The organism is Ruegeria sp. YTSC004, assembly GCF_059609805.1.
Genome location: NZ_JBXWMJ010000005.1, coordinates 1 through 110,284, shown reverse-complemented (window position 1 = coordinate 110,284; position 110,284 = coordinate 1). Strand labels below are relative to the sequence as shown.

119 protein-coding genes (1 of these 119 cut by a window edge) are annotated in these 110,284 nt (G+C 58.7%); 50 read left to right on the top strand and 69 right to left on the bottom strand.

Annotated elements, in window-relative coordinates:
• Positions 1-45: the final stretch of a zinc-ribbon domain-containing protein gene (locus AC2FFP_RS11010; RefSeq protein ID WP_496844545.1), read on the top strand. It extends 675 nt beyond the left edge of the window; only the last 45 of its 720 coding nucleotides appear in the window; its start codon lies off the left edge, out of view; its stop codon occupies positions 43-45.
• A gap of 6 nt (positions 46-51) precedes the next feature.
• Here AC2FFP_RS11010 and AC2FFP_RS11005 read toward each other — a convergent pair whose 3' ends face one another.
• The 5 genes from AC2FFP_RS11005 to argH form a co-directional block, all read right to left on the bottom strand.
• The gene (locus AC2FFP_RS11005; protein WP_496881029.1) at positions 52-2,598 is read right to left on the bottom strand and encodes a TIGR02302 family protein; all 2,547 of its coding nucleotides are present in this window, start codon (positions 2,596-2,598) and stop codon (positions 52-54) included.
• 36 nt (positions 2,599-2,634) lie between these two features.
• The gene (gene lysA, locus AC2FFP_RS11000; RefSeq protein ID WP_282169815.1) at positions 2,635-3,900 is read right to left on the bottom strand and encodes a diaminopimelate decarboxylase; all 1,266 of its coding nucleotides are present in this window, start codon (positions 3,898-3,900) and stop codon (positions 2,635-2,637) included.
• A gap of 53 nt (positions 3,901-3,953) precedes the next feature.
• Positions 3,954-4,103 carry a hypothetical protein gene (locus tag AC2FFP_RS10995; protein WP_186437433.1) on the bottom strand — a complete coding sequence of 50 codons (150 nt, stop codon included), beginning with the start codon at positions 4,101-4,103 and terminating at the stop codon, positions 3,954-3,956.
• 82 nt (positions 4,104-4,185) lie between these two features.
• Complete coding sequence (locus AC2FFP_RS10990; RefSeq protein ID WP_496722925.1) at positions 4,186-4,368, bottom strand: argininosuccinate lyase; 183 nt, start codon at positions 4,366-4,368, stop codon at positions 4,186-4,188.
• Complete coding sequence (gene argH, locus AC2FFP_RS10985) at positions 4,368-5,756, bottom strand: argininosuccinate lyase (protein ID WP_496881028.1); 1,389 nt, start codon at positions 5,754-5,756, stop codon at positions 4,368-4,370. The genes AC2FFP_RS10990 and argH overlap by 1 nt, the downstream gene beginning before the upstream one ends.
• 21 nt (positions 5,757-5,777) lie before the next feature.
• Between argH and AC2FFP_RS10980 the strand changes: the two genes are divergently transcribed.
• The 10 genes from AC2FFP_RS10980 (at position 5,778) to yddG (ending at position 13,780) form a co-directional block, all read left to right on the top strand.
• Complete coding sequence (locus AC2FFP_RS10980) at positions 5,778-6,344, top strand: TlpA disulfide reductase family protein (protein ID WP_058273552.1); 567 nt, start codon at positions 5,778-5,780, stop codon at positions 6,342-6,344.
• A 92-nt stretch (positions 6,345-6,436) separates the two neighbouring features.
• Positions 6,437-6,766, top strand: coding sequence for a hypothetical protein (locus tag AC2FFP_RS10975; protein WP_496767571.1), 330 nt, complete (start codon positions 6,437-6,439; stop codon positions 6,764-6,766).
• Between the two features lie 60 nt (positions 6,767-6,826).
• A complete protein-coding gene (locus tag AC2FFP_RS10970) occupies positions 6,827-7,213 on the top strand; it encodes a hypothetical protein (RefSeq protein WP_496756477.1) in 387 nt (128 codons plus the stop codon).
• On the top strand, positions 7,210-8,181 hold the full coding sequence (locus tag AC2FFP_RS10965) for a sterol desaturase family protein (protein ID WP_058278810.1): 972 nt from the start codon (positions 7,210-7,212) through the stop codon (positions 8,179-8,181). The genes AC2FFP_RS10970 and AC2FFP_RS10965 overlap by 4 nt, the downstream gene beginning before the upstream one ends.
• A gap of 90 nt (positions 8,182-8,271) precedes the next feature.
• Complete coding sequence (locus AC2FFP_RS10960) at positions 8,272-8,460, top strand: hypothetical protein (RefSeq protein WP_113792041.1); 189 nt, start codon at positions 8,272-8,274, stop codon at positions 8,458-8,460.
• Positions 8,461-8,563: 103 nt separating this feature from the next.
• Positions 8,564-9,397 carry an EAL domain-containing protein gene (locus AC2FFP_RS10955; protein ID WP_496767573.1) on the top strand — a complete coding sequence of 278 codons (834 nt, stop codon included), beginning with the start codon at positions 8,564-8,566 and terminating at the stop codon, positions 9,395-9,397.
• 183 nt (positions 9,398-9,580) lie between these two features.
• Positions 9,581-10,756, top strand: coding sequence for an acetyl-CoA C-acetyltransferase (locus AC2FFP_RS10950; RefSeq protein WP_496767575.1), 1,176 nt, complete (start codon positions 9,581-9,583; stop codon positions 10,754-10,756).
• A 187-nt stretch (positions 10,757-10,943) separates the two neighbouring features.
• Positions 10,944-11,666: an acetoacetyl-CoA reductase gene (gene phbB / locus AC2FFP_RS10945; protein WP_109312925.1), complete on the top strand. Its 723-nt coding sequence runs from the start codon at positions 10,944-10,946 to the stop codon at positions 11,664-11,666.
• Positions 11,667-11,969: 303 nt separating this feature from the next.
• Entirely contained in the window at positions 11,970-12,917 is a 948-nt protein-coding gene (locus tag AC2FFP_RS10940) for a transcriptional regulator GcvA (RefSeq protein WP_496881027.1), read from the top strand.
• Positions 12,914-13,780 (top strand): aromatic amino acid exporter YddG, encoded by an 867-nt coding sequence (yddG, locus tag AC2FFP_RS10935; RefSeq protein ID WP_496844539.1) that lies wholly within the window; start codon positions 12,914-12,916, stop codon positions 13,778-13,780. Before AC2FFP_RS10940 ends, yddG begins: the two co-directional genes overlap by 4 nt.
• Here the strand turns inward: yddG and AC2FFP_RS10930 are convergent.
• The 3 genes from AC2FFP_RS10930 to AC2FFP_RS10920 form a co-directional block, all read right to left on the bottom strand.
• Positions 13,777-13,941: a YdcH family protein gene (locus AC2FFP_RS10930; protein WP_282152494.1), complete on the bottom strand. Its 165-nt coding sequence runs from the start codon at positions 13,939-13,941 to the stop codon at positions 13,777-13,779. The genes yddG and AC2FFP_RS10930 overlap by 4 nt on opposite strands.
• A 121-nt stretch (positions 13,942-14,062) precedes the next feature.
• Positions 14,063-14,836, bottom strand: coding sequence for a tRNA1(Val) (adenine(37)-N6)-methyltransferase (locus tag AC2FFP_RS10925; protein ID WP_496844538.1), 774 nt, complete (start codon positions 14,834-14,836; stop codon positions 14,063-14,065).
• Positions 14,833-15,048, bottom strand: coding sequence for a putative signal transducing protein (locus tag AC2FFP_RS10920; RefSeq protein ID WP_037316655.1), 216 nt, complete (start codon positions 15,046-15,048; stop codon positions 14,833-14,835). Before AC2FFP_RS10920 ends, AC2FFP_RS10925 begins: the two co-directional genes overlap by 4 nt.
• A gap of 56 nt (positions 15,049-15,104) precedes the next feature.
• Between AC2FFP_RS10920 and AC2FFP_RS10915 the strand changes: the two genes are divergently transcribed.
• Complete coding sequence (locus AC2FFP_RS10915) at positions 15,105-16,103, top strand: polyprenyl synthetase family protein (protein ID WP_496844537.1); 999 nt, start codon at positions 15,105-15,107, stop codon at positions 16,101-16,103.
• Here the strand turns inward: AC2FFP_RS10915 and AC2FFP_RS10910 are convergent.
• The 4 genes from AC2FFP_RS10910 to soxR form a co-directional block, all read right to left on the bottom strand.
• The gene (locus tag AC2FFP_RS10910; RefSeq protein ID WP_496738886.1) at positions 16,096-16,917 is read right to left on the bottom strand and encodes a 4-(cytidine 5'-diphospho)-2-C-methyl-D-erythritol kinase; all 822 of its coding nucleotides are present in this window, start codon (positions 16,915-16,917) and stop codon (positions 16,096-16,098) included. The genes AC2FFP_RS10915 and AC2FFP_RS10910 overlap by 8 nt on opposite strands.
• The gene (locus AC2FFP_RS10905) at positions 16,907-18,619 is read right to left on the bottom strand and encodes a tetratricopeptide repeat protein (RefSeq protein WP_496767591.1); all 1,713 of its coding nucleotides are present in this window, start codon (positions 18,617-18,619) and stop codon (positions 16,907-16,909) included. The genes AC2FFP_RS10910 and AC2FFP_RS10905 overlap by 11 nt, the downstream gene beginning before the upstream one ends.
• 104 nt (positions 18,620-18,723) lie before the next feature.
• Positions 18,724-20,370: an electron transfer flavoprotein-ubiquinone oxidoreductase gene (locus AC2FFP_RS10900; RefSeq protein ID WP_282152499.1), complete on the bottom strand. Its 1,647-nt coding sequence runs from the start codon at positions 20,368-20,370 to the stop codon at positions 18,724-18,726.
• Positions 20,371-20,505: 135 nt separating this feature from the next.
• Positions 20,506-20,961 carry a redox-sensitive transcriptional activator SoxR gene (gene soxR / locus AC2FFP_RS10895; RefSeq protein WP_496767593.1) on the bottom strand — a complete coding sequence of 152 codons (456 nt, stop codon included), beginning with the start codon at positions 20,959-20,961 and terminating at the stop codon, positions 20,506-20,508.
• A gap of 88 nt (positions 20,962-21,049) precedes the next feature.
• Between soxR and AC2FFP_RS10890 the strand changes: the two genes are divergently transcribed.
• The 3 genes from AC2FFP_RS10890 to AC2FFP_RS10880 all read left to right on the top strand — a co-directional run bounded on the left by AC2FFP_RS10890 (position 21,050) and on the right by AC2FFP_RS10880 (position 23,149).
• The gene (locus AC2FFP_RS10890) at positions 21,050-21,430 is read left to right on the top strand and encodes a VOC family protein (protein WP_282152501.1); all 381 of its coding nucleotides are present in this window, start codon (positions 21,050-21,052) and stop codon (positions 21,428-21,430) included.
• A 241-nt stretch (positions 21,431-21,671) separates the two neighbouring features.
• Positions 21,672-22,142: a transcription elongation factor GreA gene (gene greA, locus AC2FFP_RS10885; RefSeq protein ID WP_496767595.1), complete on the top strand. Its 471-nt coding sequence runs from the start codon at positions 21,672-21,674 to the stop codon at positions 22,140-22,142.
• A 14-nt stretch (positions 22,143-22,156) separates the two neighbouring features.
• Complete coding sequence (locus tag AC2FFP_RS10880) at positions 22,157-23,149, top strand: hypothetical protein (RefSeq protein ID WP_058273571.1); 993 nt, start codon at positions 22,157-22,159, stop codon at positions 23,147-23,149.
• On the opposite strand, the gene AC2FFP_RS10875 is transcribed toward AC2FFP_RS10880, so the two are convergent.
• The 5 genes from AC2FFP_RS10875 to AC2FFP_RS10855 form a co-directional block, all read right to left on the bottom strand.
• Complete coding sequence (locus AC2FFP_RS10875) at positions 23,150-24,415, bottom strand: molybdopterin-binding protein (protein ID WP_496881026.1); 1,266 nt, start codon at positions 24,413-24,415, stop codon at positions 23,150-23,152.
• Complete coding sequence (gene mobB, locus AC2FFP_RS10870) at positions 24,412-24,903, bottom strand: molybdopterin-guanine dinucleotide biosynthesis protein B (RefSeq protein ID WP_496767601.1); 492 nt, start codon at positions 24,901-24,903, stop codon at positions 24,412-24,414. Before mobB ends, AC2FFP_RS10875 begins: the two co-directional genes overlap by 4 nt.
• Entirely contained in the window at positions 24,900-25,544 is a 645-nt protein-coding gene (gene mobA / locus AC2FFP_RS10865; protein ID WP_496725796.1) for a molybdenum cofactor guanylyltransferase MobA, read from the bottom strand. Before mobA ends, mobB begins: the two co-directional genes overlap by 4 nt.
• 59 nt (positions 25,545-25,603) lie before the next feature.
• Positions 25,604-26,557: an AEC family transporter gene (locus tag AC2FFP_RS10860; protein ID WP_496844533.1), complete on the bottom strand. Its 954-nt coding sequence runs from the start codon at positions 26,555-26,557 to the stop codon at positions 25,604-25,606.
• A gap of 111 nt (positions 26,558-26,668) precedes the next feature.
• Positions 26,669-27,610, bottom strand: a complete 942-nt coding sequence (locus tag AC2FFP_RS10855; protein WP_496767605.1) for a formate dehydrogenase accessory sulfurtransferase FdhD — start codon at positions 27,608-27,610, stop codon at positions 26,669-26,671.
• Between AC2FFP_RS10855 and AC2FFP_RS10850 the strand changes: the two genes are divergently transcribed.
• A complete protein-coding gene (locus AC2FFP_RS10850; protein WP_496767607.1) occupies positions 27,609-28,325 on the top strand; it encodes an AzlC family ABC transporter permease in 717 nt (238 codons plus the stop codon). The genes AC2FFP_RS10855 and AC2FFP_RS10850 overlap by 2 nt on opposite strands.
• Positions 28,322-28,654, top strand: a complete 333-nt coding sequence (locus AC2FFP_RS10845) for an AzlD domain-containing protein (protein ID WP_058273577.1) — start codon at positions 28,322-28,324, stop codon at positions 28,652-28,654. The genes AC2FFP_RS10850 and AC2FFP_RS10845 overlap by 4 nt, the downstream gene beginning before the upstream one ends.
• Here the strand turns inward: AC2FFP_RS10845 and AC2FFP_RS10840 are convergent.
• The 7 genes from AC2FFP_RS10840 to AC2FFP_RS10810 all read right to left on the bottom strand — a co-directional run bounded on the left by AC2FFP_RS10840 (position 28,643) and on the right by AC2FFP_RS10810 (position 35,153).
• Positions 28,643-29,275 (bottom strand): hypothetical protein, encoded by a 633-nt coding sequence (locus AC2FFP_RS10840; protein ID WP_472722817.1) that lies wholly within the window; start codon positions 29,273-29,275, stop codon positions 28,643-28,645. The two genes, AC2FFP_RS10845 and AC2FFP_RS10840, sit on opposite strands and share 12 nt — an antisense overlap.
• A gap of 18 nt (positions 29,276-29,293) precedes the next feature.
• Positions 29,294-29,428: an aa3-type cytochrome c oxidase subunit IV gene (locus AC2FFP_RS10835; RefSeq protein ID WP_058273578.1), complete on the bottom strand. Its 135-nt coding sequence runs from the start codon at positions 29,426-29,428 to the stop codon at positions 29,294-29,296.
• 68 nt (positions 29,429-29,496) lie between these two features.
• Complete coding sequence (locus tag AC2FFP_RS10830; protein ID WP_496767609.1) at positions 29,497-30,057, bottom strand: hypothetical protein; 561 nt, start codon at positions 30,055-30,057, stop codon at positions 29,497-29,499.
• Complete coding sequence (locus AC2FFP_RS10825; RefSeq protein WP_496881025.1) at positions 30,044-31,882, bottom strand: glycerophosphodiester phosphodiesterase; 1,839 nt, start codon at positions 31,880-31,882, stop codon at positions 30,044-30,046. Before AC2FFP_RS10825 ends, AC2FFP_RS10830 begins: the two co-directional genes overlap by 14 nt.
• A gap of 64 nt (positions 31,883-31,946) precedes the next feature.
• A complete protein-coding gene (locus AC2FFP_RS10820; protein WP_058273581.1) occupies positions 31,947-32,399 on the bottom strand; it encodes a DUF6173 family protein in 453 nt (150 codons plus the stop codon).
• A 4-nt stretch (positions 32,400-32,403) separates the two neighbouring features.
• Entirely contained in the window at positions 32,404-33,450 is a 1,047-nt protein-coding gene (locus tag AC2FFP_RS10815; protein WP_496881024.1) for an MBL fold metallo-hydrolase, read from the bottom strand.
• Positions 33,450-35,153 carry an acyl-CoA dehydrogenase family protein gene (locus tag AC2FFP_RS10810; RefSeq protein WP_496767617.1) on the bottom strand — a complete coding sequence of 568 codons (1,704 nt, stop codon included), beginning with the start codon at positions 35,151-35,153 and terminating at the stop codon, positions 33,450-33,452. Before AC2FFP_RS10810 ends, AC2FFP_RS10815 begins: the two co-directional genes overlap by 1 nt.
• 137 nt (positions 35,154-35,290) lie before the next feature.
• On the opposite strand from AC2FFP_RS10810, the gene AC2FFP_RS10805 reads away from it, so the two are divergent.
• Entirely contained in the window at positions 35,291-36,241 is a 951-nt protein-coding gene (locus AC2FFP_RS10805; protein WP_496767619.1) for an L-threonylcarbamoyladenylate synthase, read from the top strand.
• Here the strand turns inward: AC2FFP_RS10805 and AC2FFP_RS10800 are convergent, their stop codons facing one another.
• Positions 36,242-36,796 carry a YqgE/AlgH family protein gene (locus AC2FFP_RS10800; RefSeq protein WP_109312945.1) on the bottom strand — a complete coding sequence of 185 codons (555 nt, stop codon included), beginning with the start codon at positions 36,794-36,796 and terminating at the stop codon, positions 36,242-36,244. It lies immediately after the preceding gene.
• Between the two features lie 145 nt (positions 36,797-36,941).
• Here AC2FFP_RS10800 and AC2FFP_RS10795 point away from each other — a divergent pair, with 145 nt between their 5' ends.
• Together AC2FFP_RS10795 and AC2FFP_RS10790 are read left to right on the top strand one after the other, a co-directional pair.
• Positions 36,942-37,748 carry a protein-disulfide reductase DsbD domain-containing protein gene (locus AC2FFP_RS10795; RefSeq protein ID WP_496767621.1) on the top strand — a complete coding sequence of 269 codons (807 nt, stop codon included), beginning with the start codon at positions 36,942-36,944 and terminating at the stop codon, positions 37,746-37,748.
• A 13-nt stretch (positions 37,749-37,761) separates the two neighbouring features.
• Positions 37,762-38,181 (top strand): NUDIX hydrolase, encoded by a 420-nt coding sequence (locus tag AC2FFP_RS10790; RefSeq protein ID WP_496767623.1) that lies wholly within the window; start codon positions 37,762-37,764, stop codon positions 38,179-38,181.
• Here the strand turns inward: AC2FFP_RS10790 and AC2FFP_RS10785 are convergent.
• From AC2FFP_RS10785 to AC2FFP_RS10755, 7 genes are all read right to left on the bottom strand, one after another.
• Positions 38,178-41,576 carry an efflux RND transporter permease subunit gene (locus tag AC2FFP_RS10785; RefSeq protein WP_496767626.1) on the bottom strand — a complete coding sequence of 1,133 codons (3,399 nt, stop codon included), beginning with the start codon at positions 41,574-41,576 and terminating at the stop codon, positions 38,178-38,180. The two genes, AC2FFP_RS10790 and AC2FFP_RS10785, sit on opposite strands and share 4 nt — an antisense overlap.
• Positions 41,577-41,581: 5 nt before the next feature.
• Positions 41,582-43,036, bottom strand: a complete 1,455-nt coding sequence (locus AC2FFP_RS10780; RefSeq protein ID WP_496767628.1) for an efflux RND transporter periplasmic adaptor subunit — start codon at positions 43,034-43,036, stop codon at positions 41,582-41,584.
• Positions 43,037-43,142: 106 nt separating this feature from the next.
• Entirely contained in the window at positions 43,143-43,685 is a 543-nt protein-coding gene (gene moaB, locus AC2FFP_RS10775) for a molybdenum cofactor biosynthesis protein B (protein ID WP_496767631.1), read from the bottom strand.
• Between the two features lie 6 nt (positions 43,686-43,691).
• Complete coding sequence (locus AC2FFP_RS10770; protein ID WP_496881023.1) at positions 43,692-44,312, bottom strand: LysE family translocator; 621 nt, start codon at positions 44,310-44,312, stop codon at positions 43,692-43,694.
• Positions 44,309-44,908: a metallophosphoesterase family protein gene (locus AC2FFP_RS10765; protein ID WP_496725780.1), complete on the bottom strand. Its 600-nt coding sequence runs from the start codon at positions 44,906-44,908 to the stop codon at positions 44,309-44,311. The genes AC2FFP_RS10770 and AC2FFP_RS10765 overlap by 4 nt, the downstream gene beginning before the upstream one ends.
• Positions 44,905-45,672, bottom strand: a complete 768-nt coding sequence (locus AC2FFP_RS10760) for a uracil-DNA glycosylase (RefSeq protein WP_496725779.1) — start codon at positions 45,670-45,672, stop codon at positions 44,905-44,907. The genes AC2FFP_RS10765 and AC2FFP_RS10760 overlap by 4 nt, the downstream gene beginning before the upstream one ends.
• 10 nt (positions 45,673-45,682) lie before the next feature.
• Positions 45,683-46,021, bottom strand: coding sequence for a hypothetical protein (locus AC2FFP_RS10755; RefSeq protein ID WP_496725778.1), 339 nt, complete (start codon positions 46,019-46,021; stop codon positions 45,683-45,685).
• A gap of 410 nt (positions 46,022-46,431) precedes the next feature.
• Between AC2FFP_RS10755 and AC2FFP_RS10750 the strand changes: the two genes are divergently transcribed.
• The 7 genes from AC2FFP_RS10750 to AC2FFP_RS10720 all read left to right on the top strand — a co-directional run bounded on the left by AC2FFP_RS10750 (position 46,432) and on the right by AC2FFP_RS10720 (position 51,067).
• Positions 46,432-47,367 carry an aspartate carbamoyltransferase catalytic subunit gene (locus AC2FFP_RS10750; RefSeq protein WP_170415202.1) on the top strand — a complete coding sequence of 312 codons (936 nt, stop codon included), beginning with the start codon at positions 46,432-46,434 and terminating at the stop codon, positions 47,365-47,367.
• On the top strand, positions 47,364-47,882 hold the full coding sequence (locus tag AC2FFP_RS10745; protein ID WP_496844528.1) for a hypothetical protein: 519 nt from the start codon (positions 47,364-47,366) through the stop codon (positions 47,880-47,882). Before AC2FFP_RS10750 ends, AC2FFP_RS10745 begins: the two co-directional genes overlap by 4 nt.
• Positions 47,867-48,253 (top strand): hypothetical protein, encoded by a 387-nt coding sequence (locus AC2FFP_RS10740; RefSeq protein WP_496844527.1) that lies wholly within the window; start codon positions 47,867-47,869, stop codon positions 48,251-48,253. Before AC2FFP_RS10745 ends, AC2FFP_RS10740 begins: the two co-directional genes overlap by 16 nt.
• On the top strand, positions 48,250-49,530 hold the full coding sequence (gene pyrC, locus AC2FFP_RS10735; protein ID WP_496844525.1) for a dihydroorotase: 1,281 nt from the start codon (positions 48,250-48,252) through the stop codon (positions 49,528-49,530). The genes AC2FFP_RS10740 and pyrC overlap by 4 nt, the downstream gene beginning before the upstream one ends.
• Positions 49,530-50,135, top strand: coding sequence for a glycerol-3-phosphate 1-O-acyltransferase PlsY (gene plsY, locus AC2FFP_RS10730; protein ID WP_496881022.1), 606 nt, complete (start codon positions 49,530-49,532; stop codon positions 50,133-50,135). Before pyrC ends, plsY begins: the two co-directional genes overlap by 1 nt.
• On the top strand, positions 50,132-50,398 hold the full coding sequence (locus tag AC2FFP_RS10725; RefSeq protein WP_496767643.1) for a hypothetical protein: 267 nt from the start codon (positions 50,132-50,134) through the stop codon (positions 50,396-50,398). The genes plsY and AC2FFP_RS10725 overlap by 4 nt, the downstream gene beginning before the upstream one ends.
• A gap of 195 nt (positions 50,399-50,593) precedes the next feature.
• Complete coding sequence (locus tag AC2FFP_RS10720) at positions 50,594-51,067, top strand: YHS domain-containing (seleno)protein (protein WP_496767644.1); 474 nt, start codon at positions 50,594-50,596, stop codon at positions 51,065-51,067.
• Between the two features lie 93 nt (positions 51,068-51,160).
• On the opposite strand, the gene AC2FFP_RS10715 is transcribed toward AC2FFP_RS10720, so the two are convergent.
• Entirely contained in the window at positions 51,161-52,144 is a 984-nt protein-coding gene (locus AC2FFP_RS10715; RefSeq protein ID WP_496767646.1) for a quinone oxidoreductase family protein, read from the bottom strand.
• Positions 52,145-52,335: 191 nt separating this feature from the next.
• On the opposite strand from AC2FFP_RS10715, the gene AC2FFP_RS10710 reads away from it, so the two are divergent.
• Positions 52,336-53,193 (top strand): DUF2189 domain-containing protein, encoded by an 858-nt coding sequence (locus tag AC2FFP_RS10710; protein ID WP_113792162.1) that lies wholly within the window; start codon positions 52,336-52,338, stop codon positions 53,191-53,193.
• A 35-nt stretch (positions 53,194-53,228) separates the two neighbouring features.
• Here the strand turns inward: AC2FFP_RS10710 and AC2FFP_RS10705 are convergent, their stop codons facing one another.
• Positions 53,229-54,215, bottom strand: a complete 987-nt coding sequence (locus tag AC2FFP_RS10705; protein ID WP_496767648.1) for an NAD(P)H-quinone oxidoreductase — start codon at positions 54,213-54,215, stop codon at positions 53,229-53,231.
• Between the two features lie 55 nt (positions 54,216-54,270).
• Positions 54,271-54,963, bottom strand: coding sequence for a COQ9 family protein (locus AC2FFP_RS10700; RefSeq protein ID WP_496767650.1), 693 nt, complete (start codon positions 54,961-54,963; stop codon positions 54,271-54,273).
• A 111-nt stretch (positions 54,964-55,074) separates the two neighbouring features.
• On the opposite strand from AC2FFP_RS10700, the gene rpsU reads away from it, so the two are divergent.
• Both rpsU and AC2FFP_RS10690 read left to right on the top strand, forming a co-directional pair.
• Complete coding sequence (gene rpsU / locus AC2FFP_RS10695; RefSeq protein WP_005614280.1) at positions 55,075-55,281, top strand: 30S ribosomal protein S21; 207 nt, start codon at positions 55,075-55,077, stop codon at positions 55,279-55,281.
• A 293-nt stretch (positions 55,282-55,574) separates the two neighbouring features.
• Positions 55,575-56,591 (top strand): CAP domain-containing protein, encoded by a 1,017-nt coding sequence (locus AC2FFP_RS10690; protein ID WP_496767652.1) that lies wholly within the window; start codon positions 55,575-55,577, stop codon positions 56,589-56,591.
• A 60-nt stretch (positions 56,592-56,651) separates the two neighbouring features.
• Here AC2FFP_RS10690 and ppk2 read toward each other — a convergent pair whose 3' ends face one another.
• Positions 56,652-57,569 carry a polyphosphate kinase 2 gene (gene ppk2, locus AC2FFP_RS10685; RefSeq protein WP_496767654.1) on the bottom strand — a complete coding sequence of 306 codons (918 nt, stop codon included), beginning with the start codon at positions 57,567-57,569 and terminating at the stop codon, positions 56,652-56,654.
• 289 nt (positions 57,570-57,858) lie between these two features.
• Here ppk2 and AC2FFP_RS10680 point away from each other — a divergent pair, with 289 nt between their 5' ends.
• On the top strand, positions 57,859-58,698 hold the full coding sequence (locus AC2FFP_RS10680; protein ID WP_496767656.1) for a CPBP family intramembrane glutamic endopeptidase: 840 nt from the start codon (positions 57,859-57,861) through the stop codon (positions 58,696-58,698).
• Positions 58,699-58,701: 3 nt separating this feature from the next.
• On the opposite strand, the gene AC2FFP_RS10675 is transcribed toward AC2FFP_RS10680, so the two are convergent.
• Positions 58,702-59,160, bottom strand: coding sequence for an Lrp/AsnC family transcriptional regulator (locus AC2FFP_RS10675; protein ID WP_496727301.1), 459 nt, complete (start codon positions 59,158-59,160; stop codon positions 58,702-58,704).
• 138 nt (positions 59,161-59,298) lie between these two features.
• Here AC2FFP_RS10675 and ald point away from each other — a divergent pair, with 138 nt between their 5' ends.
• Positions 59,299-60,417 (top strand): alanine dehydrogenase, encoded by a 1,119-nt coding sequence (gene ald / locus AC2FFP_RS10670; protein WP_496738856.1) that lies wholly within the window; start codon positions 59,299-59,301, stop codon positions 60,415-60,417.
• A 195-nt stretch (positions 60,418-60,612) separates the two neighbouring features.
• On the opposite strand, the gene AC2FFP_RS10665 is transcribed toward ald, so the two are convergent.
• On the bottom strand, positions 60,613-61,425 hold the full coding sequence (locus AC2FFP_RS10665; protein WP_496844606.1) for a mechanosensitive ion channel family protein: 813 nt from the start codon (positions 61,423-61,425) through the stop codon (positions 60,613-60,615).
• Between the two features lie 211 nt (positions 61,426-61,636).
• On the opposite strand from AC2FFP_RS10665, the gene AC2FFP_RS10660 reads away from it, so the two are divergent.
• Positions 61,637-62,335: a glutathione S-transferase family protein gene (locus AC2FFP_RS10660; protein ID WP_496767662.1), complete on the top strand. Its 699-nt coding sequence runs from the start codon at positions 61,637-61,639 to the stop codon at positions 62,333-62,335.
• Here the strand turns inward: AC2FFP_RS10660 and AC2FFP_RS10655 are convergent.
• The 13 genes from AC2FFP_RS10655 to AC2FFP_RS10595 form a co-directional block, all read right to left on the bottom strand.
• Complete coding sequence (locus AC2FFP_RS10655) at positions 62,316-63,923, bottom strand: GMC family oxidoreductase (protein ID WP_496767665.1); 1,608 nt, start codon at positions 63,921-63,923, stop codon at positions 62,316-62,318. The genes AC2FFP_RS10660 and AC2FFP_RS10655 overlap by 20 nt on opposite strands.
• A gap of 73 nt (positions 63,924-63,996) precedes the next feature.
• Positions 63,997-64,446 carry a YtoQ family protein gene (locus AC2FFP_RS10650; protein ID WP_496738853.1) on the bottom strand — a complete coding sequence of 150 codons (450 nt, stop codon included), beginning with the start codon at positions 64,444-64,446 and terminating at the stop codon, positions 63,997-63,999.
• Positions 64,447-64,523: 77 nt separating this feature from the next.
• On the bottom strand, positions 64,524-66,920 hold the full coding sequence (pheT, locus tag AC2FFP_RS10645) for a phenylalanine--tRNA ligase subunit beta (RefSeq protein ID WP_496881021.1): 2,397 nt from the start codon (positions 66,918-66,920) through the stop codon (positions 64,524-64,526).
• 88 nt (positions 66,921-67,008) lie between these two features.
• Positions 67,009-67,266 (bottom strand): cupin domain-containing protein, encoded by a 258-nt coding sequence (locus AC2FFP_RS10640; RefSeq protein ID WP_496767671.1) that lies wholly within the window; start codon positions 67,264-67,266, stop codon positions 67,009-67,011.
• Positions 67,267-67,268: 2 nt separating this feature from the next.
• Complete coding sequence (locus AC2FFP_RS10635) at positions 67,269-67,415, bottom strand: hypothetical protein (RefSeq protein WP_496767673.1); 147 nt, start codon at positions 67,413-67,415, stop codon at positions 67,269-67,271.
• Positions 67,416-67,480: 65 nt separating this feature from the next.
• A complete protein-coding gene (locus AC2FFP_RS10630) occupies positions 67,481-68,275 on the bottom strand; it encodes a CE1 family esterase (RefSeq protein ID WP_496767676.1) in 795 nt (264 codons plus the stop codon).
• A 253-nt stretch (positions 68,276-68,528) separates the two neighbouring features.
• The gene (locus tag AC2FFP_RS10625; RefSeq protein ID WP_496767679.1) at positions 68,529-68,996 is read right to left on the bottom strand and encodes a hypothetical protein; all 468 of its coding nucleotides are present in this window, start codon (positions 68,994-68,996) and stop codon (positions 68,529-68,531) included.
• Positions 68,993-70,066: a phenylalanine--tRNA ligase subunit alpha gene (gene pheS / locus AC2FFP_RS10620; RefSeq protein WP_170415244.1), complete on the bottom strand. Its 1,074-nt coding sequence runs from the start codon at positions 70,064-70,066 to the stop codon at positions 68,993-68,995. Before pheS ends, AC2FFP_RS10625 begins: the two co-directional genes overlap by 4 nt.
• 65 nt (positions 70,067-70,131) lie before the next feature.
• The gene (locus AC2FFP_RS10615) at positions 70,132-71,253 is read right to left on the bottom strand and encodes a Hint domain-containing protein (protein WP_496881020.1); all 1,122 of its coding nucleotides are present in this window, start codon (positions 71,251-71,253) and stop codon (positions 70,132-70,134) included.
• Between the two features lie 64 nt (positions 71,254-71,317).
• The gene (locus AC2FFP_RS10610; protein ID WP_058273615.1) at positions 71,318-72,688 is read right to left on the bottom strand and encodes a glutamate--cysteine ligase; all 1,371 of its coding nucleotides are present in this window, start codon (positions 72,686-72,688) and stop codon (positions 71,318-71,320) included.
• A gap of 64 nt (positions 72,689-72,752) precedes the next feature.
• The gene (locus AC2FFP_RS10605) at positions 72,753-73,280 is read right to left on the bottom strand and encodes a hypothetical protein (protein ID WP_496727287.1); all 528 of its coding nucleotides are present in this window, start codon (positions 73,278-73,280) and stop codon (positions 72,753-72,755) included.
• Positions 73,277-74,125 carry a GNAT family N-acetyltransferase gene (locus AC2FFP_RS10600; RefSeq protein ID WP_496844514.1) on the bottom strand — a complete coding sequence of 283 codons (849 nt, stop codon included), beginning with the start codon at positions 74,123-74,125 and terminating at the stop codon, positions 73,277-73,279. Before AC2FFP_RS10600 ends, AC2FFP_RS10605 begins: the two co-directional genes overlap by 4 nt.
• Positions 74,122-74,847, bottom strand: a complete 726-nt coding sequence (locus tag AC2FFP_RS10595; RefSeq protein ID WP_496844513.1) for a 16S rRNA (uracil(1498)-N(3))-methyltransferase — start codon at positions 74,845-74,847, stop codon at positions 74,122-74,124. Before AC2FFP_RS10595 ends, AC2FFP_RS10600 begins: the two co-directional genes overlap by 4 nt.
• A 12-nt stretch (positions 74,848-74,859) precedes the next feature.
• Between AC2FFP_RS10595 and ubiA the strand changes: the two genes are divergently transcribed.
• The 4 genes from ubiA (at position 74,860) to AC2FFP_RS10575 (ending at position 78,848) form a co-directional block, all read left to right on the top strand.
• Positions 74,860-75,822, top strand: a complete 963-nt coding sequence (gene ubiA / locus AC2FFP_RS10590) for a 4-hydroxybenzoate octaprenyltransferase (protein ID WP_496844512.1) — start codon at positions 74,860-74,862, stop codon at positions 75,820-75,822.
• A gap of 65 nt (positions 75,823-75,887) precedes the next feature.
• Positions 75,888-77,822 carry an OmpA family protein gene (locus tag AC2FFP_RS10585; protein ID WP_496767693.1) on the top strand — a complete coding sequence of 645 codons (1,935 nt, stop codon included), beginning with the start codon at positions 75,888-75,890 and terminating at the stop codon, positions 77,820-77,822.
• 1 nt (position 77,823) lies between these two features.
• Entirely contained in the window at positions 77,824-78,144 is a 321-nt protein-coding gene (locus tag AC2FFP_RS10580; protein ID WP_058278866.1) for a hypothetical protein, read from the top strand.
• A 173-nt stretch (positions 78,145-78,317) separates the two neighbouring features.
• Positions 78,318-78,848, top strand: coding sequence for a hypothetical protein (locus tag AC2FFP_RS10575; protein WP_058278867.1), 531 nt, complete (start codon positions 78,318-78,320; stop codon positions 78,846-78,848).
• Positions 78,849-78,897: 49 nt separating this feature from the next.
• On the opposite strand, the gene AC2FFP_RS10570 is transcribed toward AC2FFP_RS10575, so the two are convergent.
• Genes AC2FFP_RS10570 through pgsA form a run of 3 tightly spaced genes read right to left on the bottom strand, consistent with a single transcriptional unit; the run spans position 78,898 to position 80,263 of the window.
• Entirely contained in the window at positions 78,898-79,341 is a 444-nt protein-coding gene (locus AC2FFP_RS10570) for a molybdenum cofactor biosynthesis protein MoaE (RefSeq protein ID WP_282121369.1), read from the bottom strand.
• Between the two features lie 4 nt (positions 79,342-79,345).
• Entirely contained in the window at positions 79,346-79,591 is a 246-nt protein-coding gene (moaD, locus tag AC2FFP_RS10565) for a molybdopterin converting factor subunit 1 (RefSeq protein ID WP_496727279.1), read from the bottom strand.
• Between the two features lie 3 nt (positions 79,592-79,594).
• Positions 79,595-80,263 carry a CDP-diacylglycerol--glycerol-3-phosphate 3-phosphatidyltransferase gene (gene pgsA / locus AC2FFP_RS10560; RefSeq protein WP_282121368.1) on the bottom strand — a complete coding sequence of 223 codons (669 nt, stop codon included), beginning with the start codon at positions 80,261-80,263 and terminating at the stop codon, positions 79,595-79,597.
• 178 nt (positions 80,264-80,441) lie between these two features.
• Between pgsA and AC2FFP_RS10555 the strand changes: the two genes are divergently transcribed.
• Positions 80,442-81,326 (top strand): DMT family transporter, encoded by an 885-nt coding sequence (locus tag AC2FFP_RS10555; protein WP_496844511.1) that lies wholly within the window; start codon positions 80,442-80,444, stop codon positions 81,324-81,326.
• Here the strand turns inward: AC2FFP_RS10555 and uvrC are convergent.
• The 6 genes from uvrC to AC2FFP_RS10525 all read right to left on the bottom strand — a co-directional run bounded on the left by uvrC (position 81,323) and on the right by AC2FFP_RS10525 (position 88,009).
• Positions 81,323-83,197, bottom strand: a complete 1,875-nt coding sequence (gene uvrC, locus AC2FFP_RS10550) for an excinuclease ABC subunit UvrC (protein ID WP_496844509.1) — start codon at positions 83,195-83,197, stop codon at positions 81,323-81,325. The genes AC2FFP_RS10555 and uvrC overlap by 4 nt on opposite strands.
• A gap of 290 nt (positions 83,198-83,487) precedes the next feature.
• A complete protein-coding gene (locus AC2FFP_RS10545) occupies positions 83,488-84,267 on the bottom strand; it encodes an SDR family oxidoreductase (protein ID WP_496779033.1) in 780 nt (259 codons plus the stop codon).
• A gap of 21 nt (positions 84,268-84,288) precedes the next feature.
• Positions 84,289-85,251, bottom strand: coding sequence for a calcium/sodium antiporter (locus AC2FFP_RS10540; protein ID WP_496779035.1), 963 nt, complete (start codon positions 85,249-85,251; stop codon positions 84,289-84,291).
• A gap of 168 nt (positions 85,252-85,419) precedes the next feature.
• Complete coding sequence (locus AC2FFP_RS10535; protein WP_496779037.1) at positions 85,420-86,217, bottom strand: S49 family peptidase; 798 nt, start codon at positions 86,215-86,217, stop codon at positions 85,420-85,422.
• 104 nt (positions 86,218-86,321) lie between these two features.
• Positions 86,322-87,083 (bottom strand): ABC transporter permease, encoded by a 762-nt coding sequence (locus AC2FFP_RS10530; RefSeq protein ID WP_496727270.1) that lies wholly within the window; start codon positions 87,081-87,083, stop codon positions 86,322-86,324.
• Positions 87,080-88,009, bottom strand: a complete 930-nt coding sequence (locus AC2FFP_RS10525) for an ABC transporter ATP-binding protein (RefSeq protein ID WP_058273632.1) — start codon at positions 88,007-88,009, stop codon at positions 87,080-87,082. The genes AC2FFP_RS10530 and AC2FFP_RS10525 overlap by 4 nt, the downstream gene beginning before the upstream one ends.
• A 339-nt stretch (positions 88,010-88,348) precedes the next feature.
• Between AC2FFP_RS10525 and AC2FFP_RS10520 the strand changes: the two genes are divergently transcribed.
• Complete coding sequence (locus AC2FFP_RS10520) at positions 88,349-89,458, top strand: CaiB/BaiF CoA transferase family protein (RefSeq protein ID WP_496779040.1); 1,110 nt, start codon at positions 88,349-88,351, stop codon at positions 89,456-89,458.
• Between the two features lie 47 nt (positions 89,459-89,505).
• On the opposite strand, the gene hemE is transcribed toward AC2FFP_RS10520, so the two are convergent.
• A complete protein-coding gene (hemE, locus tag AC2FFP_RS10515; protein WP_496881019.1) occupies positions 89,506-90,549 on the bottom strand; it encodes a uroporphyrinogen decarboxylase in 1,044 nt (347 codons plus the stop codon).
• A 107-nt stretch (positions 90,550-90,656) separates the two neighbouring features.
• Between hemE and hemC the strand changes: the two genes are divergently transcribed.
• Positions 90,657-91,616: a hydroxymethylbilane synthase gene (gene hemC, locus AC2FFP_RS10510; protein WP_496881018.1), complete on the top strand. Its 960-nt coding sequence runs from the start codon at positions 90,657-90,659 to the stop codon at positions 91,614-91,616.
• Between the two features lie 228 nt (positions 91,617-91,844).
• Here the strand turns inward: hemC and AC2FFP_RS10505 are convergent, their stop codons facing one another.
• The 7 genes from AC2FFP_RS10505 to AC2FFP_RS10475 form a co-directional block, all read right to left on the bottom strand.
• Positions 91,845-93,122 (bottom strand): aspartate aminotransferase family protein, encoded by a 1,278-nt coding sequence (locus tag AC2FFP_RS10505; protein ID WP_496767716.1) that lies wholly within the window; start codon positions 93,120-93,122, stop codon positions 91,845-91,847.
• A 1-nt stretch (position 93,123) separates the two neighbouring features.
• A complete protein-coding gene (locus AC2FFP_RS10500) occupies positions 93,124-94,227 on the bottom strand; it encodes a mandelate racemase/muconate lactonizing enzyme family protein (protein WP_496767718.1) in 1,104 nt (367 codons plus the stop codon).
• Positions 94,224-95,330 carry a mandelate racemase/muconate lactonizing enzyme family protein gene (locus AC2FFP_RS10495; RefSeq protein WP_496881017.1) on the bottom strand — a complete coding sequence of 369 codons (1,107 nt, stop codon included), beginning with the start codon at positions 95,328-95,330 and terminating at the stop codon, positions 94,224-94,226. Before AC2FFP_RS10495 ends, AC2FFP_RS10500 begins: the two co-directional genes overlap by 4 nt.
• Positions 95,327-95,611 carry a cupin domain-containing protein gene (locus AC2FFP_RS10490; protein ID WP_496844504.1) on the bottom strand — a complete coding sequence of 95 codons (285 nt, stop codon included), beginning with the start codon at positions 95,609-95,611 and terminating at the stop codon, positions 95,327-95,329. Before AC2FFP_RS10490 ends, AC2FFP_RS10495 begins: the two co-directional genes overlap by 4 nt.
• Positions 95,612-95,699: 88 nt before the next feature.
• Positions 95,700-96,278, bottom strand: a complete 579-nt coding sequence (locus tag AC2FFP_RS10485) for a dimethylsulfonioproprionate lyase family protein (protein ID WP_496844503.1) — start codon at positions 96,276-96,278, stop codon at positions 95,700-95,702.
• Complete coding sequence (locus tag AC2FFP_RS10480; RefSeq protein ID WP_496881073.1) at positions 96,275-97,339, bottom strand: alcohol dehydrogenase family protein; 1,065 nt, start codon at positions 97,337-97,339, stop codon at positions 96,275-96,277. The genes AC2FFP_RS10485 and AC2FFP_RS10480 overlap by 4 nt, the downstream gene beginning before the upstream one ends.
• A gap of 17 nt (positions 97,340-97,356) precedes the next feature.
• On the bottom strand, positions 97,357-99,810 hold the full coding sequence (locus AC2FFP_RS10475) for an FAD-dependent oxidoreductase (protein WP_496881016.1): 2,454 nt from the start codon (positions 99,808-99,810) through the stop codon (positions 97,357-97,359).
• Positions 99,811-99,878: 68 nt separating this feature from the next.
• On the opposite strand from AC2FFP_RS10475, the gene AC2FFP_RS10470 reads away from it, so the two are divergent.
• The 5 genes from AC2FFP_RS10470 to AC2FFP_RS10450 are packed head-to-tail and all read left to right on the top strand — an operon-like array spanning position 99,879 to position 103,854.
• Entirely contained in the window at positions 99,879-100,766 is an 888-nt protein-coding gene (locus tag AC2FFP_RS10470; RefSeq protein WP_496767733.1) for a MurR/RpiR family transcriptional regulator, read from the top strand.
• A complete protein-coding gene (locus tag AC2FFP_RS10465; protein ID WP_496844499.1) occupies positions 100,763-101,851 on the top strand; it encodes an aromatic ring-hydroxylating oxygenase subunit alpha in 1,089 nt (362 codons plus the stop codon). Before AC2FFP_RS10470 ends, AC2FFP_RS10465 begins: the two co-directional genes overlap by 4 nt.
• Positions 101,852-101,869: 18 nt before the next feature.
• The gene (locus AC2FFP_RS10460) at positions 101,870-102,688 is read left to right on the top strand and encodes a hypothetical protein (protein ID WP_496881015.1); all 819 of its coding nucleotides are present in this window, start codon (positions 101,870-101,872) and stop codon (positions 102,686-102,688) included.
• Positions 102,689-102,712: 24 nt separating this feature from the next.
• Positions 102,713-103,453 carry a sulfotransferase-like domain-containing protein gene (locus AC2FFP_RS10455; RefSeq protein WP_496881014.1) on the top strand — a complete coding sequence of 247 codons (741 nt, stop codon included), beginning with the start codon at positions 102,713-102,715 and terminating at the stop codon, positions 103,451-103,453.
• Between the two features lie 17 nt (positions 103,454-103,470).
• Complete coding sequence (locus AC2FFP_RS10450; protein ID WP_496881013.1) at positions 103,471-103,854, top strand: carboxymuconolactone decarboxylase family protein; 384 nt, start codon at positions 103,471-103,473, stop codon at positions 103,852-103,854.
• A gap of 68 nt (positions 103,855-103,922) precedes the next feature.
• On the opposite strand, the gene AC2FFP_RS10445 is transcribed toward AC2FFP_RS10450, so the two are convergent.
• A complete protein-coding gene (locus tag AC2FFP_RS10445; protein ID WP_058273647.1) occupies positions 103,923-104,525 on the bottom strand; it encodes a helix-turn-helix domain-containing protein in 603 nt (200 codons plus the stop codon).
• 147 nt (positions 104,526-104,672) lie between these two features.
• Here AC2FFP_RS10445 and glyA point away from each other — a divergent pair, with 147 nt between their 5' ends.
• From glyA to AC2FFP_RS10420, 5 genes are all read left to right on the top strand, one after another.
• Positions 104,673-105,926: a serine hydroxymethyltransferase gene (glyA, locus tag AC2FFP_RS10440; protein ID WP_496767743.1), complete on the top strand. Its 1,254-nt coding sequence runs from the start codon at positions 104,673-104,675 to the stop codon at positions 105,924-105,926.
• Positions 105,927-105,937: 11 nt separating this feature from the next.
• Complete coding sequence (gene lpdA / locus AC2FFP_RS10435) at positions 105,938-107,320, top strand: dihydrolipoyl dehydrogenase (protein ID WP_496881012.1); 1,383 nt, start codon at positions 105,938-105,940, stop codon at positions 107,318-107,320.
• A gap of 14 nt (positions 107,321-107,334) precedes the next feature.
• Positions 107,335-108,279: a lipoyl synthase gene (gene lipA, locus AC2FFP_RS10430; protein ID WP_496767747.1), complete on the top strand. Its 945-nt coding sequence runs from the start codon at positions 107,335-107,337 to the stop codon at positions 108,277-108,279.
• A gap of 25 nt (positions 108,280-108,304) precedes the next feature.
• Positions 108,305-109,675: an alanine/glycine:cation symporter family protein gene (locus AC2FFP_RS10425; protein ID WP_170415306.1), complete on the top strand. Its 1,371-nt coding sequence runs from the start codon at positions 108,305-108,307 to the stop codon at positions 109,673-109,675.
• 81 nt (positions 109,676-109,756) lie between these two features.
• Positions 109,757-110,179, top strand: coding sequence for a universal stress protein (locus tag AC2FFP_RS10420; RefSeq protein WP_496767749.1), 423 nt, complete (start codon positions 109,757-109,759; stop codon positions 110,177-110,179).
• The last annotated feature ends 105 nt before the right edge of the window (positions 110,180-110,284 follow it).

The window sequence follows — 110,284 nt, the reverse complement described above, 5'->3', positions numbered from 1 at the left end:
TTGTGGCTTGAGGCACAGACCGGGTCTGGCACCTCTCAGAACTGACTTAGATCAGAACCTCTCTAACAGGCGTTTGAGGTATTCAAGTTCGATCTGGGGGCGATCCGATTCCCCAGTCCGGCGGCGGATTTCGTCCAGCAATTCGCGGGCGCGACGATAGACATCTTCACCCTGCAACAGGTTTTCATCGGTCGAGATTGTGCCATTGGCCCCCGGGCTGCGTCCCAATGGGTCACGGTTGTCGGCTTGCATATCTCCTTCCTGCGACCCTTGGCCCGGCTGGTTCTGCTGGTTTTGGGCCAGTGCTTCGCCCAGAGATCGCATCCCCTCGCGCAGAGCCTCCATCGCTTCGGACTGTTGGTCGATTGCTTCGGCCAGATCATCGCCGCGCAGGGCTTCTTCGGCGCCCTCCATCGCGCGCCCGGCACGATCCAGCGCATCGCGCGCGGCGTCACCTTCGGGGGTTCCGGTGCCGGGCAATCCCTGCTGCTGCCGGTTCAGCTCATCGCGTAAGGCCTGTTGGCGATCTGCAAGTGACCCCTGGCCTTGCTGGCTGCCGCTGCCCTGTTCGTCAGTCCCCTGACCCTGACCGCCTTGTCCTTCGTGGCTCTGGCCCCGGCCCTGCCCACCCGAGCGGCCTTCGTTGCCCTGGCTTTCGCCGGCTTGCGCGCCGGGGTTGAACTGTTCCTGCAGATCACGGAAGGCTTGATCGCTCAGACCTTGCTGTTCGCGCAGAGTTTCGGCCAATCCTTCCATCGCCTGCTGGCCTTCGGACTGTTGCCCCTGACCCTGGCCCTGGGTGACGCGCATATTCTCCATCATCTGCTGGAACTCTTCCAGCGCTTGCTGCGCTTCGGCCATACGGCCCTGTTCCATCAGCTCTTGAATGCGGTCCATCATGCGCTGCAGGTCGTCCTGCGTCATTTGCATGGACTCACCGTCCTGACCTTGCTGGTTCTCGTCGAACTCGCCGTTTTCCTGTGCCAGACGCTGCAATTGGCGCATGTAGTCCTGCGTCGCCTCGCGCAGTTCCTGCATCAACTCGGCGATCTCTTCATCGGTGGCACCGTTTTTCATCGCCTCAGTCAGACGTTCCTGCGCGCGGCGCATGCGTTCCAGCGCGTCGGCAAGGGTGCCGTCTTCTATCAGAACGCCTAGCTCCCAAAGCGCCTCGGCGATTTCTGCCTGCTGTTCCGGTTTCAGGCCGTACTCGTTGAACATCTCCAAACGGCGCAGGATCACGCGCAGGCGCAGATAGGCAGTGTCCGACCGGAAAAGCTCTTCGGGCAAGTGCGATACCGCCCGCAGCATTTGCGAAACCCGGGTCGCGTTTTCGCGCGTCCACAGCAGATCGCGGCGCTGTTCGATCACGGCGGCGGCCAGCGGGTCAAAGAACCGGCGCGCGGGCAGCGCAGTCGCATAAGGCTCGGATTGCCCCACTTGATCCGCCGCGTCACGGGCCATCAGGGTTACTTTTACCGGCAAATGCGCCCAAGGGTGTTGTGAAAAATCCTCGATAAGATCTTCGGTGAAATCCGCCCGATCACCGGTGATCGGCATGGGCAGTTCAACCTTGATGACCTCGCGCGGCTCAGGCGCAGAGGTCAAACCATACCGGCGGTCGACCGAGGCCAGATCCAGTTCGATCACAGCAGAGCCGGATACCACGCCATAATCATCGCTGGCAGCAAATGGCAGTTTCATCTGACCGCCGGCCTCGGACTCGGCGGAACCCGCCACGGCCACCTGTGGGCGGGTATCCGCAATGACGTTCAGCGCCCAGTCGCGGCCCGATGGGCCGTCGATTATGAACTGGCCCGAGCGTTCGACGACAAAATCCTGCTCCGGCTCGGTGGCCGCCTCAGTGCCCAAAGGCGTGGTGGTTTCAGTCAAACTGTGCGCGCCGATTTCCCCGTAGAAGCGCAAAGTGATCCGGCTGCCCTGCGGGACAGACAGTGTTGGATCGGATTGATCAGCCAGATACAGCGTCGGTAGCCCGGTGTAACGCGGCGGCTCAACCCAGCCTTCCCAGCTGGGGCCTTGCCCTGCCACGGCAGCGCCCGGCGTCATCTCAGCCACTGAGCCGATGCGCCAGAACGACCCGAACATCGCTGCGATCACCAGCGCAAGCAGTGCCGAATAACGCAGCGCATAGGGGTCGCGATCTGCCAGCCGCAAATCGGGTTTGACAGGTTCCGCCTGCGCAACACGTCGCGCCATCCTATTCTGGTGCGCGCGCCACAACGCGACGGAATCCGCGTCCATCGCGCCGATGGCCTGATCATCTATCAAAGCTTGGATAGGCCGCCCCGGCATCGCCGCATCCAGCCGCATCAGCGCTTCGGCACGTGAAGGGAAATGGAATCGCCTTGCACCAACAAACAGCGTAGCGGCCAGCCCCAACAGTGCGACAGCGCCCACGCCCCAGACGATTTCAACGCGGACCTCGTCCTGCAAACCCAGCATCAAAGCCGCCAGAATCGCCATCAAAACCGAGAAAAAGGGCCAAAATGCACGCAAGAACTGCTCGGCCAGCATCCCTGCGTGCGTCAGCCACAGGGACAGTCTTGGGATCGGCAGGTTGTGTTTTGCGCGCAAAGCGGGCCTCCTGATCGGGCCCACGCGCCTATCGCGTCAAAGCCACTCAGGTATGGTATCGCGGTTTATGATTTCGTCAAAGCTTGGCCGTTCACGAATAACTGCAAATTGATCCCCGTGCACAAGAACCTCTGGGATCAGGGGGCGGGTATTGTATTCGCTGGACATAACTGCGCCATAGGCCCCGGCGCTGCGAAATGCGACCAGATCGCCCGGTGCCAGCGGCGGCATATTGCGTTCCTTGGCAAAAGTATCGCCGCTTTCGCAAACCGGGCCAACAATGTCATAGGGTTGCTGCTCAACGCCCGGAGCGGGTTCCTGCACGGCAACGATATCGTGATGTGCCTCGTACATAGCCGGACGGATCAGGTCGTTCATCGCGCCATCCAGAATCAGGAAGTCACGACCCTCGCCAGATTTCACGTAAATTACCTTGCTGACCATCAGACCGGCGTTTCCGGCAATCAGGCGGCCAGGTTCGATCTCGATCTCGCAGCCCAGATGGCCCAGCGTTTTCTTGATCAACGCGCCATACTCCACCGGCAACGGTGGTGCGTCATTGGCGCGGGTGTATGGAATGCCCAATCCCCCGCCCAGATCAAGGCGTCGGATATTGTGTCCCTCGGACCGCAACTTTTCGGTAAGTTCGGCGACTTTGGTGTATGCCATCTCGAACGGCTCTAACTCGGTCAGTTGCGAGCCGATATGGACGTCGATACCGATCACCTCCAGCCCCGGAAGGCTGGCTGCGTGGGCATAAACCTCAGATGCGCGTGCGATCGGGATCCCAAACTTGTTCTCAGACTTGCCAGTCGCGATCTTGGCATGGGTCTTGGCGTCTACGTCCGGATTCACCCGAACGGTGATCGGCGCGACCACACCCAGTTCCAACGCGATGGCGTTGATCACTTCCATCTCAGGTTCGGATTCTACGTTGAACTGGCGGATACCGCCGCTCAGCGCAGCGCGAATCTCATCCGCGGTCTTGCCAACGCCCGAGAACACGATCTTGTCGCCCGGCACGCCAGCCGCCTTGGCACGCAGGTATTCCCCGCCCGAGACCACGTCCATCCCCGCACCGGCCTGTGCCAGCGTCTTCAGGATCGCCTGATTGCTGGCCGCTTTCATGGCATAGCAGACTAGATGGTCCATCCCTTCCAGCGCGTCATCAAACAGCTGGAAGTGCCTCAACAGCGTGGCGGTGGAATAAACATAAAACGGTGTTCCGACCGCGGCTGCGATTTCGGAAATCGGGACATCCTCGGCGTATAGCGCGCCGTCGCGGTAGAGAAAGTGATCCATGACTGCGCGCTTAGACCAAAATGGCCACGCGGATCAATGGATTCCGCGCAAGATCAGTTCGATGTGGAAACACCGACCCGGCCATAGCCCGAGATTTTGATGCCGTTCCCGGTTGATGTCTCTGCGGGCTCGGGGCGGGGTTTATATGTTGGGTCGCAAGCTGCCAGTACGACAAGCGAGAGGATCAGGCCGATGATTTTCATTGTCTTGACTTCTTTTTTGAATTTGGCACTCGGCCACTATGCCGTTCAAATAGGCATGGTTGTGCGAGATTGCCATCGACGATTACAACCCTAGGAAAACGCCCAGCCCACCGCGTCGCAGACCGACCCCGACACCGCCATAGGTGCCACTGCTGCCGACACCGATATTTGCGCTCATCGTGGGTTGGATGGGTTCGCCATCCGCTCCGCAGCCTGCCAGGGCAACCCCGGCCGCGATTAGTAGGACCACACGTAGTATCTGCATCACACCAGCGCCTTCCACCGCTTGACCTGGGCACGCACCTGATCTGGTGCCGTGCCGCCATAAGACTGGCGTGAGTTTACCGAATTTTCGACGGTAAGGACAGAATAGACATTGTCGTTGATGTCCGCATGGACCGATTGCATGTCTTCCAGCGTCAGATCAGGCAGGTCACAACCCTTGCTTTCCGCCATGGCGACCAGCGATCCGGTAACGTGGTGCGCGTCGCGGAACGGCAGGCCCGGCACACGGACCAGCCAATCGGCCAGATCGGTCGCAGTCGAAAAACCAGACCCTGCGGCGGCAGCAAGGCTTTCGCGGTTGGCCGTCATGTCCTTGACCATGCCTTCCATCGCGGCCAGAGCAAGCATCCAGTTATCTGCGGCATCAAAGACCTGTTCCTTGTCTTCCTGCATGTCCTTGGAATACGCCAGCGGCAAGCCCTTCATAACCATCATCAGCGCAGTATTCGCACCGTAAATCCGACCTACTTTGGCACGGATCAGTTCCGCGGCATCAGGGTTCTTTTTCTGCGGCATGATCGACGATCCGGTCGAGAACCGGTCAGAAAGCGTAACAAACCGGAACTGAGCCGAAGACCAGATGACCAGCTCTTCGGCAAAGCGCGACAAGTGCACAGCGCAGATTGAGGCGGTCGACAGGAATTCGAGCGCGAAATCACGGTCGCTGACCGCATCCAGTGAGTTGGCGGCGGGGCGGTCAAAGCCCAGCGCCTCAGCCGTCATCTGACGATCGATGGGGAAGGACGTTCCAGCCAGCGCGGCTGCACCCAAGGGGGATTCGTTCATCCGGGCGCGGGCATCGCGGACGCGGGACAGGTCACGGCCGAACATCTCGACATAAGCCATCATATGATGGCCCCAAGTCACTGGCTGGGCGGTTTGCAAGTGGGTGAAGCCAGGCATGACCGAATCAGCGCCAGCCTCAGCCTGCGCCAAAAGCGCGCGGATCAGGGCCAGCAGACCGGATTCAGCCGCATCAAACTGATCACGGACCCATAGTTTGAAATCGGTCGCCACCTGATCATTGCGCGACCGGCCTGTGTGCAAACGGCCTGCGGGTTCGCCAATCACCTCTTTCAGGCGCGCCTCGACATTCATGTGGATGTCTTCCAGCGCGGTCGAGAACTGAAATTCTCCGTTCTGGATTTCTGACAAAACGGTGAGCAGCCCTTCCCGAATAGCCTGCGCATCACTATCAGTAATAACACCTGTGGCAGCCAGCATGGCGGCATGGGCACGCGAGCCTGCAATGTCCTGGGCTGCCATCCGCTGATCGAACCCGATCGAGGCATTGATCGCCTCCATGATCGCGTCTGGACCGGCGGCAAAGCGGCCGCCCCACATCTGGTTCGAAGATTGATCGGTCATGTAAGAAAACCCGGAGTTGATATGCGCCTATTTCGTCTGATCCCCCTTTATATGGCCCTCGCGTTGGGTGCAAACGCGGCTTTGGCCACGGATGCCGAAACTCTGGCACCGCTCCGGGAGGACTCCTTAAAACGGCTGATCCTGCACAAAGAGCCAAAGCCAGTCGAAGCAGTTGAATTTCAGCTTGAGGATGACGGCGGCACCGCGACACTTGCGGATTACAAGGGCAAATATGTTCTGTTGAACTTCTGGGCCACTTGGTGTGCGCCGTGCCGCAAGGAAATGCCCCAGATCGCCGAGCTGCAAGAAGAATTCGGCGGCGACAAGTTCGAGGTCGTGACACTGGCCACAGGGCGTAACTCGCCAGCCGGGATCAAGAAGTTTTTCGAGGAAAACGGCATCGACAACCTGCCACGTCATCAGGACCCCCAATCGGCAGTTGCACGCAAAATGGGCGTGATCGCCCTGCCAATCACTGTCATTCTCGACCCCGACGGCAACGAGATTGCCCGCCTGATCGGAGATGCCGAGTGGAATTCGGACAGCGCCAAGGCCATCGTTTCAACCCTTGTCGAGGGCAACAGCTGAAGCATCAGGCCTTCCTGAACGTTTTGTGTTATGCTGAAACCGGCCCAGATGGGCCGGTTTTCGTTTGCAACCTGAAGGAAGGGGAGACGACGATGAAACCGGTAGTTCTGTTGATTGGAAAATTGCCCAACGTGATCGGTGATGTTGCGCGTCAATTGGATCACCTTCCGATCCAATGGCTTGGCGCGCATGATCAGGAAGAAGTCAAACGGCAGCTGGACGAAGAGCCGCGCATCGCCTGCGCGATCATGGGTGCCGGTCTCGATGACAGGATACGCGGCGAGATGGTGGGAATCATCGCGGCGCGCAGGCCCGATATCTGTATCCACCTAAAGGATCGCGCCTCGGGGTCGGACGGATTGGTGCCGTTTGTCCAGCGAGTTGTCCAGTATGAGGTTCTGGACAGTCTGGAACATAGCTGACGCGACGCCACCTTTGACAGCCTGCCTGCCGCTTTGCACTCTGCCGCGCAGGAGGACGGAATGCCGCTTGAAATTCTATTGGTTCTGGTGGTCGGAGGCATCGCCGGGATAACCCTGTTGCTGCACCTGACAGGCAGATCCCGATTGCGCGTGCTATCGCCCGAATTGGCGTGGTCAGAATGGCTGCGTCATGCGCCGGATGATTCGATCATCGATGTCACCGTTGCACATGACGGGCACGCGGCCCTGATCCGAACCGAAACAGGAAATGGTCTGCTGTGGTCTTTTGGTGCAGACACCGTTGCCCGGCACCTGCTGGACTTTGATCTGCTGGATCACCCGCAAGGGTTCCAGGTTCAATTCCACGACTTCGGAACGCCCAAAGCCATAATCCACCTTGACGAACGCGAACGCCGCCACTGGCAGCACCTGATGGAGCCCGCATGACCGACCACGTGACTTTCCCGGACGCCGTGCAGTGGGCCGTCCCCTTTTTCATAGCTGCTATTCTGGCCGAGTTTCTGTGGATCGCCGTCAAAGGACGCGGCGGCCGCTATGAGACGCGGGACGCTGTTACATCGCTGATCATGGGAGCTGGCAACATCGCATCCGGCTTTCTGTTGGGGTTTATCGCCTATGCATTCTTCATGTGGCTGTGGCAGATCACGCCGTTGAACCTGGGCACCTCTATCCCCGTTATCCTTCTGTGCTTTGTGCTGGATGATTTCCGCTATTACTGGGTGCACCGCTTTGGTCACCGCATTCGCTGGGTCTGGGCCAGCCACGTGAACCACCACAGCTCGCAACACTACAACCTGACCACCGCCCTGCGTCAGACATGGACCTATACGTTTACCTTCATGATGGTGGTTCGCGCGCCTTTGATCCTATTGGGTTTCCATCCGGCGATGGTGTTGTTCGTCGGTGGTCTGAACCTGATCTACCAATTCTGGATTCATACTGAAGCCATCGGCAAGATGCCCCGCTGGTTTGAGGCGGTGATGAACACGCCCAGCCACCACCGCGCCCATCATGGTCGCAATGCACGCTACCTGGACTGCAACTATGCCGGCGTTTTCATCATCTGGGACAAGCTGTTCGGGACCTTCGTGCCGGAACAGGAAGACGACCGCGTCGACTATGGGCTGGTTCACAATATCGGCACCTTCAACCCACTGCGTGTGGCCTTTCACGAATGGGTTGGAATTTGGCGCGACGCGACACAACCGGGCCTGACGATGCGTCAGCGACTGGCGTATTGCTTTGCCCCCCCCGGCTACAGCCATGATGGCAGCCGGGACAATTCCGAACAGATTAAAGCCAAGCATCTGGACCGCCACCCGGAAGATCGTGGAACGCCAGGATTCGAACAATTCGACACCAAACAGCCCAATACGCAGGCAAAACAGGCCTGATGCCGCCGACCTATCCGACCTGATTCTTGAAATCCGGCCCTCGCGTCCCATATCCAATCGATGTGTGCAGTGCGAGTAACCGGAGGCAACATGACCAGACTGACAACCCTTTCCACCGTTATGGGCCTTACCGGAGTGGTGCTCGCTATGTTGACGGCGTTGGCTGGAGGTGCGACGGGGATCGTCGCGTTGGGCTTTGGCATGATGCTTTTGGGCTTCATGGGTGCGCTGGTCGGTGGCTTTGCAGCGCTGGGACGCATCTGGGAAACGACACGGTAACCCAAGCCTGACCTTAAACAATTGCGTTTGTCTTAACCGCAGATTCATACCTTTCCTCTGAAATCGTCACCAGACCGGCGGCGCTAAAGGAAACGGGTTGTACATGCGGAAGAAGGTACTGGCAGATTTGCCCGAAGGTGGGGACAGCCCCTTGAACGCGGCTGTCAAATCCCGCGATGCCTCGACGATTGAAATGGCGACCGAAGCGGTGAAGCACAAACAGTGCAAACTGGCCTTTCAACCGGTGATGCAGGCGAACAGGCCGCATGACGTGGCCTTCTACGAAGGCTTCATCAGAGTGCTGGACGAAACCGGTCGGGTCATCCCCGCGCGCGAGTTCATGCCACAACTGGAAAACACTCCAATCGGGCGCGAGCTGGACTGTGTCGCGCTTGAAATGGGATTGCGGACGCTGACCAAAAACCCCGACATTCGCCTGTCCATCAACATGTCAGCCCGATCGATCGGTTACGCGCGATGGTCACGTGTGCTGGAGCGGTTTTTGAAGAAAGATGCCAATATCGGCGAAAGGCTGATTTTGGAAATCTCAGAAAGCTCGGCCATGACGGTGCCTGAGCTGGTGATCGATTTCATGGACCGTCTGCAGCCGCGCGGTATCGCCTTTGCGCTTGATGATTTTGGGGCAAGCAATTTCAGCTTTCGAAATTTTCGCGAGTTTTTCTTTGATGCCGCCAAGATCGACGGCCAATTCATCCACGGAATCGGCGAAAATCCGGACAATCAGGCGCTGGTGCGGGCCTTGATCGCCGTGGCGCGGGAATTCGAGATTCTGGTGACCGCCGAATCAGTCGAAACACAGAAGGATGCCGAATTCCTTATCGCCAACGGCGTCGACTGCCTGCAGGGGTTCCTGTTTGGCGCCCCTACCGTTTCCGCCCCGTGGAAGGCGGAAAAGCGCAAACATACAGCCAGTTAGAGTGATTTATCCGGTCCACGCCCGACCTGAGGCAAGCTGACCGTTGCTGCAACTGCAGCGTTGCGCTATGCCATGTGGAGTTGGAGCGGGGAACATGAGGCGCTCTTACTGCCACAGAGTTATCTTTGTGCGATCCGCGCCGTCGAATATCCCGCAGGACCTTGACGGTAAAGGATTGTCTAAATGACCAACGTAGTAATCGCATCCGCCGCGCGTACCGGAGTGGGCAGCTTTGGCGGCTCGTTTGCAAACACACCAGCGCATGATCTTGGGGCCGCCGTACTGGAGGCCGTAGTAGAACGCGCAGGCGTGGAAAAGGGCGAAGTCAGCGAAACCATTCTGGGACAGGTGCTGACGGCAGCTCAGGGTCAGAACCCCGCCCGTCAGGCACATATCAACGCCGGTCTGCCACAGGAAAGCGCAGCATGGGGCCTCAACCAGGTTTGCGGCTCTGGTCTGCGGGCCGTTGCTTTGGGTGCTCAGCACATCCAACTGGGCGACGCTGATATCGTGGCTGCCGGTGGTCAGGAAAACATGACCCTTTCGCCCCACGCCGCCGCTCTGCGTGCAGGTCAAAAGATGGGCGACATGAAGTACATCGACACGATGATCCGCGATGGTCTGTGGGATGCTTTCAATGGCTATCACATGGGCCAGACCGCTGAAAACGTCGCCGAGAAATGGCAGATCAGCCGTGACATGCAGGACGAATTCGCCGTCGCGTCGCAGAACAAGGCTGAAGCCGCGCAAAAGGCTGGCAAGTTCGCCGACGAAATCACCCCCTTTACCATCAAGACCCGCAAGGGCGACATCGTGATGGACGCTGACGAGTACATTCGCCATGGCGCCACCATGGAAGCGATGGCAAAGCTGCGCCCGGCCTTCACCAAGGACGGTTCGGTCACGGCCGCAAACGCATCCGGCCTGAATGACGGCGCGGCGGCGACCCTGCTAATGTCCGCCGAAAATGCTGAAAAGCGCGGAATCGAGCCACTGGGCCGTATCGCATCCTATGCAACCGCCGGTCTGGACCCGTCGATCATGGGCGTAGGCCCGATCTACGCTTCGCGCAAAGCGCTGGAAAAAGCGGGCTGGTCCGTTGACGATCTGGATCTGGTCGAGGCGAACGAAGCGTTTGCCGCACAGGCCTGCGCCGTGAATAAGGACATGGGCTGGGATCCGTCGATCGTGAACGTGAACGGCGGCGCCATTGCCATCGGTCACCCGATCGGCGCTTCGGGCTGCCGCGTTCTGAACACGCTGCTCTTCGAAATGAAACGCCGCGACGCGAAGAAAGGTCTCGCCACTCTCTGCATCGGCGGCGGCATGGGCGTCGCCCTGTGCGTGGAGCGCGACTAAGTGCTTTGACAAGCGAATAGAAAAGGGCGTCCCTTGGGCGCCCTTTTTTGTTACATTGGGGCCTTAACCCAAAGATGCGACGATATTGCCACGCGGAATTTAGAAAATCATGACGAAACAATATTGCGCACGATCACCTCTCAAAGTAACAGCATTACCAAGACGACTTTAATTGGAGGATTCCTAAATGGCACGTACAGCACTCGTTACCGGCGGCTCCCGCGGCATCGGCGCAGCAATTTCCAAGGCGCTCAAGGCCGAAGGGTACAATGTTGCAGCCACCTATGCGGGGAACGACGAAGCCGCCGCGAAGTTCACCGAAGAGACCGGCATCGCCACCTACAAGTGGAACGTCGCTGATTATGACGAATCCAAAGCCGGAATTGAAAAAGTCGAAGCCGAGGTTGGCGCGATCGACATCGTGGTTGCAAACGCGGGCATCACTCGCGACGCACCCTTCCACAAGATGACCCCCGAACAGTGGCACCAGGTCATCGACACCAACCTGACCGGCGTGTTCAACACCGTGCACCCCGTCTGGAACGGCATGCGCGAGCGTAAGTTCGGTCGTGTCATCGTCATCAGCTCGATCAATGGTCAGAAGGGCCAGTTCGCTCAGGTGAACTATGCCGCGACTAAAGCAGGCGATCTGGGTATCGTGAAATCGCTGGCGCAAGAAGGCGCGCGTGCAGGCATTACCGCCAACGCGATCTGCCCCGGCTATATCGCAACCGAGATGGTGATGGCTGTTCCCGAAAAAGTCCGCGAATCCATTATCGGCCAGATCCCAGCAGGTCGCCTGGGTGAGCCCGAAGAAATCGCGCGCTGCGTGGCGTTCCTGGCATCCGACGATTCTCAGTTCATCAATGGCTCGACCATCTCGGCCAACGGTGCGCAATTCTTCGTCTGATCTGAAGCGTAGAAAAGACAACGGGCCGGTCCATTTCGGACCGGCCCTTATTTATCCCGTAAGAACGCGCGCGCTGCGCTCAGCGGGAACCGAATAGCCACATAAGTGCGTGTTTGATCATCTTGCCACGTTCAGCATGGGCCCGCTGAAAGGCGCGGGCAGCTGCGGGGTTGGTCGTCATTTCGATCATGGCAGTCTTCCTTTCAGTTCAGCTGCGTTTGACTTGAACCCAATATGCGCCTTATAAATCAAGACGGCAAACGAGCTTTCTTTGGGTTTCAGTTAAGATTTTCTTGTGTATTTATGAGCGACTATCTTCCCCCGCTAACCGCCCTGCGCGCCTTTGACGCCGCAGCACGCCACATGTCCTTTGCCAAAGCCGCAGAGGAGTTGCGCGTGACCCCGGCAGCCCTGTCTTTCCAGATAAAATCACTGGAGGAACATCTGGGCCGGCCCTTGTTTCACCGCTTGAACCGCGCTGTTGAGCTGACCGAGGCCGGACGCGCCCTTGCCCCCGGCGCGGCCGATGGATTCGCCGCATTGCAGACGGCGTGGCAAGCTGCGCGCCGACAGGGCAACGATACCTCGCTGACCGTGACAGCAGGCCCGGCGCTGACAGCCAAGTGGCTGGCACCGCGCCTGTATGAATTTGCAAGGGCGCATCCCGAAATTGATCTCAAGTTCTCGGCAACATTGCGGATCATGGACCTTGAACGTGATGACGTGGATGTCGCCATTCGGTTTGGTTATGGTGGCGATGAAGGGCTGTATTCCCTACAAGTTCGCAAGGAATGGCTGACCCCGGTGATGACACCAGATCTGGCCGAGCAATTCCCCACCCCCGACAGCCTGCGGTATGCACCATTGATCTTCGACGATTCGATTGCGTTCCTGCAACTGCCCAGCGATTGGCCGACCTGGTTTCGCGCGGTCGGAGTGGATTATGCCCCAACGCATGGGGCGCATTTTTCGAACGCAGACCACGCAATTGATGCTGCGGTTGCGGGCGTGGGCGTGGTACTGGGTCGCCGGGCTATGATCTTGAAGGACCTTACCGAGGGGCGTCTTGTTGCCCCTTTCAAGACGGCTATCGAAACACAAGGCCGGTTTCGGTTTCTGTGCTTGCCAGGTGCAGAAGACAGACCCCAGATCGCCGCTTTCCGCGACTGGTTCATGGCCGAAATTGAAAAGACCGCGCATATCTCGGACGAATTCAACATTATTCCGGTAGAAGAAGTTCAAAGCCCATGACCAAATCGCGCGCTACAGCCATCGGGTTTGCCGCCGTCTTGCTGTGGTCGCTGCTCGCCTTGTTCACAGTCGGGTCATCCCCCACGCCGCCATTATTGCTGAATGCAATCTGCTTTTCTATTGGTGGAACACTTGGTCTGATCTGGACTTGGCGCAGCGGTGGGTTGCGGCAATTGCGGGACGTGCCGTGGACCACCTATCTGTTCGGCACCATCGGGTTGTTCGGCTATCACGCGCTATATTTCTCGGCCCTGCGCATAGCTCCGGCGGCCGAGGCTGGTTTGATCGCATATCTCTGGCCATTGCTCATTGTGCTGTTTTCCGGACTTTTACCGGGCGAACACCTGCGCATCGGACATTTGTTCGGCGCGTGCCTTGGGTTCGCAGGGGCCGCCGTGATCATTGCCAGGGGTGGCAGCACCGGGTTTCAGACCGACCACCTGCCAGGCTACGCGTTGGCCTTTTTATGCGCGCTGACATGGTCTGGATACTCGGTCCTGTCGCGTCGGCTGGGCGATACACCAACCAGCTCTGTCGCCGTTTTCTGCATTGCGACTGCCATCGCGTCCGCCGCGCTGCACCTAGCTGTCGAAGATACCGTCTGGCCTGACAGTGCCTTTGGCTGGGCGTCAGTGATCGCCCTAGGTCTGGGGCCGGTGGGGTTGGCGTTCTATGTCTGGGATATTGGGGTCAAGCAAGGCGACATACAACTCTTGGGGACGGCGTCGTACGCGGCACCCTTGTTGTCTACGCTAGCTTTGGTTGTGGCCGGGATCGCCGCCCCGACCTGGGGTCTGGCGATCGCGGCCCTTTTGATTACTGGCGGCGCGGCCATTGCCGCGCGGGCGAGTATGAAAACCTAGGCTGACAGGCGTTCGATCTCTTCTTTTAGCCTTAGTTTTTGTTTTTTGAGTTGAGCAATATGGAGATCATCGATGCCTGGCGCGCGTTGGGCTTGTTCAACTTCAAGACCGAGGTTTTCGTGCTTTTTCTTCAGTTCGGTCAGATGTGCGCTCACGCTCATGGCGATACTCCTTCGTTGGTGTCTCAGGTTCACGTAAGAAGTTGACCACATCGTTTCCAGCCTGTCACGCCGCAGACGCACAGAATCTGTAATAAATCCGACAAATTCGGCTGGTTAATGCCTATTGATCAGAAAACCCCGGCAGCGAGGCCCCTTTGCGCAATACGTCTGAGACCTTTGGCGTATAGCTTTCCCCATCACGTTCGTGCCGATCCCCATCGTGTAATACGACTGGCGCACGCAGCTGAAAATCGGCGCGCCCACCCTTTCTGGCCCGTAAAATTACCAATTCTGCCTTGCGACCGGCTCTGGCGGCCAGTGGCAGGATTTCCGCCGATCCCAACCGCCCTTCGCATGCCATCAATATGTCGGGAAGACGGTTGGCTTTCTGGATCATATGCAAGTACCCACGAGGCGCGAGGCGCTTGGCCGCGCAGTCAATCCATGTCTCCAAAGGCGTTTGCTCGCCCAACGCAATACTACGCCCGGTGTCATCGGCCGGGCTATGCGCGCCAGCGCGGTAATAAGGCGGGTTTGCGAGTACATGATCGAATTGCCGCTGTTTGAGCGTAGCTGGCAATGCACTGATATCGGCCTCGACTACCTCTAGCGGCGCGCCATTTTCCGCGGCGTTTCGGCGTGCCAATTCTGCATAGCTTGCCTGTAACTCGACCCCAACGGCCTGCAGACCCGGCACACGGGCCAGCAGGCACAGGATCGCGGCACCCGCGCCGCAGCCCAATTCCAGCACAGTGTGACCACGTGTCGCCGGGACCGCCGCTGCCAGCAGAACCGGGTCAACACCTGCACGATACCCTGCGCGTGGCTGACACAAACGCACACGCCCGCCCAGAAAGTCATTTTTGGTCAATTCACTATCGGAAAACAGGTTCATCTGCCCAGCGGGATTTCGTTGTCACGCATTACTCGTTCTGCGCGGGTCAGGTCGTCGGCTCGCACCATCAGGCGGCGCGGAAAGATTCCTATGCCTCCTTCGAGGATGCTCATATTTACGTCCATCTGAAAGCAGTCTATATCCTCGCCCTCAAGAAGGGCAGAAGCAAAGGCCAGAATCGTCGGATCGGTGCTGCGCAAAAGTTCTTTCATGGGGATGGATGTAAGGGCAAGGCAAGGCGGAAGTCGAGCCTTGTATCAGGAGAGTGATGAACATCGACACGATCTCGAAACCGCATGAGCGACTGGCAGAGATTCTGGACGGCGAAATGGACGCCGTAAACCAGTTGATCCGTACGCGCATGGCCTCGGAGCACGCACCGCGCATCCCCGAAGTGACAGCGCATCTGGTTGAAGCAGGCGGCAAGCGTCTGCGCCCAATGCTGACGCTGGCGGCGGCCCGGATGTTTGACTACCCGGGAGATCATCACGTGCGCCTGGCCGCGACAGTCGAATTTATTCATACCGCGACCCTGTTGCACGACGATGTCGTTGATGAAAGCGCCCAGCGGCGTGGCCGTCCCACAGCGAACCTGTTGTGGGACAACAAATCCAGCGTTCTGGTCGGCGATTACCTGTTTTCCCGCAGTTTCCAGCTGATGGTTGAGACCGGATCGCTGCGGGTGCTGGACATTCTGGCCAATGCCTCTGCCACCATCGCCGAGGGCGAAGTGTTGCAGATGACCGCTGCCACCGATCTGGGCACTACCGAGGCAATCTATTTGCAGGTCGTGCGCGGTAAGACCGCCGCGCTGTTCTCCGCTGCAACCGAGGTAGGCGGCGTGATTGCTGGCGCGGCTGAGGATCAGGTCAAGGCGCTATACGAATACGGCGATGCGCTGGGAATTGCGTTCCAAATTGCCGATGACCTGTTGGATTATCAGGGTGACAGCAAGGCAACCGGCAAGAATGTCGGCGACGACTTCCGCGAGCGCAAACTGACCTTGCCGGTCATCAAAGCCATCGCACAGGCCACCCCGGAGGAGCACGCCTTTTGGGAGCGTACAATTGGTCGAGGCCGTCAGGAAGACGGCGATCTGGACCATGCGCTGTGCCTGATGAACAAATACGGCACGCTGGACGCCACACGGTCGGATGCGTTTGGGTGGGCCGCCAAAGCCAAATCTGCGCTGGATGCACTGCCGGATCACGAGATCCGGTCGCTGCTGCGCGATCTGGCCGACTACGTGGTTTCGCGCCTCAATTAAGCTGCGTGGCGCGGCACCACCAATCGGGGTGCGCCGCGCCAATCTCGTAGGCTGCGAAATGGGCGGCTTTCATCGTCGGGTAGAGCGCAAAACAGGTCGAACCCGAACCTGACATCCGAGCCAGCAGAACATCTTTCGTATCCGACAGATCATCCAGCACCCGGGCAACCTCGGGTGCGATGCCCTTTGTCGGTGGCTCCAAGTCATTGCGTTGTTCCTGCACCCAATCCGCGCATGCCTTGGGCGTTTCAAAGACGGGGATATCATCGGGCATTGGCGGGTTGTCGCGGTTCTGCAAGGCAGAGAATACGGCGCCAGTTGGGACTTCGACACCAGGATTGACCAAAAGCGCGGGCAATTGCGGCAATGAGACCGGCTGCAACCGCTCGCCGATGCCCCGCATCCGGGTGGCGCTGGCAACCATGCAAACCGGCACATCCGCACCAAGGGTCAGGGCAGTTTCGCTGGGGATAGCCACACCCTGATCTGCGATCATGCGCAGTGTCGCCGCGGCATCGGACGATCCTCCGCCAATGCCGCCACCATGGGGCAGCACTTTGTTTAGGTTGATATGCCCTGTCCATCCAGCGGCGACGGCAGCTTTCCAGACCAGATTTCTGTCGTCCGCCGGGACGCCCTTGGCGTGTTCACCGGCGACTGACATCGACAGCTCTGGCCCCGGCGTGAATTCCAGCGTGTCACCGACATTCGCAAAAGCCACTAGAGAATCCAACAGGTGATACCCGCCGTCACGGCGGCCAGTTACATGCAGGGTCAGGTTGATCTTGGCGGGCGCGAAGGCCTTAGTTGCCATTGGCGACTTTCAGGGGGTCGGCGCCTTCTTCGGCCAAGACCGCGTCCAAGCCCACCTCAATCTTGCGACGAATGCGCTCGGGGTCGGCCTCACCATCCGTGTCGTCGGGATCAACAAAGGACAGAGCACGCTTCCACTGAAATTCAGCTTCGCGCGCGCGGCCCACGGCCCAATAGACATCACCCAGATGATCATTCACCACAGGATCAACCGGCATCAGTTCGACCGCACGCTCCATATGAGCGACAGCTTCGTCGTAGCGGCCCAATCGGAACAAGACCCATCCCAGACTGTCGACAATATAGCCGCTGTCGGGGCGCGCCGCGACAGCGCGTTCGATCATGTTCAGTGCTTCATCCAGCTTTTCCTGCCGTTCGACCAGCGAGTAGCCCAAATAGTTGAGAACCTGTGGCTGATCGGGGTTCAGTTCCAACGCGCGACGGAAATCGGCCTCAGCCGCTTCCCAGTGCTTGAGACGCTCATGTGAAATACCGCGGGCGTAATATAGAAACCAGTTGCCGCTGACACCCTGCTCGGTCAGTTCGATAGCAGTGTCATAGGTCCCAACCGCATCAACATAGTTTTCTTGCCGCCTTTGCAGATCAGCCAGGGCCACATGCACACTGGGCAGGCTGGGGCTTTGCGCCGCGAGGTTCTGGAGAACTTCGGCTGCTGCATCCGTTTTTCCCGAACGGCTCAGAACTTCGGCCCGGCCCAACTCGGCCGCGTGGTAATCGCTGCTGGTCGACGGCACCATGCGATAGGCTTCGACAGCCAGGTCATATTGTTCCAGTGCATCCAGCAATTCGGCACTTAGTAGGATTGCGTCCACGTGGTCCGGGCGCAGGAACGCGGCAATCCGGGCATAGAGAAGCACATAGTCCTGGGACGCCTCACTGCTGAGCGCGGCACCTACAGAAAAGAACACTTCAGCCATACCGTCCTGCGCCGACTGTATGTGCGTAAACGGCAACGTTTCACCCGCCTTCAAACGCGCCACGTAACCTTCGATGGATGGGTCGCTACCCGCCGCAAAAACGTCTTCCAGATATTGCAGGGCGTCTTCGTTGCGGTCCAGCTGCGACAGAACTTCGGTCCGGGCCAAGGCCGCGCGGCGCGAGAACCGCGACACCGCTCCGTTGTTTGCCGCAAAAATCTCTTCGGCCCCTTCGAAGTCACCAATCGACGCCAGCGCCAACGCCTTGTGGTAAAGCGCGAATTCCAGAAGCCCCTCCTGGGTGCCGACTTCGTCGAACTTTTCCATCGCTTTGGTCATGGCACCTTGCGCCACATAGACCCAACCCAGAACCAAGCCATCTACTAATGGCCCAACGCCTTGGGTTTCAGGATCACGAGCAAGCAGCTCATCCAGCTTTCCGTCGTCGATCAGGTTGGCCATGATGACCATCTTTGCCGCCTGACTTGGCAGTTCGAGCGCCTCAATTGACTGCGCAACCGGCAGCGCGCGCTCAATCTCACCCAATGCAAGACGCGCTACAACGACGTTTTCCAGAAGTTTGCCATTTTCAGGGTCGGCGCGCAGCGCCTGCGCATAATATTTCTCGGCAGAAATATAGTCGCTTTGATAAATCGCCTGACGTCCAGCCAGATACGACCCAGAGCCAGAATCCGACAGCGCCGGGAATGCAAATGACGAGGTTAACAGCGCGGCAAATGCCGCGCGACGAACGAGGGAAGCCACCAAAATCCTGCCTTGCTATCGTTGACTGGACAACAAGCTAGGGCTTTGACCGGAAAGAGGCAATGGCAGAGCCTTCACGACCCCGCCATTGCCCATGTTTTCGCTTACATGTTGGGGTAGTTCGGTCCATCCCCGCCCTGCGGCGTGGTCCAGGTGATGTTCTGGCTGGGGTCCTTGATGTCGCAGGTTTTGCAGTGGACGCAGTTCTGGAAGTTGATGACGAATCGCGCGCCATCTTCATCCTCGACCATCTCGTACACGCCTGCCGGGCAATAGCGCTGCGCCGGTTCATCGTATTTGGGCATGTTTACTTTGACCGGGATTTCCGGATCGGCCAGCTTCAGGTGGCAAGGCTGGCTTTCCTCATGGTTGGTCATCGCAAAGGACACGTTGGTCAGACGATCAAAGGACAGTTTGCCATCGGGCTTTGGATAATCGATGGGCTTGTGCTTGCTGGCCTCTTCGGTCGATTCAGCATCGTTCTTGCCGTGACCCAGCGTGCCCAGCAGCGAAAAGCCCAGCGTGTTGGTCCACATGTCCATGCCGCCCAACATCAGGCTGGCGGTCAGGCCGTATTTCGACCACAGCGGCTTGACGTTGCGCACCTTCTTCAGATCTGCGCCAATTGCACCTTCGCGCACGTCGGTTTCATAGGCGGTCAGTTCATCACCCGAACGTTCGGCCTTGATGGCGTCAAACGCCGCTTCAGCCGCCGCTTTGCCCGACAACATCGCGTTGTGGTTGCCCTTAATGCGCGGCACGTTGACCATGCCTGCGGAACAACCCAACAGAGCCACGCCCGGCGCAACCAGCTTGGGCATTGACTGATAACCACCCTCGGTGATGGCACGGGCGCCGTAAGCGACGCGCTTGCCGCCTTTCAGCAGCTCGGCCACCATCGGGTGGTGCTTAAAACGCTGGAATTCCATGTAGGGGTACAGGTGTGGGTTCTTGTAGTTCAGGTGAACCACGAAACCGACGTAGACCTGATTGTTTTCAAGATGATAGATGAACGACCCGCCGCCCGCGTTGCTGCCCAGCGGCCAACCCATCGTATGCGTGACCGAGCCTTCCTTGTGCTTGGCCGGGTCGATCTCCCAGATCTCTTTCATGCCCACGCCGTATTTCTGCACCTCTTTGCCAGCAGAGAGGTCATACTTGGCGATCACTTCCTTGGACAGCGAACCGCGCACACCTTCCGACAGGAAGACGTACTTGCCATGCAGTTCCATGCCAGGCTCGGTTTGCGGCCCGTATGATCCATCAGGCTCTAGGCCGAAGACACCGGCGACGACGCCTTTGACTTCGCCATTGTCGCCATAAACCAGTTCCGAACACGCCATGCCGGGGAAGATTTCCACGCCCAGCTCTTCCGCCTGTTCAGCCATCCAGCGGCAAACGTTACCCATCGAAACGATGTAGTTGCCGTGGTTGTTCATCAGCGGCGGCATTGGGAAGTTGGGAATGCGAATCTTGCCCGCCTCGCCCAGCATGTAGAAGTTATCTTCATGCACCGGCACGTTCAGCGGCGCGCCTTTTTCTTTCCAGTCCGGGATCAGTGCGTCCAGCCCGCAAGGGTCCAGAACCGCGCCCGACAGGATATGTGCGCCCACTTCCGAGCCCTTTTCCAGAACCACGACGTTCAGGTCGGCATCCAGCTGTTTCAGACGGATGGCCGCCGACAGGCCCGCGGGGCCTGCACCCACGATCACCACGTCGTATTCCATTGCTTCGCGTTCAATCTCGGCCATCGCGGGCTCCCTAGCTAACTTTCCGAATTGGCGCTTTCACTGCATGCTCTGCGCAATTTTGTTTCTCGGCTGATTACATGGTCGCAAACACCTTGGTCAATCAAAACACGGCGTAACTTTGCTGCAATGCGGCAGTTATGCCTCGGGTGAGTCTCCCATCAGGTACCTGGGACCGCTACCATGGGATTTTGCGCGGTCATCCGGGTTGTAGAGGGCGCATTTCGGCAGGCTGAGACACCCGCAGCCGATGCAGCCATCCAAATTGTCGCGCAAACGCGTCAGGGTATCGATTCGCTGGTCCAGATGGGCCCTCAGCCCTTTGCTGATGTCCTGCCAATCCTTCGGTGTTGGCGTGCGGTTTCCGGGCAGGCCAGACAGTACCTCGCGAATCTCGGGCAGAGTCAAACCGAACTGCTGTGCAATCATCACAAAACTCAGCCGTCTGATGTCTGCACGCTGATATCGCCGCTGCCCGCCCGCATTGCGCCAGGGTGATATCAGACCTTGCGCCTCATAGTACCGGATCGCCGAAACGGCCAAGCCTGTGCGCCGGGCCAACGCGCCAATTGCCAACCCTTCCGAAGCTGCCATCACATCCTCCTGAAAAATCTCTTGATCTAAAGTTAGGTTTAGGAATTATGGTGAGTCGGGACAAGCCTCAAAACACGAAGGAGATCCCATGATGGCGACACTTGAACACACCAATTTCACCGTTCGCGACCCGCAAGCTTCGGCTGCGTGGATGCACAAGGTATTTGGTTGGAAAACACGCTGGGAAGGCCCGGCAATTGCAGGCGGCTACACGGTCCACGTGGGCTCCAAGCACACCTATCTGGCGCTTTACGCGCCCAGCGATCCACAACCGTCCGGGGAAAGCAGCTATGACATCGTCGGCGGGCTGAACCATGTGGGTGTTCTGGTCGAAGACATCGACGCGATCGAGAAAAAGGTGATCGACGCCGGCTTCACGCCGAAGTCCCATGCTGATTACGAACCGGGTCGGCGGTTCTATTTCAATGACGACAATGACATCGAATTCGAAGTGATTAGCTACGATTAAGGTGTTCTGGGAAGCACCTGATAGAATCTTCATCGTCAATGCCCGGAGGGCGCGAAGCGCGGCAGGGTATTGGCGATTCAGGCTTTTCCCGATCACCATAGGCCGTAATCCGCGCGTTGCGCGACCAAGCCCCCTTGCAATTCACGCCTCATTTGGGTCAGGTATTCGACGACCCATCAATTCGCCCCGACGCTTGTCTCATGCGGCGGGGCGAAACAATTTATGCGTGGACGACAAGAACATGGAAAAGATTCCAATGACGCCTACGGGCAATGCCGCTCTCGCGGCGGAGCTGAAGAACCTCAAATCGGTCGAGCGCCCGGCGATCATCGAAGCTATTGCCACAGCGCGCGAGCTGGGCGACCTGAAGGAAAACGCCGAGTATCATTCGGCCCGCGAAAAGCAGGGCTTCATCGAAGGGCGCATCAAAGAGCTGGAAGGCATTCTGTCGCTGGCCGATGTGATCGACCCCGCCAAACTGAACGGCGCGATCAAATTTGGCGCAAAGGTCACCCTGGTGGATGAAGACACTGACGAGGAAAAGACCTGGCAGATTGTTGGCGAATACGAAGCCAACATTGAAAAAGGCCTGCTGAATATCAAATCCCCCATCGCGCGGGCATTGATCGGCAAGGAAGAAGGCGACAGTGTCGAAGTACGCACCCCCGGCGGTGTGCGGTCCTATGAAGTTCTAAGTATCGAGTATGCCTGACCGGAGCCTTGACCATGTCAGAGCCCAATCCCGAACAAGATCCCGAACGGCCAACCCCTTTGGGGATATATGACAAGCCTTCGCATCCTTCGGTAACCGAGATCGAGATCGTTGCCGTCGCGCTTAGCGTGGTTTGGCTGATCGTGTCGATTGTGTTTCTGGTGCTTCCCGACAAGGTCGATGGCGGCGGATTCGTCGTGACTCTGCTGGCTGTTTTCATGCCGGTGGCGATGATTTGGGTCGCCGCTATGGCTATGCGCGCCAGCCGCGTCATGCGCGAGGAAAGCGCCCGGCTGCAGACCGCAATAGATGCAATCCGTCAGGCTTACGTAATTCAGCAACAGCGCGCCGCCAGTTTGCAAGAACCCGGTGTCAGCAAAAAGCTGGACGAAATCGCCGAGACCGCCAAAAAAGCAGAAACCGCGCTGGCGACGTTTTCGTCGAAACGGACCGAGCCGGTTCGCGGCGAAGCATCAGTTGCCACAGGCGACCAGACATCTTTGGAACTGGGCACTCCGGCCGAAGATATCGCGCCGCCATTGACGACCGATACCTTCATTCGGGCGCTGAACTTTCCTGAAACACAGGATGACGCCGAAGGGTTCGATGCCCTCAGGCTGGCGCTACGGGATCGCAAGACCGCCCAACTGGTGCAGGCTTCGCAGGACGTGCTTACACTGCTGAGCCAGGAAGGCATCTATATGGACGATCTGCGCCCGGATATGGCGCGTCCCGAAATCTGGCGACAGTTCGCACAGGGCGCGCGCGGCCGCGCGGTTGCCGCGTTGGGCGGGATCAGGGACCGGTCTTCGCTGGCACTGACGGCAGCGCGGATGAAGCAGGACCCGATATTCCGGGACGCCGTGCATCATTTCCTACGCCGTTTTGATCACATGATCGTTGAATTTGAACCGGTTGCCAGCGACGCGGACCTGACTGCATTGGGCGACACACGAACCGCCCGCGCTTTCATGCTGCTTGGGCGCGTCGCGGGTACATTTGACTGATCACAACCCAAAGCTGCCATAAGGAATGAACCGCACCAGATCACCCGGCCTGATGTGACATGCGCCATCCTGAATCTCGACCAGCCCTTCGGCCCAGCTAAGGCCGCTGATACGACCCGATCCTTCCGATGCAAAAACCTCGACCTGACCGTCTCGGACACGGGCGCGCAAGTATTCGCGCCGCCCCGGTTTTTTTCGTTTTTCGAAACCAGCAGGCAAATTGAACGCCTGCGGTTCGGACCAGCCCTCGCCCGCCATCAGACCCAGTGCAGGTCGGGCAAAGATCAACGTACAGACTTTGGCTGCGACGGGATTACCCGGCAGGCCAAATACGGGCGTTTCGTTCCACATACCCAGCGCCAATGGGCGGCCGGGCTTTAGCGCAATGCGCCACTCCTGCATCGCACCGGCCTCTCGCAATAGGGCTGAGACATGATCTTCATCCCCGGCGGACGCGCCGCCGCTGGTCAGAATGACGTCGGCCTGTTCTGACGCCTTGTCCAGCCTGTCACGCAGATCTTCCCGGTCGTCGGACACGCGCCCCATATCCACCGGCTCATAGCCCAGTCGCGCGATCATCGACAACAGCATCGGACGGTTGGCGTCAAATATTTGGCCGGGTCCGGCAGAGTTTCCAGGCTCGACCAGCTCATCCCCGGTCGAGAGAACCGCAACGCGCAGCGTCTTGCGTACCGCGACCTCGGATATCCCGGTGGCCGACAAAAGGGCCAGGTCAGCAGGGGTCAATCTGCGCCCGGTAGGCAGAACCAAATCGCCCTCGGCCACGTCTTCGCCAGCTTTGCGGGCATTGGCGCCCTGTTTCAGCGGGCCGTGAAAGGCGATGTGACCATCCTGAACGGTCACGTCTTCTTCCAGTATGACCGTATCCACACCGGTAGGCAGCGCTGCGCCGGTCAACACGCGCAGTGCCTTGCCGTGTGGCACCGCGCCATCAAACGGAATACCAGCCGCAGCGCGCCCATCCTGCAGCGGCATCACTTGGGGACCCACGGGGGCGGCCCCGGAAAACCCATAACCATCCACGGCCGTGTTTGGCTGCGGTGGGTTTGAACGTTTCGCAAAAACGTCTTCTGCCAGTATCCGCCCCACAGCCTGCCCGATCAAAGCCGTTTCGACCAAAGTCACCACCGTCAACCGAGATCGCAACAAGGCCAGCGCGTCGTCCACTGGTGTCCAGTTGACCCCGGCAGGCAAGGCAAAACAATCATTTCGCAGGGGCGGAGGCGTGATGTTTGGCGGCGTCATAATCCGACCTCTTTCAAGATGAAATCCGCGACTGCGGCGGTGTTGTCCAGATCAAACACCGGAACCTGTACCTGCAGGGGCGTATCGCTGGCGACAGCGCGGATCGTACTGTTTTCCGGGGCCATCAACGCATTGCCGGCCTCGGCACGAAACGCTTCGACCTTGGGGTGGCTTTCTCGTTTGAAACCTTCGATCAGTACGAGATCGACCGGAAGCAGCCGAGCCAGAAGATCAGCCAAAGGCGGCTCAGGTGCCCCGCGCAGTTCTTGCATCACGGCAATACGCTTGCCGGATGCCAATAGCACCTCGGACGCACCGGCTTCTCGATGGCGGAAACTGTCGGTTCCGGGCTGGTCGACATCGACGGCGTGATGCGCGTGTTTGACTGTCGAAACCGTGAAGCCGCGCCCGGTAATCTCGGCCACTAATCGCTCCATTAGGCCGGTTTTGCCCGCGTTTTTCCAGCCGGTGACGCCGAAGACCCTCATGCCTGCTCCAGCAGCTTTTGCGCCCGCGCCAGATCGTCGGGCGTGTTGACGTTGAAGAAAGGATCGAATGGGTCCGCCGGGAACAGGGCCTCACGCCCGTCATGTTTGTCGGTCCACAGCACAACCTTGCGCAACCCGTCATTCAAGGCATCCCGCAGATCATCGCGCAGGGCGACAGGCCAGAGCCCAAATGTCGGATGCCTGTTGACCCGCTTGCCGCCGCCGGACTTTAGCGCTTCATCCCCGGTGCGCGGCGTGGTGGCCAGCACCAGAGGATGTGTTTGCCCTTGGGCAGCGTCGGTCAGCCGCGCCACAAGATCGCGTGGAAAAAACGGCGTATCAGCAGCGGCTGTGACTATGCTGTCGGCCCCTTGTTCAGCTGCCCAATCGAGCCCCGCCAGCACACCCGCCAGAGGCCCGGCGAAACCTTCAATCGTATCGGGCAGAACCGGCAGGTTCAGATCGGCGAACCGCTCGGGGTCGCCATTGGCGTTCAGCGCCAGACCGTCGACCTGCGGGCCAAACCGGTCAATGACATGAGACAGCAGGCTTTGGCCCCCGATCTGCAACAGACCCTTGTCGCCGCCGCCCATACGGGTGGCGAGGCCGCCTGCGAGGATTACGCCCAAAGGGGTGTTCATTGCTGCACCTTGTTGCTTGCGTCCAAGTGATCAATAGATCGCAACTTTGTAGAGCGAACTCAATTCAATTGGAACGCGGTAGGATGCAGATGATGCAGGACAAACAGCCACAGGATCAAAGTCCCGACCGCCAGGAACGAGGTCGCCGACACGACGTGAGCGGCGAGCTGCGGCTCCTGATCATAATGTTTGGCCAGCAAAAAGATGCTCTTTGCCGTGGGCGCTGCTGCAGAGACCGTCGCCGCAATGATCCAAAGCGGATCCAGCCCGATCAAATGCCCCGCAAGCAGCACGACCCCCGGAACAACGAGAAGTTTTACTACCGTCAAGAACAGGATCATCGGTCCAGTCTGAACAATCGTGCGAACACTTGTGGTAAACCCGATCGCAAACAGCGCAACAGCTGCAAGCGCCTGGCTCATAAGCTCTAAATAATCCGAAACGGCGTCGGAAAACCCAATACCTGTGAAAGAGTAAAGAACGCCCAACAACGTTGCCGCGATTATCGGGTTTTTCAAAACATTCAGAAGGATCTTGTAAATGGGTGTCTTGGCGCTTGCCTTGTGACCGGCCGAGGTCTCTAGAATGGTGGTCATGATCAACAGCAGAATGGCGACCACCAGATTTGCCAATACGGCCGGCAGCGCCCCCTTTGATCCAAAAATCGCATGGAGGATGGGCAGCGCAACCAACGCTGTGTTCGAGGCAACGCCAGCAAAGGCCAAAACGGTTGCTGATCCGACCTGAAAACTCGTCAGCGCCTTCAAACCGATGAACAGGACGGCAAAAAGAGCCAGTATCGTACCGCCATACGACACGTAGAAACCGTAGTTTAGAAGGTTCTCAAACTCCTCCTGACCAATCAGGTAAAACATGATGGCGGGGATCAGGACGTAAACGGCAAACTGCACCAGAGCTTCTGACGTGTCTTCACCCAGAAGATTCGTCCAAGAAAACACGTACCCCGTCAAGATCACCGCGAAGACCGGTGCAATTAAACTGATTAATTCCATAGCTTCCCTACGTGGCAACCATCCAAAATTCCACTCTGAGTTGCTCCACCTTAGTGTACATCTTCTGGAACTTGCAGAGTTTTCTCAGAACGACTGGTTACCCAACGGATTTCAGGACTGGGAACTTTTCCTTTTGTGTTTCTTATCTTCGACCGCCACAGTCGCCGGATCCACATCACGCATCAGTCGGTCCTCACCTGAAAGACATACAAAGCGCTGCCCACGCATCCGACCGATCAGTGTCAGTCCGACTTCGCGGGCAATCTCTACGCCCCATGCGGTGAAGCCCGATCGCGACGCCAGAACCGGGATGCCCATCATCGCGGTCTTGATCACCATTTCCGAGGTCAGACGTCCGGTGGTGTAGAGGATTTTGTCTTCAGCCCCCTCACCTTCGGACAGCATCCAGCCGGCGATCTTGTCGACAGCGTTGTGGCGGCCCACGTCTTCCATATAAACCAACGGGCGGTTCTCGTGACACAGCACTGTACCGTGGATCGCCCCAGCCTCAAGATACAGCGACGGGGTACGGTTGATCTTGGCCGCCAGATCATAGAGCCACGACGTGCGGACCGAGACCTGCGGCAGGCGCACGTTCTCCAATCCTTCCATCATGTCACCGAACACCGTGCCGACCGCACAGCCGCTGGTGCGGGTCTTTTTCTTCAATTTGTCCTCATACGAGGTCTCGCGCGCGGTGCGTACCACCACGGTTTCCAGATCTTCATCGTAATCGACGCGCGTGATGTCGTCATCGACCAGCAGCATCCCCTGATTGCGCAGGAACCCCAGCGCCAGATACTCGGGGTAGTCACCGATCGTCATCGCCGTCACGATCTCTTGCGAATTCAGGAAAATCGTCAGCGGGCGTTCCTCGACCACCGAGATCTGGCTGACTTCACCATTCTGGTCCACGCCTTCAACGGCGCGAGTCAGGCGGGGCGCACCGGGATCTGGGGCGATGATGTAGTCTGACTGGTTCTGTTCCGTGGCCAATTGCAACCCTTTCCCAAGACCGCTACTGCTGCGGGGATCACCATAGGATTTAGCCATGGCAGACACCACATCCAAGTCATACTTCTGGAAGGGTTTTCGCGACGGGACCCCGTTCATTTTTGTGGCGATCCCGTTTGGCACCCTGTTCGGCGTCTTCGCGACCGAGGCCGGGTTGAATATCGTGCAAACCATGGCGTTCACGTCCACTGTCTTTGCGGGTGCCGCGCAGTTTGCCGCGCTGCAATTGCTGCAGGATCAGACGCCGACGGCCATTATTCTTGTTTCTGCCCTGGCGGTGAACCTGCGGATGGCGATGTATTCAGCGTCACTGACGCCCTATCTGGGGGCTGCGCCGATGTGGCAGCGGGCATGTGCAGCCTACCTGACCGTCGATCAATCTTACGCCTGTTCAATCGTGCAGTTTGAAAAAGAACCCAGGATGACGGTGCCCCAGCGCATGGCTTATTTCGTGGGCTCGGTCACCCCCATCACGCCGCTATGGATATTTGCGACCTATCTGGGCGCGGTTCTTGGCACGCGCATTCCCGAAAGCTGGGCGCTGGACTTTGCCTTGCCGATTACATTTCTGGCAATGATCGGGCCGATGATGCGCACCCTGCCCCATGTGGTGGCTGCGCTGGTGGCCATTGTCGTTTCTTTGATGACCGCTGGCATCCCATACAATCTGGGCCTGCTGATTGCCGGATGTGCCGGCATGATGGCCGGCGCTCAGGCCGAATTGTTCGCCGAACGCAAAAAGGCCACACAATGACCCCTGTTGATCCGGTCACGATCTGGTCCATCATCATTGGACTTGCCATTGGCAGTTATAGTTTGCGGTTTGTCTTTATCGGCCTCGTCGGGGATCGTCCGATGCCTCCCTGGCTGTTGCGCCACTTGCGCTATACCGCTGTCGCCATCCTGCCAGCCCTGATTGCACCGCTGGTTGTTTGGCCAACCGCAACTGAAGGGCAGCCCGACATTCCACGGATGGCGGCCGCCGCGGTTGCGCTAAGCGTTGGAGTGATCACAAAGAATGTGCTGGCAGCAATCTTCAGCGGCGCCGCAACACTGTACGGGTTGCTGTACTTATTGGGTTGAGACCGTTTCCAGTTGGTTCAGTGCCGCATTGTTGGCGGCCAGACCTTTTTGCAGGTCGGCATCGTCGTTCTCACGATACTCCGTTGTCACAACACCCGGAAGCTGACCGAATTGATCCGACAGCTTGACCGGAAAAAAGGTCACGTCGATCTGTTCGAACCCCGGAACCTGCTTCAGCAGCGACGCGGTGGAATTCGCACAATAGGCACCTGCGACCGGACCGGATTGCTTGGCCAGCTGCAATGCGATCTCAGCCTGTTGCGGGCTGACTTGAATCGTCTGGATACGCGCATAATGTGTCTCGCGCGCGTGCGAGCTGCGATAGGCGCGCTCGACATTCGGGGTGATACCGTACAGTACGTCGTCCTTGATCGGAACCACATCTGCGCGGAAAGACCCCGCAGGATCAAAGATCACCCGCTCGCTGCCGCTGATCATCAACGAAGTATGGGCACCAGACCCGGTGCGCGTGCTGATCATCGTATACAGCGTCAGGGTCGAAGGCCCCGGATCACGATAGGATCGGGCAACGACCTCGGCCCGGTCGGCTTGCGGGCGCTGCGATCCCGTGCAGCCAGCAACAGTTGCTGCCAGCAGGCAGGCAATCAAAATCCGGATCAAGGTCAACCCCGTATTGGATTATGCGGCGAAGACCGCCAGGAACAGGCAAAGGAGGGCGATGGCAACCACACACCATGTGGTGGCTTTGACGAACCCATCAAAGGTTTTGGTTTGAACAGTGATATCCATTTCGCCGTGCTTGTGTTCAGCCATGAGTCTCAGAATCCTAATTCGCGTGTTTGAAATGTTGGATAATGGAAAATCCGGGGCCTGTCACCACGTCATTCGCGCGCAGGGGCCAAAGGTGGGAACACCGAGCACCCCGGATACCCAAAACCCCAACGCCAGGGCAGGCCCGAACAGGGGCCGCCGCCAAATCGGACCGCCGCGTACATCGCCTCGGCCGTGACAGAATGAGCAGTACGGATTTGTTCGGCCGTCATGTCATAGCGCTCGGCATATTCCTCGGCATGGTCTGTTCCATGCTGTTTGACGCAAGCACGCAAGGTGTCGTCCGCGGACAAGCGCGCGTCATAGCTGTCTTCGGCCCGCAAAGCGCCGCCCGCATGATGATAGGCGCGATCATGGGTCACACAGCAGTATTCCCACGGTGGGTGCGCCTCATACAGTCCCCGAAAGCTGGGAAATGTATCCGCCACAAAACGCCAGCTGGCCGAAAGACCACCCGAACAGCCATCCGTTTCAAACGGAGTCAACTCTGCGTTGCTGCGCTCTGCCATCAGGGACCGATGCGCGGGCAACTCAAAGCTGCGCATGACGTCTTGCGCGGAGGCTGGCGCGGCACTCAACAAAAGGATTGCTGCCAGTTTAAGGGCTTTCATCGCGCATCGCCTCAGTATCAAAGGACATGCCAAAGGTCGTCGCCAGCCATAGCAACAAACGCTCTGCCGGCCCCATTTCGGCGCGCACACGCAGAATTTCATTCGCCATCGCTGGTTGGTCCGTGATCAGCCCATCCACCCCCATCGACGCCATCGCCGACATTTGCAGCGGATCATTCACTGTCCAAACATAGATGTCCTTACCCGCCGCATGGACCGAATTGACCAAACCCGGCGTCGCCATCGCGGCGTTCACCGCAACAAAATCACCTTCGAGACCTGAGAGATTACCCACAGCAGTCGCGGCCAGAACTCCGGCGCGCCAGTCGGGGCGAATCGTCTTCATCTTTTGCACTGCCGGGTATTTCAGGGACATCGTTGCAATGTCGTCCTGCATGCCCAGCTCTTCGACCAGAGCGACAACCCGATTCTCAAGGTCTACGTCGTGGCCGTAGTATTTCAGTTCGATAATGACCTTGGCCTTGCCCTTCGCGGCCTCCAGCACGTCACGCAGCGTCGGCGTCCGCTCATCTGCGTATTCAGGGCCAAACCAGCTGCCGATGTCGATCTGATCGATATCCTCCATCGTAGCATCCCACACCTTGAGGTTAACACCGGCCAGTTTCATGAAATCACTGTCATGGGCGACGATGACCACGTCATCCGCAGTTTCCTGCACGTCGATCTCAACCCAGTCGGCCCCGTCCTCAATCGCCTTGAGAACCGAGGCCATCGTGTTTTCGGGCTTCAGCGCGGCAGCGCCGCGATGACCGATAACCTCTGCACGGTCCGGTGCCTGCACCCTTTCCAGAAGGTTCTGCCCGAACCATATCCCAACAAGAACGGCAACGATGGCGGCCCCAACAGCCGTGACCATTGTTCTGCGCAGGTTGCGCGGCTTTGGAGGGGTTGGTTCTGATGTCTGGATATCAAAGAACCCATCGAGCAGCACTGCCAGTGCGCCCAGAGCCGTGGCTGCCAATACCAGTCCGGCCAGTGACCAGATACCGGCGACGGCGAGGCTGTAAATCAGGGCCAATCTCAGGTTGGCTGCGCCTTGCAGCGGCACCAGTGCGAACAAAAGCCCGGCCACCCAGGCGATCACGGCAGCGATGACAAGGCGCACAGCCAGCCAGATGGCCAGCTCTATCTTGAGGCGTCCGCGCTTACCTTCCATCCGACTGGCGCTGATGCCAAACGCATGTCCGGGGTGAACGCCCTCGAACAAAACCAAATGCAACGACAAAGCCCAGGCTGACAGGCGTCGGATAAGCACCCAGGCCATAGCCAGCGCAACCGCCCCGATCAACACCACAGCCACCCAGAATGAGGGCGGGTGGAATGTCAGATAATAGTTGATGTCATATTCAGTCAGCGTCCACCACGCGATCACGGCAGAAACGATCGCAAAGGGCAGAACCAACAGCAAAACCCGCACAACAAAGCGCACGGCAAACCCGAACAGGGATGGAAGCCGCGACAGGATCAGCCTGATCGAAGAACTGCCAGCGCGCCATGGGTCCGGCTCTGCCATCCGCAGCGACCCGGCCATGACCGAGAAGACAAACACCTCGGCCAGTAGAAACAGGCTGAGAACCACAACGGCCGCAATAAACCCGGCAGGTGAGAGGATGAATGCAGCGATCGCCTGATCAGTCAGCGCCGTCTGGTTGGATAGCGATACGGCAAGATTCACCGTGATCGCCACGCCGGGCGCAATCAGCGCAACCAACAGCAGGCGCACAACAAGATAGATAGGCACAAATACACGGCGGCGGGCCCACGATCCTTTGTAGGCACTTGTAACGGCAGAGAAAGTGGTCACGTGAGGCCCCCTTGAATGGTGGACTCATTCAAGGCTGCGCAGACGTGAATTGCAAGTCAGGTGATCAGCTTTCTTCCAGATCCGCCGCCAGACGGAACCCGATCCGGTTGGCTGGTTTATCCTCAACCGATTTGGGCAGGGCCCGCAGCATCACGTTCAACTGGCTGACATGTTGTACAAGCTGAGTGCGCGCGCCGGTCGCATCGGACCCGTAAAAGGTGATGATATCGGGATCGAAATACCCCATCCCCTCGATCCGCATGACGCCTGCGTCGCCGCCGGTGAATCCCATCGCGACCTCTTGGTCGCCGGTCAGCGTCTTTTCGAAATTCTGGATATAGAGAATCAGCCGCTCATAAGCCCACTGCGCGGGGCTTTTCGTTTCGACCGGCTTTTGCAACGGGCCGGGCAGGTCTTTTGCGCCTGACTTTGCTTCGGGGTCGGAATGCACTTCGTAGCAGCGCGGCAAAGCTGCGGCTTCGGCGGCCTCGGCCGAGGTTTCGATCTGATCCTGCATGGCTTTACCCTTTGCGCTGAAACTCCCACGCCCCGTCCGCGCGGCGCGTCCGGGTGACAGCTCCAATGTGGTAAAGATGGTTCAGATGTGCAACCGCTTCGACCAGCGCAAGCCCATACTCGCCACCGCTGATCTGCCGTTTGAACAAGGGCATGAAACATTCGGCAGCGGTCTTGGGCAGGTCCAAATACTTTTCCAAACGATCCAATGCACTGTGGTGGTTGTCGATCAGTTGCCTCATCCGGATGGGCAGCCCGGTGAATGGCAGCTTGTGCCCGCCCAGCGCCAGATGATCGGGTCGCGCCAGCCCCTGAAGCCGTTCGCAGGCCTCAAGCCATTCCGCAACCGGATCCGCCAAAGGTTCGGTGACATAGACACCCAGATTGGGACTGATCGAACTGAGGATCTGATCGCCGGTGATCACCAGATTGTCGTTTCGGCTCCAGAACGTGGCGTGTTCGGGGGCATGGCCGTTGCCCATGTGGACATCCCAGTCGCGCCCACCCATGCGGATCACGCTACCTTGCTTGATCCGGGTGAACCCCAACGGCATCGGATAGACAGTGTCGCAATAGTTGAAGGGGCGCTCGGCCATCCGCTTGGCCAGAATGTCGGGTGCCATTCCTGCACTGCGGTAGTAGTCCTGCGTTTCCTGCGGCCAGCTTTCCTGAACGTCCAGCTGCAGCATCCGCGAAAACAGCCAGGCGGTGCGCGACGCCACCAGTTCCACACCATGCTCAGATTGAAACCAACCCGCATTGCCCACGTGATCGGGGTGATGGTGGGTCACGACCACCCGCTTGATGGGCTTGCCCGCCAACGGGCCTGCCATAAGCTTTTCCCAGATGCGTCGTGTTTTTTTCGACGACATTCCTGTGTCGATCACTGTCCAGCCGTCACCATCGTCCAGCGCATAAATGTTAACGTGATCCAGCGCCATGGGCAGCGGCAAACGCATCCACAGGACACCTTCGGCGATCTCGGACGCCTCGCCTTCGGCCGGAGGCTCAGACCAGGGATATCTGATCGCCAAAGGGGTATCACCGTCCATCAGACTACAAGCTCTTCAGCACTTAGACCGAACACATCGTCTGCGCCGGTCTGAGCCTGTACCAACAGCCCAGCGTATTCAGGCAACAGTGCATTGATATAATACCGGGCCAGTTTTAAGCGTGGGCCATTTGGTTCAGCCAAAGCAGATTTCAGGTGGTAATGCGCACCCAGTACACGGGCGAAGGCGTGCAGGTACGGCACCGCACCGGCAAATCTGTTGTTCATATCGGACTGCGCGACCATCCACTCGGTCGTTTCGCGCAGGCTTTCGGTGGCTTCCCAGACGGGGCCAGCCAGTTCGGGCATGGTCGCCCGGGCCTGTTCTGCATGATCTTCGATCTCATCCAGCAGGCGCGCGGCCGCCTCTCCGCCATCCATCATCTTGCGCGCCACCAAATCCATCGCCTGAATACCGTTGGTGCCCTCGTAGATCGCGGTCACGCGGACGTCGCGATAATACTGAGCCGCACCGGATTCCTCGATGAAGCCCATACCGCCATGGACCTGAACACCGGTCTCAGATACGCGCATTCCCGTCTCGGTGCCAAAAACCTTGCCAATCGGCGTCAAAAGAGCGGCACGTGACATCCAATCGGCGTCGCCCGTTGCGTTGGCCATATCGATGGCTGCGGCGTTGGCCAGCATAATCGCACGCGCAGCGAAAGTGTCAGCACGCATGCTCATCAACATCCGACGCACATCCGCGTGGTCGATAATGGTGCCCGAGGGGGTTTTGCCCTGTTTCCGCTCCAACGCATAGGCCAGCGCGTGCTGATAGGCACCTTCGGCTGCACCCACACCCTGACCACCGACGCCCAGACGCGCGTTGTTCATCATGGTGAACATCGCGGCCATGCCGCCATGTTCCTTGCCTACAAGCCAGCCTTTGGCACCGTCAAACTGCATCACGCAGGTTGGTGAGCCGTGCAGGCCCATCTTGTGCTCGACCGATACGACCTTCAGGTCATTGGCCACACCGGGATTGCCGTTCTCATCTGGCAGCAGTTTGGGCACCAGGAACAGCGAAATACCCTTGGTTCCGGGAACGCCATCGGGCAGGCGCGCAAGTACCAAATGGCAGACATTCTTAGCAAAATCGTTGTCACCCCATGAGATAAAGATCTTCTGCCCCGTGATGGCATATGTGCCGTCACCATTCGAGATCGCTTTTGATGTCAACGCCCCCACATCTGACCCAGCCTGCGGCTCGGTCAGGTTCATCGTCCCCGACCATTCACCCGCCATCATCTTAGGCAGATAGAGCGCCTTGAGCTCATCGCTGGCGTGATGTTCCAGAGCTTCGATCTGGCCCTGTGTCATCAGCGGCGCAAGTTGCAGCGAAAGGCAGGCGGCAGACATCATTTCATTCACGGCGGTGGTCAACGTCATCGGCAGACCCATGCCGCCATAATCCGGATCACCACTCATTCCGACCCAGCCGCCTTCGGCTATGGCTTTCCAGCAATCAGCATACCCGGTCGAGGTACGCAGCACGCCGTTTTCCAAGCGCGCGGGCTCAAGATCACCGGGGCGTTGCAGAGGGGCCATCACCTCTTCGCACAGTTTTCCGGCTTCGGTCAGAATGGCACTGACCACATCGTCGCTGGCTTCCGAGAATTTCTCGGTAGCAGCGATCTTGTCAAAATTGACCGCGTGGCGGAACAAGAATTCATAATCAGAGATTGGGGCGCGATATGGCATGTCTTCCCTCTGGGCTGTCTGATTGCGTTTACGCTGACGGGCTTGGAATTTCCACCGCCCACCTTTATGCATCTGGGTTCCACCGATTAGGTATCGGTCTAAATGCTATACGCAATCAAAACGCGGCGTCACCACCAATGATCCCCAACGGCACTCTGACATTAAACGCCGATCCTGCCGGAATCGCGCAGGCGGCAGACTTGCTGCGCCAGGGTCTTCTGGTGGCTTTCCCGACCGAGACGGTCTACGGCCTGGGCGGCGATGCCCGTAACGGAGAAGCAGTGGCAAGCATCTATGCCGCCAAGGGACGACCCAGTTTTAACCCGCTGATTGCGCATGTAGCTTCGGCCGAAGCTGCACGGCGTTTCGTGACATGGTCCGATAATGCCGAGGCTTTGGCGGCCGCGTTCTGGCCCGGGCCGCTGACTTTGGTGTTGCCGCTGCGGCCGGATCACGGGATATCCTCGCTGGTAACTGCCGGGCTAGACACGCTCGCGGTGCGGGTTCCAGCCCATCCTACGGCGCGCGCGTTGCTGTCCGAGTTTGACGGCCCGGTCGCCGCGCCTTCTGCCAACCCATCCGGACAAATCAGCCCAACAACCGCCGCGCACGTCCTGTCCGGGTTGAATGGGCGCATTGCCGCGGTGCTGGATGACGGCCCATGCGGGGTCGGGTTGGAAAGCACCATTGTGGGTCTAGCGGGCGAGCCTGCCCTTTTGCGCCCCGGCGGTGTTGCGCTGGAACAGATCGAGGTGGTTCTGAAGACTCAGTTGCACCACCACCAACCGGGTGATGCGCTGAACGCGCCCGGTCAGTTGCAATCGCATTATGCGCCGGATGCGCCCGTCCGTCTGAACGCCGGCACCGCCCAAGGCGACGAAGTTCTGCTGGGGTTTGGCGCGGTAGACTGCGATCTGAACCTGTCAGCGAAAGGTGATCTTGCCGAGGCCGCTGCCAACCTGTTCGCCGCGCTGCACAGCCTGAACGACACCGGCAGACCAATTGCTGTGACGCCCATTCCGATACATGGTTTGGGTGCGGCCATTAACGACCGTCTGCGCCGCGCTGCGGCCCCGCGTAACGGCTGATCAGGCGCGCCCGGACTCGGCTGACAGGATCAAGGGGTCAACGCCCAAAGTCGCAAGCGCACCTCCCCATTTTTCATCGTCGGCTACATCGAAGACCAGCTTGGACGACGCCTCGGTCGTGAGCCAGCCGTTCATCGCAATCTCATCCTCAAGCTGACCGGGCCCCCAGCCTGAATAGCCTAGCACCAAAGTGGAGTTCAAAGGCCCGCGCCCCGAGGCAAGATCCTCGAGGATATCCAGCGTTGCGGTCATGCTGAACTCATCCGTGATGTGCATGGAATGCAAGTTCGCCTCGTAATCCGAGCTATGCAGGACAAAACCACGCGACATCTCAACCGGGCCGCCGAAATGGACCAAACGTTCACCCACGACCGGAATCCGGCAAGGGATGTTGAGCTGACTCAACAGAGTTTTCAGCCGCAAGTCCGAAGGTTTGTTGATAATCAACCCCATAGCACCATCTTCACCATGGCTGCACAGATACACCACTGAATGGTCAAAACGCGGATCGCCCATGCCGGGCATCGCAATCAACAGTTTTCCGGTAAGATCCATGGGCCGACATCTCTTAGCAGGTCTGTTTCAACAATGACCTTTGGTCACCCGGAATGGCAAGGGATCAGAGCACATTTCCGCAGATTTCATCCCAGTGACCGGAACGTGACTTGGAATCTGCGCCGCAACCGCGCATTTATGAACCATGAGCGTTAAAAAGATATTTCCGGCGATCGCCCTTACCATCGGCGTGGCCTTACCTGCGACAGCGCAGGTAAAAGGCCCTGTTGCTGAGTTGGACATTCTGGACGGCGGACGTACAGCGAAGGGTACATATTTGAGCGCCGTGCGCGTGACGCTGAAAGACGGTTGGAAAACCTATTGGCGTGCGCCGGGGGATGCCGGGATCCCGCCGGAGTTCAACTGGAACCGCTCGGACAATGTTGGCGAAGTGTCGATTACGTGGCCCGCACCGGATGTCTTTGACCAGAACGGGCTGCAATCGATTGGCTATGAAAACCAACTGGTTCTGCCGGTCGAGATCACGCCGAAAAACCCGGCGCGGCCCGTACGGCTGCAAGGAACAATGGATCTCGGCGTCTGCAAGGATGTCTGTATCCCCGAACAACTGGAATTCGACCATACTCTGGACGCAGAAGCCGGGCGCAACCCGACCATCGCCGCAGCGCTTGCCCAGAGACCCTTTTCTGAACGAGAAGCCAACGTGGCCCAGGCAAGCTGTCACCTGTCGCCAACAGCCGACGGGATGCAGATCGAGGCACGGGTGACAATGCCTTCTGCCGGCGGGCGCGAGGTTGCGGTGATTGAGCCGGGGAACCCTGCGTTGTGGGCATCGCAGACCGAGACGACGCGGACCGGGAATACTCTGATCGCAACCTCTGAGGTGATCAACGCAACAGGCGGGCCATTTGCGCTGGATCGGTCGGAAATTCGGATCACCGTGTTGGGTGCAAATCACGCGGTCGACATTCGGGGATGCAGCGCAGGCTGAGCCCGGTGATTTCATGACACAAACCCCGAAAATCGGCGCCTTGGCGGTTGTTCTGCATCAGGACCATGTGCTCCTGGTGCAGCGCAGCAAGCAACCCGATGCTGGCCTGTGGGGCTTTCCCGGTGGCCATGTCGAATGGGGCGAAACCGTTCTTGAGGCCGCACAAAGAGAGCTGCGCGAGGAGACCTCAGTCATCGCTGAACCACAGCACTATCTGGACAATCTCGATTTACTGCGCCTCGACGACAGTGGCGAAGTCCTGACCCACTACCTGCTGGTGGGGGTTGCCTGTCAGTATCGATCCGGCAGGCCCTTGGCGGGTGACGATGCGCTGGACGCCCGCTGGTTTCCGGTGGATCAGATCCGCCGCGGTGAACTGGAGATGAGTAACCGCGTCATCGACTTACTGGAAACTGCGCTGCGGCGGGCTTAAGTCGCAGGTCTTCTTAGCCGGACATAAAGCAGGCTTGAGATGATCACGCTGACGCACAAAATCAGCGCAGCACCCGCAACGAAGGCACCCAGTCCCATGCGAAGAATGGCCATGCCGTCGTCGGGTGCATAAAGCCCGGACAAGACCCCGATAGGTGCGCCGTAAAACACGGGCCAAACCATCGTGAGCGCAAACCACAAAAGCACGGTAAGACCCGTACATGCCAAAGCCGCCTGCACCACTCGGTCCGGGGCGCGTGCCGCCCGGCGCATCGCTGTCATTGGGCGGGACAGATCGTTCAGAATCGCAAGCAACGCCGGGACCAGCAGCAGGACCAGCAACATTCCAAAGCCCAGCCCATAGACCAAAGTAATGACGGTGGGTTTCAGAAACTGCGCCTGTTGCGACCCTTCATACAGTAGCGGGGTCAGACCCAGAACTGTGGTCAGCGTCGTCAGCATCACAGGCCGCAACCGGTCTGCGGTGCCCTCGACAATCGAAGGCACAAGCCCGCGCTCTTTCTGGTAATCGTCGATGGTCGTCACCAAAACAATCGAGTCGTTGATGATGATCCCCGTCATCCCCAACAGGCCGACAACCGTGAACATGCTCAGCGGGACGTCCCACAGATAGTGTCCCCATATCGCGCCGACCAATCCAAAGGGAATAATCGCCATCACCACCAGTGGCCGCGTCCAGCTGGCAAAGACCCAGGCCAGTACAAGATAGATCCCTGTCAGACACAGGATCAGACCAGTACGGGCCTCGGACAGGAACTCATCTTCCTGTTCGCTCAAACCGGCCATGCGCCATTCGACCTGTCGTTCCGAGGCAATTTTAGGCAGGATTTCCTCGCCCATGGCACGTGCAATCTCTGCCGCGCGCGTCGGATCGTCTTCCGATATGTCACCGTTTACCGAGATTACACGCAGGCCATTTTCGCGCCGGACGGTCGAGAATCCGGACTTTCGCTCGACCGAAACGATATCGGCCAACGGCACATACACTCCATCGGGTGTACGCATCAGAGTGCGCTCCAAGAAATCGGCGGTCAGCTCTCCCTCAGGCAACTCTACCCTGATCTCGGCACTGCGCGGGCCATCCGGGAAGGTCGCCGCCTCGATCCCGTTCAGACGATCCCGTAACACACGACCCAGCGTTTCAATCCGGAACCCCAGCGCCTGACCCTGTGCCGTCAGGTCCAGAATGTACTCTTCCTTGTCATAGGCAAGGTTGTCTTCCAGCGCCGAAACCTCGGGATATTTTGACAGCTCGTTCTGCAAATCCTCGGAAGCAGATTTGAGCGTGTTCACATCCGCGCCATAGAACTGGACATCAATGGCATCACCACCGGGACCCGAGCGCCATCCCCGGAAGCTGAGCAGTTCGACCTTCGGGTGGCGAGGAACAAAATCCTGCAACTCACCCACAAACTCAAAGCTGGAATAGGGGCGCAGATCCGCATCAATCAGCTCGATAGAAATACCACCCAGCAAATCAGCATCTTTACCATCGGCAGCAGCCAGCCCCCAACCTGCGGACCCGCCGACCTCGGCCAGAACATAGTCGATCGGGTTGCGACCGTGGCGGTCTTCATAGATTTGGCCCAACTCTTCGGTCGCACGTTGCAACTCGTGCATCATGGCCACAGTCTCGGCGCGGGTGGCACCTTCGACCATTATGAAGTTGCCCGTGACCGAGCCACGCTCGGGCGCGTTAAAGAACCGCCAGTTCACGTCGCCGCGAATGAACAGGGCAATCTGACTCGCCAGGATCACCACCATCATGGCAACCACCACATAGCGTGCCCAGACGACCCAGGCGATCAATGGGCGGAACAAATGGTCCCGCACCCAGCGGAACCCGCGATTGACCACGCGGTTGGGCAGATCATACCAGTGTTCTTTGGTGGAATGCGCGATGGCATGCGCCATGTGGTTTGGCAAAATGAGGAAGCATTCGATCAGTGAGGCAATCAATACCGCGATAACAGTAAAGGGGATGTCGCGGATCAACTCGCCAAACCGGCCGCCAACCAGGGTCAGACCAAAAAAGGCGATCACGGTCGTCAGGGTCGCCGCAAAGACCGGCATCGCCATACGCCGTGCCGCCCGTTCAGCGGCCACCATCGGTGCCTCACCCAACCGGCGCGCGCGAAAATCGGCATGTTCACCCACGACGATGGCGTCATCCACAACAATGCCCAGCGTGATGATCAGGCCGAACAGGGACACCATGTTGATGGACAGCCCGCCGATATACATGAAGGCGATCGCGGCAGACATGGCAACCGGAATACCTGCTGCGACCCAAAAGGCAATCCGCGCGTTCAGGAACAGAAACAGCAAACAGACAACAAGGCCCAATCCGACGAGACCATTGTCGACCAGAATATCCAGACGATCGGTGATCGCCTGGGCGCGGGTTCGGATCAATTCGATCGTCACCCCTTCGGGAACGCTGGCTTGCATTTCCTTTACGACGTCTTCGACGGTGTGCTGAATTTCGATCGCGTCACCTAGATTCGAGCGATCTACGCGCACGGACATCGCCGGATTTTCGCCCACGAAGTAGCTGCGATTGCGATTGACCCCCTCCACACGGATCTGCGCCACATCACCCACCAGCAACTTGGATCCATCCGCAAAATTGCGCAGGGCGATGCCTTCGATTTCTTCGGGTGTGCGCTTTTCCGTACCTGTACGGATGCGGGCATTCGCCCCGGTAACATCGCCTGCGGGGTTTGCGTTGACCTCAGCCGCGACGGCCGATGCGACCTCGGACAGTGTGATGTCGTTGGCAATCAGTTGTGCGGTCGGTATCTCGACCACGATGCGTGGCGCGGCAAGCCCCCGGATTGTGGTGCGCGTCACCCCGACCGCGAACAATCTGTTGATCAACTCGTCCGTGAACTTGGCCAGTTGATCAGGATCGACAGGCCCTGTCACAACCACATCTGTAACCCGATCCCGCCAGGCGCCCCGCCGGATTGTCGGTTCTTCGGCATCGTCGGGCAGGCTGGTTACACTGTCGACGGCAGTCCGGACCTCTTCGACAGCGCGGGACATGTCCCAGTTCGGCTCGAACTCCAGCCGAATGCTGGCGCGCCCCTCGCGCGAGGTTGCTTCGGTGCTGGCGACACCCTCGACCGCCAGCAAGGCGGGTTCAAGCACCTGAATGATCCCGTTGTCCACATCTTCGGGACCGGCCCCATCCCAGTCCACACTCACGTCGACACGTTCCAAAACCACATCGGGAAAGAACTGCGCCCGCATATTCGGGATTGCCGCCGCACCCAGTACCAGCATCACCAGCAGCAGCAGGTTTGCCACCGTTCTGTGACGCGTGAAGTAACTGAGGATGCCGCCTGCCGCGCTGGGGATCTCGCGCATCATGGCGCTTAACCCCCCGCCCGGTTTTCAAGCCGCTGAACCAGCGCGGCGGGCACCTTGGCCTCGCTCAACTGACCCAGAACCCGTTCTTTGACGTCCTTTGACATGCGCGTGCTGGCCTCGACCTGAGCGACCAGCCGGGCGCGCTGTTCCTCGGACAGCTCAACCAGATCCGGTGCAGCCCCGGCGCTGTCATCTATCCGCAGGGGCCGGACACGTACGCCCGATCCCAGTAGAGGTGTCCGGCCGATCACGACCTCACGCCCCGCCAGCCCATCGCCGCGCAGCAAAACCTCATCGCCCTGGCGCCGGATCAGTTGCACCGGAAGCGCTTCGAGCCTGTCATTTTCATCCAAAACCAACACCGTTCCGACCGCATCCAAGGCCGACGATGGCAACCGCACTACGTTGTCCAACGGTTGTTCCTGCACGGTGACAGTAACAAAGTCACCCGGCTTGAACCCCGACGCCTCATCCAGTCGGGCATAGATCAAACGCCCGGTCTGGCCTTCGCCCGCCGATCCGCTGTCGCGGCTAATTCGGCCTTGTGCGGTCAGGTCGGTGCCCGTGACCTCAAGCGAGATTGTCACCGGTGCGTCGATCAGATCACCGGCTGCGTCCAGCAATCGGACGTATTGCGCGGTTGAGACGCGGAATGCCACCTCCAACGCATTGGGGTCGACAAGTTCCGCCAGCTTTTCGTTCGCGGACACCAGCCGTCCTTCGACTAGCGTTACATCCGTCAATGTGCCCCCGAACCGGGCGCGGATTGTCATATCATCCAGATCGCGTTCAGCAGCCTCAAGCGCAATGCGGGCTCGTGACAACAGGGTGGTCGCCTGATCGACGCGGGATTCTGCCTGAGCCAGCGCAATCCGCCGCGCCAGCACGGCCTGCTGCGCAGCTGCTTTTGCAAGCTCTGCCTCTTCCACAGATGCTGCGGCCCCGACGCCACGTGTCTGCAAATCCTGCTGACGCTGCAGGGCGCGCCCACGCAGCTCTGCCTGTGCCTCGGCCGAATTCAATTCATCCTGCGCCAGCAGCAGCGACCGCTCCGCGTCACGCTCTTCAAACTGCGCGTCCAACAAATCAGATTTTGCCCGGTCCAACGCGGACTGGGCGTCTGCGGGATCAAGTTCAACCAGGACTTCGCCTGTTGTTACCACACCGCCATCTTCAAAATCTTCGGCCAGCCCGACAACACGCCCGCCTAGCGCGGCGCGCAGTTCTAACCTGCGACGGCTTTGAACCTCGCCAAAGGCTTCGAGATATGGGGTGACGGTTTCCAATTCCGCGGACCGAACAGAAACGGCAAAGACACGCTCGCGCGCCTGCGGCGCGGATTCTTCCCGCGTCAGAACGTCTTGCACGGCACCCGAAATCATCTGCGCAGCCACAAACAACAGGGCCACCGTCAACGACGTCAAAAAGACTCCAACAAGGCTTTGCCTCAGAAATCGCATATATAAATCACCCCGGTTGCATCAGGCTGCCATTAGCAAAAGGTAGCTGGGCAGCAAAAAATGCCAAGCCACAAAGCGGTTATGATCGGTTTAACGTGCGACCAGTCTACTTCCGTCGCAAATGTTCGTCCAATCTGGGCATTATTTCGACGAAATTGCAGGGACGGTGGCGATAATCGAACTGTTTCTCCAATATCCCGTCCCAGGCGTCCTTGCAGGCACCGGGACTGCCGGGCAATGCAAACAGGTAGGTGCCACCCGCGACCCCACCGGTCGCACGTGATTGCACGGCCGACGTACCAATCTTCTCCATTGAAACGATTGTGAACACCGTGCCGAAAGCCTCGATTTCCTTCTCATAGACATCGCGATGCGCTTCGACCGTTACGTCGCGGCCCGTCAGGCCCGTACCACCGGTTGAAATCACCACGTCTATCTCAGGATCCGCAATCCAGACACGTAACTGATCGGCGATCTGAGTGCGCTCATCCTGTATGATGCGGCGATCGGCAACCCTGTGCCCTGCTCCTTCGATGCGATCAACAAGTGTCTGGCCGGATTTGTCCTCATCCATCGACCGCGTATCCGAAACGGTAAGCACGGCGATACGGACCGGAATGAAGTCTTTGGTCTCATCAATGCGCGACATGTTTCCTCAGGCCCTTTCCAAGATGGCAAGCCGGATGGCGAGGGCTGTGAAGATCCCCCCGGTCACCCAGCCCATGATGCGTGAGGCGCGCGGGTTCGCGATCAGCACCCGCCCCGCACCACCGGCAAATATTCCAACAAGCCCGTTCACCACAAATCCGCCCAACGCAATGATGGACCCGAAAATCAGGAACTGCAGCAGGATCGATCCCGCCGCCGGGTCTACGAATTGCGGAATGAAGGCCAGTACGAACAGAATTACCTTGGGATTGGTCAGGTTCACCACCAGCCCGTCCCGGAATGCCAATTGGGTGGGACCGGACGGAGCATCCGCAGAGACCGCCCCATTGCGAAACGCCCCCCAGGCGAAATACAGCAGATAAGCAACACCCATCCAGCGGATCACATCGAACAGCCAGGGCATCGTGGCCACCGCCGCTCCTAGACCAAGACCCGCTACCAGAACGTGAACCATCGATCCGGCGGAAATACCTGCGCTGGCGGCGATTGCAGGCCGCGCCCCGGACCGCAGCCCCTGCCCAAAGCAGAACATCATGTCGGCCCCGGGGGTCAGATTCAGGGCAATTGCCGCCGGGATAAACGCCAGCAGTGTAACTGTATCAATCACGTGGTGACCTCGAACCAATTTACCGTGGGGCCAAGATTGGCGATCTGCGTCACGCCGATTGCGCCTCGGTAGCCCCAACTGTCATGGATATGGCCACAAAGGGCAATTTGCGGCTGCAACCGCTCGATTGCGTCACGGACCGCCACCGAACCTACCGCATCGCCCGTCGATGTAAGATCGCCGTGACCCTTGGGCGGAGAATGGGCAATCAGGATGTCAGCCCCTTCACACCGGTCCAGCAACTCAGCCGCTTCGGGGTCCGTCAGATCACAGGACCACTCACCGAATGGTGTCACCGGCACGCCGTAACCAAGGCCAAACAGACGCAGCCCATCCACGGTCATGCCTGTGCCGTGCAAAACATGCACGCCTTCAGGCGCAGCGTCGGTCAGTTCACCTGCACTTTCGGCATTGCCCGGAACCAGAACCAGCGGCGCATTGATACCAGAGAGCATCGCCATCGCGTCATCCAGCCCTCGCCGCATGTTGCAATAATCTCCGGCTCCGATAACCAGATCAGCCTCATCGCTGGATGCAACGACGTCTGCGGCACGGTTTCGCGCCATATGCAGGTCCGAGAATGCGAGGATTTTCATGCCTTGCCCTCCAGCCTTGCTTTAAGTTCCAGCAAATCAGCCCATGCCTGCCGCTTCATCTGTGGCTGTCGCAGCAGATATGCAGGATGGAACATCGGGATAGCCGGCAAGTCCATCGCCTGATCCCACTGACCCCGAAGCCGCGTGATCCCCCGTTTGCCCAGAACAGCCTGACAGCTGATATTGCCCATCACCACCAGAACCTCGGGTTTGGCCAAGGCCACGTGCCGTTCGAGAAACGGCTTCATCATGCCAATCTCTTCGGGCTTGGGATCCCGGTTCTGCGGCGGACGCCAAGGCAGGACGTTGGTGATATAGACGTTTTCGGTTCGGTTTAGATCAATTGCCGCCAGCATCCGGTCCAACAACTGACCGGCGCGTCCGACAAAGGGCTTGCCCTCGCGGTCTTCATCGCGCCCCGGAGCCTCTCCGATAATCATCACCCTCGCACCCGGGGTGCCGTCGGCAAAGACCAACTGCCGCGCACCGCGCTTCAACTCGCAATGATCAAACGCGTCCATAGCCGCCTGCAACTGATCGAGCGTCCCTGCAGCCTGTGCCGCAGATTTCGCAACCGCAACCGGATCAAGCTGCTTGGGTTTTTCTGGTGCGGACTGGGCCTTTGCGGGTTTCTTGGCTTTGGGCGCGGAATCCGGCAACGCATAGCGATCCACCGGTGCATCACCGATCGCATCCGTCGCACCCAGTTCGATCTGCCATTCCAGCAGGGCGCGGGCAGTATGATAGTCCAAAGCCGATTCCATAACCCTCAATCTAACCACCTTTTGAAGGAGGGAAAGCGAATAGGCCTTGATTGGTCGGTCCGTCGCACCGACCATTGGCGTATTCATGTTGTTTGTATTGCGATTCTTTCTCATCAGTTTGCTGCTGACCATGCTCAGTGGCCCGGCCTCTGCGCAGTTTCAGGACCGATACGGGCAGTGCCGTGCCGGTCAGTTCAAATGCGGCAGTACCTGCTGTTCGGGCGGCCAAAGATGCAGCTTTGACGGGAACTGCATTCCGCTGGGCGGCACCTATTGCGGTGGCGGCAGAACCTGCGGCCCATTCGAGCGCTGCGTGGCGGGCGGCACCCGGTGCGCCCCAGCCGGGCAAAATAAGTGCAGATCGCGTCTGGATTGCCCCGGCGGTAGCATCTGCAACGCGCGCGGGGAATGCGAGAAGATAACGCCCGACATTCAGGAACTGCCTTCTCTAACGTGTGACGACGGTCGCATTTGCGGATCCGGATCGTCTTGCCTGCCGGGTGGCGGATGTACACGCCCTGGCTGGTATCTTTGCGAAAAAACCGGGTCTCAGTGCCGTCAGGGATTCAAATGTTCAAAAAACCAGGGATGTGTTCCTGTTAAGGCCATCGACTGCGGATACGGCAAGTGGTGCAAGCCCGGCGAACAGTGTCTGCCCGAAGGCGGGTGCGAGAAACTGCCAGAAGGATCTGATCCTTAGGTTGCCTTGGGCTGCGTGGCTTCTTATAAGCGGCGCGATTGTCAGACAGGAGCCCGCCAATGCGTTTCGCCCATCGTCACCTTCTTGGCATCGAACACCTGTCGCAATCCGATATCACTGCCATTCTCGATCTGGCCGAGAAATATGTCGACATGAACCGCCAGTCGACCAAGCATTCCGACGTGCTGTCAGGGCTGACGCAAATCAACATGTTCTTCGAGAACTCAACCCGCACGCAGGCCAGTTTCGAAATCGCAGGCAAGCGGCTGGGTGCGGACGTGATGAATATGGCGATGCAGGCCAGCTCGATCAAAAAGGGCGAGACGCTGATCGACACAGCGATGACGCTGAATGCGATGCACCCCGATTTGTTGGTGGTGCGCCATCCGCATTCCGGCGCGGTTGACCTGCTGGCGCAGAAGGTGAATTGCGCGGTGCTGAATGCCGGCGATGGCAAGCACGAACACCCGACGCAAGCTCTGCTGGACGCGCTGACCATTCGCCGCGCCAAGGGTCGCCTGCACCGGCTGAACATTGCGATCTGCGGCGATGTCGCTCATTCCCGCGTTGCCCGGTCAAACCTGATCCTGCTGGGCAAAATGGAAAACCGCATTCGCCTGATCGGGCCGCCGACATTGGTTCCGTCGCAATTCGCAGATTTTGGGGCCGAAATTTACGACGACATGAATGAAGGTCTAAAGGACGTCGACGTCGTCATGATGCTGCGCCTCCAGAAAGAGCGGATGGACGGCGGCTTTATCCCGTCGGAGCGGGAATACTACCACCGCTATGGCCTCGACGCTGCGAAACTGGCACAGGCCAAACCCGACGCCATCGTCATGCACCCCGGCCCGATGAATCGCGGGGTCGAGATTGACGGAACACTGGCAGACGACATCAACCGGTCCGTTATTCAGGAACAGGTCGAAATGGGCGTCGCCGTTCGCATGGCCGCAATGGAACTGTTGGCCCGCAACCTGCGCGAGGCAGCATGAGTGATCTGATCGTCGCCCCCCACGAATACGGCGTCCTGCGCCTGTTTCAGCTGGACATGCGGCCCGAGGCAGCAAAGTTCCTGCGCGAACCGGGCGCCGCCGACCAGGTTCTGGGTGTCGAGGGTCTGGATCCCGTTCAGATCGACATCTTTCCCGTATCAGATCTCGAGGAACTGGGTCTTTATGGCTATCTCAACGAAGGGTGCGGCGTTCCCAAAGATCAGCTGGACTGGGCTGCGCTGGAGAGCGTTGAAGGCTGGGTCATGGTTGTGCGCAGTGCTGCTTTTCAGGGACGTGCCGCCACTTTGCAACCGGACCCCAAAGTGCACCTGATTGGCCTTTACACTGAAGAGGCGACAAGCTGGACCGGTGGAGCAATTAAAGCAGAAAGCGCGAAACCGTTCTCGGCCCCGCAAACGCCACCACGGGACGACAAACCCGGCCGTATTGGGTCGGCCATGCTGGCAGTGGTGGCGCTGGTGGTCATCGGAGGCATCCTATGGCTGATCCTGTGACCTTCACCCCCGACAAAGGCGCGTATATCCGCACGAATACATGGCTGGCCGCCGGGGCCATGGCTGTCGCGATGATCGTGCTGTGGCTGGTCGGAAACCCCTACGTCTGGACCGGGGCACCCGCGGGTCTTGCGGCCGTCGCCTTTCGCGCATGGTACCTGGCCTCAGAAGAACTGACCACCACATGGCAGATGACGGACACCACCCTTACCGGTCCAGGCCCGCGCAATGTGGCGCTGAACCAGATAGAGGCGGTCAACCTCATGGGCAGTTTTGTCCAGATCGTCACCAAGGGTGGCAACAAGCATCTGATCAAGTATCAGGCTGACCCCGCAGCCACCAAAGCCGCCATCGAAAGAGCAATGGGATGAACAACACTATTTTCACCAACGCCCGCCTGATCGACCCGGAAACCGGCACCGACAGCCCTGGCTGGCTACATGTATCCGATGGTAGGATTACTGCGCGCGGCGAAGGGGTTGCTCCGGCGTCTGCGGCGCAGGTCGTCGATTGTGGTGGGCAATGCCTTGCCCCCGGTATCGTCGATATCGGCGTCAAGGTCTGTGAACCGGGTGAGCGGCACAAGGAAAGCTATAAATCCGCCGGTCTGGCCGCTGCAGCCGGAGGCGTGACCACCATCGTGACCCGCCCCGATACCAGCCCCGCGATCGACACGCCCGAAAGTCTGGAGTTCGTCACACGCCGAGCGCAGGCCGACACTCCGGTCAACGTCCTGCCAATGGCCGCGTTGACCAAAGGTCGCGAAGGGCGCGAGATGACTGAGATCGGATTCCTGCAGGATGCCGGTGCCGTCGCCTTTACTGACTGCGATCACGTGATCGCCAACACCAAGGTGTTTTCCCGCGCCCTGACCTATGCCCGGGCCTGTGGCGCGCTGGTCATCGCCCACCCGCAAGAACCCATCCTCAGCAATGGTGCCGCAGCCACTAGTGGTAAATTCGCCGTGCTGCGTGGCTTGCCCGCCGTCTCACCAATGGCCGAGCGGATGGGACTGGACCGCGACATCGCTCTGCTAGAGATGACCGGGGCCACCTATCACGCCGACCAGATCACCACCGCCCGCGCCCTGCCTGCGCTGGAGCGGGCCAAGCGGAATGGGCTGGACATCACGGCAGGTACGTCAATCCACCACCTGACGCTGAATGAACTGGACGTGGCCGACTATCGCACCTTCTTCAAGGTCAAGCCGCCGCTGCGATCCGAGGATGACCGGCAAGCGGTCATCGAAGCGGTGCGGACCGGCCTGATTGATACGATCAGTTCCATGCACACGCCTCAGGATGAGGAAAGCAAACGCCTGCCGTTTGAAGAGGCGGCCTCTGGCGCGGTGGCGCTGGAAACACTGCTACCCGCGGCCTTGCGTCTGTATCATGCCGGGCAGCTGGACCTGCCGACACTGTTCCGCGCAATGGCCCTGAACCCGGCAAAACGACTAGGGCTGGACAGTGGTCGTCTGTCCGAAGGCGCGCCTGCGGATCTGGTGCTGTTTGACCCGGATGTGCCCTTTGTGCTGGACCGGTTCTCGCTGAAATCGAAATCGCAGAACACACCGTTTGACGGCCAGCGGATGCAGGGTAAGGTCACCGCAACTTTCGTTGCAGGCCAAGAAGTTTACCGGAGACCCTGATGCCCGTCATTGACAGTACAACGACCCAGCTGATCCTCTGGGCAACCTTTGGGTATCTGATAGGGTCGATCCCGTTTGGCATGGTCCTGGCCAAGGTGATGGGCTTGGGCAATCTGCGCAACATCGGTTCGGGCAATATCGGCGCAACCAATGTTCTACGGACGGGCAACAAGACCGCCGCGGCCCTGACCCTGATTTTCGACGCCGCAAAAGGCGGGGTTGCCGTTCTGGTGGCGCGTGCCCTAGCGGGCGAGGATGCCGCGCAGATTGCGGCGCTGGCCGCACTTTTGGGCCATTGCTTTCCGGTTTGGCTGGGATTTAAGGGCGGCAAAGGGGTCGCCACGTTCCTGGGTATCTGGCTGGCGTTGGACTGGCGCGTCGGTGTGGCCTGTTGCCTGATCTGGCTGGTTGCAGCTGCAATCTGGCGCATCTCATCCCTTGCGGCACTTGCGGCGGCGGCAACGTCCACTATCTGGGCCCTTCTGCTGACAGGTTCGCAAACGCTGCTACTGGCTGGCGTCCTGACCCTGTTGGTCTATTGGCGCCACAGCGCGAATATTGCCCGCATCAAATCCGGCACTGAACCAAAAATCGGACAGTCTTGAGCGCCTCGGAAGCCTTCCTGACCGCCTTTTTTGCTATCCCCAAGGGGTCGTCGACCGGGCATGCCCACGGCAGGCGGTATATCGTCAGTCGAACGGAATTTTCCGGCGGCAAGTCCCAGAAACTTGCCGCACGCGCACTGGACGGCAGCGACTACATCAGCCTGAACCTTTATTTGACCAAACGTGGATCTCTTCTTCGCCCCTGCGAAATGCCCGCGGAAAAAGTCACCGAATTCGTTTTGGATTTCGCGCCCGATACCTAAGGCCTACCCTGCATTTGTGAACAGTGCCTCTTCGCCCCTGCACATTCACAATTGATTGCTTTGAACGTGATGGGCCGCCTGCCCACTTGGGTTCCGTGACGACCAATTGCGGGTCTCACGGACAAAAAAACTCTTGGGTTGTCTGGGCGCAATTTTCTGCGCCACGTGGCGGCCCCTTCACGAAAGGTGAAAACAATGAACAAGTTCAAATCTCTTATCGGCGGCGTCGCTCTGTCTGTTGCCATTGCAAGCTCGGCTCTGGCCGCTGGTGTTGAACTGAACGCAAGCTCGACCGGTCTGGCCATGCAGGGCTATGATCCCGTTGCCTACTTCACCGTTGGCGAGCCGACCAAAGGTGACTACCGCATCACCACACTGCACAACGACGCAATGTATCGCTTTGCCAATGAAGAAAACAAAGCCGCGTTCGAAGAAAACCCCGAGGCCTACCTGCCTGCATATGGCGGCTACTGCGCATTCGGCGCTGCGATGGGCTTCAAGTTTGACGGTGACCCGACCTATTGGAAGATCGTTGACAACAAGCTGTACCTGAACCTGTCGCAAGACATCCAGCAGCGCTGGGAAGGTGACATCCCGGGCTTTGTTGAACAAGCCAGCGCCAATTGGGAAACCATCGCGGATAAAACACCGGCGGAACTGCAGCAATAATTTGCAGACATTTCCCAAAAAGGCGGCGGCAGAGTATTCTGCCGCCGCTTTTCGTTTCAAGATCAAACACCGGCGAGCCGGGTTCAGTCGGTCTTACGGTTCAAGCACCGTGCTGCCTGTGGTCTGACGCGCTTCCAGAACCCGATGCGCCTCGGCCACCTGATCCAACGGGAACCGCTGATCGATGTGGATTTTGACCTCACCGCCCTCAACCTTGCCGAACAGCCGCCGTGCCATTGCCTGACAGACGGAAGGGTCGGCGATATGGGTAAACAGGGTCGGTCGAGTGATTTTCAAGGAACCTTTCTTGCCCAAAATACCGATATCCATCAACGGGACCGGGCCTGAGGCATTGCCGAATGAGATCATCATTCCCAAAGGCTTCAGGCAGTCCAGCGAGCCATTGAACGTGTCCGCGCCGATGGAATCCATGACCACATCTACACCTTTGCCGCCGGTGATTTCGGCCACACGTTCAGCAAAGTTCTCGGTCCGGTAGTTGATGCAATGCGCAGCCCCGTTGAACTGCGCGAGGCTGCATTTCTCATCTGTTCCGGCTGTTCCGATCAGGGTGATGCCCTCGGACTTGGCCCATTGGCAGGCAATCAGACCAACGCCACCGGCGGCCGCGTGAAACAGAACCGTGTCACCCCGTTTCAAAGGCGTTGTCCGGTGAAACAGATACTCGACCGTCATCCCCTTGAGCATCATCGCCGCAGCCGCGTCAAAAGAAATCCCTTCGGACAACGGACATACCTGCGCCGCTGGCATCACGCGCGCCTCACAATAGGCCCCGGCGGGTGCTGTGGCATAGGCCGCGCGCTGGCCCGGTTTCAGATGGGTAACACCTTCGCCAACGGCCTCAATCACACCTGCCGCTTCCATGCCCAGCGCGTGCGGTAAATCCATCGGGTACAACCCGGTACGCTGGTAGACATCAATGAAGTTCAGCCCACAGGCCCGGTGGCGGATGCGAACCTCGCCGGGTCCGGGGTCGCCCAAGGGCCGGTCTTCGATCTTTAAAACTTCGGGGCCGCCGTGTTCGTGAATGACGACGGTTCTTGCCGTTTGCTGCATGCTGACCTCCTGTTGCCTGACGCCAAGCTAACACGACTGTGAAACAGGGCAATTGGAAGGTTTTTGCCGCCACGCAACCACAGCGCGAAAAACTGTGCTATACTGGGGTCTGAGCGTTGCCGGCTGGTCCGGCCAAAGGCAACCACCGCCGGATTCAACCCGTTGCGCACTGGCAAAGGGAGGGGATCAAGATGGCCAAAACAATAGGAAATCCGATCAGTTGGGCCGCCCGAAACATCGGCGCGACCGGCGATCATATTACCGAAAGCGTGCACCACATCGGCAGCGCGGACACTCGGCATCTGCCGCAGGTGCAAACACTGACGATGCAGGACCTGAAGGCCTGTTTGCAGGCCGGATACAATGATTTTCTGGAAACGCGGGCAGATGCCATTTTCATCATACTGGTTTACCCAATCGCAGGTCTGCTGATGTTCGGCTTCGGCCTGAATCGCAACATGGTGCCCCTACTGGCACCGCTGATCATGGGTTTCGCACTAGTCGGTCCGATCGCAGCCGTGGGCCTTTACGAAATCAGCCGCAAACGCGAGCAAGGCGGCGAGGTCCATTGGCTGGACGCCTTGGGCGTCTTCCGGTCCCCGTCCTTCGGTGCAATTCTGGCTTTGGGGTTCTATCTGGTCATGCTGCTGCTGGTCTGGCTGATGGTCGCGCAGAGCATCTATGTGCATACGCTTGGGCCTGATCTGCCCACCTCACTCGGGGCTTTCGTGACTCAGGTGTTCACCACGGGCGCAGGCTGGTCCATGATCATTTTCGGCAATGCGATCGGGTTTCTATTCGCGCTGGTCGCATTGGCCATGAGCGTCGTCAGCTTTCCATTGCTGTTGGACCGTCCTGTCGGACTGCCGGTGGCCGTCGTGACGTCGGTCCGGGTGTTGCGGCATAACCCCGGTGTCATTTTGGCATGGGGGTTCATCGTAGCGGCCCTGTTGATCATCGGAGCCATCCCGATGCTGCTGGGGCTGATCGTTGTCATGCCAGTCCTGGGCCATGCAACCTGGCATCTTTACCGCCGCGCAGTGGTCTGATCGGAAAAAGCGCGGGATCTTCCCGCGCCAAAGTTTTAACCAGCGACCTTGAGGACAATCTTGCCGATGTGGCCCGAGCTTTCCATCCGCGCATGGGCGGCTGCCGCCTCGGCCAGATCAAACTCACTGTCCATGACGGGGGCCACCTTCCCAGCCTCCAGCAATGGCCAGACAGCCTCGCGCAAATCCTGCGCAATCTTCGCCTTTGCCAGATCACTTTGAGGGCGCAAAGTACTGCCAGTCAGGGTCAGGCGTTTGACCATCATCATCGCAAAGTTCAACTCGACCTTCGGACCTTGCAGGAAAGCGATCTGAACCAGACGCCCATCCTCGGCCAGAGCTTTGACGTTGCGCGGGATATAGTCGCCACCAACCATGTCGAGGATCAGGTTCGCCCCACCCTCAGCCCGCATGACGCCCACGAAGTCCTCATCCCTGTAATTGATCGCCTTCTCGGCCCCGAGGTTCACACAGGCCTCGCATTTCTCAGCAGATCCCGCGGTTGCAAACACCCGCGCACCAAACGCGTTCGCCAGCTGGATCGCTGTTGTGCCAATGCCGCTGGACCCGCCATGCACCAGAAAACGCTCACCTGCCTTTAGACCACCGCGCGAGAAAACGTTGGACCACACAGTAAAGAAGGTTTCGGGCAGGCACGCGGCCTCTTTCATCCCCATTCCCGAAGGAACTGGCAGACAATGCGCAGCGGGTGTGGCCACATATTCCGCATAACCGCCGCCGGGCAGCAAGGCACAGACCTGATCGCCGATGGCCAGACCTTCGACCCCGGCACCAATGGCAACAACCTCGCCCGATGCCTCAAGCCCCGGCAAGTCGCTGGCACCCTGCGGCGGATCATAGGCCCCGGCGCGCTGCAGCGCATCCGGGCGGTTCACGCCGGCGTAGGCCACTTTCAGGATCACTTGTCCGGCTTGTGGTTTGGGAACCGGGCGTTCCGTCAGTTGCAGAACATCCGGGCCACCGGGTTTGGTGATTTCGACAGCGCGCATCATCTGGGTCATGGGCAAATCTCCTTTGCCCAATGCCTAGCAGGCAATTTCTGGAAGGCCCAGACGCTTACTTGCGCGGGTTCAGCATCCCCGGCAAATCGGCCCGCATTTTCATGGGCGGCTTCACCTGACCGGCCAGCCAGTTTGGAACCGCCAGAAACGGCTTGAACAGCGGGTTACCATTCACCTGCGCTTTGATCTTTTCGATCTGCATGACGTTGTCTATCCGCCGATCCAGAAACTCCCATGTTTTCTGGTGATCGGGGGAATCGTCGCCCAGCCAGAACAGCAGGGTCGAGGAATAGACACCCGACAATGTCGCCCGTTTGGTGTACCAGTTCACATCGTCCGATGTATCTCCCAGCGTGTCCCAGATCAGATCACAGGTTTGCCACAGCGCTTTTGCCCCATCGGCTGCATGCGTGGGCAGGGAAAACAACGTCATGCCCCGTCGTACCAGTTCCTTGTCCGGAACGGCCTCAAGCCGGAAGCGAACCGCGGCAGCGATTCGGTCTCGGAACTTCAGCTCGCTCAGGTCCGTGGATTTAAGGCGGTCTTCCATCGCCGCGTCACCGCGCGCATGGAACGCAAGCGCCAGATCAACTGCGCCGCGGGGGCAGATCGCGCGCGCCAGAGTGTCATCCATATCGCAATCCAATATAGCCGCGCGAAAGCTGGCTTCGGACCAGCCGTCAAACGGCACATGGATCAAGACTGCGTCCAAAAGCTGCTGTTTTGCATCTTCAAAAGTGGTGGTCATGGCGGTTCTCCGGTTCTCAGAGCCAGTACTAGACAAGATAGAGGCGCTTTGCTATACGGCCAACTCCTGCAATTTCCTTGCAACTCTATCTAGAAAGGTGGTGACAACCACATGCAGGTTAGTGTTCGCGACAATAACGTCGATCAGGCGCTTCGTGCCCTGAAGAAAAAGCTGCAGCGCGAAGGCGTGTTCCGTGAAATGAAGCTTAAGCAACATTTCGAGAAACCGTCCGAGAAAAAAGCGCGCGAGAAGGCTGAAGCGATCCGTCGTGCCCGTAAACTGGCACGTAAGAAAGCACAGCGCGAAGGTTTGCTCTAAAACCTCGCTCGTCCAGCTTTGGATGACACTATTTGACGACCCCCGAGGCATCGCCCGGGGGTTTGTCGTTTCTAGGGTCGGATGATTTACGCCGACTCGGACCGCCCACGCGCGACAAGCTGCCATTTCCCTCTCAGCAACATTTTGCCCGGCATTTTGCAGCGCAGCGAATCCCGTGGCGGTAGCACTGACCTGCCAAAACTCGCCTCTGAACACGCCATCCCTATCAACGCAGCATCGAGCCTTTGTAACTGGCGCCGTCTACCACGACAAAAAACCAATCGGAGGCAAAAATGTCGACTGCAAGTAGTATCGAACAAGAAATGCTGGCGCTGATTAACCAAGAGCGCACATCCCGCGGGCTGGACCCCCTACAGCTTGAAACGCGCCTGAACGACTCATCCGAGGATCACAGTGAATGGATGCTGGAAACGGACAGGTTCAGCCACACCGGCTCGGGTGGTTCCAGCGCCACACAGCGGATGGAAATGGCCGGGTTCGACTTCTCGGGCAACTGGCGGTCAGGTGAAAACATCGCCTGGCAATCCGAGCGCGGCGCGCCAGGCATCAGCGATGACGTCGCGCAGCTTCATCAGAACCTGATGAACAGCCCCGGTCACCGCGCCAACATTCTGAACCCAGATTTCAAATACATCGGGATCGGCATTGAAACCGGCGACATGCAGGGTTTCGACGCTGTGATGGTGACGCAGAACTTTGCTGCCACCCAGGGTGAGGTCATGCTGGACAACGGATCCACTACGCCGCCGGCTCCGACACCACCGGTTGAAGAAACCCCGCAGCCCGAAGAGCCCGTGGCCGAAGTACCTGATCCCGAGGTTACCGAGCCAGAGGAACCCGTAGCCGAAGTACCTGACCCCGAAGTTACAGAGCCCGAGGAACCGGTGGCCGAAGTACCTGATCCCGAAGTCACCGAGCCCGAGGAACCGGTGGCCGAGGTACCTGACCCCGAAGTCACCGAGCCCGAGGAACCGGTGGCCGAGGTACCGGAGCCAGAAACGCCCGGAACGGAAGAACCTGAAGAATTTGCATGTTTCGATGTGCAGGAGTTCCTGGCCGAGATCCGGGCATTCGTCCAATCGATTCAGGCGCAGTTCGACCAGTTTGATTGGAACGAAACGGACTATGCCGATGCGGAACCCGAAACCGACGATTTCGATATGGTGATGACCGGCGATGACAATCCTGCGGACGATGTTGAGACATGCTCTGACATGACCGGAGACAATTCAGGTGATGTCTTTGTGTTCAACTATTATGATTTCGACTGCATGATGGACGCCGCTTAACGGGTCCCAGGGTGCGGGGCGGGGGCGACCCTGCCTCGCACCAATTTCTACTTCAATAGTTCAATAGACCTTTGGGACATACAGATCGTCCGGCAGAACCCGGCGTTCGTATTCCGGGTTGTACTTTCGATCCGGCAGGTCGACTTTTTCCTGCGGAACATCCGAATACGGGATCTTGGTCAGCAGGTGTTCGATACAATTCAGGCGCTCGCGCTTTTTGTCATTGCCTTCGACGATGTACCAGGGCGCTTCGGGTATGTTCGTGCGGAACAACATATCCTCTTTGGCCTTGGTATAGGATTCCCACCGAATGCGCGATTCCAGATCCATCGGCGACAGCTTCCACTGCTTCATCGGATCGTGAATACGCATCAGGAATCGCAACTGCTGCTCTTCGTCGGTGATCGAGAACCAATATTTCAGCAGGATGATCCCCGACCGCACCAGCATTCGTTCGAATTCGGGAACGTCCTGAAAAAACTGTTCGACCTGATCTTCACTGGCAAAACCCATGACCCGTTCGACGCCCGCACGGTTGTACCAGGACCGGTCGAACAGAACGATTTCGCCAGCTGCGGGTAGATGCGGCACGTAGCGTTGGAAATACCACTGGCTTTGTTCCCTGCGACTGGGTGCAGGCAACGCAACCACACGCGCAACACGCGGGTTCAGGCGCTGGGTAATCCGCTTGATTACCCCCCCTTTACCGGCACTGTCGCGACCTTCGAATAGGATGCACACTTTGGCGCCCGTGTGTTGAACCCAATCCTGAACCCTGATCAGTTCGGCCTGCAATCGCAGCAGGTTCTGGAAATAGACCTTGCGGTCCAGCATGTCAGGATGCTGTTCCTTATAGATCTTGCGAACTTCCATCGACAGCATCGGCTCGCTGAATTCGATTTCGAAATCTTCGTCCAGCGTGTCTTCGAGCTCGGCTTCCAGCCAGTCTTTTGGGGCATCATTGTGTTGGTAAGCCAAGATCTGCTCCTTATCAGTCAACGGGTTTCGACCATACCCAGAGAGTGTGACCGCCTGATGTCATCAGATATAATTGATGAACGCTCCGCGCCGGTTCAATACCAAGTTGGTGCGGGGCCGCAAAACAGGCAGATGTACGGTCATTCCTATAATTGAACCGACCTGCGCCTAGATACAAGCGTCCGATTTGACGCAACGCCGGCAGTTAGGCAAAGGCTGATCCTTGCACGGCCTTGCCATTTGGGGGTGTCCGACGGCATCAATACGCACCTGAATACGTGAGAGAGCCGTGGCGCATTTTGTATCCCTTCTGCCATTGATATGGCCCTGGTTCATACTGATCGCCGGCATGGTCAGTGCGGCCTCGGGCCGGCGACAACTTGGCCTTACGCTGCTGTTGGTGTTTGGTCTTGCCGCCCTCGCCATGGGGCTGGTCACGCCTTTGGCTGTTGGAATTGTTGCTGCCGGATTGCTGGGTGCTGCGGCCCTGAACCATCTTACGGGCATCGGCGCGGCGGTTGGCCACGTCATGTTGATCGGCTGGTGTCTTGCATTGGGCGCGCATCTGGTGCCCGGATTTCAAAACCTGCTGGTACTTGACCGGGTCTACGCCGGGCCGGACAGCTCGGCGTTTTCAATGTACTTGAATCTGGACAAGCCAATGGTGCTGTTCGCGGTCCTGCTGGCCTGGCCGGGAATGACCGATTCAGCGAGACCTGTCCAGAGAACACCGTTGCTGGTGGGCCTTGCGACCTTGCCCGCCCTCTTCGCCGTTGGGCTGGCCGCGCAGGCCATCCGGCCAGAGCTCAGCCTGCCGCCTTGGTGGATTGTGTTCGCACTCTCGAATCTGTTTCTGACCTGCTTGACGGAAGAGGCCTTTTTCCGTGGGTATCTGCAGTCGCTTTTTGCTTCCAAACTAGGTGCAGCACTTGGTGTGACTCTGGCCAGCCTTCTGTTTGGTTTGGCGCATTTTGCCGGGGGTCCGGCCCTAGTCGCTTATGCCGCGATTCTTGGCGCGGCCTGTGGTTTGGGATTTTATGCGACCGGTCAGTTGTGGGTGCCCGTCATAATGCATTTCGGCTTCAATGCCATGCATCTGATCCTGTTCACCTACCCGGCCCCAGCCTGACGGTCACACCGGCAAGGCCGTCGTCTTGAACACAGTACGCAAGGCAAATGAGCTTTGCATTTGCGCCACGCCGGGCAAGCGCGAAAGGTACTGACGGTGAATTCGGGCGAAATCCTCGGTGTTCTCGGCGACAACCTTCAGAATATAGTCCGCCGTCCCCGCCATGAGATGACACTCCAGAACGTCGGGAATGCGCGCCACCGCTTTTTCGAACGCATCCAGAAGCTCTTCGGCCTGGCCCTGCAGCGTGATCTCGACAAACACGGTGGTCGGAACGTTCATCTTGCGTGCATCCAGCAACGCCACATAGTTTCGAATGTACCCGTCGGCTTCAAGCCGTTGGACCCGCCGGTGACACGCCGACGGCGACAGATTCACCTGGTCTGACAGCTCGGCATTCGACATCCTGCCGTTTCTCTGCAGGGCAGCCAGAATCTTTCTATCGGTCGTATCGAGGCTCATACGCGCAAATCCTTTGCAAGATATTCCAATAGTACCGAAGATTCTCGCAAAGAAAACCAAAATGACGGGCAGAGTTTCACAGAAATTGCATCCCAAATTGCACATAATTTGGGCAGTTTATGAATGGAGGAGCGAGAAATGAAAATCGGTTGCCCCAAGGAAATCAAACCCCAGGAATTCCGTGTTGGCATGACCCCCAACGCTGCGCAAGAAGCTGTTGCGCGCGGCCACGAGGTCATCATTGAAACCAATGCCGGCATGGGTTCCGGCTTTGACAACGACTCTTATGTCGCTGCAGGCGCTCGCATTGTCGACACCGCCGAAGAAGTTTTTGCGACCGCGGACATGATCGTAAAGGTCAAGGAACCTCAGGCGGTTGAGCGCAAGATGCTGCGTGAGGGCCAGCTGCTGTTCACCTACCTGCACCTGGCACCTGATCCAGACCAGACCCACGACCTGCTGGCGTCGGGCTGCACCGCGATTGCCTATGAAACCGTAACTGACCGCAACGGCGGCCTGCCGCTGCTGGCGCCGATGTCGGAAGTTGCCGGTCGTCTGGCACCTCAGGTCGGTTCGTGGACCCTGCAAAAGGCCAATGGCGGCCGCGGTGTTCTGATGGGTGGCGTTCCCGGTGTTGGCCCAGCCAAAGTCATCGTGATCGGCGGCGGCGTTGTTGGCACGCACGCAGCCAAGATCGCGGCCGGCATGGGCGCTGATGTCACCGTTCTGGACCGGTCTCTGCCACGCCTGCGTTACCTCGACGACGTCTTCGGCGGCACATTCAAAAGCCAGTACTCGACAGCCGGAGCAACGGCCGAGCTGATCCAGGATGCCGACATGGTCATCGGTGCTGTTCTGATCCCGGGCGCTGCGGCACCCAAGCTGATCTCGCGCGCGCAGTTGTCCACCATGAAACCCGGCGCGGTTCTGGTTGACGTTGCGATCGACCAGGGCGGCTGCTTTGAAACCTCCAAGGCGACCACCCATGCGGATCCGATCTATGAAGTGGACGGCGTCATGCACTACTGCGTGGCCAATATGCCGGGCGCAGTTGCGCGCACCTCGACCATCGCACTGGGCAACGCAACCATGCCGTTCATGCTGTCGTTGGCAAGCAAAGGCTGGAAGAAGGCATGTCAGGACGACCCGCATTTGCTGGCAGGTCTGAACGTCCATGCCGGTCAGCTGACTTACGAAGCTGTTGGTACGGCACTGGGTCTGGACGTTGTCTCGCCCGAGGCAATCGTCAACGCCTGAAGCACTCCCGCCCCTGAAAGTAGCCGCTGAAGCGGCTGCTTTACAGCGTTGGGCATGGCGGCGCGCCTTTGGCGCGCCGCTTTTCGTCTGTGGACACGATCCCGGCTTCCAAAAAAGAAACGCCGCGCTGAAAGCGCGGCGCCGGGCCCAACCGGAGGAGGGCATTTCCAATGCCCACGCGACGGGCGGGAGCCTTTACCCTTCCTTGTGGATTTCCACCGAATGCGGGTAGGGGATCGAAACACCTTTGGCGTCAAACGCTTCCTTCACGGCTTTGGTAGTCTCGAACTTCACATCCCAATAATCCGCGGCCGCGCACCACAGCCGCGCCGTCAGATCGACCGAGCTGTCGCCCAGATTTGTCACGCGCACCCAAGGTTCCGGATCACTGTGGATACGGTCATCGGCCTTTGCCACATCCAGAATGATCTTCATCGCCTCATCAGCGCTATCGCCATAGTCGATGCCGAACACCAGATCGACACGCCGCGTGTCATGCGCCGAGTAGTTCGTGATGATTGATCCCCAGGATTGCCCGTTCGGAACGATGATCTGCACGTTATCCGGCGTCACCAGCTCGGTCGTGAACAGGTTCAGATCCTTAACAGTGCCTGCGGTGCCGCCGATATCGACATACTGACCCAGCTTGTAAGGGCGGAAGACAACCAGCATAACGCCTGCAGCGAGATCGCTCAGCGTTCCCTGAAGGGCCAAACCAATGGCCAACGATGCGGCACCCAAAATGGCGACGATGCTTGTCGCCTGAATGCCAAAGATGCCCAGCACTGAAACCAGTACCATGGCCAGTATGACCCATTTCACCAGACTGGCGACGAAATTCCCAAGCGTCTGATCAATATGCGGTGTCGCATTGATCCGGCGCCGGACTACACCGGCAATGGCGCCAGCAATGATCCATCCAAGGATCAGTACGAACAGCGCCTTGACCGCGCTTATGATCAGCGGGGCATAGGCACCCACCTGTGTTACGACCTCATCCACGCGCATCTCCTTTCGATTCACGGCAAACCCGCGTCTCTCAGCGCGGGATTGGCGGAATAGTGGTCCATAAGCGCGCTTCGGTCTAGGTGTGAGATACGCAGGTTTTCCCCGTTGTTCTCACGTACACAGTCCCTGACCTTGTATGCACAGCCCGGATACTGGCAAGACCGGGCCGTTGTACCTACCTATTGCAGGCAACCCATGACAGGAGCACCCCATGCTGGACACCGCCTCTCACCCGATCACGGCCCGCTGGCCTGCGCAGTTTCCCGACAGGATTCAGCTCTATTCTTTCCCCACGCCGAACGGCGTAAAAGCGTCAATCATGCTGGAAGAAACCGGCCTGCCCTATGAAGCCCATCGGATTACCTTGTCAGACTCGGATGTCAAAAGCCCCGAATTCCTGTCATTGAACCCCAACAACAAAATCCCGGCGATCATCGACCCGAATGGTCCGGACGGAGAACCCATTGGTCTGTTCGAAAGCGGAGCGATCCTGATTTATCTCGCCGAGAAAAGCGGCAAGTTTCTGGGTCAGACCAAAGCCGACAAATATCGCGTGATCCAATGGGTGATGTTCCAGATGGGTGGCATTGGTCCGATGTTCGGGCAATTAGGCTATTTCCACAAATTCGCAGGCAGCGAGATCGAAGACCCCCGCCCGCGCGAACGATACGTGAACGAGGCCAAGCGACTGCTAAATGTCCTGAACCAACAGCTTGAAGGTCAGGATTGGATTGCCGGAGACTATTCGATTGCCGATATCGCAATCGCGCCATGGTTGCGCGGGCTCGAATTCTACAACGCCCACGACCTTGTCGGCTGGGAAGACCACGCCAATCTGGTGGACTATCTCGACCGGTTTCTGGAACGACCCGCGGTCCAAAAAGGCTTGGTTACGCCGCCTCGGGCCTGATTGCTTCGGCGATCTTTTCGGCAATCATGATAGTGGGCGCATTGGTATTGCCGCCGACCAGCGTCGGCATAACCGATGCATCCACCACCCGCAGCCCCTCGACCCCATGAACCCGGCCTTCGGTATCGACAACGGCCATATCGTCGACCCCCATCTTGCAGGTGCCCACCGGATGATAAATCGTGTCGGCACGGCGGCGGATATCGGCCTCTAGTGCCTGATCGCTTCCATCATGGGCATAGAGCCGCTTTTTGCGCCAGGGTTCCAGCGGTTCGGATTCGAGAATTGACTCCATGATATGTGCCCCGCGCTTCAACAGATCCAGATCGCGGTCATCGCTGAGGTAAGCCGGATCAATTCGCGGCGGCTCTCCGGCTCGGTCCGAGGTTAGCCCAACGCTGCCCCTGCTGAACGGGCGCAACACACAGACATGGCACGAATACCCGTGCGGCAAGTGAATCTTGCGCATGTGGTCATCAACAATTCCGACAACAAAGTGCAGCTGAAGATCCGGTTTGGAAACGGTTGGATCGGATTTGAAGAACGCGCCGCCTTCGGCAAAGGGGGTCGCAAACAGCCCCTCTCCGGTACGGCGCCAGTCCAACCCGGCTTTGGCCAGGTTCCATACCCCGCCCGGGGTCAACCCGATGACATCCTTACGTTTCGAATGATAGCTGAGGACATAGTCCAGATGGTCCTGCAGGTTCTGACCAACACCGGGCAAGTCGTGCAAAACAGGAATACCGTGCTGTTTCAACTCGGCCTCGGGCCCGATACCGGACAACATCAGCAATTGTGGCGAACCAAATGCACCCCCCGAAAGGATGACTTCCCGGCGGGCGCGAACCTCGACGGCCTTACCTTTCTGACGCAGCAACACCCCGGTCGCGCGCTTTTCGTCAATCAGGATTTTCTGGGCTTCTGCCCCTGTCATGATTGTCAGGTTCGGCCGCGATTTGACGCCCCGCAAATAGGCCGCAGCTGCCGAGCAACGTTCACCCTTATGCGCCCCGTCGTGGAACTGCGTGACCTGATACAGGCCTGCACCTTCCTGCTCCGGCCCGTTGAAATCGTTTGTCGCGCGAATTTGTTGCTGGCCGCAGGCCTCGACAAACGCATGAGAGATTGCCCGTGGCTCAGACTGATCCGACACGTGCAAGGGGCCGTCACCGCCATGGAAATCATCCGCACCGCGCACATTGCCCTCGGCCTTGCGAAAGTAAGGCAGGACATTCTTCCAATCCCAACCTTCGCACCCCAGATCCGCCCATTCATTATAGTCCGTGGGGTGTCCGCGCACATACAGCATCGCATTGATCGCCGACGATCCGCCCATTGCCTTTCCCCGTGGCTGAAACCCCTTCCGACCATTCAACCCGGCCTGTGGCACGGTTTGAAAAGCCCAGTTGTTTAGCTTGGGCCGCCCCGAAACCATGGCTGCCACCAGCGCCGGAGCCCGGATCACCAAATCTTCACCAGCGCCACCCGCTTCAAGCAGGCAAACGCTTGTGTCTGGATCTTCGCTCAGCCGCGCGGCCATAACACATCCGGCGGACCCACCGCCCACGATGACATAGTCGAATTCCATGAATGTCTCCCCGTACTGCCCAAACAGACGGTAGAAAGCACCCTGATTTCCCGCAAGGAAAACGGCGCGTGAGTTATTTTGGCAGCGCGCCCGTCAGAACATAGCGCAGTACATCAACGACTTGGCCCGGTTGCTCGGCCACGGCCAGTGCCGCCGCATCCACCTCTTTCAACGCGTGTTGGTGATCAGGGCCGTGCAGCACAATCAGTGATTTCCCCAGCGCCGCAGCGTAACCCGCGTCAAATGCAGCGTTCCACTGTTTGTATTTTTCACCGAAGCGGACCACGACCACATCGGCATCCGCGATGCCTTTGCGCGTGCGGATCGCGTTGACCATTGCGCCTTTGTGGTCGTGCCAATACTTGTTTGGCTCGGCCCCCAGAATGGCCACACCACAGTCATCGCTGGCCGCGTGATCAGTCACAGGACTGTTGAACGTGATGTCCAGACCCTGAGCGCCTTCGATGATCTGTTCCCGCCAATCGGTATGGATTTCGCCGGATAGGTAAACGTTCAGCATCATTTGCTCCTCCGCAAAAACAGAAAGGGCGCCACCGCCCCTTCATCTTTTCAAAAACTCCAGCCGGAGGCGGCCAGGCATCACCCGCGCAGAACGCCGCCAGTCGCCTTGGTGACCTTGGCGATGATTTTCTCAGCCACCGCTTCGATGTCTTTTTCCTTTAGCGTCGCATCCGTCGGCTGGAGGCGAACAGTGATGGCCAGAGATTTCTTACCCTCACCCAGACTACCGCCGATAAACTCGTCAAAGACCCGGACGTCCTCGATCAGCACCTTGTCAGCACCCGCTGCGGCGTTCACCAGTGTCAGCGCTTCGACGCCCTCGTCGACGACAAAGGCAAAGTCACGCTCGACCGCCTGAAGATCGCGCAATTCCAGCGCCGCTCGGGTGGCACCGGACTTACGTGGCAGAGGCACCTCTTCCGGCCAGATGGTGAAAGCCATCGCAGGGCCTTTGATATCCATCGCCTGCAACACGCGCGGGTGCAGCTCACCAAAGACGCCCAACACCTTTTTCGGGCCAAGACAGATCTTGCCGTGACGGCCAGGATGCCACCAGGCATCACCATCGCGCAGGACCTGCACTTTAGCGGGCGCACCGATTGCGGCCAGCACAGCCTCGGCATCTGCTTTGGCGTCGAACACATCGACAGGGCGCGAAGCACCGTGCACATCCTTGGGACCGCTGCGTCCAACCAAAAGGCCAGTGATCTGGGTTTTCTGATCGCCAGGCTCACCATCGTGAAACACCGGGCCAACCTCGAACAGTGCCACGTCGGCATACCCACGTGCCTGATTGCGGGCCGCAGCTTGCAACAGACCGGGCAGCAAATCGGGGCGCATATGGCTCATATCGGACGAGATCGGGTTTTCAAGCTGCGTCGCCTCATCCCCACCACCGAACAACGCGGCCGAGGCCTGATCGATGAAGGTATAGCTCACACATTCGTTGTACCCCAGCGCCGCACAAGTGCGACGTGCCATCGACTGACGCCGCTGCGACGGGGTCATCACCGCCTTGGGAATACCATCCGTAATACGCGGCAGCGGCTTACCCTGCAGTTTCGTCAGAGATGCAATCCGAGCGACCTCTTCCACCAAATCGGCCTCACCCATGACATCGGGACGCCAACTGGGAACGTGAGCCATCTCACCTTCCAGGCGGAAGCCCAGACGGGTCAGGGTTTGACGTTGCTCGGCCTCAGGAATGTCCATGCCGACCAGCGACTGCACACGCTCGGCATCCAGCTTGTAGGCCCGTGCGTGGTTCGGTGCTTTGCCCGCTTCGACCACCTTGGACACTTCGCCGCCGCAGATATCCAGGATCATCTGTGTGGCGTGTTCCAGCCCTTCGAGCGTGTACTCAGGATCCACGCCACGCTCAAAGCGATAGCGCGCGTCCGAGTTGATCTTCAGAGCACGACCGGTCAACGCGATCTGCACGTGATCCCAGAACGCGCTTTCGAGGAAGACGTTCACGGTCTCTTCGGTACAGCCGGTTTCCTCACCGCCCATGATACCAGCGATGGATTCGGGACCTTTGTCGTCCGAAATCACCATCATGCCGGGCTGCAGGGTGTATTCCTTCTCATCCAACGCCACCAGCTTTTCGCCACCATTGGCACGGTGAACGCGCAGGTTGCCCTGAACCTTATCGGCGTCGAACACGTGCAGCGGACGGTTCTGGTCGAAGGTCATGTAGTTGGTGATATCGACCAACGCCGAGATCGGACGCAGACCAATTGCCTTTAACTGATCCTGCAACCATTGCGGGCTGGGGCCGTTTTTGACGCCCTTGATCAGACGACCGGTGAAATGCGGCGCGCCATCCAGCGTGTCCTCATCAATCGTCACCTTGATCGGGCTTTCGAAATCACCCGTCACCGGCACATAATCACGCTCTTTTAGCGTGCCAACACCGCGCGCAGCCAGATCGCGGGCGATCCCGGCCACGCCCAGCGCATCGGGGCGGTTCGGCGTGATCGCGATCTCGATCATCGTATCGACTTTCGCCGGCTCGTTCTCGGCCAACCAGTCGACGAACTTGTCTCCTACCTCGCCCGAGGGCAGCTCGATGATGCCGTCATGTTCCTCTGACAGCTCCAGCTCCCGCTCCGAGGCCATCATGCCAAAGCTTTCGACGCCGCGGATCTTGCCCACGCTGATCGTCAGATCCAGACCAGGGATATACATGCCCGGTTTACAGACCACGACCGTGATACCTTCGCGTGCGTTGGGCGCGCCGCAGATGATCTGCAGATCGCCTTCGTCAGTCGCGACCGTGCAAACGCGCAGCTTATCCGCATCCGGGTGCTTTTCCGCGTGTTTCACATAGCCCAGCGTAAAGCCCGCCAGACGGTCCGCAGGGTTCACGATCTCTTCGACTTCCAGTCCAAGATCGGTCAGCGTCTCTGCAATCTCATCCACCGACGCATCGGTGTCGAGGTGGTCTTTCAGCCAGGAAAGAGTGAATTTCATCGGTCGGTTTCCGCCAGTAAATCTAGGGTCAGACCGCGTGTAACGGATATTGCGGACAGGGGAAAGAGGGTGCGGGGGGCTTGGGCGCCTACTCTTCCGCGACCGTGTTGGAAACACCATCCGCACCGGCAAACACGGCTAGAATCCGTGCGATATCTTCGCCTGAGTTCACCCCGGCATGAGGGGAGCGGAATGCCTCGACCAACGCATCGCCGGTTTTGTAGGTTTTGGTCCCGGCATCTCCGTAATCCACGGTGATTTCACCCTCTAGCATGTAAGCCGCCAACGGGGCCTCATGCCGGTGCCAGCCGGTTTTTTGGCCGGGCTGCATGGTCACGATGGCCATAGTTATCTGCGCCTTGCTTCGGGGTACTCCAGCGGTTCACCAATCACGGACTTATCGGTCTGCAGCAGAACCTCAACCGGCGGATACGTATCGCGCGCCAGAACAGGTGTGGTTGCAAGGATCAGGGCGCTTAGCAGCAAGGTTCGCATCGGGCAGTTCCATTTTCGGATCATTCCGGGCAACCAGGCTGGAAATACCCGTCCAAGTCAAATGATCAGGGGTATGTCGGTTCACGCCCCAACAGTTCATCCAACTGCCGCCCAATCCAGCCATGCGGGATGAAGTGCCCGCCGGGATGCGTATCCAGCGAAACCTGTCCCTGTGCGCAATCGGTCCATTCCACCCGGCTGAGCGTCAGGATCGGCACAACACTCCAATCCCCGCGCGGCGTCGCTGTTTCACACCCGAATTTCTGCCGCCACAGCGCCACTGGATAAGTCGTGTCCGCGCCCGGCCCAAAGGGGAAATCCATTACGGTGTCGCTGGTCCCGTGCACATGGCGCACCTCGGCCGGGGCTTGCGGGCAGTGCTCGGTCTGACGGATCGACCCCGCGACCGCCAGCAAGGCAGCCGTGTCATTGCCTGACTGGCACACATAGCGCCACGCCATCGCACCGCCGAACGAATAGCCAGAGACATAGATGCGGTCCGGATCAATTGGATAGCGTTGGGCCACATCTTCAAGCACCCGGTCGGCAAAAGGCACGTCGCCGGTGTCCGAGGTCCAGAAATCCCAGCTTTTGCCCAACCCGTTCGGGGCCACCAACAACACGCCGCGCAGCTTCGTGGCCCCGGCGATACGTTCGTGGTTCACCACCACCGTCCCCTGCCGCGCCCAGCCGTGAAAATGCAGCAACACCGGCAAAGGCGCTTTGCCATCCCAGCCGTCGGGTTCAAGCACATGATAGGAACGGTCGCCGACCTGACAGGCGGTATCGCCGTGGCATCTATCCACAGCAGCGGCTTGGGTGGCGGTCAACAGGAGAAGGCAGAGCAGTCGGTAAATCATCTGCCGAACCCTAGCGAGCCTGCGCCCGCTGTCACGTCACAACCCCGTGCGAGAATGTGACAAGCCGTGCTGTCGCAAGACCGCGGGGTGGCGATATTCGGGCTGTGGTGGGCAATTCATGCTGGTCAAGTCCGTGGATCGCTCAAACCGAGCGCCTGCGGAGACAAATCGCCAGCCCGTGCGGGCGGTCTGGCGATAGCGCGGCGGCCTATCGGCCTTTGCTCCGCGCACTGTTTAGGACATCAACTAGTTTTCACTTGTTTAGTTCTTTACGCATGCACTTCTCACACGCGATGAGTGCCTCACGAAAGCTCTCGCGACCGCCATCAACTCGAGCATGAATATTGCCTACGTTTCCAACAACGTCATTTACTCTTGCCGATGTTTCCTCTCCGGCGACTAAATTGATCTGCTTTCCCAAGCCGTGCAATTCCATAATTTCAGGAACATTTTGTACGCTGGTACCTGTTTTTGTTTTGGCGGCCAAATGAGCGATTTCTACGCGACTCACAAACGCCGAAAACAATTCTCTTTTTTCTTTATTAAACTGAATTTGTTCAGAAAGCTTGATTTGGGATCTCCAAATCAGCAGTGAAATTATTCCGCCGAGCACCAGAGCCCAAATTGGGTTCTGGGCTGCGCTAATCATCCAATTTGAAAGAAAAAACCAAAAATCACGGCACACATTCTCGCATACCGTAATCACTTCAACTTCACTCACCGAGACAAGCCACCATGCAGGTTCGGCATATCCAGCGCCGCAAACCCGTAATGGCGCAGCCAGCGCAGGTCGGAATCAAAGAACGCCCGCAGATCAGGAATGCCGTATTTCAGCATCGCCAGACGGTCGATGCCGATGCCAAAGGCAAAACCCTGATAAACCTCGGGGTCGATGCCACCGGCGGCAATCACCTTGGGGTGGACCATGCCGGAACCCAGAATCTCCATCCAGTCGTCGCCCTCGCCGATCTTCAGCTGGCCGTTGTCCCAGGAACAGCGGATATCAACCTCGGCCGAAGGCTCGGTGAAGGGGAAGTGCGAGGCGCGGAAGCGCAGTTCGACGTCGTCGACCTCGAAGAACGCCTTCACGAACTCTTCCAGAACCCATTTCAGGTTCGCCATCGAGATGTCCTTGTCGATGGCCAGCCCTTCGACCTGATGGAACATCGGGGTGTGGGTCTGGTCATAATCGGCGCGGTACACACCGCCCGGGCAGATCACGCGGATCGGCGCGCCCTGTTTTTCCATCGACCGGATCTGCACCGGCGAGGTATGGGTGCGCAGCACGTGCGGCGGGCGATTGTCGCCCTCGGCGCGATGCATGTAGAACGTGTCCATCTCGGCCCGCGCGGGGTGGTGGCCGGGGATGTTCAGCGCGTCGAAATTATGCCAGTCGGTCTCAATCCGCGGCCCTTCAGCCACCGAGAAACCCAGTTCGGCAAAGATCGCGGTCAGCTCCTCAGTCGCTTGGCTAACTGGGTGGATCGAGCCCTGACGGCGCGCGCGGGTCGGCAGGGTCACATCCAGCCATTCCGTGCGCAGGCGTTCGTCCAGCGCGGCATCGGCCAAAGCGGCTTTCTTGGCGGACAGGGCCGAGTTGATCTCATCCTTCAAGGCATTCAGCGCGGGGCCAGCGACCTGGCGTTCCTCGGGCGTCATCTTGCCCAACTCGCGCATCTTCAGCGCAACCTCGCCCTTTTTGCCGACAGCCGCGACACGGATCGCTTCGAGCGCGTTTTCGTCGCCTGCATCGGCGATCTGACCCAGATATTTTGCCTTAAGATCGTCCATGACGGTTCCCTGAATGCTGTTGAAGCTCTGCTATCACAGCAGTCTGCGAAAGCAAGAGGGGCGGATCAGATCGCCCGCAGTATTGCCACTTGTGGGCCGCACCGGACCGGGCGAACAGTCGGGCCATAAGTTTGCGGCTGATCCAAAAGCTCGGGGAACAGGGCGAACAGCTCGTCTGCGGCTTCGCGATCAAGACTCGACAGGCCCTGCGCCCCGGGAAAGAAGCTTTCCGAGATCAGGCCAGAGGTCGACACCAGTTGATGCCGGTCAAAGAACAGGTGGACATAGTGGACAAGGTCGCAAGGCGCGGATGTGATGGTCGTGTCATTGACCATTGATTTGGCCGCGACAAGAACCTCATCTTCTCCGAACAGCAGCTGCGCCTGCCAACCTGAGACCAGCAGGCGGTGTTGCGGCGAGACGTAAATGTCCCTTTCCGCCCCCAACGCGCCGGAACGGATACGAACGGGTGCAAAACGACCCCGTCCTGAAACAGTGCGGCCACCGGCCCAGCGAATGATGCAAGCACCATCATCCTGTGTCAGCACCAGGTCACCCGGCCCCAGAGTTTCAACACTGCGCGGGCCATCTGGCGTGTCGACCAACGTGCCGGCCGCGAAACACGGCGCGCCTGAATCACCGGGCGAGAGCGGCGCATGCACCAGTGTGTCCGGGTTGGGCTGATTGAATTGCAGGGTCGTAGTGGTTTGGTTCGGCCCAACGAGAACCGGCAGATTTTCCGAAGTTTCCCCGGCGGCCAACCCGTTTTGAGCGACGATATCCGTGGTTCCGCCACCGATATCGTAGAAATCAATGACCTCGCCCGTCGATGTATTGGTCAGCGCATAGGCTTCATAGTTGTTCGGACCCCCGCCATTGGGGTCTGTCAGCAGGATCGGAAAGAAATCTGCCGAAATTACAAAGACCTGTTCATTGTTGTCAGGGTCGATGGAAACCTGAACCGATGGGTGGGTCAGCGGAATCTCAATCCCGACCTGACCATTCGCCTGATAGAAGGACACAGTGAAATTGGCCGGATCCTCATCGGATCTCAGCGCAACCTCTAGGAACTCGGAAACGCCGCTTTGGGCGGCATAGGCATTGGAATAATGCAGTTCGCTGATACGGGCCATGACGTCATCACGCTCGGGGATATCTTGCCAAGCATAGTCGGTTGACCCCGCCACATGGCAAGGTCACATCACGTTAATTGGCAAATACTCTCCTAAAGGCAACAGACCTAAAAGACGGTCAGTAGCTGAAATCGGGATAAATCCGGGTCAGATCGCCGTTCCAGTCGCCGTTATAGTGATCCAGCAACTCGTCCGCCGGAACCTTGCCAGTTTCGATACTGTCCTTGAGCGCATTCAGGAAATGCGTTTCATCCGGTACCAACCCACCTGCACCGGGAAAGGCGCGGGATTTCAAGCCGGCTTGGGCGATCGAAACCACCTCGCCAGCCAGATCGTGCATGTTGATGTCGCCGACCTGCGCCTGCAGGCCGTCCCGGGCGGCGGCAACCCGAAGCTCTTCGCGCGTCTCGGCATCCCAGCCTTTGACCAGATCCCAGGCCGCATCCAGCGCGCCTTGATCATAGGTCAAACCGACCCAGAATGCGGGCAAGGCACACAGGCGCCGCCAGGGACCACCATCGGCCCCGCGCATCTCCATGAACTTCTTGATCCGCGCCTCGGGGAATGCTGTGGTCAGGTGATCCGCCCAGTCAGACAACGTTGGCGTTTCGCCCGGCAATGCAGGCAGTTTGCCTTGCAGAAAGTCACGGAAGGACTGACCCAGCGCGTCGATATACTTGCCGTCGCGATAGACGAAATACATCGGCACATCCAAGGCGTACTCGACCCAAGCCTCGAACCCGAACCCGTCTTCGAACACAAAGGGCAGCATACCGGTGCGCGCATCATCCAGATGACGCCAGATATAGCTGCGCCAGCTTTTTTGGCCGTTTGGCTTACCCTCAAAGAACGGGGAATTGGCAAACAGTGCCGTTGCCACAGGCTGCAACGCCAGCGCGACGCGCAGTTTCTGCACCATGTCGGCCTCGGATCCAAAGTCGATATTGACCTGAACCGTACACGTCCGGCGCATCATCGACCGGCCCATGGTGCCGACTTTTTCCATGTAGTCATTCATCAGCCGGTAACGCCCCTTGGGCATCAGCGGCATTTCCTCGTGGGTCCAGATCGGGGCGGCCCCAAGGCCGATGAAACCGACACCGATCTTGTCCGCGATATCCTTCACATCGCGCAGATGCGCGTTCACCTCGTCACAGGTTTCATGAATGGTCTCAAGCGGCGCGCCTGACAATTCCAACTGCCCGCCGGGTTCCAGCGATACATTGGCGCCGTCTTTTTCCAGCCCGATCAGCTTGCCGGCCTCTTCCACCGGGGCCCAGCCATGCAAATCACGCAAACCCTGCAGGACGGCAAGAATGGAACGCTCACCCTCAAAGGGCAGCGGTTTCAGCGTGTCTTTGCAATAACCGAACTTCTCATGTTCGGTTCCGATGCGCCAATCCTGTTTGGGCTTGCAGCCCGATTCCAGATATTCGGCCAGTTGCTCATGGCGTTCGATCGGTCCGCCGCCGGACTGGGGAATGGACATGAACCGTGCTCCGATCCTGATGTGTCTGTCGTTTGGTCAGTCGTGGTCTTAAACCGCGCCAGTGTCAATGCAGCCTCAAATGGGCCGGACGCAGAGGCGTGCGTTCCCAAATAACCACAGGATGCGTCGCGCCACCGTTCAGTTCCAACAGCATTTGTTCGGTTTTCAAACCCGGAAGGGCCGAGAACACATCAAACAGCGCTTCGGCACCTTCCGCATTCACAGGAATGTGAAGCGTCGGCTGCCCCTGCTGATCCAAAATCCAATGTGCCGGGGACGATGTCGGGTCCAGCACAAGGCGCTCGATTTCACGTGTCGCAACGATGCCGCCTGTCAGCGGTCCCAGATAAGTGATCTGACCTTCATCGATTGTCACCAGACCGGGGCCACCTGCACCGGTACGGAACCGGGCGCGTTGAATGCCAATAACGGCCAGCGCCACCGAGACCGCGATCAGTACCCAGCCCAGCCAACCCAGCAATCCACCGGGTCCGCCGATCCAGCTGAGGCCGACCAACAAGACGACCCCTGCCACCAGCACTTCGCGCCAGCGCCACAGGGCCAGTTTGGCTTCGGGTCGGATGAAACTCATGCCGTGTCCTCAGGGTTTTTGAACAAAATCAGGGAATAATGGCCTGCTGGCCGGAACCCTATTGCTATATAGGCACGCGCGGCGGCATCGCTAGCGGCAAACAGAACAGCGCGGGTTGCGCCGTTGCTGTGCGCCTCGCGTAGATGTAGCGCCACTGCTAGTCGCGCGTATCCATGCCCCCGAAGATCGGGCGGCGTATAAACACCGCCAATCTGGACAACCTCTGGCAAACGCGAGTTGAACCCGGTCATTCCTACTGGCCGACCATCAATCAGCAAGGCCCGATGGGAATCGCGTTCGATATAGGCAGCGATATCTTTTTGTGCCTGAGGTTGCGCGCGTTCGGGGTCAAAGCCCATTGCTTCGATCAGATAGTCTTGCCGCCATCCCACTGTTATGGATCGGTCCAGTTCATCCAGCGGCACCAGTTTCGCGCTGGTGGCGTCCGGCATGACAAGTTGATTCAGCTCCAGCGAGAACCCCGGCTCGTCACTGTTTAGGGTTGCAGGGCGGTCTTCCCATCCCGCAAGCTGCATGATCCGACGTGCTTGAGTGGCCTCAGCCGCCAGACCGAACAACCTGCGCCCCCGGATCAGGCGAATCGCCTGGGCCAATTCGTCATCCGAGCATTCGGGGCATTGCGGCAGGACCATACCTTCATTTGTGATTCCAAATATCGCCCTCGGATCATCACCCAATGTCCACAAGTTCAAGGCGCGCGGGTCTGAGCCGCGCAAGCCGAAGTCCCGCAGGTTCGCCAGAAGGAACATGGACGTCTGGATATGTTCAAACAGGAACCTGTCGATCTTTGGAACGTCTGCGCCTTGCGCTTCTTGCCAGTTCACACCCAGTCTCCCAGCGCCTGCTGCCACATGGTCAGCGCCGCTACGGCAGCCGTATCGGCGCGCAGGATGCGCGGGCCAAGGCTGACCACATGTGAATAAGGCAACGCGGCCAGCCTCGCGCGTTCACGCTCGGAAAAGCCACCTTCGGGGCCGATGAGAATAGCCCAGGGTTGGTCCGTTTCATTGCCAGCCAACCGCAGGGCCGAGCCTACCTCGGCCTCATCGCAGAACATCAGTTGCCGCCCCTCGGGCCAGCTTTCCAAAACGCGATCCAATCGCTGCAGATCAGCCACCTCGGGCACAAATGTTCCACCGCATTGCTCGGTCGCCTCAACGGCGTGCGCCTGCAAGCGGTCCTGACGAATGCGTTCCGAATTGGTAAATTCCGTCTGCACCGGCATGATCCGCGCCACACCCATTTCCGCTGCCTTTTCAACGATAAAGTCAGTGCGCGCCTTTTTGATCGGCGCGAACAGGAACCACAGGTCTGGAGGCAGTTGCAGCGGTTTGGATTGCTCAACGCATGACAAGACGCCGCCCCGCTTGCCTGCCTCTATTACCTCGGCCAGCCACTCTCCGTCCTGCCCATTGAACAGCGCGACCTGTCCGCCAACGGACAGACGCATGACGCCAAACAGGTAATGGGCCTGCTCGCGCGTCAAAGGAACCGATTGCCCCTGACCCAGAGGGTGCTCTACATACAGTCTGATCTTTGCACTCATGAGACCTTACATATGCAAGGCAATGCCCCAACACCAGACGGTCAGGTTGCCGACGCTGTCAGCGGCAACTGGGTCGATACATATGCGCCCGCGTTCACCCGCCCTTACCTGCGCCTCAGCCGGGCGGACAGGCCCATCGGCACGTGGTTGCTGTTGATTCCCTGCTGGTGGGGATTGGCACTGGCCATCCTCAGCGACGGCACCCCGCGGTGGGAGGATCTGTGGATCGCCATCGGCTGCGCGTTCGGCGCATTTCTGATGCGCGGTGCTGGCTGTACATGGAACGACATCACCGACCGCGAATTCGATGGTCAGGTCGAACGCACACGGTCCCGCCCAATCCCGTCCGGTCAGGTCAGTGTGCGCCAGGCCGTTACCTGGATGGGACTGCAATGCCTGCTGGCGCTGATGATTCTGTTGACCTTCAACCAGGCCGCAATTGCGATGGGCGTACTGTCGCTGTTGCCGGTGACGATCTACCCCTTTGCCAAGCGATTCACCTGGTGGCCGCAGGTGTTTCTGGGGCTGGCCTTCAACTGGGGCATCCTGCTAGCCTGGGCTGCCCACACGGGAACCGTGGGTATACCCGCGATCACCCTGTATCTGGCCGGAATCGTGTGGACGCTGTTCTACGATACGATCTATGCCCATCAGGACGCCGAAGATGACGAGCTGATTGGGATCAAGTCCACAGCCCGGCTGTTTGGAACCGACACTGCGCGATGGTTGAAATATTTCTTGATCGCCACCGTGGCGCTGATGGGGCTGGCAATAATCGACGCGGCAACGACTCAGGCATCAATCATCGCTTTGGTGGTGGCCCTTGCCGGGCCGTGGGCGATGGGGTGGCACATGGCCTGGCAACTGCGTGGACTTGATATTGAGGACAACGCCAAACTGCTGCAATTGTTCCGGGCCAACCGCGACACCGGCCTTATTCCGCTGATCTTCCTCTGCGTCGCCTTGCTGCTCTGATTGCACCTTGGCCTAGCCCTCTGTAAGAGTTCCGAACACTCACCCGAGGAGTCGATAGTCCGCACATGCGCCTGCCTTATGTCTTCGTCGTTGCCTTTGTCTTCCTTGTGTCCGCAGGGTTGTCTCTGTTGGCGGCAAGTTTTGCCGTGACAAAAGTCGAAGAGGCCTCTGAGTTCGCCGTGCGACGTGCGCTGGACCTGAAGGGTCACGACTGGGCCGAGGTCCAATCGGACGGGCTGCGGGTCGTTCTGACCGGTACGGCTTCGGATGAGGCCACACGATTCAACGCTCTGACAGCGGCAGGGACCGAGGTCGACACCTCGCGCGTCATTGACGAAATGGAAGTCGCGCCCACGACGCAGCTGGCCTCGCCACGCTTTTCAGCCGAGATTCTTCGCAATGACAGCGGAATATCGGTTATTGGCCTGATCCCGGCCAGCGAAGATCGCGACGCGCTGACAGAGAGATTGCGCAGACTGAATGACGGACCGGTCTCAGATTTGTTGGAAACCGCCGATTATCCAAAGCCGAAAGGCTGGGACGAAGCGATTACTTATTCGGTCGAGGCGCTGACCCGGTTGCCTCGGGCCAAAATCTCGGCCAGCCCCGGGCTTGTGAAGGTGACCGCAATTGCCGACAGTCAGCAGGAAAAGGAGCGGCTCGAACAAGAACTAACCCGCGCGGCACCGCCGAGCCTACGCATAGGCCTGTCCATCTCGGCACCTCGCCCGGTCATTACGCCCTTTACTTTGCGTTATCTGATCGACGAAAACGGCGGGCGTTTCGACGCCTGCTCAGCCCAGGATGAAAAGGCGCGGGATCGGATCGTCGCGGCCGCCCAGGATGCAGGTCTGGATGGCCCGTACTCCTGCACCATCGGTCTGGGCGAACCGTCTCCACGTTGGCCTGATGCCGCTGTGCTCAGCATTCGGGCCTTGTCAGACATCGGTCAGGGTACGGTTACTTTATCGGACGCCGACATCACTCTGGTCGCGGCTGAAGGTACAAGTACCGCGGTGTTCGACCAGGTGATCGGCGAACTGGAAAACGCACTGCCTGAGGTCTTTGCCCTGCACGCGGTTCTGCCAGAACCCGAAACGGAAAACCAATCCGGCCCGCCCGAATTCTCAGCGACACGCAGCCCCGAAGGTCTGGTGCAAATGCGCGGCCGGCTGGGGGATGAAACCCTTCGCGACATGGTCGACAGCTATGCCCGTGCCGCGTTTGGTTCCGAGCACGTTCATACGGCCACCCGCATCGCCCCTGACCTGCCCGCTGATTGGCCCATTCGCGTTCTCAGCGGGCTTGAGGCGTTGTCGCAACTGCACAATGGCGCGCTGACCGTGACACCGGACGAAGTGGTTCTGAACGGCATCAGCCACGATCCCAAAACCCGGGCATATGTTTCGGGGCTTTTGTCGGAAAAACTGGGCGAGGCGCAAGATTTCAGCCTGTCGATCACCTATCAAAAGCCACCCGAGCCCGCAGACAAGCTGCCCGACCCGGATGTTTGCGAAGAGCGCATCGCCGAGGTTCAGGCGGGTTCCAAAATCGCCTTTGAACCAGGTTCTGCCACGGTCGCCGCCGAATCGCGCGATACGGTCAATCAGATCGCCGACATCCTGCGGGAATGCGGACCCATCCGGCTGGAGATTCAGGGCCACACTGACAGCCAGGGCCGCGAAGAGATGAACCAGCAGCTCAGCCAGTCGCGTGCACAATCCATCTTAAATGAGCTGCGCGCGCGGCGCGTGCCCACAGCCAGCTTTACTGCCTTGGGCTATGGTGAAACCCAGCCAATCGCCGACAATGACACCGAAACCGGGCGCGAAGAAAACAGACGCATCGAATTCCGCCTGATCCGGCCCGAATCCACCGCTGAATCTCAAACCGCGTTGGAAGCGATGGAAGACGAAACAGAGACGTCACAAGACGCAGAGCCAGAGGCCGAAGCCGCGGAAACGGATGCGGAAACCGACTCGGGCGCAGGGGACCAGTAAATTGAACAGAATCGAATTCATTATCGCGACCGCCGTCATATTGTTTGCCGCCTTTAGCATGGGATGGTTCGCCAACTGGCTGGCCCATCGCCTGTCGCGCGTCCGCCAAAGCGACGTCGCCGATCTGGACCGCATGAGCCAGGAGCTGCATGAGGCAGAAGAAACCCGCGACCAGGCCATCACCTATCTGCAGCAGCGCGAGGCCGAACTGACCAACCAGCTGACCCAGACCGAGGCCGAATTGGCCGCCGCCATGGACGGCCTGCGCGCCGCCCGGCAAGAGGCGGAAGAACTACGCGGGCGTATCAACAACGCGGATTGATCCCAGCCCCGGGCTTAATAGCTGACCCCGGTTGGGGCCGACTGCACCTTCGGCACAAATCAGCCGATCCGAGGCAATCGCCTTCAATTCTTACAACAAATTCAATATTAGGAATTGGTGCATTTTTTACACATGCACATCACTGTTCACTATCCAGAAAATTGGAGTGTACTATGAATTTCAAATCATCATTAACAACCGCTGCGACTCTAAGCATCTTCTCTGCTGTAGCCGCTTGGGCTTCAAGTGACGTCATACCGTCAGAGAACGATACCTTCACCAACTGGGGCGAAGAATCCGGTTGGACTATCTTTGTGGATGACTCCCGCGGGTCCTGCCTGATCGAGCGTATGGACGAAAACCAGAACGTCGTTCAGATGGGTCTGACCAAGGACCACGAGATGGGCTATCTTGGTGTGTTCACGAAGAACGACATTGGCCTGAAGGGTAAGAAGGAAAAGATCTTCCTGTCACTCGACGGCAACGTCTACGAAGCTGAGGCGCACAAGAAGACTAAGCATCTCGCCGACGGATATACAGGCGGATACATCCTTGCGAACAACGCCCAGTTTGTGGATGACGTCATGAACAAATACGAAATGACCGTGTTTCCGAAGAAAGAGTTCGCATTCACCGTCAGTCTGGATGGTACTAAAAAAGCCATCGAAGCGGCACGGCAATGTAACACCGAACAAAGCACCTAACTCGCTATGATAGACCCGGCACCAGATAATCCGGTGCCGGGCACAGAACCTACCACCGCGTCAGCGCATCTTCATCCTCATCCTTGGCTGCGACCCATTCCGCGCCGGATGTGGTGATTTCTTTTTTCCAGAATGGCGCGCGGGATTTTAGGTAATCCATCAGGTATTCTGCCGCCTCAAACGCATCCTTGCGGTGCCGCGCGGCAGTAGCCACCATCATGATTCGGTCCCCGGGGGCAAGGCGCCCGTGGCGGTGGATCACCAGAACATCGCCCAACGACCAGCGCTGCTGTGCCTCTTCGGCTATTTTGGTTAGCGCGCGTTCGGTCATACCGGGGTAATGCTCGATCTCCATCACATCCAGATCACCGGATGCCAGATCGCGCACCACGCCGGTAAAGGTCACGATGGCGCCGTTGGCATCGTCTCCGGCAGCGAAGGTATTGGCTTCGGCCCCAAGATCAAATTCTTCTTCCTGAACCGCGATGCGCATGGTTTTAGCCGCCGGTCATTGGCGGGAAAAAAGCCACTTCGCGCACACCAGCAAGCGATGCGTCAAAATCGGACAGCTCCTGATCCAGTGCCACGCGCAGTGCGGACAGGTCCGCAAATGCGGCAGCATAGCGGTCTTCACGCGCGCTCAGCTCGGCGACCAGATCGGATACGGTCGCGGCCTTGGTCTCGATCCGTTCTTTCGGCAGGCCGATCCGTTCGCGTACCCATGCAAAATACAGCACGTCCATCCCTTAGCTCTCCTTCAGATGGGGCATGGCTTTACGTAGGTAGTCATAGCCGGTGATCAATGTCAGGGCCGCCGCGATCCACAACAGCCACAGCCCAATGCGACCGGACCAGAACATCGCCTCGAGGTGCCAGCGCATATGATTCAGGTCTTCCAATTGACCTGTCAGAACCTGATCCATAGTCGCGGCATCCATGCCAAATGTAGCCATCACAAAATAGTGTTCGAAAATCCCCTGCGAAAACAGAATGGCAATCGCCACCATCTGCGCGGTCGTTTTCCATTTCGCCAGCTTTGTGACCTTCAGCGTTCCAGCTGTATCGCCCAGATACTCCCGCAGGCCTGAGACAAAAACTTCGCGGAACAGGATTACTGTGGCAGGTAATACCAACCAGGGCGTCCAGTGCTCAGCGGAGTAACCCACAAGGATCATCAGCGCGATCACCACCATCGCCTTGTCCGCAATCGGGTCCAACATGGCGCCGATCTTGGTTTCCTGTTTCCACGCACGCGCCAGATATCCGTCGAACCAGTCGGTAATGGCTGCCGTCAGAAACAGGATCAGCGCAAACCAGTCTGCATAGGGTCTGGTGAAATACAGAAACATTACGGCCAGACCGGGCGCGGCCAGTAGGCGCAGGACGGTCAGGATATTCGGCAGGTTCCACTTCATGAAGCAGACCCTACATCGCTGACCGGGGACAGGAAAGACGGGGCGGAAAAAAACTGTACCGATCACAGAGGCTTGGTCAAAGCGCCGCAGTCCGGCGCGGCTGCGGTTATTGGCCTTGGCCCCGGGTCGGATTGTCGTCAGAGTGCCGCCCATTAGGCCCAATGGCAAAGACGAACCGATGACCCCAAATATTGAGACCGACGCGCGCGCGAACCTGATCGGTAGCGCATGGATGATCGGCGCGATGGCATGTTTCGCACTGGAAGACGCGCTGCTGAAAGCGGCGGCGGTTGCCTTGCCCGTCTGGCAAATTCTTGTCCTGTTCGGATTGGGTGGCGCGGTGATCTTTGCCTGTGTCGCGATGGCACGTGGCACGCGGCTGTTGCAACCGGATGTTCTGTCACCCGCGATGAAAATCCGCGCGGTGTTCGAAATTCTCGGACGGCTGTTCTACGTCCTGGCTATCACACTGACGCCCTTGTCATCTGCAACCGTTATCCTGCAGGCCACCCCGCTTGTGGTCGTCGCCTGTGCCGCGCTGCTATTCGGAGAGACCGTTGGTTGGCGGCGGTGGAGCGCCATTCTCGTTGGCCTGATCGGCGTTGTGATCATCATCCAACCAACTGGTGACAGTTTCACCATCCTGTCCCTGCTGGCCGTGCTGGGGATGTTGGGATTTGCAGGTCGCGATCTGGCCAGCCGGGTCGCACCCGCCAGCCTTGGAACCGAAGTTTTAGGGTTCTACGGCTTTGTCAGCGTGATTGTCGCCGGGTTTGCCTACAGCTTTTGGGAACAGGCCCCCATCGCGCCTGTGCCCTTCCACACGTGCCTGCATGTCGCCGGAGCCGTAGGCCTTGGCGCAATCGCATACGGTTCCTTGATGAAAGCCATGCGGACGGGAGAAGTATCCGCCGTCACGCCCTTCCGCTATTCCCGCCTGCTGTTTGGTGTCGCCCTGGGTGTGGTCTTCTTTGGCGAGGATCTCGACCAGACGATGTGGATCGGCAGTTCGCTGATCGTCGCCTCGGGCCTGTACATATTGTGGCGCGGGCGCAAGGCCTAGCCTTTGTCGTGGAAGAAGTCGTAGACCTTTTGCGCCAACCCGGCTGAGATCCCCTCGACCGCTTTCAAATCCGCCAGATTGGCCCGGCTGACCGCCTTGGCACTGCCAAAATGCGCCAGCAATGCACGCTTACGCGCGGCACCAACTCCGGGGATTTCGTCCAACGGCGTCGCGCCGACCGCTTTGGCCCGTTTGGCACGGTGAGTGCCGATTGCAAACCGGTGCGCCTCATCCCGCAGGCGCTGAATAAAATATAGCACCGGGTCGTTGCGTTTTAATGCAAAAGGGCGCTGACCGGTACGGTGGAACTCTTCTTTACCGTGATCACGATCAACCCCCTTTGCAACACCGACCATAGGGATATCTTCGACCCCATGCTCGACCATGATTTCGCGCACAGCACTCACCTGCCCCGCGCCGCCGTCGATTAGCAACAGGTCGGGCCACAATCCCTTGTCACGATCCGGATCCTCTTTTTGCAAGCGGGTAAAGCGGCGGGTCAGAACCTCTTTCATCATCCCGAAATCGTCACCAGGGGTCAGGTCGTCGCCCCGAATGTTGAACTTTCGATAGGCATTTTTCATGAACCCTTCTGGGCCTGCCACGATCATCCCACCAACAGCGTTGGTGCCTTGGATATGAGAGTTATCGTAAACCTCGATCCGGTTCGGCGGGCTGTCCAGATCAAACGCTTCGGCCACGCCACGCAACAGCTTGGCCTGCGTGGCGCTTTCCGACATCCGACGGGCCAAGGATTCCCGCGCGTTGCGCAAGGCCCCTGCAATCAGTTCCTGTTTCTCACCCCGTTGAGGCACCAAAATTTCGACCTTGCGTCCCGCCTTCTCGCTTAGTGCTTCTTGCATCAGGTCAGCGTTTTCGACGGCATCCGAAAGGATCAGTTGCCGCGGCGGTTCCTTGTTGTCGTAGAACTGGCCAAGGAAAGCCTCCATCACCTCAGCCGCGGACACATCCGCACCGACACGAGGATAGAAATCCTTGTTTCCCCAGTTTTGATTGGCGCGGATAAAGAACACCTGAACACAAGCCTGCCCGCTGTCCAAATAAAGGCCAATCACATCCGCCTCAGCCACACCGCGCGGATTGATTCCCTGCGAAGTCTGCACCTGCGTCAGCGCCCGAATGCGATCTCGCAGCCCGGCGGCACGTTCGAACTCCATCGCCTCGGACGCGGCCATCATCTGTTCGGCCAGCTCCTCTTGCACTTTGGTCGACCGCCCCGACAGGAACCGCTCGGCATCTTTGACACTTTCGCCGTATTCGTCATCCGAGATCAGACCAACGCATGGCCCCGAGCACCGCTTGATCTGATAAAGCAGACAGGGCCGCGTGCGGCCGTCAAACATGGAATCCGAGCAATTGCGCAACAGAAACGCCTTTTGCAGCTGGTTCAACGTCCGATTGACCGCGCCTGCACTGGCGAAGGGGCCGAAATAGGTCCCCTTCTCTTTCTTCGCGCCACGGTGCTTTTTGATCTGCGGAAAGGCATGGTCCTTGGCGACCAGAATATTGGGAAAGCTTTTGTCGTCGCGCAGCAGCACGTTGTACTTGGGCTTGAGCTGCTTGATCAGGTTCTGTTCCAGCAACAGCGCCTCGGTCTCAGTCCTTGTGGTCAGGAACATCATCGAGGCTGTCGCCGCGATCATCCGCTCAATCCGCCCCGAATGCCCCGGCCGCGCATAGTTCGACACACGCGCCTTGAGATTACGCGCTTTGCCCACGTACAGAACCCGGCTGTCCGCATCCAACATGCGATACACACCGGGGGAACTGTCCAGCGTTTTCAGATACCGCTGAATGCACGCATAGCCGGTCATTTGAGTGTCTTGGGTCGGGTCGCTGTCTGTCGTCATTTGCCTGAGATATGATTCTCTGACCATGGCTGCAATCTTGTGGCCTTCAGATCAAGAGAAAACAAATCCACGGTTTCTGTGGATAAGTGTGAAGATAAGTTTCTGAGCTTGGCAAATTTCCCTTGTTTCATTAAGGAATCCTTGATTTGCACAAAAAATAAGCAAATACTTAACCTATTGTTTTTATTGTAAATATTTTCATTCACAAGGCAAGTGTATGAAAAAAAAGACATTTTTGTAACGAGTAGGTAACAGAAATGAGAGCGGTGCAAAACTTACAGCAGTTTTACTTATTCAAGGCCCAGAACGTCCGGCGTTTTCCACCCCAGATGCTGCCCGCCGTCGACGCATAAAAGCTGCCCCGTGACCGCGTGCGCATCTAGGAAATAGCCCAAGGCGGCAGTGATATCTGACGGGTTCGACCCGCGTTCCAGAACCGTGTTTGCGCGCTGCGCCTGAAAGTGTTCTTCGCTTTGCCGGTGGCCCTGCATCGTTGGTCCTGGCCCGATCGCATTGACGCGGATCGCTGGCGTGAGCGCCTGCGCCGAGGTTCGGGTCAAGGCCCACAGACCCATTTTGGCAATCGTATAGGTCATGAACTCTGGCGTGAGCTTGCGCACCCGCATATCGACCATGTTGACGATCAGGCCGGTGGCAACAGGTTCGCCCGCCTCGTCCGTGCCCGGCTTCAGCCCCTGCGCAGCCATGGCCTGCGTCAGAACGAATGGCGCGCGCAGGTTGCTGTCGAGATGCCGGTCCCAGCTTTGCCGCGTGGCGGTTTGAAGGCCGTCGTATTCAAAAATCGATGCGTTGTTCACCAGACAGGTGATTGGTCCACCCAACGCCTCTGCCGCACGGGGCAGCAAGGTCAGGACCTGCGCCTCATCCAGCAGATCGGCGTGCAAGGCGACCGCCTTGCGCCCAAGCGCCTGCACCTCGGCTACGGTCTCGGCGGCAGGTTGTTCAGACGTCGCATAGTGCACGGCGACGTCATATCCCCGCTTTGCCAGATACAGGGCCATTGCCCGACCAAGACGAATACCTGCACCGGTCACTAATGCTCGGGCCATGGATTTCCCCCTATCTTCAGGTCACGCCAACAGCGAGACGATGTAGACGGCATACAGCAGCGTCAACACCAGACCCCAGCCGCGTGTGATATCTTGTTTCAAGAACACGAACGGGATCAACAGAAGCGATGCGCCCAGCATGACCCACAGATCGAAACGCAGGAATTCCGGGTCCACAGGGATACGTCCAAACAAAGTGGCGATACCGACGATGGCCAAAAGGTTGAACATGTTCGACCCGATCACGTTGCCCAAGGCGACATCCGCCTGTCTGCGCAAGGCCGCCATGACGGTCGTGGCCAGTTCCGGCAAGGATGTCCCAACTGCGATCAGCGTTAGTCCGATAATCGTTTCGCTGACGCCATATGTGCGGGCAATGATCGTGGCGTTGTCGACCAGAAGATGTGCACCCATCGGCAGGCCGATCAGGCCCAGGACCAGATAGATCGATAGCTTCCAATAGGGCATGTCCGGATCGGCCTCTTCCAGACCTTCCAACTCATCCTCTTCCCCACAGGCTTCACCGCAGGCTCTGCGATGCGCGCGCGCATCGCGGAATGCGTTGAACAGGACCAAACCCAAAGCAGCTAGCAAAATTGCGCCGCTAGCCAAATTGAATACACCGCAGAATGCCAGACCGATGAACAGCACCGTGGCCAGTAACATGAACACATAGTTTCTTCTGGTGTTGCATTCACTGGTGTGAAGCGTGGCAAGCAAGGCTGGCAGACCCAGAACCAGCAAGATGTTCGCCGTATTCGACCCGACCACGTTACCCAGCGCAATCCCCGGCGCGTTTTCCTTGATCGCGCTGATCGCGATCAACAGCTCGGGGGCAGAGGTGCCAAAGGCCACAATGGTCAGGCTGACGATCAGGGCTGGTACACCCAGGCGCAGGCTCAGGTTCACTGCACCGCGGACCAGAGCATCACCTGCGAGAAGCAAGATCAGCAAGCCGAGGCCGGATAACAGCCATGCCGTCATGTACGGCCTCCTTTTTCGCAGGAGCAAGGCCCCTTACCGATACTGAACCGTCCACAGCGCGGACATCTTGCAGACTGCAACTTCTTCTGCCCCGGAAAGCGCAACTTGCCGAACATCGCCAGGACACCCATGGCAATCAGGAAAAGGGTGACAACCTTGACGATCACGTCACAAACCAAAGCGCGCGTAGGCCGCCCGCTCCTCAATTCCGGTTATGGCGTCCTGGGCAAGTGTGGTCCCGAACCGCGACCAGAACGGTTTGCGCAGACCATAGCGGCGGAACTTCACCTTGTCGCCGAACCGCTCCTGCATTTTTGGCCTCAGGTGTGCAACGCCGTCAATCAGGCCCAGTTCTTGCGCACGCCTGGCAAGCCAGACCTCGCCCGTGAACAGATCCGCACTTTGATCCAGCTTGTCACCGCGGCGGGCTTTGACATGGTCGATGAAGTTCGCGTGGATATCACCCAGCAAGCCCTGAAGTCGCGCGACATCTTCTTCTTTTTCCGGCGAAAACGGGTCGAGCATTGACTTTGATTTGCCCGCCGTATGTACGCGCCGCTCGATGCCTTGCCGCGCCAGAAGGACATGCGCGCCAAACCCGGCCGAAATCACACCGATCGACCCCAGGACCGAGCTGTCATCGGCCCAAATTTCGTCGGCGGCAGCGGCCAGCCAGTAGCCGCCAGACGCTGCAACGTCTTCGACGAAGGCAATAACGGGGATCTCAAGCTCTTCCGACAGCCGCCGGATTCGCGACCCGATCAGAGAGCTTTGCACCGGCGATCCACCGGGCGAGTTGATCTCAAGCGCCACGGCCGCAGGTTTACCTTTGCGAAACGCCTTTTCCAGAACGGGGGCCAGCGCGGTATCGTTCAACGATCCACGCCCCGCCATTCCGATAGCGCCGGATAGGCGAACCACGGCCACGAGGGGCTGCTTTTTGACAAATGGCAGGCTGAGCTTCATGGGTGCCGATGTAGAGTGCGGCTGAGCCCTAAACAAGGGACCGTTCGAGCCTTAGACGTGACGTGAACCAAATTCACACACGTGGCGGGCAAAAATGCAACGCCCTAGCTGCGAATACGCCAACCGGTTTTGAATATCCAGCCGATCACAGCCAGACAAGTCCCCGTGAACACCAGAATCGCCAGCAGGCTGAATCCGATCGGGACATCGGCCAACCCGTAAAACGACCAGCGGAACCCGGAAATCAGGTAAACAACCGGATTGAACAGGGTGATCGTCTGCCAAACAGGCGGCAGCATCGAGATCGAATAGAACGTTCCGCCCAGAAAGATCAGTGGCGTGATAACCAGCTGTGGCACCAAAGATATTTGTTCAAAGTTGCTGGCCCATATCCCTACGATAAAGCCCAACAGCGAAAAACTGAGGCAGGACAGGATCAGGAACGCTGCCATCGCAAAGGGATGTTCGATGCGTATGTCCACGAAGAATGTGGCTGTCACCAAGATTACCAGCCCGACAAACAACGACTTGGTGGCGGCGGCCCCGACGTAACCTATTACGATCTCAATAAAATTCACTGGCGCCGACAACAGTTCGTATATCGTACCAAGGAATTTCGGGAAGTAGATCCCGAAAGACGCGTTCGAGATTGCCAGCATCACAACGGACAACATGATAAGCCCTGGCACGATGAACGCGCCATAAGATACACCCTCGACCTCTTGGATGCGGCTGCCGATCGCAGTGCCGAAGACCACAAAATACAATGAGGTCGACAGGACCGGCGACAGAAAGCTCTGTGCCAGAGTGCGGAAGAATCGGGCCATTTCGAACCGGTAGATTGCTGCGATGGCAGACCAGTTCATGCGGGTTCTCCGGATACCAGGTTCACGAAAATCTCTTCCAGGCTCGACTGCCGGGTCTGCACGTCGCGCAGAACAAGCCCCGCCTGCGCCACGTCGTTCAGCAAAGTGGTGATCCCAGTGCGGTCCGCGTGGGTGTCATAGGTATAGACCAGCGCGTCGCCATTGCCGTTCAACGTCAGGTTATGCACAGCCAGACTGTCGGGAATGGCCTGGATAGGATCGGCCAGCATAACCTCGATCTGTTTCTTGCCCATCTGGGCCATCAGGGTGTTCTTGTCCTGGACCAGCCGCAGCTCACCCTTGTCGATCACACCTACCCTGTCGGCGATGGCTTCGGCCTCTTCGATGTAATGTGTCGTCAGGATGATGGTTACCCCGGCCTTTTTCAGCTCGGCCACGATCTCCCACATATCCTTGCGCAGTTCGACATCTACGCCGGCGGTCGGCTCATCCAGGAACAGCACGCGCGGCTCATGTGCCAGGGCCTTGGCAATCAGCACGCGGCGCTTCATGCCGCCGGACAGTTCCTTGATCGCGTTTTTACGCTTGTCCCACAAAGACAGCTTGCGCAGGATCTCTTCGATCCGGGCGTTGTCGCTGCCATATCCGAACAGGCCGCGAGAGAACCGGACCGTGTTCCAAACTTTCTCAAACGGCTCAAGCGCGATTTCCTGCGGCACCAGCCCGATCATCCGCCGCGCTGCACGAAATTCGGTCTGGATGTCATGCCCACCTACAGTAACGGTGCCAGAAGTCGGAGTGGTTATGCCGCACACGGTGGAAATTAGGGTCGTCTTGCCAGCCCCATTCGGGCCCAGCAACGCCAGAATTTCGCCCTGCTCGATATCCAAGGACACCCCTTTGAGCGCCTCGAATCCGTCGGCATAGGACTTACGCAAATCCCTGATGGACAGAATAGTTGTCATGCACATTCCCTGTTCTGGCGGGGACACTACCCCGACGGCCCGGCACAGAACAGGTCAATTCCGCACATTGTTCTGCGCTTTTTTGTGGGCGCGCGGCTGTGTCAGGTCTGCGGCACCGCCGCCATTCGGTAGTCCGCTTGTGTACATGCTCAATTAGCAAACACGCATCAGGCAAACGCGCATAATGTTGTCCTTGCCGATAGGCTGCGGGCACCGTGCGGTTCAATTGCGGCCAACATCAAACGCTGCGGCGGATGCAGGCGCACTATCACAGTCAGTTGAATCTGGTCTTGCAATCCCTGGGCATCCCCGAAAACTTGCGCCAAAAGGAGAAGGCCCATGCTCAGCGGAATACGGATCATTGAAGTTGAAGGTTTGGGGCCAGGTCCTTTTGCAGCCATGTTACTGGCCGATCTGGGGGCGGACGTCATCACGATCCACCGCAAGGGCCAGCCTGCCGGACCTGGTATGCCCGAGCAATCCGTCCTGGATCGCGGCAAACGCTCGATTGATCTGAATTTGAAGGATACAGCCGATCTGGACATCGCAAGACGCCTGATGGCCTCGGCCGACGCGCTGATCGAAGGGTTTCGCCCAGGTGTGATGGAAAAGCTGGGGCTTGGCCCCGACGCTTTTCAGGAAACCAACCCCAAACTGGTCTATGGTCGCATGACCGGATGGGGTCAGGACAGCCCGCTCTCCGCAACTGCCGGGCACGATCTGAACTATATCTCTCTGTCCGGGGCATTGTGGTACGCCTCGGCCGCGGGCCAGCCCCCGCAGACCCCTGCGACTCTGGTCGGGGATATTGGCGGCGGTGCCATGTATCTTGTCACCGGAATTCTAGCCGGGATTCTCAACGCGCAGCGGACCGGACAGGGCACCGTGGTTGATGCGGCCATCTATGACGGCTCAGCCCACATGATGAACCTGTTGATGAGCATGCGCCAATCCGGAAATCTGTCTGAGACGCGTGGTCACAGCCTGTTGGACGGCCCGCATTGGAGCCGCACCTACGCGTGTCTGGACGGGGGGTTCATGACCGTCCAGTGTCTTGAACCCAAGTTCTACGCCGAATTCCTGCAAAAACTGGGGCTCTCAGGCGATCCCGAATTCAAAAACCAATATGTTCCGGCACTTTGGCCCAAACTCACACAGCGACTCTCAGAAATTTTTGCCAGCAAACCCCGCGCCCACTGGGCCGATATGTTCCAGGGATCCGACGCCTGCGTCGCGCCCGTACTCGACCCGGTCGAGGCGCAAGCCCATCCCATGAACGCCGCGCGCCAAACCTGGATCGACCATGACGGCGCATTGCAGGCCGCGGCCGCACCCCGCTTTTCGACCGAGACATGGCAGCCCAAACCCAGCCCCCGCCGAGGCGAACACAGGCAGGACATTCTGGATCAGCTGTCTATCGACGCGCCTCCTGACCCCTCACCTGGCTAAAAATCTCCCTGGGTGAGTTGGCCAAAATCCAAGTGGGGCTGGCCCCTCTACGCGTCCCGCCACGACCGCACCGTGTCGATCATCAGCTGAACATTATCGGGATCGGCATCGGGTGTGATCCCGTGGCCCAGATTAAAGATATGCGGTCCTTTCGAGAACGCCTCGACGATCTGACGCGTCTCATCCACCAGCGCCTGTCCGCCGGTCACCATGTGTGACGAGGCCAGATTGCCCTGAACGCAGCCATCCACCTGCACATGCTCGACCGCCCAATCCGGCGACACAGAGTTGTCCAGCGCGACGCAATCCACGCCGGTGGTCTTGGCAAAACCTTTGTAACCATCACCTGCTTCGCGCGGGAAGCCGATCACCGGGATACCGGGATGGCGCGCTTTGATGGCCTGTGTAATCACGCGGCAAGGCTCGACCGCGTATTTCTGAAACTCGGTGCCCTTCAACGACCCCGCCCAGCTGTCAAAGATCTTGACCACCTCCGCTCCGGCCTCGATCTGGGCCGAGAGATACTCGATCGTTGCCAGTGTGATCCGGTCCAGCAACGCCTCGAACAAGGCCGTGTTCTCTTCACGCAACGCGTGGGCCGGTCCTTGGTCCGGTGTACCCCGCCCGGCAATCATGTAGGTCGCCACAGTCCACGGCGCGCCTGCAAAACCAATCAGCGTTGTCTGGGAGGGCAATTCGCGGGACAGGATGCGTACGGTTTCATATACGGGCGACAGCGTCTCATGGATATCCGACACAGGCTTTAGCGCGTCGAAATCAGATTGCCGGGTGATCGTCGACAGCCTTGGTCCCTCGCCAGTGACAAACCACAGGTCCGCACCCAGCGCTTGTGGCACCAGCAGGATATCCGCAAACAGGATCGCTGCGTCGAACCTGTAGCGGCGGATCGGTTGCAATGTCACCTCGGCGGCCAGTTCGGGGTTATAGCACAAAGACAGAAAATCCCCGGCCTGTGCCCGAGTCGCGCGATATTCGGGCAGATACCGCCCGGCCTGCCGCATCATCCAGATCGGCGGCACGTCCTGCACCTCACCCGCCAGCGCCCGCAGCAGTTTCTTTGTCTCGGCCATCTTTGTCCCCAATCGTCAGGTTTGTCGCAACGGGTCGTGCCTCAGTGGCAATTTGTCAAGCTCTGCCCCCATTGTCAGGGCAAAGTGACGCGACTAAAGCTGTGCCCATGACTTTGACCCTGCCAACCCCCGCATCACCGCTCAAGATCGGCACTCGTGGCTCACCGCTGGCGCTGGCACAAGCCTATGAAACCCGGCAACGGCTGGGCAAAGCCTTTGATCTGCCCGAAGACGCGTTCGAGATTGTGGTAATCAAGACCACTGGTGACAACCGCGCCATGATTGATGCGGACCGCCCACTGAAAGAGATTGGCAACAAGGGCCTGTTCACCAAGGAAATCGAAGAGGCGATGCTGCGCGGAGATATCGACATCGCGGTGCATTCCACCAAGGACATGCCGGTTGAACAGCCAAAAGGTCTGGTCCTGGACACGTTTCTGCCGCGCGAAGATGTGCGAGACGCCTTTATCTCACCCAGCCTGAGCTCGATTCGTGACCTCGCGCAGGGTGCAGTTGTGGGCACCTCATCGCTGCGGCGGCGGGCACAATTGTTGAACCGTCGCCCGGACCTGAATGTGGTCGAGTTCCGGGGCAATGTTCAAACGCGCCTCAAGAAGCTGGCAGATGGTGTAGCCGATTGCACGTTTCTTGCCATGGCGGGCATCCGGCGTCTGAATATGGAGGAGGTTCCCGCAACCGCCATCGCCGCCGAAGACATGCTGCCCGCCATTGCCCAGGGCACGATCGGCATCGAGCGCCGTATCGACGATTCCCGTGCGGCTGAAATGCTCGAGGCCATCCACCATGCTGAGACCGCGCAGCGCTTGGCAGCGGAACGCACATTGCTGGCCGCTTTGGACGGCTCTTGCGAAACGCCGATCGCGGGTTTGGCAGAAATAAAAGGTTATCAACTACGCCTGCGCGGTGAGGTTTTGCGCCCCGACGGATCCGAATCCATATCCGAGGACACCTCAGGGTCGGTCGCAGATGGCCCTGAAATAGGTCGCGCCATGGCAGAATCCTTGCTGAAACAGGCAGGCCCAGGCTTTTTTGATTGGAAAAAATAAAAAAGTTTATGGAAAGTGAACTACTTCACTGAAACAGCACCGTCGATGGCGCATAAAGTATTCATACCGGTTGTGAAGTCGGGTCGGTCTCGAAAAAGTCGAAAGTTTTTTTAGTCCGTTTTGTTTTAAGTGGTATTCGAGGGGGCGAGACCAGACCCTGAAATCCAACCAGTTAGGGCCGCTGTCAGAAATGACAGCGGCCCGCTTAATTTTATGGCCTTTTGGACCTCAGGCTGCGCTGATCGCCTGAACCGCTTTCTCGACGGCCATCCGCGTCTGATCCAGGTCTGCTTGGGTCACGGCCAAAGACGGATAGAGTTTGCCGGGGGCTTTGAAAATCCCATGTGCGCGCAGCGAATCGTTGTAGATGGCGTTACGGCGGGGGTCGTCATGTTTGGCGCTGCGGTAGTCACGACAGTCCGTATCGGTGAAATAGATGTCGAACAGGGTTTCGTCCCCGCAGATCTGATGCGGGATGCCGGCCCCGGTCAGCGCATCCATCTGCATCTGCTGAAGCTCGGCACCGATTTCACGCAGACGGTCATACATGCCATCGCGCCGCAAAACCTCCATGGTCTTCAAACCGGCAGCCGAAGCGACCGGATTGCCGGACAAGGTCCCCAACTGCATCAGCCAGCCTTCCTCGCCCACTTTCGCTTTGTCGAAATGCTGCATGATCTCGGCGCTTGCGCCCAGCGCCGCCAACGGGAAGCCGCCGCCGATGATTTTGCCCAAGGTGCAGATATCGGGCGTCACGCCATATTTCTCTTGCGCACCGCCATAGGCCAAACGGAATCCGGTGACGATTTCATCGAAAATCAACAGGACATTGTGTTTATCGCAGAGATCGCGCAATCCCTGAAGGTATCCGGGTGCCGGAGGGACAATTCGTTGCAACGGCTCAACCATGATCGCGGCAACGTCATCATGCTCGGCCAGTAGATTGGCCACCGCATCAAGATCATTGAAGGGCGCGATCAGCATCTGTTCGGCCACACTGTCGGGAATGCCCGCGCTGTCCGGGACAGCTTGGGGGAAGTTGACGTGGCGGCTGGGGGCCAGGCTCATCTGTGCCTCGGCGCTCATCCCATGATAGCCGCCTTCGAACTTCAGGATCTTGCTGCGGCCAGTATAGGCACGGGCCAGACGGATGGCGTACATATCCGCCTCACCACCCGCAGCGACAAAGCGGACCTGCTCGCAACACGGCACCGCGTCAACAATCGCTTCGGCCAGTTCGATACCCCGCGCGTTGTTGGCAAAGAAGGTCATGCCCTTAGGCAGTTGTTCCAACACGGCTTCCATGACCTCGGGATGACCATGGCCCAGCAACATCGGACCCGAACCGATTAGGTAGTCCACATATTCATTGCCATCCTCATCCCAGACCCGGCTGCCTTCGCCGCGCGCGATGACGATACCGGGGTCGAAATTACCAAACCCACCGGCGGGCAGTACCTCATTCGCGCGGGCGATCCATTCGGTTTGGGTGTTGATTTTCAGCATCTCAAACGATCTCCAATACTGGTGGGCCAAGAACCTCTGGGTCCGGCACAACACCTAACCCCGGTCCTTCGGGCGGGGCAATCCGGCCGTTTTCACGGTTTGGTGCGTCGGGGCAAATGCGAGGCGCCACATAAGATGACAGGTCGCAGGTGTTCATCAGCGACCCGTGCGGGGTCGAGGCCGCAAAATGCAGCGATGCAGCGGTGACAATATCCGAGCCCCAGGTACATTCGGCGCAGATCTCGGCCCCGAAATGCACGGTCAGATCGCGCGCCCGGCGCATGGCCGACAAACCGCCGAACTTCGACAGTTTCAAAGCGACAGCATCCATGCAGCCCAGCTCATATGCGCGCCGCAGCGACGCCAGATCATGGGCGTTCTCGTCTATCTTCATAGGTAAGCCGGTGGCCCGTCGAACCGCGGCACAATCCTCCAGCGTTTTGCAGGGCTGTTCCAGCATCACATCCAAGTGCGCCACCGCCCGGCCCGTTCTCGTGGCGTGCAGGCGTGATGCACCGCAATTCCAGTCGCCATAGACCAAAGGCCCCGGTCCCACGGCCTCACGCACTTTGGTCAAACGCTCGGCGTCGGCCTGCCAGTCGCCTTCGACCCCCAGCTTGACCTGAAACTGGCGAATGCCGGTCTGGAAAGCCGTCTTGGCGATCCGTGCCATGTCATCTGGCGCGATGCAAGTGATCGAGTGATACAGCGGCATGTCCTTCCGCGTCCGCCCACCCAGCAACGCATAGACCGGCTGGCCCGTTGCCTGCCCGAACAAATCCCAAAGCGCGATGTCGACTATGGACTTGGCATAGCGATGTCCCTGCAGGAAACCTTCCAGCTTACGCATTGGCGCGTCCACCCCGTAAGGGGATATGCCCAAGATCTCGGGACCCATCTCAGCAATCGCGCTTGGCACTCCGCCCGCAAAAGCTGGCAGGTAATGCGGGATCGGACAGACCTCGCCCCAACCTTGTGGGCCCGTATCCGTCTCAAGGCTCAGGATATGAGAGATCACGGTCGCACAGGTCTTACCCTCGGCCATATGATAGGTCTCGTGGCTGGTAAGGTCGACGGACCAAAGCGTTATCTTGGTGATCTTCACTGGTAGACCCCGACAGGATCGCCCAACGCATTCTCGGCAGGTTGCACGCCAAGTCCCGGCGTTTCCGGCAAGTGCAGGTGGCCGTCGATATTGCGGGGGCCTCGCCCGCCAGCAACATCGACGGTGATCATGTCCTGGCACGCCCAGACGGCGTGGCAATTTTCATCCGGAATTGTCGCCGCCAGATGCAGCGCCTCGGTATCGGCCAGAACCGAACCACCGGTGGCCATCACGAACATGTCGATTCCATGCGCCAACGCGATGTCCCGCATCCGCGCCGCCTTAGTCAGGCCGCCGACGCGGTTCAGTTTTATTCCGAACACCTCAGCCAACCCTTCGTGGGCAATGCGGGCGGCATCTTGCAGGGTCACAAGACTTTCATCCACTGAAACGGGTGAGGCGTGGCGGCCCGAGATCGCGGCGATATCGTCCAGCGACTCGCAGGGCTGTTCAAACATCACATTCAGGTCCTCACAGGCGCTCATCACCCGCAGGGCTTGCTGCCGCGTCCAGCCACGGTTGACGTCATAAAGGACGATCTCACCGGGGCGTCGGATGCTTTCCACGTCACGGACGCGCGCAATGTCGCGTTCTACATCTCCACCGATTTTGACCGAATGCGCAACGTAGCCGCGGCTGCGATAGCGCTCCATCACTTCACGCGTTTCTTCGACGGTCTTCGCTCCGACCGACGAGGCAATCGGGCGCGGCGTGCGAGACCCGCCGCCCATCAGATCGGCGATCGGCAGGCCCGCCGCCTGACCCGCAATATCCCAGCAAGCCATATCAATGGGGCTTTTGGCATAAAGATGGCCAGGCAGAGCGATATCCATCGCCCGTTCGACGTCCAGCACCCGTCGCGGATCAAGGCCCAGAATGAACGGTGCCATCGTTTCAATCCCGGCGCGAATACCCGGACCGTGGGCTGGAACATAAGTGTGGCCCCACGGGGTACCCTCGCCCCAACCGGTCAGACCTGAATCGGTTTCGACTTTGACCAACGTTGCATCCAGCACTTCGAACTTCAGCCGGCCACCAGACAACCAGTAGGGATGCTCAAGCGGTAGGTCGACATGGTAGACTGAAAGACGAGTGATTTTCATTTCAGTTCCACTTCAACAAAGGTCATCGGCGCGGACGCGGCATTGATCACGTTGTGTTCGACACCCTCGTCGCGACGATAAGTTACTCCTGCAGCAACCGTTACTTCATTGACCGATCCATCGGGCAGTTCCAGCCGCATATGGCAATCGGTTATGGCGGTGATGACGTAGTCCATTGCGTGGCGATGCCATCCCGTTTCGGCCCCTGGTGCAAAGTCAAATCGCGTCACACGCACGCGGGCGTCATCAATCATCTGAGTGGCTTCGGCTTGCGGTCTCATAGACGGAACTCCTCAATCGGGATACTGGGCCATTTCGCAACACAGGCATGCCCACATTGGGATGGCCAGATAGGTATCGGAATGGTTTTCATGCCGCATCCATTTGTGGCAAGTCGTTCAATCCTTGTCCTCGCCACAGAACGAAAGCCAGAATTGGCTCGTCGGTTGTTGTCATGGCGTGGCTTTGCCAGCTGCAGTGATGTCGTGTCTGATTGAGGCCGACGTAAGTCTCGTCTTCTTCGACGCGGAACATCGCCCCACCGCCTACGATCAGATAGAGTTCTTCGGCCTGATGGCTGTGCCAATCATAATTCAGGCCCGCCCCCCAGTAGGCGACGTAGCCCCGCATTTGGGTCGAATGGAAATGCCCGGTCGGACCGAATAGCTCGTAATAGCCATAGCGACTAAGGAAATCGGCGCCGACCTCTTCCTCCGTATAGGTGTGTTTCCACTGCGCCAGATGTGCGGTTGCCCTGATCGCGTCTGAAAGGGATCGCGTTGCGTGCCCGGTCGCGAAGTCAGTTTGCTGAATCAGTTCGACGGCAGGGATTTGGTTTGGCTCCTGATCCGTTGGCGTCAGGTCATCAGGCCAGGCTCCGAATTCTGAAAGCTCAGGATGTGATTGATGCATCTGTCGGGCAGCTTCGAGAACGTCGTCCATCGTCATGGGATCACCACGATGTTGCCGGTGTGCTGCTTGGTAATGAAAGCGGCTTGCGCTTCGCGCAACTCTTCCAGCGGAAATGTCGCGGCCAGGGCGGGCTTGATCTCACCGGCCTCGATATACTGAACGATGTTACGCATCACCTGCGGATCAATCACGGTAGAGCCGGTGAAGGTCAGGTCACGCAGGTAGAATGTGCGCAGGTCAAATTCGACCATGGGCCCGGCAATCGCGCCCGAGCAGGTGTACCGCCCGCCGCGCTCCAGAACGTCGGTCAGGTTGGGCCAGTAGGGGCCACCAACCACATCGGCTACAACGGTGACCTTTTCATCGCCAAGTGCAGCGCGCAGATTTTCCGGGGCACGAGACAAGATTTTGTCGGCACCCAGTTCGGCAACGTCTTCGTGTTTGGCATCCGACGCCATCGCGATCACCCGTGCACCCCGGCGTTTGGCCAGTTGAACCAAGGCACCGCCCACCCCGCCCGAGGCTCCGGGCACCAGAACCGTGTCGGCGTCGGTGACGTTGGCGCGGGTCAGCATGCCCTCGGCGGTCGAATAGGAACACGAGAACGTGGCCAGTTCGGCATCCGACAGGTCGGACCGGATCGGCACCGCGTTAACCGCCAGGGTCGTGGCGTATTCAGCGAACCCACCGTCCCGTTCCGAGCCAAAATAGCCGGTTTTGTCCTTATTGCCCGGATCAGACGGGTCGCGCAGCCATCCATCGGTGATGACGCGTTGACCGATCAGCCCGGGGTCGACGCCTTTTCCCACGGCGACGACTTCCCCGCAGATATCAGCCCCTTGGATCCGGGGAAAAGTGATGGGCGCGCCGCCCCAGGTAGGATCCTCGTCACTGACTTCCTCGAACGCGTCGCCTGTCGTCGCATCGGTCACGGTTTTTGAGTACCAGCCGGATCGCGTGTTGACGTCGGTATTGTTAAGCCCGCAGGCTGCGACCTTGATCAACACCTCGCCGGCCGCGGGATCCGGGCGCGGCCAGTCTTTGTGCAGCACCATTTGCTCCAAGCCGCCATGGCCCATCGTGACCATGGCCTTCATTTTGTCAGGCAAGCTCACTATGCAGTCTCCAAAATAGCGTCGGTGCGGGGCAGCAGGCTTTGCGGATCATAGGCTGGTTCGCCCAGAACATAGGCCGCGCGGGGTTGGCCATGAATCACGACCTGTAACTCGGTGCCAGGGGCAGCAGCCTCGGGTTTGATGTACGCAAAGGCCAGGATCTTGCCGACCGTGTGCCCATAGACGACCGAGGCTGTTGAACCCACGACACGACTATCCAGCATCACCGCTTCTCCACCGTGGCCATCAATTTCACCATCCGGCTCAATTTTGAGATAGGCACACACCCACGGCAAGTCAGTGTTCAGGGTTTTGTCTTTGCCCAGATACTCTTTGTCCGTACGCGCAAAGCGCAGCACATCAGCCTCGGCCAAGGTGACCTCGTTGGTCAGCTCGCCCGCGCCCTTGAACCCCTTCTCCATCCGCATCACATTCATGGCAAAGCTGCCATAGTCGGTGATGCCATGCGCCTCACCCGCGGCCCAAAGCGCGTTGTAGACGTCAAGACAGGCGGCATTGGGCATGTGAAGTTCCCATCCCAGCTCACCTGCATAGGACATGCGGAAGGCCCAGACCTTGTGGCCTGCGATGGTGATCTCCTGCGCGGACAGCCAGCGGAACCCGGCATTGGTCAGATTGGCATCGGTGCAGCGGGACAGTACGTCGCGTGACCGGGGACCGTTCAGCGACAAGGCCGACCAGTCGGTGGACATCGCGGTAATCTGTACATCCTCACCGGCACGCTCGTGTGCCAGATGATCCAGTAGGCGCTGTTCAAAGAAGGCCGCACAGACCAGGTAGAAGCGGTCCTCGGCCTTGCGGACAATCGTCGTTTCCAATTCGATCCGCCCGCGTCGGTTCAACATATGGGTCAGCGTGATCGAGCCCACCTTTTGCGGCATCCGATTGGCGGTCAACCGGTCCAGCAGGGCGTGGGCGTCTGGACCCGAAACCTCGACCTTGGTGAAAGCGGTGACATCCATGATGCCGACCTGTTCGCGCACCGCATTGACTTCAGCCGCGACCATGTCGTCTGCCGGTGTGCGGCGGAAGGAGTAGTGATCGTGCTGCTCAACCCCATCCCGCGCGAACCAGCGGGGGCGTTCGAACCCATAGACCTCTTCATGCACCGCGCCTTTGGAGTTCAGCAGCTCATACAGCGGCGATGGCTTGATCGGGCGGCCTTCCAGACGATTGAAATGCGGGAAAGGGATTTCATGGCGCAGGCAGTAGTCTTCCTCGGCCTTGATCACCTGCCAATCCTTGGTGGCATACGCCCCAAACCGGCGCGGGTCGAATTCGCGCATCGAGATATCGGCCGCCCCATGCACCATCCAGCGCGCCAGTTCGCGGGTCAGACCTGGCCCCCAGCCGATGCCGATCTGCGTCCCGCAACAACACCAATAGTTCCGAACACCCGGCGCTGGCCCGATCAGCGGGTTGCCGTCGGGCGGGTGCGAAATCGCCCCATGCACGTCACGTTGAATGCCCAGATCAGCAAAGATCGGCATCCGGTTCAGGCTTTCTTCAAGCCAGGGTATCACCCGGTCGTAATCCGCATCGAACAGCCAGTTCTCGTATTCCCAGGGGCAATGATCATGCCAGACCGAGTTCGGGTTTTCTTTTTCGTAAATCCCGATCAGGCCGCGCTGCTGCTCCATCCGGATGTAGCCCGAGACCTTGCGGTCATCGCGGATCACGGGCAGTTCCTTGTCCAGATTCTGGAAGTCGGGCACCGGCTCGGTCACGAAGTAATGGTGGGTCATCGAGGTCATGGGCAGTTGCAGCCCCGACCATTCGCCCATCTGACGGGCATAGGTGCCGCCAGCGTTCACCACATGCTCACAAGTTATGGTGCCCTGTGCGGTCTCTACCACCCACTCGCCATTCTCGGCCTGCGTAATGTTGGTGGCGCGACAGTTGCGGAAGATGCGTACACCCTTTTGCCGCGCTCCAGTTGCCATTGCCATGGTGACGTTGGTCGGGTCCACATGCCCGTCATCAGGCGTGTGCAGTGCACCCAACACGCCTTCGAGATTGTAGAACGGGTGCAGTTCGGCCACCTTTTCAGGTCCGACCAGCTCAATGTTGAACCCCAGCGACCGGCCCACAGACAGGGTGTGACGCAACCAGTCCATCTCGTCCTCGGTATAGGCCAGACGGAACGATCCGCAGCCATGCCACGTCACCGGCTGGCCGGTTTCGGCCTCTAGCTGGCCAGAATACAAGCTGATGTTGTAGTCGACGCATTTACCCAACCCAAAACTGGACGTCGAATGCGTGATCTGCCCAGCGGCGTGCCAGGTGCTGCCGCTGGTCAGCTCGGCCTTTTCAAGCAGGACGGTGTCGTCGCCCCATCCTTCATGCGCCAGATGATAGGCCAGACCGACTCCCATGACACCTCCGCCCACGATCACCACGCGGGCATGCGACGGCAGATTCTTCTCGGACATGATTTTTCCTCTTCCCGAGTCGCGTTTCTGCTCGACAGGCTAATTCCACAAATGTACCATCGTCAATCATGAATGACACAAATGTATCATCAACTGTTCTGGATCGCCTGTCCGAGGAATGGGACGCCCTTACGCCCGAAGCGCAGAAGGCCGCGCGTTACGTGCTGGAAAACCCAACCGATGTTGGAGTTTCTACCGTGCGAGAGATCGCCGAGGCGGCGAAAGTCAAACCCAACACGTTTGTCCGCATGGCGCGGCAGGTGGGGTTCGAGGGCTACGAAGATTTTCGCGCCCCGTTCCGGGATGCGATCCGGCAGGGACGAGTGTCATTTCCTGATCGCGCCCGCTGGTTGCAGGACATCGGCAAGTCAGGGGAACTGGGCGGCCTCTATGCCGATATGATCGGCGCCGCGATCCGCAATATCGAAGAAACCTTTGCCGGGATTGACGCCGCAAGCCTGAAGGCCGCCGCCGAGGATATCTGGAACTGCCGCCAGATTTTCACACTGGGTGTGGGCGTCAACAATTCGAACGCACGCAATTTCACCTATCTGGCTTCAACCGGCATGAAACAGTTCCACGCTATCCCGCGTCCCGGCTCTACTCCGGTGGATGATCTGGCATGGGCTGACCAGCAGGACGTACTGATCGCCATCACCTGCCATCCCTACCGCACCGAAGTGATCGACGCGATCAAACTGGCGCGCCAACAGGGAATGACCGTCATCGGCATTTCAGACAGCCCGGCCAGCCCGGTGATCCTGAACGCACAACACGGTTTTGTCGTTGCCGCCGACACACCACAGTTCTTTCCGTCCTCGGTTTCGACCATCGCCTTGCTGGAAACGCTGCTGTCCTTTGTGATTGCCGTTTCCAGCGATGAGATCGTCGAGCGGGTAGAACGATTTCACCAACGCCGCCACCAGCTTGGCCTCTACGCGGAGGAACCCGAATGAACGCACCTCTGACGCATTCACTGGACGCCCGGTATTACACTGACCCAGCGATCTTCGAGCAAGAGATGCAGGGATTACTGGCCCGAACGTGGCAATTTGCAGGTCACGTCGCCCAGGTGCGCGAGACAGGGGATTACTTCGCCTTCGAGATTGCTGGACAGAACCTTTTTTGCATTCGCGGCCGCGACGGGGAAATCCGAACATTCTACAATGTGTGTCAGCACCGCGCGCATGAAATGGTGACGGGCGCAGGCAACACTCGAGTCGTGGTCTGCCCCTATCATGCCTGGACTTATGAGCTGTCCGGTCAATTGCGCGCCGGGCCGAACATCAAATCTGTACCCGGCTTTGACCGCAGCGCCATCTGCTTGACCTCGGTTCGGACCGAGGTGTTCAACGGATTCATCTTCGTCAATCTCGACGATGACGCCGCGCCGATGGATGAATGGTACCCCGGCGTGCGCGAGGAAATCCGCGCCTTTGTCCCTCATATTGACGATCTGGAACCGCTGGAATGGGTCGAAATCCCGGAAAACTGCAATTGGAAAGTCAGTATCGAGAATTACTCGGAGTGTTATCACTGCCCGACCAACCACCCGACCTTTGCCGAAGGAGTGGTCAAACCTGAGACCTATGACATCCAACCCGATGCAGGCGGCGGTTACGTGCTGCGTCATACGACCGAATGCCAAAGCCTCGACAAGATGACCTACCCGATCGACCTTTCGGTGCCGCATGCCGGCGACTACCAGTCATGGTTCCTGTGGCCGATGTTCTCGTTCCAGTGCTACCCGGGCAATGTGCTCAACACCTATCACTGGCGCGCCATTGATGCCGATCACTGCACCGTCTGGCGCGGCTGGTACACCGAGGGCGGCTCGGAAAGTGCGGTGATCCGGCAACTGGCTGTACAGGACCGTGAAACCACAGTCGAGGAAGACATCCATCTGGTTGAAAGCGTCCATCGCGGCCTGAAATCCCGCGGCTACCGCCCCGGTCCGCTGGTGCTGGACCCGGGTTGTGGTGTGATGTCGGAACACTCGATTGCCCGTTTGCAGCAATGGATGCGCGAGGCGGTGGACTAGTGATGAGGTGACCCGCCCATGCTGATGCCTGAAGACTGGCGCCCCGAACACAAGCTGTTTCCCTATCAGGTCGGCTTTACCAGCCCGCCCTTCGACTTTGACGCGGCGCCGTCGGATTTTCTGCGCATGTGCCCTGAAACGGTCGGTGTGCATGGCTGGATGCTGCACGTCCCGAACTACGTGCACGGGTTGAACCAGCGGAAACAGAACTTTGGCATGCTCGAGGATTTCGTCCATTGTATGTCCCGCAACGGCGTCGATGTTTGCGGGCAGGTCGGTTCGAACTGGGTCCACGCCTGTGGGTTAGGCGTCGAAGGGGTCCGGCAGCATTGCGCGGATCTGTCGGACAAGTACGGCACACAGTTCCACATGGCCGGTTACGCCATGGTCGAAGCGCTGCGCGAGATGAATGTTGAAAAGGTCGCCCTGAACGCGGCCTACCACTGGCCTGAATGGTGGCAGGGCACAGTCGGGTTTCTGAAAGAAGCCGGGTTCGACGTGCTTTACGCCGGAAATTTCCATGATCAGGGATGGTTCAGCAGCCAGGAGGAGGTCAATTCCTACCGCTGGGTTTTTGACGGTGATATCGCGATGAAAAGCTTCGAATACGTGGCCGAGCAGGCCCCGCAGGCCGATGCGATCCTGATCAACGGCATGTGCAATTTCCGCACCGGGCCGAATGGCCTGCCACAGCGCCCCCTGCATCTGGCGGATACGCTTGAGGCCGCGCTTGGCAAACCGGTGATCGGTCATGACATCGCGCTGTACTGGCGTATCTTCAAATCCCTCAGCCTCGCACCAGAAACACCGCACGGAGAACTTCTGGGGCGGCTATAAACTTCACTTCAAAGGATCATCGACATGAACAAAGTCCTCGCGCTCTGGGCGGTGCCCCGCTCTACGTCCACTGCTTTTGAATGGATGATGCGGCAGCGCGGGGATCTGGACTGTCTGCACGAACCCTTTGGCGAGGCGTGGTATCAGGGCGAAGACCCGCTGTGGCACAGGTTCAAACCGGGGGATGTGACGACGCCGGGCCTAACACTGGAGACAGTGTGGTCCGACATTCAGGCTCGTGCGCAGAAGAGGCCTGTCTTCATCAAGGACTTCCCGCATTACATCAATCACATATGGAATGCCGAGTTCCTGTCGAACTTCAACCACGCCTTCCTGATCCGCGACCCGGCAAAAACGATCACCTCGATGTACAAACAATGGCCCGACTTCGCCGAAGGTGAAGTCGGCTTTCCTGAACAGCGTGCCCTGTTCGATCTGGTTACTGCCCTGAACGGCACGCCTCCACCGGTCATCGACAGTGATGACCTGCTGGAAAACCCGCACGCCATGACCGAACGGTTTTGCGACGCGGTCGGTATTTCGTTTCTGGAAGAAGCGCTGAGTTGGGAACCCGGTGGCGACCCTTCCGCCCATTCTTGGTGGGATGGCGGGTCGTTCCACGCCAATCTGGCCAATTCGACGGGGTTGGCTCCGCAACCCCGCAAACATATCTCGATCTCGGACGCGCCGGATCGGGTCAAACAGGTGTACCGCCGGATGAAACCCCACTACGACCACCTGTATAAACATCGCCTGACGGGCTGATACACCGGAGAGAAGACATGGCAGACATTTTTGACGAGGACCTGTTTCTGAAAGGCCTTGAACAGCGCAAGAGCACGCTGGGCGCGGAATACGTGGAAAAGAATTTGGCGGCAGCGGATGACTTTACCCGTCCGTTCCAAGAGGCAATGACCGCCTGGTGCTGGGGATTTGGCTGGGGCGATGACGTGATCGACGCCAAGACGCGGTCGATGATGAACCTGTCCATGATCGGCGCGTTGGGGAAAATGCATGAATGGGAAATCCACTGCAAAGGCGCGATCAACAACGGCGTCTCGCCCGAGGAAATCCGAGCCATCATCCACGTGATTGGCATCTACTGTGGTGTCCCACAAGCGCTGGAGTGTTTCCGCGTTGCCCGCAAGGTACTGGGCCACACCTGACCCGGTGACCGTCTTATCCAAAAAAGCGGCCGCTGGGGCCGCTTTTATTCATGCCTTGTACGTCGTGCTTATTCGAGTGACACCCACAGCACTTTCGCATCTTCCTCACTGGTCGAAATGCACCCGTGCCCCATCCCGCTGTCATAATAAAGCGAGTCACCAGCCTTCATCGGCAGCGGGCGGTAATGCTCTGACACAAAAATCAGCTCTCCGCTGATGACATACATGAACTCTTCGCCCGTATGCCGAATCCAGTTTTCGAACTCTGACAGGTCGCGGGCTTTGATTGTCGCGATATAAGGCAGCATCCGCTTGCTGGTCAGCTCGGGACACAGCAATTCGTGCAAATAGGTCGGTGTGCTTTTTATCTCGCCTTCACCTTTCGGAGTAAAGTCGCGCCTTCCCGAAATCCCCGATTGCCCGGACTGCAGAAACAGCTGCGGCGTGCTCATATCCAGCGCCTGCGTCAGCCTGCGCACGATGTCGAAACTTGGCCGCGTCTGGTTGTTTTCGATCTTCGATAAAGTGGACCGACCGATTCCCGCCGCGCGTCCGGCTTCCTCCAAAGTCCAGCCTTTTGCACGTCGCGCATCGCGGATGGAACGCCCCAGAACCTCACCTTCGTCCTGATCTTCCGGTGAGGAAACATCACCGCGCGTCTCGTCGCCCATAAAAATCTCCCTGTTTTACCAGAGGTTACAGATTTCCCTCAAACCACACAACTTCACAAATGTGAGATATATGTTGCTTTAACTGCACGAATTCCACTATTGGAAACAAAATTTCGTACTGAGGATTCGGTGCCTGAGGAGGAAACCATGTTCAAAACGTCGCTTACCGAAGCAGATCCGGTGGTCGCTGCGTCAATTGCGCGAGAAGGCAAACGTCAGGCTGAACAGATCGAATTGATCGCGTCCGAGAATATTGTCTCGCAAGCTGTGATCGACGCACAGGGGTCAGTCCTGACCAACAAATACGCCGAAGGCTATCCAGGCCGTCGCTACTATGGCGGATGCGAATTTGTAGACGAAGTTGAATCCGAGGCCATCGACCGTCTGAAACAGTTGTTCGGCTGCGAATACGCAAACGTTCAGCCGCATTCGGGCGCGCAGGCCAACGGCGCCGTCAAATTGGCCCTGCTCAGCCCCGGCGACACGATCTTGGGCATGTCACTGGATGCAGGTGGCCACCTGACGCACGGTGCCAAACCAGCACAATCCGGCAAGTGGTTCCGCCCGGTTCAGTACGGCCTGACCGATGCCGGTCTGATTGACTATGATCAGGTCGAAGAATTGGCAAAAGCCGAAAAGCCGCAACTGATCATCGCAGGCGCGTCCGCCTATTCACAAAAGATCGATTTTGCACGCTTCCGCGCCATTGCGGATGAGGTTGGCGCTTGGCTTCTGGCAGACATGGCCCATATCGCTGGTCTGGTCGCCACGGGTCTGCACCCTTCGCCCGTCGGCCACGCACATATCGTGACATCGACCACACATAAAACCCTGCGCGGTCCGCGCGGTGGGATCATCCTGACCAATGACGAAGCATTGGCGAAAAAGATCAATTCCGCCGTGTTCCCCGGCCTTCAGGGCGGCCCCCTCATGCACGTGATCGCCGGCAAAGCCGTCGCATTTGGCGAAGCGCTGAAGCCAGACTTTAAGAGCTACATGCAGCGCGTCGTGGACAGCGCCTCTGCGCTGGCAAACGTTATGATGGCACGGGGATGTGACATCGTTTCGGGTGGCACCGAAAACCACCTGATGCTGGTCGACCTGCGCCCGCTGGGCGTGACAGGCAAAGACGCAGAAGCCGCGTTGGAGCGTGCCGGGTTCACCTGCAACAAAAACAGCGTGCCGGGCGATCCGGAAAAACCTACCGTGACCAGCGGCATCCGTTTGGGAACCGCTGCAGGCTGCAGCCGCGGCTTTGGACCGGAAGAGTTCAAACAGATTGGTCACCTGATCGGTGATGTGCTGGACGCTCTGGCCCAGTCGCCGGAAGGCGACGCGACGATCGAAGCCGAAACCCGCGAAAAAGTCCGCGCGCTTTGCGCCAGCTATCCGATCTACTGAAAGACCACGAAATGAGCATCTACGACCTAATCGTCATCGGGGGCGGACCCGGCGGATACGTTGCAGCGATCCGCGCTGCACAGCTGGGACTGAAAGTGGCTTGCGTTGAAGGCCGCGGTTCGCTTGGCGGAACCTGTCTGAATGTGGGGTGCATACCCTCCAAAGCGTTGCTGACCTCCTCGGCCAAATATGCCGAGCTTGCACATCTCTCCTCCCATGGCATTGCTGTCGAGGGGGCCAGCATCGATCTGAGCTCGATGATGGGTCGCAAGGACAAGATCGTCGGCGATCTGACCAAGGGCATTGCGTTTCTGTTCAAGAAAAACGGCGTCGATCTGATCGAGGGCTGGGCCAGTATCCCCTCTGACGGGCAGGTCAAAGTTGGCGACGATGTTTATGAAGCCAAAAACATCCTGATCGCCACCGGTTCCGAGCCAACCCCGCTGAACGGGATCGAGATTGACGAGCAGGACATCCTGAGCTCGACCGGAGCAATCGCGTTGGACGCTGTACCCGAGCATCTGGTTGTCGTCGGTGCCGGGGTTATCGGGTTGGAGCTTGGGCAGGTCTGGTCCCGTTTGGGTGCAAAGGTCACGGTTGTCGAATATCTGGATCGCATTCTGCCCGGAATTGACGGCGAGATCGCGAAACTTGCGCAGCGTGCTCTGTCAAAGCGCGGCCTGAAGTTCCAACTGGGACGCGCCCTAAAAACCATCGACAAGACCAACGTTGGACTGACGCTGAAATTGGACCGGGTCGGCAAAGACAAGGAAGAGGTGATCGAGGCTGACAAGGTCCTGATCGCCGTCGGACGCCGCCCCGTAACGCGCGGGCTTGGGTTGGAAGATCTGGGGATAGCCCTCGACCCGCGCGGCTTTATTCAGGTGGACAGGTCGTTCCGCACCTCGGTTCCCGGCATCTATGCGATCGGCGATTGTGTCCCCGGCCCGATGCTTGCCCACAAGGCCGAAGAAGACGGCGTCGCCTGTGTCGAGATGCTGGCAGGTGAAGCCGGTCATGTGGATTACAACACCGTTCCGGGCGTTGTGTATACTGACCCCGAAGTCGCCTCGGTCGGTTTGACCGAGGAAGCACTGAAAGAGGCTGGCACCGAATATTCGGTTGGCAAGTTTGCCTTCATGGCCAACTCACGTGCGCGCTCGACCGGTGAGACGGACGGTGCCGTCAAAGTACTGGCCGACCCAAATGGCAATATCCTGGGCGCGCATATCTGCGGCGCACATGGCGGTGACCTGATCGCCGAGCTGGTTCTGGCCATGACCAAGGGCGCAACCGTCGGCGAAGTCGCCTCAACCTGTCATGCGCATCCGGCAATGGGCGAGGCCGTCAAGGAAGCCTGCCTCGACGCCATGGGCCGAGCAATCCACGCCTGAGAGGGAACAGCCAGATGACCATCCAGCTTCGCACCCGCCACCCGGAAAAGGCCAAGAAGGCCGACAGTGTCATCCCGCGAAAGCCGAAGTGGATTCGCAAGAAAAAGATCGACGGGCCCGAATATTACGAGACCCGTCGCCTGATGCGCGACCACAATCTGGCAACGGTCTGCGAAGAGGCCGCCTGCCCCAATATTGGCGAATGCTGGTCCAAGCGCCACGCCACCATGATGATCATGGGCGAGGTCTGCACGCGCGGCTGTTCCTTCTGCAACGTTTCCACCGGTCGCCCAGATGCGCTGGACGTGTTTGAACCGGGCCGCGTCGCGGCAGCTGTGAAGAAGCTGGCCTTGCGCCATGTGGTCATTACATCCGTCGACCGCGACGATCTGGCGGATGGCGGAGCCGAACATATCGCCCAGACAATCCGCGCTGTCCGTCATCAAAACCCCGAAACCACGGTCGAGGTTTTGACCCCCGACTTTCTGGGCAAAGGCACTGCTGCAGATGTGGTGTTCGATGCTGCCCCGGATGTGTTCAACCACAATCTGGAAACCGTCCCGCACCTGTATCCGACGGTGCGCCCCGGCGCGCGCTACTACTCATCTCTGCGCCTATTGGACGATGCGAAACGCGCCAACCCCGAGATTTTCACTAAATCCGGCCTGATGGTTGGGCTGGGCGAAAGCCTGAACGACGTTCGACAGGTGATGGACGACCTGCGCGCCGCACAGGTCGATTTTCTGACCGTGGGTCAGTACCTGCAGCCGACACCAAAACACCACCCGATTGACCGGTTCTGGTCACCGGAGGAGTTCGCCCAACTGGAACAGATCGCAAGGTCCAAGGGCTTTTTGCATGTGTCGGCGACGCCGCTGACACGTTCCTCGTTCCACGCCGACGAAGATTTTGCCGCCCTCAAGCAGGCCCGCCAGCGGGCCATCGCCAACGGGGCATAAACCAAACGCAAATGGGAGGGAAACCATGGAAGCGTTAAATTCAATCGTAGGAGCCATCAATGGCGTCGTATGGGGGCCGCTAATGCTGGTCCTCATCCTTGGCGTCGGCTTCTTTCTGCAGGTAGGGCTAAAATTCATGCCGATCCTGCGCATTGGCACAGGCTTCAAGCTTTTGTTTGCAGGCCGTGAGGGTCAGGGCGATGGACAAATCAGCCCGTTCAACGCGCTGATGACTTCGCTGTCGGCGACCATCGGTACGGGTAACATCGCCGGTGTGGCCACTGCTGTCTTCCTGGGCGGTCCGGGCGCCTTGTTCTGGATGTGGATGACCGCCCTGGTGGGCATGGCCACCAAATATGCCGAGGCTGTCTGCGCGGTGAAATACCGTGAAAAAGACGAGCTCGGTAACTTTGTTGGCGGCCCGATGTACTACATCAAAAACGGCCTCGGCGCAAAATGGGCCTGGCTGGGCGTAGCATTTGCCCTGTTCGGCGCAATCGCGGCCTTCGGCATCGGTAACGGCGTACAAGCCAACGGTGTTGCTCAGGTTCTGGAATCGAACTTCGGCGTGAACACCTCGGTCACTGGCGTTGTTCTGATGGTGCTGACCGCAGCCGTTATTCTGGGTGGCATTACCCGCATCGGTGCGGTTGCCGGTAAATTGGTTCCGGCCATGGCAATTGCCTACATCATCGCCGGCCTGCTGGTTCTGATCATCAACATTGGCGAGATTGGCAACGCGCTGTCGCTGGTCTTCACCTATGCCTTCACTCCTTCGGCGGCCGAAGGTGGTTTCGCAGGTGCAGCCGTATGGGCCGCGATCCGCTTTGGTGTGGCACGGGGCGTGTTCTCGAACGAAGCCGGTCTGGGTTCGGCTCCGATTGCACACGCAGCAGCCGAGACCAAAGGTCCGGTCAACCAGGGCCTGATCGCGATGCTCGGTACGTTCATCGACACCATCATCGTCTGCTCGATCACTGGTCTGGCGATCATTTCGACAGGCGCATGGACCTCGGGTGAATCGGGCGCTGCCCTGACCTCACTGGCATTTGCGACCTCTCTGCCGGGCGGCGGTCACTTGATCGCAATCGCGCTGTCGATCTTTGCCTTCACCACCATCCTGGGTTGGTCGTTCTATGGCGAGAAATGCGTCGAGTTCCTGCTGGGTGTCAAATCCCTGCTCCCCTACCGCATCCTGTGGATCGTCGCGATCTACTTCGGCGCAACTGCGGATCTGGGCTTTGTCTGGCTGTTGGCGGATACGCTGAACGCCATGATGGCCATCCCGAACCTGATCGCCCTGGCCCTGTTGAGCCCGATCGTCTTCAAACTGACGAAAGAGTTCTTTGCCTCGGGTGGCAAGTCCGAAGAACCGGGCGGAACACCTGCCGAGTAATACGGCCCCAAAAGAAAACGGGGGGGGGCCGCGTCGGCCCCCCGCATTCAAACAGAATTCCATATCTCGAGGAGAGACGTGATGGCCACGAAAATCCTGCTGCCTATTGACCACACTGACGAACGCTCGTGGAAATTGGCCCTGCCGACCGCATTGGAACAAGCAAAGTTCTACGGTGCTGAACTGCATGCGGTTGCCGTCATTCCCGAGATCATCCAGCTGCCGAACCTGCCCGCCAACTATGGCGCCGGTGCCAAAGAGCACGTGCGTAATGCGGTTCAGGCCGTTCTGGATCATGCCAATGCCTCCGACGTTGCAATTCACATCGAAGAAGGCAGCGTCTACCGCGAAATCCTGAAGCTGGCCTACAAGGACGGCTTTGATCTGATCGTCATGGCGTCGACCAAAGGCGATTTCCCGAATTATGAAATTGGCCCGAACCTCGCCCGTGTCGTACGCAACGCGCATTGCACCGTCATGGTCGTTCGTGACCAATCTCGCTGATTGAAAGGTTGAGGAAATGACCGATTTAAAACGCACCCCCTTGTATGACTTGCACGTTGAGTTGGGGGGTAAGCTTGTTGATTTTGCTGGTTGGGAGATGCCTGT

Excerpts from the sequence above, each read along its gene's own strand:
- lysA (WP_282169815.1), bottom strand. The coding sequence starts at position 3,900 with ATGGATCACTTTCTCTACCGCGACGGCGCGCTATACGCCGAGGATGTC.
- AC2FFP_RS10995 (WP_186437433.1), bottom strand. The coding sequence starts at position 4,103 with ATGAAAATCATCGGCCTGATCCTCTCGCTTGTCGTACTGGCAGCTTGC.
- AC2FFP_RS10990 (WP_496722925.1), bottom strand. The coding sequence starts at position 4,368 with ATGCAGATACTACGTGTGGTCCTACTAATCGCGGCCGGGGTTGCCCTG.
- argH (WP_496881028.1), bottom strand. The coding sequence starts at position 5,756 with ATGACCGATCAATCTTCGAACCAGATGTGGGGCGGCCGCTTTGCCGCC.
- AC2FFP_RS10980 (WP_058273552.1), top strand. The coding sequence starts at position 5,778 with ATGCGCCTATTTCGTCTGATCCCCCTTTATATGGCCCTCGCGTTGGGT.
- AC2FFP_RS10975 (WP_496767571.1), top strand. The coding sequence starts at position 6,437 with ATGAAACCGGTAGTTCTGTTGATTGGAAAATTGCCCAACGTGATCGGT.
- AC2FFP_RS10970 (WP_496756477.1), top strand. The coding sequence starts at position 6,827 with ATGCCGCTTGAAATTCTATTGGTTCTGGTGGTCGGAGGCATCGCCGGG.
- AC2FFP_RS10965 (WP_058278810.1), top strand. The coding sequence starts at position 7,210 with ATGACCGACCACGTGACTTTCCCGGACGCCGTGCAGTGGGCCGTCCCC.
- AC2FFP_RS10960 (WP_113792041.1), top strand. The coding sequence starts at position 8,272 with ATGACCAGACTGACAACCCTTTCCACCGTTATGGGCCTTACCGGAGTG.
- AC2FFP_RS10955 (WP_496767573.1), top strand. The coding sequence starts at position 8,564 with ATGCGGAAGAAGGTACTGGCAGATTTGCCCGAAGGTGGGGACAGCCCC.
- AC2FFP_RS10950 (WP_496767575.1), top strand. The coding sequence starts at position 9,581 with ATGACCAACGTAGTAATCGCATCCGCCGCGCGTACCGGAGTGGGCAGC.
- phbB (WP_109312925.1), top strand. The coding sequence starts at position 10,944 with ATGGCACGTACAGCACTCGTTACCGGCGGCTCCCGCGGCATCGGCGCA.
- AC2FFP_RS10940 (WP_496881027.1), top strand. The coding sequence starts at position 11,970 with ATGAGCGACTATCTTCCCCCGCTAACCGCCCTGCGCGCCTTTGACGCC.
- yddG (WP_496844539.1), top strand. The coding sequence starts at position 12,914 with ATGACCAAATCGCGCGCTACAGCCATCGGGTTTGCCGCCGTCTTGCTG.
- AC2FFP_RS10930 (WP_282152494.1), bottom strand. The coding sequence starts at position 13,941 with ATGAGCGTGAGCGCACATCTGACCGAACTGAAGAAAAAGCACGAAAAC.
- AC2FFP_RS10925 (WP_496844538.1), bottom strand. The coding sequence starts at position 14,836 with ATGAACCTGTTTTCCGATAGTGAATTGACCAAAAATGACTTTCTGGGC.
- AC2FFP_RS10920 (WP_037316655.1), bottom strand. The coding sequence starts at position 15,048 with ATGAAAGAACTTTTGCGCAGCACCGATCCGACGATTCTGGCCTTTGCT.
- AC2FFP_RS10915 (WP_496844537.1), top strand. The coding sequence starts at position 15,105 with ATGAACATCGACACGATCTCGAAACCGCATGAGCGACTGGCAGAGATT.
- AC2FFP_RS10910 (WP_496738886.1), bottom strand. The coding sequence starts at position 16,917 with ATGGCAACTAAGGCCTTCGCGCCCGCCAAGATCAACCTGACCCTGCAT.
- AC2FFP_RS10900 (WP_282152499.1), bottom strand. The coding sequence starts at position 20,370 with ATGGCCGAGATTGAACGCGAAGCAATGGAATACGACGTGGTGATCGTG.
- soxR (WP_496767593.1), bottom strand. The coding sequence starts at position 20,961 with ATGGCAGCTTCGGAAGGGTTGGCAATTGGCGCGTTGGCCCGGCGCACA.
- AC2FFP_RS10890 (WP_282152501.1), top strand. The coding sequence starts at position 21,050 with ATGATGGCGACACTTGAACACACCAATTTCACCGTTCGCGACCCGCAA.
- greA (WP_496767595.1), top strand. The coding sequence starts at position 21,672 with ATGGAAAAGATTCCAATGACGCCTACGGGCAATGCCGCTCTCGCGGCG.
- AC2FFP_RS10880 (WP_058273571.1), top strand. The coding sequence starts at position 22,157 with ATGTCAGAGCCCAATCCCGAACAAGATCCCGAACGGCCAACCCCTTTG.
- AC2FFP_RS10875 (WP_496881026.1), bottom strand. The coding sequence starts at position 24,415 with ATGACGCCGCCAAACATCACGCCTCCGCCCCTGCGAAATGATTGTTTT.
- mobB (WP_496767601.1), bottom strand. The coding sequence starts at position 24,903 with ATGAGGGTCTTCGGCGTCACCGGCTGGAAAAACGCGGGCAAAACCGGC.
- mobA (WP_496725796.1), bottom strand. The coding sequence starts at position 25,544 with ATGAACACCCCTTTGGGCGTAATCCTCGCAGGCGGCCTCGCCACCCGT.
- AC2FFP_RS10860 (WP_496844533.1), bottom strand. The coding sequence starts at position 26,557 with ATGGAATTAATCAGTTTAATTGCACCGGTCTTCGCGGTGATCTTGACG.
- AC2FFP_RS10850 (WP_496767607.1), top strand. The coding sequence starts at position 27,609 with ATGGCAGACACCACATCCAAGTCATACTTCTGGAAGGGTTTTCGCGAC.
- AC2FFP_RS10855 (WP_496767605.1), bottom strand. The coding sequence starts at position 27,610 with ATGGCTAAATCCTATGGTGATCCCCGCAGCAGTAGCGGTCTTGGGAAA.
- AC2FFP_RS10845 (WP_058273577.1), top strand. The coding sequence starts at position 28,322 with ATGACCCCTGTTGATCCGGTCACGATCTGGTCCATCATCATTGGACTT.
- AC2FFP_RS10835 (WP_058273578.1), bottom strand. The coding sequence starts at position 29,428 with ATGGCTGAACACAAGCACGGCGAAATGGATATCACTGTTCAAACCAAA.
- AC2FFP_RS10830 (WP_496767609.1), bottom strand. The coding sequence starts at position 30,057 with ATGAAAGCCCTTAAACTGGCAGCAATCCTTTTGTTGAGTGCCGCGCCA.
- AC2FFP_RS10820 (WP_058273581.1), bottom strand. The coding sequence starts at position 32,399 with ATGCAGGATCAGATCGAAACCTCGGCCGAGGCCGCCGAAGCCGCAGCT.
- AC2FFP_RS10815 (WP_496881024.1), bottom strand. The coding sequence starts at position 33,450 with ATGGACGGTGATACCCCTTTGGCGATCAGATATCCCTGGTCTGAGCCT.
- AC2FFP_RS10810 (WP_496767617.1), bottom strand. The coding sequence starts at position 35,153 with ATGCCATATCGCGCCCCAATCTCTGATTATGAATTCTTGTTCCGCCAC.
- AC2FFP_RS10805 (WP_496767619.1), top strand. The coding sequence starts at position 35,291 with ATGATCCCCAACGGCACTCTGACATTAAACGCCGATCCTGCCGGAATC.
- AC2FFP_RS10800 (WP_109312945.1), bottom strand. The coding sequence starts at position 36,796 with ATGGATCTTACCGGAAAACTGTTGATTGCGATGCCCGGCATGGGCGAT.
- AC2FFP_RS10795 (WP_496767621.1), top strand. The coding sequence starts at position 36,942 with ATGAGCGTTAAAAAGATATTTCCGGCGATCGCCCTTACCATCGGCGTG.
- AC2FFP_RS10790 (WP_496767623.1), top strand. The coding sequence starts at position 37,762 with ATGACACAAACCCCGAAAATCGGCGCCTTGGCGGTTGTTCTGCATCAG.
- AC2FFP_RS10785 (WP_496767626.1), bottom strand. The coding sequence starts at position 41,576 with ATGATGCGCGAGATCCCCAGCGCGGCAGGCGGCATCCTCAGTTACTTC.
- AC2FFP_RS10780 (WP_496767628.1), bottom strand. The coding sequence starts at position 43,036 with ATGCGATTTCTGAGGCAAAGCCTTGTTGGAGTCTTTTTGACGTCGTTG.
- moaB (WP_496767631.1), bottom strand. The coding sequence starts at position 43,685 with ATGTCGCGCATTGATGAGACCAAAGACTTCATTCCGGTCCGTATCGCC.
- AC2FFP_RS10765 (WP_496725780.1), bottom strand. The coding sequence starts at position 44,908 with ATGAAAATCCTCGCATTCTCGGACCTGCATATGGCGCGAAACCGTGCC.
- AC2FFP_RS10760 (WP_496725779.1), bottom strand. The coding sequence starts at position 45,672 with ATGGAATCGGCTTTGGACTATCATACTGCCCGCGCCCTGCTGGAATGG.
- AC2FFP_RS10750 (WP_170415202.1), top strand. The coding sequence starts at position 46,432 with ATGCGTTTCGCCCATCGTCACCTTCTTGGCATCGAACACCTGTCGCAA.
- AC2FFP_RS10745 (WP_496844528.1), top strand. The coding sequence starts at position 47,364 with ATGAGTGATCTGATCGTCGCCCCCCACGAATACGGCGTCCTGCGCCTG.
- AC2FFP_RS10740 (WP_496844527.1), top strand. The coding sequence starts at position 47,867 with ATGGCTGATCCTGTGACCTTCACCCCCGACAAAGGCGCGTATATCCGC.
- pyrC (WP_496844525.1), top strand. The coding sequence starts at position 48,250 with ATGAACAACACTATTTTCACCAACGCCCGCCTGATCGACCCGGAAACC.
- plsY (WP_496881022.1), top strand. The coding sequence starts at position 49,530 with ATGCCCGTCATTGACAGTACAACGACCCAGCTGATCCTCTGGGCAACC.
- AC2FFP_RS10720 (WP_496767644.1), top strand. The coding sequence starts at position 50,594 with ATGAACAAGTTCAAATCTCTTATCGGCGGCGTCGCTCTGTCTGTTGCC.
- AC2FFP_RS10715 (WP_496767646.1), bottom strand. The coding sequence starts at position 52,144 with ATGCAGCAAACGGCAAGAACCGTCGTCATTCACGAACACGGCGGCCCC.
- AC2FFP_RS10710 (WP_113792162.1), top strand. The coding sequence starts at position 52,336 with ATGGCCAAAACAATAGGAAATCCGATCAGTTGGGCCGCCCGAAACATC.
- AC2FFP_RS10705 (WP_496767648.1), bottom strand. The coding sequence starts at position 54,215 with ATGACCCAGATGATGCGCGCTGTCGAAATCACCAAACCCGGTGGCCCG.
- AC2FFP_RS10700 (WP_496767650.1), bottom strand. The coding sequence starts at position 54,963 with ATGACCACCACTTTTGAAGATGCAAAACAGCAGCTTTTGGACGCAGTC.
- rpsU (WP_005614280.1), top strand. The coding sequence starts at position 55,075 with ATGCAGGTTAGTGTTCGCGACAATAACGTCGATCAGGCGCTTCGTGCC.
- AC2FFP_RS10690 (WP_496767652.1), top strand. The coding sequence starts at position 55,575 with ATGTCGACTGCAAGTAGTATCGAACAAGAAATGCTGGCGCTGATTAAC.
- AC2FFP_RS10675 (WP_496727301.1), bottom strand. The coding sequence starts at position 59,160 with ATGAGCCTCGATACGACCGATAGAAAGATTCTGGCTGCCCTGCAGAGA.
- ald (WP_496738856.1), top strand. The coding sequence starts at position 59,299 with ATGAAAATCGGTTGCCCCAAGGAAATCAAACCCCAGGAATTCCGTGTT.
- AC2FFP_RS10665 (WP_496844606.1), bottom strand. The coding sequence starts at position 61,425 with ATGCGCGTGGATGAGGTCGTAACACAGGTGGGTGCCTATGCCCCGCTG.
- AC2FFP_RS10660 (WP_496767662.1), top strand. The coding sequence starts at position 61,637 with ATGCTGGACACCGCCTCTCACCCGATCACGGCCCGCTGGCCTGCGCAG.
- AC2FFP_RS10655 (WP_496767665.1), bottom strand. The coding sequence starts at position 63,923 with ATGGAATTCGACTATGTCATCGTGGGCGGTGGGTCCGCCGGATGTGTT.
- AC2FFP_RS10650 (WP_496738853.1), bottom strand. The coding sequence starts at position 64,446 with ATGATGCTGAACGTTTACCTATCCGGCGAAATCCATACCGATTGGCGG.
- pheT (WP_496881021.1), bottom strand. The coding sequence starts at position 66,920 with ATGAAATTCACTCTTTCCTGGCTGAAAGACCACCTCGACACCGATGCG.
- AC2FFP_RS10640 (WP_496767671.1), bottom strand. The coding sequence starts at position 67,266 with ATGGCCATCGTGACCATGCAGCCCGGCCAAAAAACCGGCTGGCACCGG.
- AC2FFP_RS10635 (WP_496767673.1), bottom strand. The coding sequence starts at position 67,415 with ATGCGAACCTTGCTGCTAAGCGCCCTGATCCTTGCAACCACACCTGTT.
- AC2FFP_RS10630 (WP_496767676.1), bottom strand. The coding sequence starts at position 68,275 with ATGATTTACCGACTGCTCTGCCTTCTCCTGTTGACCGCCACCCAAGCC.
- pheS (WP_170415244.1), bottom strand. The coding sequence starts at position 70,066 with ATGGACGATCTTAAGGCAAAATATCTGGGTCAGATCGCCGATGCAGGC.
- AC2FFP_RS10610 (WP_058273615.1), bottom strand. The coding sequence starts at position 72,688 with ATGTCCATTCCCCAGTCCGGCGGCGGACCGATCGAACGCCATGAGCAA.
- AC2FFP_RS10605 (WP_496727287.1), bottom strand. The coding sequence starts at position 73,280 with ATGAGTTTCATCCGACCCGAAGCCAAACTGGCCCTGTGGCGCTGGCGC.
- AC2FFP_RS10595 (WP_496844513.1), bottom strand. The coding sequence starts at position 74,847 with ATGAGTGCAAAGATCAGACTGTATGTAGAGCACCCTCTGGGTCAGGGG.
- ubiA (WP_496844512.1), top strand. The coding sequence starts at position 74,860 with ATGCAAGGCAATGCCCCAACACCAGACGGTCAGGTTGCCGACGCTGTC.
- AC2FFP_RS10585 (WP_496767693.1), top strand. The coding sequence starts at position 75,888 with ATGCGCCTGCCTTATGTCTTCGTCGTTGCCTTTGTCTTCCTTGTGTCC.
- AC2FFP_RS10575 (WP_058278867.1), top strand. The coding sequence starts at position 78,318 with ATGAATTTCAAATCATCATTAACAACCGCTGCGACTCTAAGCATCTTC.
- AC2FFP_RS10570 (WP_282121369.1), bottom strand. The coding sequence starts at position 79,341 with ATGCGCATCGCGGTTCAGGAAGAAGAATTTGATCTTGGGGCCGAAGCC.
- moaD (WP_496727279.1), bottom strand. The coding sequence starts at position 79,591 with ATGGACGTGCTGTATTTTGCATGGGTACGCGAACGGATCGGCCTGCCG.
- pgsA (WP_282121368.1), bottom strand. The coding sequence starts at position 80,263 with ATGAAGTGGAACCTGCCGAATATCCTGACCGTCCTGCGCCTACTGGCC.
- AC2FFP_RS10555 (WP_496844511.1), top strand. The coding sequence starts at position 80,442 with ATGACCCCAAATATTGAGACCGACGCGCGCGCGAACCTGATCGGTAGC.
- uvrC (WP_496844509.1), bottom strand. The coding sequence starts at position 83,197 with ATGACGACAGACAGCGACCCGACCCAAGACACTCAAATGACCGGCTAT.
- AC2FFP_RS10545 (WP_496779033.1), bottom strand. The coding sequence starts at position 84,267 with ATGGCCCGAGCATTAGTGACCGGTGCAGGTATTCGTCTTGGTCGGGCA.
- AC2FFP_RS10540 (WP_496779035.1), bottom strand. The coding sequence starts at position 85,251 with ATGACGGCATGGCTGTTATCCGGCCTCGGCTTGCTGATCTTGCTTCTC.
- AC2FFP_RS10535 (WP_496779037.1), bottom strand. The coding sequence starts at position 86,217 with ATGAAGCTCAGCCTGCCATTTGTCAAAAAGCAGCCCCTCGTGGCCGTG.
- AC2FFP_RS10530 (WP_496727270.1), bottom strand. The coding sequence starts at position 87,083 with ATGAACTGGTCTGCCATCGCAGCAATCTACCGGTTCGAAATGGCCCGA.
- AC2FFP_RS10525 (WP_058273632.1), bottom strand. The coding sequence starts at position 88,009 with ATGACAACTATTCTGTCCATCAGGGATTTGCGTAAGTCCTATGCCGAC.
- AC2FFP_RS10520 (WP_496779040.1), top strand. The coding sequence starts at position 88,349 with ATGCTCAGCGGAATACGGATCATTGAAGTTGAAGGTTTGGGGCCAGGT.
- hemE (WP_496881019.1), bottom strand. The coding sequence starts at position 90,549 with ATGGCCGAGACAAAGAAACTGCTGCGGGCGCTGGCGGGTGAGGTGCAG.
- hemC (WP_496881018.1), top strand. The coding sequence starts at position 90,657 with ATGACTTTGACCCTGCCAACCCCCGCATCACCGCTCAAGATCGGCACT.
- AC2FFP_RS10505 (WP_496767716.1), bottom strand. The coding sequence starts at position 93,122 with ATGCTGAAAATCAACACCCAAACCGAATGGATCGCCCGCGCGAATGAG.
- AC2FFP_RS10495 (WP_496881017.1), bottom strand. The coding sequence starts at position 95,330 with ATGAAAATCACTCGTCTTTCAGTCTACCATGTCGACCTACCGCTTGAG.
- AC2FFP_RS10490 (WP_496844504.1), bottom strand. The coding sequence starts at position 95,611 with ATGAGACCGCAAGCCGAAGCCACTCAGATGATTGATGACGCCCGCGTG.
- AC2FFP_RS10485 (WP_496844503.1), bottom strand. The coding sequence starts at position 96,278 with ATGACGATGGACGACGTTCTCGAAGCTGCCCGACAGATGCATCAATCA.
- AC2FFP_RS10480 (WP_496881073.1), bottom strand. The coding sequence starts at position 97,339 with ATGAAGGCCATGGTCACGATGGGCCATGGCGGCTTGGAGCAAATGGTG.
- AC2FFP_RS10475 (WP_496881016.1), bottom strand. The coding sequence starts at position 99,810 with ATGTCCGAGAAGAATCTGCCGTCGCATGCCCGCGTGGTGATCGTGGGC.
- AC2FFP_RS10470 (WP_496767733.1), top strand. The coding sequence starts at position 99,879 with ATGAATGACACAAATGTATCATCAACTGTTCTGGATCGCCTGTCCGAG.
- AC2FFP_RS10465 (WP_496844499.1), top strand. The coding sequence starts at position 100,763 with ATGAACGCACCTCTGACGCATTCACTGGACGCCCGGTATTACACTGAC.
- AC2FFP_RS10460 (WP_496881015.1), top strand. The coding sequence starts at position 101,870 with ATGCTGATGCCTGAAGACTGGCGCCCCGAACACAAGCTGTTTCCCTAT.
- AC2FFP_RS10455 (WP_496881014.1), top strand. The coding sequence starts at position 102,713 with ATGAACAAAGTCCTCGCGCTCTGGGCGGTGCCCCGCTCTACGTCCACT.
- AC2FFP_RS10450 (WP_496881013.1), top strand. The coding sequence starts at position 103,471 with ATGGCAGACATTTTTGACGAGGACCTGTTTCTGAAAGGCCTTGAACAG.
- AC2FFP_RS10445 (WP_058273647.1), bottom strand. The coding sequence starts at position 104,525 with ATGGGCGACGAGACGCGCGGTGATGTTTCCTCACCGGAAGATCAGGAC.
- glyA (WP_496767743.1), top strand. The coding sequence starts at position 104,673 with ATGTTCAAAACGTCGCTTACCGAAGCAGATCCGGTGGTCGCTGCGTCA.
- lpdA (WP_496881012.1), top strand. The coding sequence starts at position 105,938 with ATGAGCATCTACGACCTAATCGTCATCGGGGGCGGACCCGGCGGATAC.
- lipA (WP_496767747.1), top strand. The coding sequence starts at position 107,335 with ATGACCATCCAGCTTCGCACCCGCCACCCGGAAAAGGCCAAGAAGGCC.
- AC2FFP_RS10425 (WP_170415306.1), top strand. The coding sequence starts at position 108,305 with ATGGAAGCGTTAAATTCAATCGTAGGAGCCATCAATGGCGTCGTATGG.
- AC2FFP_RS10420 (WP_496767749.1), top strand. The coding sequence starts at position 109,757 with ATGGCCACGAAAATCCTGCTGCCTATTGACCACACTGACGAACGCTCG.